The following is a 111,112-nucleotide window of genomic DNA, read 5'->3' as shown; positions in this document are numbered from 1 at the left end:
CTCAGCTGTAAAGGTACAGGTCCATCCTGGAGCTGTTGCCACTCTGTAACGAATATTTCGGCGTCGGGTAGCTGGATTTACGACTGGACTGACATCGACAAAGACTTCCGGCATCTCCTCCAAAAAAATGCCGTCATTCAAATACTCTGGTTTCTTAGGGACGAAGCGTCCTTCAACCATGATTGGATTGCTTTGAACCCTTAATGTGCAGGCGACCAGCTTCTCCAAAGTGCCGCGCCCTTGTTTGATGAACTTTCCTCCCTCACGCAGACACTTAAAAATAGAACTCGGCAGGAGGTAGAGTTCTCGATCAAGCGACATTAAGACCGATCGCTGCCACTCATCTGGGTCATTGCCTGCAATACCTCCTCGTTCTTGTGGTTCCAGAGGCAAAGCGTGCGGACCAAAATGATTCCAGAGTAGGGGGCGCGTACCCTCAATCTTGACTCGGATTTTGACTAGATTACCAACCGTGAGACTAGAAGATGCCATAGCGCGATACAAGCGTATTAATGCATCCCATTAAACGTTTCACACAGGAGGGGAGCAAGAGGATCAGCCCAGGTTTTGTCAAATTGACAAAACTTGGCGAATTCAGCTTGCGTTACGAAGAGAAATGTTATAGAAGGCGATTTTTAAGAGCGGAGGTTAATCGGGTTGCTGATGCTGCCACTGCTCAAGTGGAGTTTGAATCTGGTCTGTATGTGACAGCATAAAATCTGTGAGTGCTAGAATTCGTTGGTGCGATCGACTGGCGACGCGGCGACTAGCCTGCCCACCCAGCCAGTGATAGGCGTTTGACCGAGAAGTGCAGCAGAGTTCAGCCAATACCTCATAACCAGCATTCCAGCGGTAGCTGAAAGTTTGAGGGGTTATCTGCATCTGGATAATCAGTTCCAGTGCTTGCTGCTGTTCCTCAGTCATAGGAATCTGCCTCAAGTTTATGCCGTGGTTTTTCTAAACACTCAAGGTCCTCCTCATAAGCAAAATCATGGAGGCAGATCGATCGCGAGGGACTTTCAGGGTCAAGCAAAATTAGGTAGTGCAAACCTGTAACTTCATGAGCGCTTTCGTGGGCATACAGCACTCCCAGAACACGTCCAAAGTCGGCGTTTGGGACAGATCGCCAGCACACCAAATCACCCAGATGGAATCTAGGCTGAGGGAGGTCGTTGGGCAGGGCATTAGGGAGCACAACGGGTGGCAACTGAGGTAAGGGATTGCCCATAAAAACGGATTAGAATCAATTGTTATTTATATAGCACATTTTGCTATTTATTTTATATAGACAAAACTGCTGTGCTCTCTGACGATTGTGCAGTGAGCAAAAATGACAGACTGAACATCAAACAACGATTTGGGCAAGCTGTTCGGAAGCGGCGACGAGAATTGGACATCACCCAAGAGGAGTTAGCTGAACGAGCAGGAGTTCATCGTAGCTATATTGCTAATGTCGAACGGGGTGAGATAAATCCCGCTCTAGAAAATATTGAAAAAATAGCTGAAGCTTTAGAAGTATCGATTCCTGTACTCTTTACTAACTACGCTCCTTCAAACGACTAGAACGCAAGTAGAAGCTTAGATGTAGTAGCGACTCGTCGTGCTTGTTTGGGTAAGCAGGATCTGAAGTACCTGCAACTACTCTCAAGAGTGCACCGCTAATCCCATGCAGAAAACGTGCTACTCCACTATGGCGGGGTTATATAAATTTTTCTTATAAAGCTTCTTGCTAAATGATTAAAATCATCTCTGAACAAGGCAAACAAACGGTTTCAGGGACTTCATAGCTGGAGAAATTTGGAGCTAGTCTTATAGTGAGACTCGCCAGTTAAGAAGTTTTTGTTGCAAATAAAAACTTGGGATCTAGCTCCTAAAATCAGTAAAGCCTGCAAACATTCTTAACACTTCTCTCATTCAAAGCTTTAATAGCTTAGTCAGTAGTCTAGAAACAGTGTGACAGTTAGTTTCCATGTTTACGTTTCAGTTTCCATGTTTACGTTTTAGTTTCCAACTTTAATGTTTCCGTACAACTAAATTCATATCCTACTCATCGCAGATGTCCCGATCGTAAGATACTCACGATCAACCACAGTCCCAAAAAGCTCGCCGCCGCAAACAGTACATCGCTCAACCAATAGACCTGACTCGACTGAGTATTCGCCGAAATTGTGGCTGCTCCAATAATCAGTGACCCGACCACCACGCTAAACGAAAGCCGATTGGCAGAAGAATCAACCGTCCGGCGCATTGGCTCCAGTTCTCGTACCGAAAAATTCCACTGCAAAGTCTCTGACGTGACGCGATCGAGCAGCATTTCGACCTGACGCGGCGACTGCAATGAGAGATTTTTCACATCCAAAACCGTCCGCAACAACGCAGCCAGCGGAGCCTCTCCTACGATTTGTCGCTGAAACACTTCCGTCATCATCGGACGAATCTTATTCGGAATGTTGAAGTTCGGGTCAAGGGTGCGGGCAATGCCTTCCAGGTTGGCGATCGCTTTAGCACAAAGCCCAAGATTGCCAGGAATGCGAATCTTATTGCTTCGAGCCACTTGCAGCACTTCGTAAACAAGCTTGCTAAAGTTGACCTGCGAAATGTTGAGACTATAGTAGCGGCGCAGAAGTTGGTCAAATTCTGTTTCAAGTTTAATGCGATTGATCGGCTGAGTCGGGGGCGCTAGTTGCAAAATTAGCTGAGTACAGCGTTGAGCATCCAGATTGACGATCGACAAGATCAATTCCAGCAAGATCTGCTGAGTGCGCGGATCGAGTCGTCCGACCATACCACAGTCAAACAGAGCCACCCGGCCATCGCGCAGGTAAAACAAGTTGCCCGGATGCGGATCAGCATGAAAGAATCCATCCAGACAAATCTGCTGAAAAAACGCCCTTAGCAGCATAGTGGAAATTTCTTCCCGTTCGCGATCGACATCCCCTTCAAATTGCGGATTGTCGAAGCTGGCAGCCAATAGCGGGACACCATCCAACCACTCCATCACCAGCAGTTTGTCAGTCGTCAGTTGCCAATTAATCTGCGGCACCGTGATGCGATCGACATCAATCCAACGAGAAGCCGCGAGATTGCGTTTAAGCTGATCCGTATTGTGAGCCTCTTGAGTAAAGTCAAGTTCTGCCCGCAGCGCCTGCGTAAATTCTTCAGCGATCGATACAATGTCGTAGTACTGTCCAAAGTCAGTTTGTGCAACCAGTTTAGCGATCAGGCGAATCAGTGAAATGTCCTGTTCGATCACGACTTCTAACCCAGGACGCTGCACCTTTAGAGCAACTTCTTGACCATCCTTGAGGGTTGCCCGATGCGTTTGAGCGATCGACCCTGCCGCCACAGGCTGATAGTTAATCGCGGCAAAGGTTTCTTCGAGAGGCGCTCTTAGCTGTTTGCGAATCACCACTTCAACTTCTGACCAGTCCACCGGGGGCACTTCGGCTTGCAGCGTTGAGAGCGCTTCGATATATTCGGCGGGCAGCAGGTCAGGGCGAGTACTGAGCAGTTGTCCCAATTTGACATAGACCGGCCCAAGGTCTACCAAAATATTGCGTAAAACCGCAGGGGGCGGAAGTTTCGGCTCATCAACTTTGCCCCCAGTCAACAATCGTCTCATGTAGTCCCAGCCGTTTCTCAAGACGACTTCAACGATTTCTCCCTGGCGAGAACTGGTCTGGACGATGCGTGAAAACATAAAGGCGATGGGGATAGCGGGTTTGAGTCAGATCAGCAAGGCAACCTCTCAAACCTATCGCAAGAAGGAAGTTTCGGCTATCTAACTTTCGGTAAGAATTTTGGGCTAAGACAGGACGGTTAACCCCCAAGCTCCCGCACCCCCGAACGGAAAAAAACAAGCTACTCTGAAAGAACACGACTTGGAGCTAAGACAGTGCGATGAATCGAATCTGGAGCGTAGCCGGAAAGGTAGTCGGTGGGCTGCTGTTGTGTGGTGGAGGAGCGGTTTCGATCGGTCTTCTACTAGGCATCACATTAGGCAATCCTCCAGGTTGGGCATTGGCGCTGTTGTGGTTGCTGTTAGTATTTTTTGGATTGGCACCTGCATCCATTGGCGGACTGCTAATCTACGCTGGCTCAAAAGCCTCTCGTCACGCCATTCGCGATCGCTTCTTTCAGCTATTACAAATCAATCAGGGAAGAGTGTCGCTATTAGATTTTGCAACAGCAACGCGATTAGAACCTGCGATCGCGCGTCGTCACCTAGATGATTGGGCAAAAGAATGCTCGGCTACATTTGAAGTGACCGATGGTGGCGATGTCTATTACATCTTCTCCACCGAACCTCTCGCCCTCCCTGCCGATCGAAACATCTTTCGACAAGCAGTTAAAGAATTTGTACGATCGCTGTAAGATTCTCACGTAATACAAGCAAGCAATTAAAGAACTTATCATCGCAGAAGATCACCTTAGACGTGTCAGAAAATTGCTGCGATCATTGATACGTTCCCCAAAGTTGGGGGGTTGGGGGGCAGAAGCGCTAAACAACGCAGCGAAAAAATTATCGAATTAACGTTAATACAACATCTGTTTGATGAACGTCTTTGCCCTGCAATTCCTGTCTGAAAGTTCCCCAAAATTGGCAGCTTGGGAGACAGAAATACTCGACATCAAAGCGAAAAACTCCATCGAATTTACGTCACATTAGCTTTTAACAAAACGCTGACGAATCCGGCCTACAAATAAATCGATTTCTGGAAGTTTCAACTGAGTGGCGAAAAGGGCAAACAGAGACAGTCCGACGAGACCCGATAAGCAAAGTTGAATCAGTAGAATTGGCAGCCCTTCATTACCTAGCACGTTTCGCAATCCCAAAAGAGTGCCCCAACTGGCCAGACCCGCGATCGCACTTCCCACCGTTAGCCCCACCACAGGCAAAATCCATTCTCGCAACGGCAAGCCATCCAGTTTACGATTCAAAAACCACAGAAGCGCGATCGTAGAGATGACGTTTACAGAAACAGTCGCTAACACCAATCCCGGTAAACCAAGTGGCTTAATTAATAGAAAGTCAAACAACGCATTCAAGAAAATATTGACAATGCTAATGCGAAACGGCGTATCTCCATCGCCTAACGCATAAAAGACGCGAACTAAAACATCTCGACTCAAATAAACAAACATCCCGATCGCATAGGCCATCAATACCATCGCCACCAGTCCAGAATCGCCCAGCTTAAACGCCCCCCGTTCATAAACCACTCGTACGATCGGTTTTGCCAACGCAATCATCAACGCACTTAAGGGCAGCATGGCGATCGCAGTCATCAACAATCCCTGACGAATTCGCATCTTTAACTCGCCCCAATCTTTAGGATCAGACAGCCGAGAAAACACAGGCAAAAAGGGCACCAAAATCATATTCGACAAAATACCCAAAGGCGTTTGTACCAAAAGATTGGCATAGTCTAACGCAGACACCGCCGCCCCCGGATTGGGCAAAAAAGACGTAAAAAACATATCCGTGTAGACATTGATTTGCAGCATTCCCGACGCAAACAGAGCCGGCCCCATCACCTTCATCACGTCTTGCACACCCGGATTCTGAAAGTCAAACCCCCATCGAAATCGGCTCAATCCTGCCTTTTGTTGGGCCCAAACCTGCGCCAGCCATTGCAAGATTGTCCCCACCAAAGCCGCCCACGCCAAAACAATTCCCCCGATCGCCGCATACTGAGGCTCGACAATATTCCGTCCCAGATAAAACGCCAGCGCACCGACCCCAATCACGATCGTCACACTCGACAACAGCGGACTCACCGACGGCAACCAGTACAAATCCGCCGCATTCAACGTGCCAAACCCAATGCCAATCATGCCAGCAAACCAGGCGATAGGAGCCATAATTCGCAATTGTTGAATGGCGATCGCTCTCACTTCCATCCCGTGGGCAGTCTGATGCAAACCGGGCGCAATCAGATCGATAAACTGAGGCGCAAACGCAATTAACCCTAGCGCAACCAGAAATAGAACGCCGCCCACCAGTGTAGAGACCGTTTCGACCAGAGGAGCCGCTTCTTCTTTATCGCGCTTGGCAAGCGCACTGACCATCGCACTGTGAAACGGGCCGTTAATGCCACCCAGCAAAATCAGAAAAAACCCTGGAATGATCGCTGAATATTGGTAAGCACCGTAGGCCGCTCCCAGCCCAAAGGCCGCCGCGATCGCAACCTGACGCACCAACCCAAACACTTTGCTGATCAGCGTGGCGATCGCAACAATTCCGGCAATTCCGGCGAGCGATCGAGCGGGCTTTGAGAATTCTGGCACAGGCTTTTTGTAAAATGGCTTCACTTATTTAATCATTTTTGGTCAAAGGTGACGGGAAGACTCCGCAGCGATGCAGATCTTCTATAGTTGGTTTTTAGGTCTGGTGTTTAAGAAATTTATGGCTTCTTTTTGTTCCGTACTTCTCAAGCGATCAGGGCTGTGGGCGATCGTTCTTTTATCAACTCTGCTGACCGCTTGCAGTTTGCCCCAGGTGAGTGCAGAAGATCGGCTGTTTTTACCCATTTCCGTCGAGTTTTTAGAGGCTTACACGCTGCCCAAAACAACGTTTCAAGACACGCCTGTGGGGGGATTGTCCGCCCTCACTTACGACCGTCCCCAAAATCTCTTTTATGCAGTGTCAGACGATCGCAGCGACCGCACACCCGCCCGATTTTATACAATGGCGCTGGCGTTAAATCCAGACAAATCAAAAATTGAGACTGTCAGCATCAAAGCTGTGACAACGCTCAAAACAGAAACAGGACAGCCCTTTGAGAAAGGCACGATCGACGCAGAAGGAATTGCCCTCTCACCGATCGACTCACTCTTTATCTCCAGTGAAGGGGTAGTTCGCGATGGCGTTGCACCCTTTATTGGCGAATTTGATCTCAAAACTGGACAGCTAAAGCGCAAACTCCCCATTCCAGAGGCATTTTTACCAGACGATTCCAATCAACTACTGCAAAAACGCGGCATTCAAGACAACGCAGGATTTGAGCCACTCACACTCAACGCCGGAGCCGCCAGCATGGGAGCAATGGAACCCTATCGCCTATTCACCGCCACCGAGTCTTCGCTCATCCAGGATTTAGAACCCGCCAACGCCAACCAGGGAGCCAAAAATCGCCTGCTGCATTATCTAGTCGAAGACGATCGCTTTACGCTAATCTCTCAACACCTTTACCCATTAGAGCCAAAACCCGTCGGAGCCTTTGACCAGGGATTGAGTGAACTGTTGGCAATCGACCAGGCAGGTCATTTTCTCAGTTTAGAGCGATCGTTTGGACTCCAAGGCTTCCAGGTCAAGCTGTTTCAAATCGCCACAGGCGGCGCGACTGACATTTCGACAATCGCCAGTCTCAAAGGCACCCTCAAAGGCACTCAGCCCATTCGCAAGCGGCTTTTACTAGATTTCAATCAACTCGACATTCCGATCGATAATCTAGAAGGAATGGCGATCGGCCCTCGGTTATCAGACGGCTCCCAAAGTCTGATTCTCGTCAGCGATGACAATTTTAATTCTCTCAACCAAGTTACCCAATTTCTCCTACTCCGCCTCAAAGGAAAAGTGTGAGAGATGCGCCCTTTAGTTTGATGAATCGGTAGGTTTGCGTCTGCAAATTGATCGAGCTAACCAGCCTATATTTTCAAGTACAACTTCTCTCGTACCAAGGAACGATCGAGTATTCCTAACGGCAACTTCTCCCGTACCAAGGAACGATCAAGCTTTCCTAACGACAACTTCTCCCGTACCAAGGAACGATCGAGCCTCATCAACTGATAAGTCACACACCAGAGACTCAGAGACATTGTTTCCAGGCATCTCCCAAGCCCCTAAAATGTTCTTCAAAGCAGACCGCAATTTTAGTTAACTTTCATGACTCATTCCACCGATATTCAAGCCCTAGCCCGTTTGATGGCCGCCGACTTTAGCAATCAAGAACAAGCCTTTGAAAATCCACCTTTCTATGCTCACATTCGAGTTTGTATGCGTCCTTTGCCGATCGACCTGCTTACAGGTGTAAGTTTTTACATTGAGCAAGCCTACGATTACATGCTCAACGACCCCTATCGAGTTCGGGTGTTAAAACTGCTCGAAAACAACGGACGCATCGAGATCGAAAACTATATTGTTCACGATGAAAAGACTCTCTACGGCGCTTCTCGTGATACCCAACGCCTGCAAGATCTCAAGCTCGATCGCTTAGAAAAACTACCCGGTTGCAACATGCACGTAGAGTGGACAGGCACCAGCTTCAAAGGACAAGTCGAGCCAGGAAAAGCCTGCATGGTAACCCGCAAAGGACAACTCACCTACCTCGATAGCGAATTTGAAATCGACAATCAGAAATTTATGAGTCTCGATCGCGGTCGAGATCCCGCCACCGATGAAATGGTCTGGGGTTCTGCGGCCGGCCCGTTTCACTTTGTCCGCTGGGCCAGCTTCGCCAACGAAGTAAAGAGTTAGTCACCCACTCAAGCGGTTTGCCAAAAATCACAAAAAAAACCTTTTTAACCTGCGAAGGCAGGTTTTGTTCTATTAGCCGCGAATTCATTCGCCCGATCGCCCACTTCGGTATTTAACGCTTCTGCCCCCCAACCCCCCAAATCTGGGGGACTTTCGGACAGGATTTCTTGCTCAAAGTCCCCCAAGTTTGGGGGATTTAGGGGGCTGCCTAGAGTGATCGCTACAGCGAGGAATTTCATCGAATTCACGTCAGGTTAGCCAGCCACACGATTCTAAAGACGGGGTTAACGTCAGATTATGCCTTTTGATAGTTGTTCCTCACCGTCGATCGACCCCAAACGCAAAAGCTAAAAGCCAGAAGTGAAAAGCAAACCGCCAATCCCAAGAGCCTTATCAACAAATCCAAAACTCTTAATCCACAAAGTCCCCAAACCTGATAGATTTGGCAAAGTATTCGCGAACAAGATGTAGCAAGATGAAAGTCCTAGTTATTGGTGGTGATGGATATTGCGGTTGGGCGACCGCGCTTTACTTGTCCAACCGAGGGCATGAAGTCGCGATTTTAGACAGTCTGGTCAGGCGACACTGGGATATGGAGTTGTGTATCGAAACACTCACCCCGATCGCGCCCATTCAACAACGCCTCAAACGCTGGCACGACATTACAGGCAAAGCGATTCAGCTATTCATCGGCGACATCACCAACTACGAATTTCTCAGCAAAGCACTGCATCAATTTGAACCAGACTCGATCATTCACTTTGGCGAACAGCGATCGGCTCCCTTCTCCATGATCGATCGAGAACACGCCGTTTTGACTCAGGTTAACAACGTCGTCGGCACGCTTAACCTGCTCTACATCATCAAAGAAAGCTTCCCCGACTGTCACCTCGTCAAACTGGGCACGATGGGCGAATACGGTACGCCAAATATCGATATTGAGGAAGGCTACATCACGATCGAACACAACGGCCGCAAAGACACCCTGCCCTACCCCAAACAGCCCGGCAGCATGTACCACCTCAGCAAAGTGCATGACTCTCACAACATCCATTTCGCCTGCAAAATGTGGGGACTACGCGCAACGGATCTCAATCAGGGCGTGGTCTATGGCGTTCTCACCGAAGAGACGGGCATGGATGAGTTGTTGATCAATCGTCTCGATTACGATGGCGTGTTTGGCACCGCATTAAACCGATTCTGCATCCAGGCAGCAGTCGGGCACCCCCTCACCGTCTATGGCAAAGGCGGACAAACGCGAGGATTTTTGGATATTCGCGATACCGTGCGCTGTGTAGAACTGGCGATCGCCACCCCCGCCAATCCCGGCGAATTCCGCGTCTTCAACCAATTTACCGAACTGTTTAGCATCGGCGATCTAGCCACAATGGTGGCAAAAGCAGGGACGGCGATCGGTCTCAACGTCGAAGTCAAAAACTACGAAAATCCCCGCATCGAAAAAGAAGAACACTACTTCAACGCCAAAAACACCAACCTGCTCAACCTGGGACTTCAGCCCCACTACCTGTCTGACTCGCTGTTAGATTCACTGTTAAACTTTGCCGTCAAATACAAAACCCGCATTGATGAAGATCAAATCCTCCCCAAAGTAACCTGGAAGCGCTAACCTATGAACCTTCGAGTTTTGGTCTTGCTGCTGACGATCGTCTTACCTGGGCTAGGAGCGATGGCACTCAGTGCGTTTTATCTGTTTCCAGAGTGGGCGGCCTTAGATAAAAGCTATCGAAACTACGAAAAACTCGCGGCGACGGGGGCGGGGGTTCGAGAACTCTCGATCGCGCAGTCCGCAGAAATGAGACACCGCCTCAACTGTTTTGCAGAAGGAGTAGGCGTTTTGTTAGGAGGGGTGATCGTGGCAATTGGCATACATGGATGCACCCTCCCCAGGCAGCAATAACCGTTTTATGTCATCTCTTCCTTTATGCGAGTTGCCCTGTTTACCGAAACGTTTTTGCCCAAAGTCGATGGCATCGTCACTCGGCTGCGTCACACCGTCGATCATTTACAACGTCTGGGTGATCAAGTTCTAATTTTTGCCCCAGAAGGCGGCTTGACCGAACACAAAGGAGCCAAAATCTTTGGAGTGTCCGGTTTTCCATTGCCGCTTTATCCTGAGTTAAAACTGGCCCTCCCTCGTCCAGCGATCGGCGAAGCCCTCACCCAGTTTCGGCCTGACATTATTCACGTCGTCAATCCCGCCGTATTGGGACTCGCCGGACTCTACTACAGCAAAACGCTAAACATTCCCCTGATCGCCTCCTACCACACCCACCTGCCCGAATACCTTCAGCACTACGGACTGGGCGCACTCGAAGGGCTACTGTGGGAACTGCTCAAAGCGGGACACAATCAGGCACAACTCAATCTCTGTACCTCCACGGCCATGATGCAAGCCTTGACAGAGCATGGAATTGAGCGAGTCGATCTGTGGCAGCGCGGCGTGGATACCGAAACTTTTCAGCCTCATCTAGCCAGTGCAGACATGCGAAATCGGCTCAGTCAAGGCCACCCCGAAGCGCCATTGTTGCTCTATGTCGGTCGCCTATCTGCCGAAAAAGAAATCGATCGCATCAAGCCTGTTCTAGAATCAATTCCCAATGCTCGTCTCGCGCTCGTGGGGGGCGGCCCCAATCAGCAAGCGTTAGAAAAATATTTTGAAGGGACTCCGACGCACTTTGTCGGCTACCTGGCAGGCCAAGAACTCGCTGCTGCTTTTGCTTCTGCCGATGCCTTTGTCTTTCCGTCGCGCACCGAAACCCTGGGATTAGTCCTACTCGAAGCGATGGCGGCCGGCTGTCCTGTTGTAGCGGCTCGATCGGGCGGCATTCCCGATATCGTCGAAGACGGCGTAAATGGCTATTTGTTCGATCCAAATGATGACCAGGGGGCGATCGTTGCCACTCAGCGACTCATCTTTGAGCAAGAAGCACGAGAAACCCTCCGCCGCAATGCTCGACGCGAAGCAGAACGCTGGAACTGGTCATCGGCAACTCGGCAACTCCAAAGCTACTACCGAGAAGTCGCCGGACAGTCTCTCTCATCGGCTGCCTGAAGCGATCGAGCAGTTTTCTCTATCCCAAAGCAGCGCGACTCGATAAAACCCTTCGCTGCCATCACCCATACGGGAATGCTCCCTCAACTTCTCACCCGCAGAAGACTATTCTAACGTCAGTCTCCAAGGAAGGGGTGTAAGGCTTGTTGTTGCAGTTCTACTTTGGTTCCGAGTGTGAGCATCCTTAGGGTGGCGACCGACATGGCTAACCCCATCCGCTCTGCGCGTTTTGGGTCGGTGATGCGTGAGGACTGCCCATGCCAGCCATCACTTTTGAAATCGCGATAGCCATCTTCAATCCACAGGCGGTAGCTGTCCCACAAGCCCTCGGCTTGGTCAGTCGGCAGGTCAGTGACCACGAACCACGGGTCAGTATCGCCTTCGTCCCAGCGTGCGACCAGGGGACAATCGAGCGGATTGGTGCAAAAGCACCGCTCCAAGCTTGACCGAGCCGAATCCAGTCTTTGAGCAATTGCCAGTCGCCATTGGGGAGAACTTGGATTGTCTTATTCGGGTGTTGATTGATCCGCAAGAACGGATGCCACCCGACTGCCCTGGTCGCGGCAAACAGCCAGTCGGCATACAAGCCTCGGTCAGCACAAACCACCACCCGCCAGTCCGGTGGAACCCCGCCAGCCAGTTGAGCGAACAACGGCTCCCAGTAGGGTTGCCAGCGATCCGGTTGATTCCCAGGCACCATTTTCCATGCCACCGCAATCGCGCTACCGCGCTACTGCACCGAAACCGACAGCACACTCAATCGGTCTTTCTGCGTCGTCACATCCATGACCAGAAATAGTTCTCGACAACGGTGCGGCAACAGCGACAGCACCCAAGTCAACAGCGGCGCAAAGTAAGGTTCGACCTGCCAATCCCAGCGATGCTTGCCGCTTTTTGCTGCCGCATCTTGATACCATTCCTGGAGGCGTTGGCGCACCGTGTCCGGTCGCTCCCCGTTTAATCCAGCCATGGTTTCGGCAACGCGACTGAGGCTACTCGATTGGGTCAATGCGATCCCAAAACTCCACACCCTTAATCCCGTCACGTGCGATAGGCTGAGGTTGCCAAATCATTCGCTGACAATCCGGTTCCAAGCTTTGAGCGAAGGGTCTTGTGGCATCTCTACTGCCTCCATACTGCTCTTCTTCTCATTATCGAATCGTTGGGGTCACTGCTCGCACCTTCACCACAAACCTACATCTGTAGGGGGTGGGGGGCAGAAGCGTTAAATACCGAAGCGAAAAAACTCTATCGAATTCACGTTAATCTGATTGACTGACAAATCTTTTCAGGTAGGTTGGGTTTCACCAGGTTCGACCCAACGTTAGCAACGGTAGAAAGGCTGCTGTTGGGTTTCGCGTCGCTCAACACCAACCTACGAAGAATCGAGGGTTTCAGGAGTTTTGTCAGTCAACCAGGGTATTAATTTCTCAAAACTGATTTAGGAGTCACTCCCAGTACCCTTTTAAAGTGACGATTGAGATGGCTTTGATCTACAAATCCTACAGTTCTGGCAATCTCTGCGATCGTCAGTTCTCCTTGTAGCAGCAATTCCTTGGCGCGTTTTACCCGGCACTGAATCACATACTGATGCGGTGTAAACCCGGTAGATTGCTTAAATTGCTCAGAGAAATAATGGCGGCTCAGTCGCGAAACCGTCGCCAACTCGACTAGACTCAGATCTCGATCGAGATGGTCGTGAATGTAATCGACCACTTGCCGCAATCGAGTGCTAGACAACTTTCCGAGATTGCTGCTCAAAACGGGTTGCTGGGTTGCGTAGCGCTGAAGTAAATGCACTATTAAGGCGTTCGCCATCGTTTCGGCGTAGAGGCGACTCCCCGCATGAGGATTTTCTAGAATCGCTTTGAACACTAATCCAATTTGGTGAACTAAAGGATCAGGCGTGGCAAAATGGGGCACCAGTTCTACCCGGTCTGGGTCAAATGATTCGTGCATTGCTTGGGCAAAGATGCTCGGCTCAAAACTTAGAAAAATAACTCCGCCAGAGATGTTCCATTGCGATCGCGCACTCACAGTCGCCGGAACAATCAGCATATCGCCCTGCATGACTTGTTCCTGACGAAAGCATCCACCTAACGTTCGCTCTACCGAGGCGGGCGATGAGAGTTCTGTAAAGATAGCCACACAATGCTGTTTTGAGGACACTTCAGGTGTGGCTCCGGGCATCAGATAGTCGTAGGCGCAATCTACCCCCTGCCACTTGTCTGCCAAGCTAGTTAGCAGCGGCAATTGAGCAAACACCCGCTCATATCCTGCTTCTTTTTCTTGAGCAAAATCGATCGTTAAGGAAGTCGCTTCTGACATCTGCTGATTGCCTCCGCGCCATTTCATCACTTTTTATCGCATCACTTTTGACAGTACCCGATCAGAAACCGGACGAATCTGCAAAAAATCGGACGAATCTACAAGACCTTGAATCACAGACTTTCTACACTCGCTAATAAAAGACTCAACTTTAAAGCGTTTGGAGGTCGTCTGCTCATGCCACTGATCGAAACTAAAACCGAACCGATGCTGCTCAATATGGGGCCGCACCACCCCTCCATGCACGGGTGTTTTCATCTCATCGTGACCTTAGATGGCGAAAACGTCATTGACTGTGAGCCTGTGATTGGCTACCTGCATCGAGGCATGGAAAAGATTGCCGAAAACCGTACCAATCTGATGTACGTTCCCTATGTGAGCCGTTGGGACTATGCAGCCGGGATGTTTAACGAAGCTGTGGCCGTCAATGCCCCCGAAAAACTAGCCAATATTGCCGTACCCAAACGGGCCAGCTACATTCGCGTCATCATGCTAGAACTCAATCGCATTGCCAGTCACCTCCTTTGGCTGGGCCCCTTCATGCTCGACATGGGTGCCGGAACTCCGCTCTTCTATATCTTTCGAGAACGAGAACTGATCTACGATCTTTGGGAAGCGGCCACAGGCTACCGCATGGTCAATAACAATTACTTTCGCATTGGAGGGGTAGCGGCAGATTTGCCTGATGGCTGGCTCGATAAATGCGAAGACTTTTGCAACTATTTTATGCCCAAGGTCGATGAATATGAGCGATTGATTACCGACAATCCGATTTTCCGGCGGCGTGTGGAAGGCATTGGCACGATCGCTCGCGAGACCGCGATCAATTGGGGGCTTTCAGGCCCGATGTTGCGAGCTTCTGGTGTTCAGTGGGACTTGCGAAAAGTAGACCATTACGAATGCTACGACGACTTTGATTGGCAGGTGCCGTGGGAAACGTCGGGCGATTGTTTGGCCCGCTATCAGGTACGAATTCGGGAGATGCGAGAGTCGTTAAAGATTCTTCGACAAGCGATCGCTCAGATTCCGGGGGGTTCTCACGAAAATCTGGAAGCCAAGCGCTTGGAGGTGGGCCCTAAATCACAATGGCAGGACTTTGATTATCAATACATCGGCAAGAAAATTGCACCCACCTTCAAAATTCCCCAAGGTGAACACTACGTGCGAGTAGAAAGCGGTAAGGGAGAACTGGGAATTTACTTACTGGGAGATGATACCCCATTTCCCTGGCGCTGGAAAATTCGAGCCGCCGATTTTAACAATCTGCAAATTTTGCCTCATCTGCTGAAAGGCATGAAGGTAGCCGATATTGTCGTGATTCTCGGTAGCATTGACATCATTATGGGATCGGTCGATCGCTAATGTCATCGCTCCTGATCAAAGCGGTTCAAACCTTCCCGGACAAAGCCTAAGCACTCGGTGAAGGTCACCCACCTAGGGAGGGATTAATTTGCAGTCTCAACGGCTAGTCCACCAGATGATGATCCATTGCAAACCGTACTAGCTCGGCTCGATTGCTGGTGTCTGTTTTTCTGAGTAGGCTGCTGACGTGTTTCTCAACCGTGCGGGGACTCAGATGTAGCTTGTCGCCAATTTGCACATTCGACAGCCCACCACTCAAGAGGTGTAAAACGTCTCGCTCGCGATCGGTCATTCCGGTGCCCATCAGCGGGGACTGCGTGAGAATTTTTGGAGATGCCTCTGGTTGAACGGCCTGAACGCGCGATCGCCATTCTGACTCGATCATCTGCGATCGCTCCAGCAAGTTTCGCACGACTGCACCCAACTCCGTCAACTCAAACGGTTTTGCAAGATAGGCATCACAGCCAAGCTGGTAGCCCAAAACGCGCTCTTTTGTATCCGTTCTACCCGTCAAAAAGACAACGGGCAATAGGCGCAGTGATGGGCGACGACGAACTTGGCGGATCAGTTCATAGCCATCCATTTGAGGCATCGTAATATCGGTCACAATCAAATGAGGCTGGTAAACCTCAACCATTCCAAATGCTTCTTTGCCATTCTCAGCAGACACGACTGAGTAGCCAGAGGATTCGAGGTAATCGCTAATCGATAAACGGGTGCCTGTGTCGTCATCAGCAACCAGGATTGTCAGTGGCATGGAGAGAAGACAATCGCATTCCCAATCCTAAGATCGGGTCGAGCGTACAAGGTGAAAATAATCTTTTACTATGCGGTTTTGGGCGGGGTCAAGTTCTCAAGGAGTCTCGCACCCTATCCTACTATCCCTATCCTAAAGGATGGTCTGCCGGAATGAACGATCGTCTTTTTGACATGTGCGGACATACTTTAACACTTTGTTCACCAGCGCACGGTTTTTGTCCTTAACTTGATGGCTTCTGCAAAACGCTACTCACCTGATTTAACGGCTTATTTTCAACCTTTTGGCTCAAAACTCTCTGGCTGTCCCCTTGACTGAATCGCCTTAGTACATTAATACTATTTATAGTATTAATGTACTACGCTAACAGTGAAGTCCGCCAGCCCCCAGGAGACGATGATGAGAGAACTGAAAACCGAAAGCCAGTCCGATCGGACGACACAGACGCAGCCTGGTTTGAAGAAATCGACTCCTCGGACTGTGGAGGATTGTATCGAGCAGCATGAAACGATCGAACTTCAATCAGCCCTCAATTCAGAAATCGACCCCTCTGACGAAGAAACGCCCGCCAAACGAGGACGCAAACCCCCCGCAAAACAAACCGCAGGTAAGGCCAAGCGATCGACCACCCCAAAAGCCAAACAGATCACCTCGACTCAAGTCAAACTCACCTGGGAGGCTCCCGAATCCTCAGAGCGAACGCCCTTTGGTATTGCAGTGCGCTTTCAGCAATTAGAGCACGAGTTGACTCAACTTAAAAGTCAAGCAAACCAGATTAACCAGCAGTCGGTCGAGATTCAAACTGAGATGGAGGCACTGCGGACAATTGCCCAGCAAAGCGCCTTATCCCCTGTTCCAGAAACCCCTCAGCCGCGCAAACCTTCTGGGCCGTCCATGCCTTCATTTATGCAGTCTCCGGCTCGACCTGCCCGATCGACCGCTTCCCCAGACCAAGCTTCCCTAGAGCAGACCATCCCGCCGCCTGTCGAATCTCTTCCATCTGTCAGCCCAGGCGCTTCCTCAGATCGATCGCGAGCAACCCGCCAGGAGTTTCCCCGGACAGTTCCTCAAAAGCCAATGGCCGCCGCCACGCGAGCAACCCTCAAAAGCTTGAAAAACCCTGCCCCGCCTTCTCGTCGCCGTCGATCGCTGCGCCATTCTCTAAACCGTTTTGCGCCCTCACTGGGATTGCCCAAACCACCGATCGCGCGTCTTTTGGATGCACTGCTCTGGACGCTGGCAGCCGCCGGGTTGCGGATTGGACTGAACTTTTTGGTAGGAGTCATTCCCATTTTGGCAACGCCGATCGGGGCGCTGATGTTCGTTCCGGCGATCGTGGCAGCTTACTTAGCGTTTTTTGTGCCGCGATCGAGTCCTGTCTTGCTTTACCGTCTGCTGCTCGTCACGCTTGGTTTATTTATTGGAGGAAAGCTATAATGCCCCGTCAGAGTCGCAGATTTAACCTCAAACAGCTTCTAGCCGGAGGAGCCGCACTGCTGGCAATAGGACTGTTTTTTGACTTGGGCAGCTTGCCTTCTTTTGGAAGCAAAAAATCAGTTGAGGCTTGTCAAGAGACGGTGCAATCTCAAGCAAAGCTGTCGAGACAACAGTTGGCCAGGCTGTTAACGGTGCCCGAAGGCGAAAGTCGAAGCAAAATTCGTGAGATTGCCAAAGAGCCTTACTGTAAGTTGTCGAGCTTGCAAATCAGGGCGGGAGCCACCGCAGACCGAGAAGCTTACCCACTGGCGTTTGACCCACAGACTCAGCTTGTCGTGCTTTATGAGGGAGATCAGTATGCGGGATATCGGTTTTTGGTGCGTTAGGGCGGCGTTGCTGCTGCTCAGTCCAGTTCTCACGCTGTTGGGAGGATGTGGTGCCCCACAATCGAATGAGCCGCCGATCGACGTAACCCTCTACCAAAAATGGGAACTGCAACCTGGAGACACGATCGCCACCTATAAAGTTACGGGCGGATTGGGGGATATCTCGATCGACCTCAACCACAATCGCGTATACGCCCCATTCGATGGCAAAGCGCAAATCGATAAGCGAGGCTGCGTGATTTTCTCAACGCCTAACGTTCCTGCTTATTTGTTTCGCCTCTGTGGAATCAGCTCGCCCAAACTGGGGTTGCTGCGTCAGGGGGAGGCGATCGGCAATGGCGAGATTCTGCAATTTGCGGCTTTGAGAAAACAGCCCGATGGCAAATGGGCGATCGTCGAACCTGCTAAAGACATTTTAGAACGGACGCTGGAGGCTCGGTGAGCAGGGGACTTTGACCTGAAAACTTGGACATTACTTGGACATTAGACGTTGGACTTTAGATCTGAGACAGAATAGAGAACGCCATGAAGCATATTCTTTTGGTTGCGCTGAGTGCGATCGCAGTAGTCATGCCTGCTGCCAAAATCGCCAAAGCGGGTGGAACCTTAGATTTTTCTCAAACCACGGCCCGTAGAGAAGTGATGGAGCCGAGTCGAGAACAGTCCTCGTCGGGGATACTCGATTTTGCCTTGCCTGCTGGGTCTCGCCCAGAAAAAAGTCAGCCTGCCACGATCGCCGCTGCCCGCCCCAAAGAAGCTGATTTAGAGGCGATCGCTGCCAGCGATCTGTTTGAGGGTGGTTCCGATTCACTCGTGGCCAAGGCGGTTGGTAGTGCAGAAGGAACCCGCACCCCAGACGGCGGTCGAACTCGCGCCTACTACGGTCACGTCGATCCTGGAAATGGCCGCTGGAATCAAGGCAGCTTTTCTTATCAGCATGGAGCCAACTCACCCGAAGCGGCCGATTACCAACAGTTGCGTAGATTGCAGTCTCAGGCTGACATGATTCGTCAAAAGGCCGGCACCAATCGACTAATGCTCTCTCTCGAAGCAGAACTCAACGGCATCGATTTGGCCAATCAGGCTCCTCTAGCGGCCTTGGACAACGGCGGCTACGTGGATCGGCTCAAACAAGCCTACGATCGCGGCTTTACAGGCTCAGATGCGGTTTTGCAGGCGAGAGTTTACTCGTTTATCAACCCCAGAACCAATCAGTGGGATGCGCCTGGTTTGGGCAACACCGAAGCCAGCATTACCCACGATCAAGGGCGCAGATTAGACGCGATCGCTCAGGCACTCTCCGCCCACCGACTCGCAGAAAAGCAGGCTAAACCGGACACGATCGCCGCCAAAAATTTCTCAAAAAAAGAAGCTAAAAAGTCGGGATCTGGTTTAAATTCCGTTGAGATTAGCAAAGCGCTGGTGGGTCATTCTTCTACCTCAAATTAACGTGAATTCGATGAAATCCCTCGCTGTGGCGATCACTCCAGGCAGCCCCCTAAATCCCCCAAGTTTGGGGGACTTTGAGCAAGAAATCCTGTCCGAAAGTCCCCCAGATTTGGGGGGTTGGGGGGCAGAAGCGTTAAATACCGAAGTGAAAAAACTCTATCGAATTCACGTCAAATTAGGCATTGCTGAATCGTGGGATGAATTGCCCCAAAGCGGCGGGAAACCCAAGGTTCAAAGTCCCCCAATTTTGGGGGATTTAGGGGGCGAAAAGATTGACACTTCCCACAGATTTATCCCTCCAATCAGCAACGCCTCAAATTAAACGCGACTCTTTTGGCATGATCTGATAGGGTAAAGGACGGAAATCTGTTGTAAATGGGCACCTTCGATGTAGGGGATTTGCCGGATTTGCGATCGACTTCTCTGAAGGGTGCTTGAGTTCAACAACGTGTCCTGATCCGAAACCTGTGAGGAGGTTTTAGCCATCTATGCGATTTTTGCAACCCTTAACAAAAAAGGGGCAACGCCGTTTGACTTCGTGCCTGATGAGTGCGATCGTTGCCACAGGTTTGGTCGCTCAGGGTCGGTGGGCAAGTCCTGCTCAGGCTGGGTATTTGCCTTATTGTCAGCAGACAGCCGAAGGCATCGCCAAAAAAGAAACCGCCCGCCGTGCTGCGCTCAAAGGTGACAAAGGCGCTCAAAAGCGGTACAAATCTCTCCTGGCGGATCAAGCCGAGCAGCTTCGCAAATGTCGCACTCAAAACTGGCTCAAAAACCAGGCCCTCTGGATTCGCCTTTACCCTTGTGATATTCAGCCCGGTGTGCTCGAAGAAGTGCTAGATCGGATTGTCGATCGCGGCTACAACGAGATTTATGTCGAGTCATTTTACAACGGTCAGGTGCTCCTCCCGGCGGCAGACAATCCCACAAGTTGGGGTTCGGTGGTGAGAACGTCAGGCGCAGAAAAAGTCGATTTGCTAGCAGACGCGATTCGTAAGGGACGCGAACGCGGGTTAAAAGTTTACTCGTGGCTGTTTAGCATGAATTTTGGCTATCCCTACGCGGTGCGACCTGATAAGCAGAGCACGATCGCCAAAAATGGTAACGGATTGACCAGTCTCAACGCCAATACGATCGCCGGACTCAGCACTGATCTGGGACTGTTTAACCCCAATGAGGCGTTTATCGACCCCTACAGTCTGCAAGCCAAGCAGGATTATTATCAAATGGTGCAGGCGATCACTCAACGCCGTCCTGATGGCGTGCTATTTGACTACATTCGCTATCCACGCGGTCGGGGAAGTGCGTCGGTTGCCAGTAGAGTTCAAGATTTGTGGATTTACGGCGACTCTTCTCAGCAAGCCATTTTGCAACGGGCTTTGAATAATAAGGGGCGAGAGTTAATCAAGCGCTATCTGACGCGAGGCAGCATTTCGCCAGGTGATGTGGCCGCTGTCGATCAACTCTTTCCGGGTGAAATCGATCCTCCACTGTGGCAGGGGCGCACTCCGGCTCCCAACGAAAATCAGGCTTCTCTCGGTCAGCGTCACGCCTTGTTGTCGATCGAGCTTTGGCGGTTTAGTGTGGCCCACGCAATGCAGGGAGTCGTCGATTTTCTCAACGTGGCGAATGCACCTGTGCAAAAGGCCGGACTTCCCGCAGGAGCCGTTTTCTTTCCGGAGGGCAATCAGACGGCTGGGGGACGAGGCTTTGACTCTCGATTGCAGCCGTGGGATCGCTTTCCTGCCTCTCTAGAGTGGCATCCCATGTCCTATGGGGTCTGCGGAAACGCGGGTTGTATTGTCAGTCAGATTCAGCGAGTTCTCAGTCAGGCTCCCGCAGGAACGCAGGTAAAACCCGTTTTGGCAGGCATTTGGCAGCAGTCTGTGAGCAACCGTCCGCCGCTAGAAGTCCAAATGGAAGCGATTCGTCAAAGATCTCCGCAGATTAAGTCGATCAGTCACTTCGCCTACTCGTGGCAAGAACCGCAGTCTGATCGCGATCGTAAATCCTGCCGGATGCGAAAGTGACATTGTTCATCCCTGTGGACTCTAATCCGTGCAGCCTCTCGATCCCGATTTTGAATCGCTTGTCTTGTCTTAAAGTCCCCCAGAATTGGCAGCTTGGGGGCAGAGGCTCTGAGCAACAAAGCGAAAAGACTTCACGAAATGGACGTAGACTCCAAGAAGGCCCAACAAAAAAGGGCGGACAATCCACCCCAAAACGATCGAATAGCTTGAAGATTATGAGCTTGAGGTGGCTTCGTCCTTGGGCGTTTCTGAAGAGGCGGCTTCGCTGGCGGCAATCTTTGCTTGGGCACGTTCTTCTCGCTTTTTGCGATCGGCTTTGATCAAGTCTTCCATCACCAGTTGAGCCTGGGCCATTTTTTCCAGGTTGCTCTGATAAAGCTCCAGGTCTTTTTGTACCTTGTCTTCGGGCAAATTTAGCGTTGAGCAAACCTGTTTGAGGGCGGCAATCCGACTGGTTTCGTCTTTGAGCAGAGCGGGATCAGCGGTGCCAACCAGCGTAAGAACGCCGATCGCAAACAGCCGACTATATTTGAACTTGGGATTGTGAGCGATCGCCTGAATGTTTTCGCGCAAATAGGTGTCAGGAACGTCAGCCGACGCGGACAGCAACTGATCCCAGGAATGGTTAGCCGCTAGAGACAGCAAATGCTCAGAATCTTGGCGAAACTTTTGGGGATCGTAGCCCAGCGCCTGACAGATGGCATTAAAGATCGGCTCTTTGTCTTGTTCGGGACGGTAGCCCTGCATAAAGCGATCGAAGGACGTAACCACACCCAATGCGTAGAGCGGGTCGTAGCGGAAGTCCACATTGACGGAGAGCAGGTGCATTTCGACCATCAACTCTTCGACGACTCGACGGTAGATGGAGTTTACCGGACGAGTGTGAGTGTTGTAGAAGGCACGCTTGGTATCAGATACGGTGCGGACGTTGTTCACTGGATCAGCCTTGTGGGTTACATTGATCTATTCTCTCGCTTGATTGAACGTTTGCCAAGTTTTCTTAAATCAGGGGATCGCTCAAGAAGGGTTGTCTTCGCTTCTGACTCAACTAAACTTCTCACTCAACTAAACTTCTCACTCAACTAAATGGAATTCTTTGAGCGCGGGGAGAAAGTTACGATTTTCGTGGCTCGATCGGCTGAGTTTGATCAAGGCGAATCTTTGGAGTGGCGTTAGAGAAGCCCATTGATCAGGAGTGAGAGAAAGGTTGAGCGATCGCGCTTGACTCAGAACACTTTCAGGAAGATCGGGCGCAAGCCACTCTGGATGGGGATCGATCGCCAGGTTGGTAGCAGTTTCACCTGTTCGCTCCAAAATTAGAGTGTGAAGGCGCGATCGATACTCGGCAATTTCAGCACTGGTTTTACAGGGAGAATCTACTAGAAGTTGGCGATCGTGGGAATTAAATTTACTCCACTGAGCCAGTTTTAGCTTAACTCCACAAGTATCTAGCTTTAACCGAACCTGCATCGGAACGCAGCGCAGAGAGTCTACAAAATCAGCTTCAAACTGAAAGAAATCACCCATTTTTATATCCTTTTTACAAACATTTTGTGGCTGTACTTCACCGTCTGTTTGATCAAGTTTTTCCCCCGGTTGCAAATCTCAGAGAGCCAGCTAAATTTCTCATGACTAAGGGATTTTGAGCGGCAAAACTTCTCACAAAGTTCTCAGAATTGGGAGGTTGAGGCAGAAGCGATCGACAACACAGCAAGGGCATTAAGTTCATTAATTAAGTTCATTAATTAGAATGTTTAGAATTGACTCGGCGAATCACCCAATAGCTGATCGACAGTGAGAGAATCGCAACGCCCAACCCAATGATGTCTACACCTGTCGTTTTGCTCAAGTCTAAAATGATAATTTTACGCGCAACTGCAATCAGAGAAGTCACAATCACTAGCTCAACTTGAATGACATGCTTCTTAAGATAAGCTGTAATGTTTTCAAGAATTTCTAACGCGATTAAGATGTTGAGAAAGAGTCCAAATATCTTAAACAAAATCTCACTAAATCGGGTCGAGTTAGGTGAGAAGAGTTCGCTGGCTAATTCTTGAAGAAGAAAAATCCCTAAGTCATAAACGGCAACGATCGTCACCAACACCATCAAGATCGACAGCACTTTTGAGATTAGACTTTCAATCTCTTCTACCAGATGGAGAAATTTTTCATCTTCTCCAAAACTCATCAAACGCTTCAAGATTCGTCCAAGTCGTCGCATCACACCTGACCAACACTGCACAGATGAGGTGAGGATACTCGCCAACGGGGACAGGTATCAACCGATTCGTACCTTTCGCAACATGACGCTTTTTAGCTTAAAACATTCGGAGAACTCTATTGATCGAAACTAGCTGCGAACTGGGAGAGGGGTCGCGATCGCTTCAGCAGAATTACCCCGCACGCCAGCAGCATCATTTTCGGCGATCGGGGAACTCAGTCGAACAGGCACAATCTGTACAGCGCAGGCTTTTAGTTCTGGTTGCCTTGAGTCAGGACAGGATGCGGGATGCGTCAGAGCGTTGGCTTCGGCATGGTCTGCCCACAAAGCGCCCCAATGCATCGGCACAAAAACAGTTCCAGGAGCGATCGCTTTGGTCACTCGCACTGGAAACTGGGCAAATCCTCGGCGCGATCGCACTTCGACTAATTCTCCATCCTCTACCGCCAATCTCTCGGCATCGCGAGGATGAATCTCAATAAAGGGGTGAGGGTGCATTTGCTGAAGTTTGGCAACTCGTCCGGTGCGGCTTTGGGTGTGCCAGTGACCATACAATCTGCCCGTCGTTAACACAAAGGGATAGGTGGGATCGGCAGGTTCTGCCAGACCTTTTGAATGATAGGGAACAAATTGAGCGCGGCGATCGGGTGTGTGAAACTGGTGATCGGTGTAGAGGCGATCTGATTGATGGTCGTCTGCAACTTCGGCAGGGCAGGGCCATTGGAGGGGCCCATCTTGAGCAAGGCGATCGTGGCTCATCCCAGACTGATCGCAGGGGCGGCCTTGAGTGAGTCGAGCAAATTCGGCATAGACTTCGGCGGCGTGATTAAAGGCAAACGTAGTCCCAAACCCCAGACGACGACCAACTTCGGCAAAAATTACCCAATCGGGGCGGGCTTCTCCAGGCGGCGTTCTAAACTGGGTGCAAAGGGTGACTCGCCGTTCAGAATTGGTCATCGTGCCGGGGGCTTCACTCCATTGGGCGGCAGGCAGTAAGACGTGGGCAAACTCCGTCATCTCAGTCGGCGAGTAGCAGTCCTGATAAACCGTGAAGGGCGATCGCTTCAAAGCCGCTTTCGTTCTCTCCAGGTCAGGCATACTGACGGCGGGATTGGTCGCAGCCACCCACAACAATCCGACTTCTCCGGTTTCGAGTCCGGTGATCATGTCCCAGGCAGTGCGTCCAGGTGTGGGAGCAATGCTGCCGGGAGGAAGGTGCCAAAACCGTTCGACTTCGGCGCGGTGTCGGGGGTTGGCGACCGATCGATACCCTGGCAACAGCCCACATAATCCGCCAGCTTCTCGGCCGCCCATCGCGTTGGGTTGGCCAGTGAGTGAGAATGGGCCGGCTCCCGGTTTGCCGATTTGTCCTGTCATCAGATGTAGATTGACGATCGAGCAGACTTTTGCCGTTCCTTCTGAAGATTGGTTGACTCCCATCGACCACATGGATAGGACTCGCTTTGAGTTGCCCCAATACCGAGCGGCGGTTTCTAAGTCGTTGACCGAGATTTCGCAGCGATCGGCGACCCATTCTGGCGTGTAGGTGTGCAGTAGGTCTGAGAACTGGTCAAATCCGTTGGTGTGTTGCTCAATAAACTCGTGGTCTAGCTGATTCCACTTCAACAGCAGATGAGCGATGCCGTTCAACAGATCGATGTCGGTGCCTGGTTTGATGGCTAGATGCAGGTCAGCGACTTCGGCAGTTTGGGTGCGACGCGGATCGACGACGATTAGCTTGACGTGAGAATTTTTTTTGTGGTGCTTTTTGAGGCGATTGAACACGATCGGGTGACATTCGGCTGTATTTGTCCCGATCAGAAAGGCACAATCGGTCAGATCGATATCTTCATAGCAGCAGGGCGGGCCGTCGGCTCCCAGGGTGCGAATGTAGCCTGACACAGCAGAAGACATGCAGAGCCGCGAATTAGCGTCAAAATTGTTGGTGCCCAGACAGCCCTTAAATAGTTTTTGAGCAACGTAGTAATCTTCGGTCTGAAACTGCCCAGACCCATACATACACAGCCCATCCACGCCCTGAGTGTCACGCACGGTTTGAATGCGGCTGACGATGCAATCGAGCGCTTCATCCCAACTGACTCGTCGAAACGGCTGATCCAACGACTCGCGCACCATCGGAAACAGCAAGCGATCTTTGTGGAGCGGCTCACTCACGGTCGCCCCCTTGACGCAAACCATCCCCTGGCTGGAGGGATGAGACCGATCGCCTCGCACTTGCCAAATGGGAGTCCCTTCACTATCCCGATGGGTCACTTTGCCGGGTTGTGCAGGAGGCAAGACTTCTAGCCCACAGCCAACACCGCAATAAGGACAAAGAGTCTTCGCGGGAGGGGTCATAGGAATGCTCAACAGGTGTTTTTAAGTGTGAAAATTCTAAGAAGCTCTGATTATAGGGCATTGCTTCAAGGAATCTGACATAGACGAAAGACACTGGACGCTGGACGTTAGACAAACTGAGTCCATTCGTTTCGTGCTTACATTCTTTTTAGTGTATCGTCTATGGTCAAATGTCTGAACTTCACTTTAAAAACAAATACACTTTGAGCAATGCGATTTGTGATGCTAATATGATTGCAATCATCTCACGGGTGCGTTGTGAGATCTATCCCCAATGATGGTAATGCGATCGCTCTATCCAAAAATTCTTTTAAATCAGCGCTGTGTTCATTCCTCTGTCAAACTCGTCTCCTCAGCACGATAAGTCATGTTTTGCTGACCGTTCTCTGCTGCGTTGCGATTAACCTGTAGCCGAAAGCAAGAAATTCGTTCGGTGGGTGTTGAGTTGGTGGTTGTCTGAGTGGTTGTCTGAGTGTAAATCTCCAGCATTGCTTCTGGGATTGCTTCAAACAATAATCGCTGTCTTGGAAAAATCAACCGCTCAAACCGAAAGCCAGGGATGTTCTTGATCTGAGCAATCTGAAGCCGATTGGTCACATTGACGTAGTAACAAAGGATGCGCTCAGTTAGTCCGTCAGGCAGCGAGGCAGAGGTGAGTACCATGAGTTTTGGATGTCGCGTGTTTAACGTGTCAACGTAATCGGACAAGGGAGGCACACGGGAATGGAGGAGGGAGAACTTTGTTCCGCTTTGCGAGGAGCGATGAAGAGGGGCTAGTTGGTTTCGGGGACTGGGGGGAATTGGGTGTCTTCGATCGCCATTGCAACTCCTTCTAGGCTGGAGACAAAGAAATGAATGGTGAAGCCGTTGATGTCGATCAGGTCGCCGTGGTGGATGGGGTGTTTGTCCAGAATGGGGAGGCGACGACGGTTGACGAGGGTGCCATTTCTGCTGCCCAAATCGACCAGATAAAAGCCTCGACCAGGATGATAGCCGATCGCAAAGTGACAGCGAGAAATTGACGGTTGTGTCAGGGCGATCGCACAGTGAGAACTACGACCAACCAGCCAGCTTGTCGAAACTTCGGTGAGATAGACCTCGCGATTAGGGGACAAATTAGTAGCCAGAAAAGCAGTCCGACCTGTGCTGATTGCCTGAATATAACGACTGCCCTGGGCGCGATTGTGGGTCGCCAAAATGGGGTCGATGATCGTGGCAACTTGTTTGGGGTTGGGGCCGATTTCTGCAAATAGTGATCGAGAAACTGCGGGATACTGTTCTAAAAACCTCAGAGCGGGTTGATCCGAGGCGGCGGAATTGAGAGTCAACATGGCCGGAGCGTAGGGTAAAGAGAAGCTAGAAGGAAGCGTCTAAAACTTTGGTCTTTAAATCAAACCAAAGACCCACTAAGCATCATCGTCGTGGGCATATCGGCTAAACAGGAAGTCAAGCGCCTCGTTGCGGAGGGTGTAGTAGTGCGGGTCTTCCATGATTTGGGCGCGATCGCGGGGACGGTCAAACGGGATGGTCATAATTTCGCCAATTTTGGCAGCAGGCCCGTTGGTCATCATAACAATGCGATCGGACAAAAATAGCGCTTCGTCGATGTCGTGGGTGATCATCAAAACGGTGACGCGGTTTTTACTCCAGATTTGCAGCAGTTCTTCTTGCAGTTCTTCTTTGGTGATGGCATCAAGTGCGCCAAACGGCTCGTCAAGAATCAGCACCTGGGGACAGATAGCCAAGGCGCGGGCGATCGAGACCCGTTGTTTCATGCCGCCTGAGAGTTGACCGGGCTTTTTGTGCATCGCTTCATCCAGTCCCACCATAGCCAGATGTTCGCGGGTGATCTCTAATTTGTCTTTTCTGGACTTGTCGGAATAAACCGAATCGACGGCCAAAAACACATTCTCAAAAGCCGTCTTCCAGGGCAAAAGGGCGTAGTTTTGAAAAACCACCATGCGATCGGGGCCGGGGCTGGTAATTCGTTGTCCCTGAAGGGTGACTTGTCCCGTGGTGGGCGTGTTGAAGCCAGAAATCATGTTGAGCAAGGTGGTTTTGCCACAGCCAGAGTGGCCGATGACGCAGACAAACTCGCCCTCGTTAACAGCCAGATCGACTCCATCCAAAACGGTGTAGGGGCCGCTGGGAGTCGGGTAAATTTTGGAAACGTTGTCTACAGATAAAAAGGGCATTTCTGCTTTGGTTTGTGGAGCCGAATCCAACGTGTTCAAGGTTTGCATAGGTGAGGAGGGTAGGGGGTTGAGCGAGATAGCGTCGGATACACCGTGAATTGGGTTGCCGTGAATTTGAGCGTGAATTTGAGCTAGGTTTCCTGCTTGGTTGGTTAGAAGCCCCTGCCCCCCAACTGCCAATTTGGGAGACTTTCAGGTAAGCGTTTCGGTTAGGGGGGATTCAGGGACGCTCTAAAGTTGTCATGGGAGCAGAGTTTGTCGAATTCACGTCAGGCAGTTGACCAAAATTTTCCTCAGAGTCTCAGGCGGCCAGCGATACGGCGGGGTCGAGACTGATCTCTTTGATGGTGAATTCGCGACGAATTTTGAGACTGTTGAGATAAGCGAGTGGGTCATCTGGGTTAAAGATCACGCCGTCAAATAAGCCAAAGGAATCGCGATCGGGTTCGCTGTCGGGCAGTCCTAGCTGGCGGGCGGCTTCGCCATAGAGGTCAATCCGGCGACTGCGTTCTGAAATCTCGATCCAGTTGCGCGGAAAGGGGGTGATGTTCCAGCGGGCTAGCTGAGTCATCGTCCAGATTGCTTCGGTGCGACGGGGGCAGTTGGCTTGATCGACGTTGAAGTAGAGGTATCGCAACATGGCTTCTGGCTCGGCACCTTGACTCCGCACGTAAGGATCAGTAAATCCAGGACGCATGTAGGCAGGAGACACGCCCACGTATTCGGGACGGCTGAGAATTTCGAGAATTTCTTCGCGGTTGCGTCGATCGCCACAGTATTCACAAGCGACCAGCAAGGCTTTGATTAGCGCAATGTGGGTTTCGGGATACTGCTGCGCCCAGTCTTCTCGCACGCCCAGCACTTTTTCGGGATGCCCTGACCAGATCTCTAAGTCGGTGGCAATCACAAATCCGTGGTCTTCTTGAATGGCGCGGTTGTTCCAGGGTTCACCGACGCAGAAGCCATCAATGTTTCCAGCGGCGAGGTTGGCGACCATTTGAGCCGGGGGAATCACTGCAAGGCTAACATCGCGATCGGGGTCAATGCCGCCGGCCGCCAACCAGTAGCGCATCATCAGATTGTGCATTGAAGCGGGATGCACCATTCCCAAGGTGTGAGTTTTGGTGGGGGACTGGTCGATCGCTTGCTTAAAGTCCTGAATCGATCGCACGCCCTGATTGTAAAGCTCTTTGCTGAGGGTGATAGAGTTGCCGTTGCGAGAAGTGACTAGCGCCGTTACGACGGGAATCGGAGTATTGCCTCCCACGCCCATTGTCATCGCCAAAGGCATTCCTGCAACCATTTGGGCCGCGTCTAAGCGTTTGGTAGCGACTCCTTCGGCGATCGCTTTCCAGTTGGGTTCGCGAGACAGATTGATGTCTTCTAAGCCAAATTCTTTAAAGAATCCTTTCTCTTTGGCAATGATCAGCGGCGCACAGTCGGTCAGCGGAATAAAGCCGATATCCAGGTTGACTTTTTCTAGACCGTTGCGGGCGATCGCCACTTTGGGAGCCTGCTTGGCCCTGCGTTTTTTGTCGCGTTTTTGCTGGTTGAGGAAGTAGATCACCTCGTTGCGTAAGCCGTAGTAGCTGGGGTGGTTGACGACTTCCATCCGTTTGCGAGGGCGAGGAATCGGCACGTCGAGAATTTGTCCGATGTGGGCTTCGGGGCCGTTGGTCAACATGACGATGCGATCGGATAGCAGCAGCGCCTCATCGACATCGTGGGTCACCATCAGACAGGTCACCTGACTTTCTTCGCAGATCCGCATCAGTTGTTCTTGCAGATTGCCTCGTGTCAGCGCGTCTAATGCGCCAAACGGCTCGTCGAGCAGCAGCATCTTGGGACGAATTGAGAGGGCACGCGCGATCGCGACCCGTTGTTTCATGCCGCCAGACAGTTCTTTGGGCTTGCGGTGAGCGGCAGGCTTTAGCCCTACCATCTCGATGTTGTGTTCGACAATTTCTCGGCGTTCGGCGGGTGACAGCGTTTTGAGAACTTTGTCTACGGCGAGTTCGATGTTTTGTTGAACGGTGAGCCAGGGCAAGAGTGAGTAATTTTGAAAGACCATCATGCGATCGGGCCCTGGGCTGGTGACTTCTCGCCCTTCTAGCACCACACCGCCCACTGACGGGCTTTCTAGTCCAGCGACAATGCTCAACAGCGTAGACTTACCGCAGCCAGAGTGTCCGATCAGCGTGACAAACTCACCTTCGCGGATATTCAGGTCAATATTCTTGAGTGCAACGTAGGTGCCGCCATTGGACAGCGGAAACACCTTATCAACGTGGTCAATTCCGAGAAAAACAGACATGGCAGCAATGGGTGTAAGGGGTGGAGTGGCTTGCGACTAATTCCCTGACCTGATTGACGTGAATTCGATGGGGTTGCTTTGCTTTGTTATTGAGCGCTTCTGCCCCCCAACCCCTCAATTCTGAGGAACTTAAGATAAGACTTCCGGTTCAAAGTCCCTCACGGGTGGGGGATATAGGGGGCTGCCTGAATTAACAACCGCAGCAAAGATTTGATCGAACTGACGTTGATTAGTTTTCGGAGACGATGCGAGAGCCGAGCCAACCGACGAGGCGATCGAGCGCTAGACCGACCAAGCCGACGTAGAGAACGGCGATGATAATTTGGCTCATGCTGTCTTCGTTGCCTGCGTTGTAAGCGTCCCAGATAAAGAAGCCGATGCCCCCTTCTGCTTTGAGCATTTCGGCAGCGACGATCGCCAGCCATGCCAGTCCGATGCCGATTCTCAAACCACCAAACACATAAGGCACCGTTGAGGGCACCAGGATATTGAAGAAGTACTCTTTGCCTGACAGACGCAGAACTTTAGCCACGTTGTTGTAGTCTTGAGGAATTTGTTGGACACCTACCGCAGTATTAATGACGATGGGCCAAATTGCGGTCACAAAAATTACAAACAGCGCCGCCGGGTTACTATCTTGAAAAATTCCTAATGACAACGGCAGCCAGGCCAATGGCGGAACCGTTCGCAGCACTTGAATCATCGGGTCAAGTCCACGTCGCATAAATTCGCTCGTGCCGATCAACACGCCCAGCGCAATCCCGACCACGGCCGCCAAACTGTAGCCAATCATTACCCGCTGCAAACTAATCCAAATCTGCCAGCCGAGTCCTTTTGAGGTGCCCCCATCATCAAAAAACGGGTTGAGAATCCACAAAATCGTTTGAGTAACCACCTTAATCGGGCCAGGCATCTTGGATTCTGGACTCAGACACAGTAACTGCCACAGCACCAAAACCACCAGCGTACAAATAAACGGCGGCAGCAATTGTTTTAACTGCTTACTAACATTTTCAGAAAACTGTGAAGGCTGACGGAGAGAAGGATTAGCTGTCATGGTGAAGAAGTTCCTGAGAGCGAGTTGAGCAGAAGAAGAAAAATGAATCAGGGCTGAATGTTTGAGCGTCGATGCTGATGTCTAGAGGTGCATCGTTGATACTCAGACCAGCAAGCGTGATGTCTAGAGGTGCGTCGTTGATGATCGAACTAGCGAGCGTGATGTCTAGAGGTGCGTCGTTGATGATTGAACCAGCAAGCGTGATGTCTAGAGGTGCATCGCTGATACTCAAACCAGCAAGCGTGATGTCTAGAGGTGCATCGTTGATGATTGAACCAGCAAGCACGAAGCGTTGAAGTTCATCGCTGACGTTTTGCCCATCACGCCTGATGGTTTAAGCTTTATTGCTGAACTAGGCTTTTTTGATCTTCAAACCGCTCAGATAAGCGCTGGTGTTGGCGGGATCAAACTTGACTCCATCAAAGAAGGTTTCAACGCCGCGAGAAGCATCGGTCGGAATGGCGGCCGTTTGACCGATCGCTTTCGCCGCTTCTTTCCACAAATCTTCACGGTTGACCTTATCGACGAGTGCCTTCACATCGGTATCGGCTGCAAATCTGCCCCAGCGCATGTTCTCGGTGACAAACCAGGTGTCGTGGCTCTTATAGGGATAAGACGCATTCTCACGCCAAAATTTCATCATCAAGTCGCTATTTGCCAGCGTGCGACCGTTACCAAAGTCAAAGTTGCCCTTGGCTCGTTCCACGATGTCTTTTGCAGGAGCTTTCACATACTTATCAGCCGAGATGATTTCACACATCTCTTGTTTGTTTTCGTCTTTGTCGCACCAGACCTGAGCTTCTTGAATCGCCATCAAAATTGCTTTGGCCGCTTTAGGATTTTTATCAACCCAGTCCGCCCGCATTGTGAAGGCTTTTTCGGGGTGTGCTTTCCACAGTTCGCCTGTCGTGACGGCGGTGTAGCCGAGCTTTTTGTTGACTAGACGACCGTTCCAGGGTTCACCCACACAGAAGGCATCCATTGTTTTGGTTTCCATGTTGGCTACCATTTGGGGCGGCGGTACGACGACGAGATCCACATCGTTTTCAGGATCAATGCCCCCTGCTGCTAACCAGTAGCGCATCCACAAGTCGTGAGTCCCCGCCGGGAAGGTAACAGCCGCCTTGAATTTCTTACCCGCCGCTTTTGCAGCTTCAACTTTGGCTTTCAACGGAGCGCTATCGGCGGCTAGTTTCAAATCTAAGTAATCGTTGGCAACGGAGATCCCCTGTCCATCGGTATTCAATCTCGCCAAAATGTACATCGGCAGCGGCGTATTGCCTTTGGTGATCTTGCCAGAAGCCATCATGTAGGGCATCGGAGTCAGAATGTGCGCCCCATCAATGCCGCCTCTGTCAGACCCTAGCTCAATGTTGTCGCGTGTCACAGCCCACGAGGTTTGTTTAGAAACGGTGACATCCGTCATGCCGTACTTCTTAAACAGTCCTTTCTCTAACGCAATCACGAGTGGCGCACAGTCCGTCAGCGCGATAAAGCCCAGTTTTGCAGTCGGCGTTTCTGGCGTTTCGACACTCCCCGAATTGACAGCAGGAATCGCACTGGGTGAACTGGCAGAACTCGCGGTCGTCTTGGTCTTATTCGGAGAACTACAGCCATTGACAAGAATCGTTCCGGCTGCGGCTGCACCTGCGGTGATGATAAATTTCCGTCTTGAGAGGTCACTCATGAATCGTCTTCCAAAATTAAGTTTGCTGGGAAAGGAAAGGAGGGATGAGGGATGAGGGATGAGGGATGAAAGGAATCTTCAGGTTTGAGTTCTAAGTTCTGAGTTCCGAGTTCCGAGTTCCGAGTTCTGAGTTCTGAGTTCTGAGTTCTGAGTTCTGAGTTCTGAGTTCTGAGTTCCGAATTCTAAAATGCTGAATCCTTTACCGCTCCCTCATCCCTCATCCCTCATCTCTCCCTTGTTTTTGCGCCAAACTGCTGCGTGAGAATCTCTTGCAGAATGGGCTTGAGATCTTCACAGGGAATGCCTTTACGAACACAGGTGCCCAGGTGAGCATCTTTGCCGACTTTGCCACCCATATAGAGATCGACTCCTTCGACGGTGCGCCCGTCTTTGCGGACTTTGGTGCCCATCAGACCGATATCAGCAACCTGGGGCTGACCACAGGAGTTGGGGCAACCTGTCCAATGGATTCTCACCGGGTGCGGGCACTCGATTTCGGCTTCCAGTTCTTTGATCATTGCCACGGCTCGATTTTTGGTTTCGATCAGGGCAAAGTTGCAAAACTGGGAGCCAGTGCAAGACACCAACGCACGAGAAAGGTTTTCTGGCTGAGTCGAAAATCGCTGAACGATCGCTTCCTCTAACAGTGCCGTCAGTCGCGAATCGGGCACATTGGGAATGATGATGTTTTGCTCAACGGTAAGGCGAATCTCTCCACTGCCATAGACTTCAGCTAGACGAGCAATGTCAAACATGTCTGGAGCAAACAACCGACCCACAGGAACGTGTAAGCCGACATAGTTGAGTCCGGGTTGCTTTTGGGCGTAGACTCCAATGTGATCGCGCTTGTCCCAGAGAATCTCGTCTTTGGCGGCGGCGGGTTGCAATGTGTGGCCGATTTGAGTCTCAACTTGCGATCGAAACTTCTCAATCCCCCACTCGTCAATCAGCCACATCAAGCGGGATTTTTGACGATTGGCGCGCAGACCGTGATTGCGGTAGACAATCAAAATCGCTTCACACAAAGCCACCACATCACTCGGCGGCACCCAGACATTCATCGAAATCGCTGCCTCACACCGCTTGGCAGAGAAGAATCCTCCTACCAACACGTTGAAACCAAGCTCATCACCCTGATAGGCAGGCACAAAGGCAATGTCGTTGATCTCCGCATGGACAGAATTATCGCGACACCCGGCGATCGCAATGTTGAATTTACGCGGCAGATTCGTAAACGCAGGATTGCCAACACCGTTGCTTGTGATCATGTCCTGGACTTGTATCGCCAATTCACGAGTATCAATCAATTCATCAGCATCAATGCCAGCGACAGGCGATCCGGTAATATTGCGGACATTATCCATCCCGGATTGCACGCTGGTCAGCCCTGACTGTTCAAACTTGTTGAAAATATCGGGCAAATCTTCGATCCGCACCCCTCTAAGCTGAATGTTTTGGCGGGTTGTAATGTCTCCATTGCCATCTTCGCCATAGCGCTGTACGATTTCAGCCAGCGTCCGCATCTGTCCACTGGTGAGAATTCCAGTTGGAAACCGCATTCTCATCATGAACTTGCCGGGAGTCACCGGGCGAAAAAACACCCCTAGCCATTTGAGTCGGTGGTCACGATCGGTTTCGTCGATCGCTTCCCAGCCTACTTGAGCAAATTGTGCCAGGTCGGCCTTGACTGCAAGACCATCTTTCTCGGCTTTTAACTTCTCGAACTTATTGAGGGTCGCGGCTGATGAAATAGTGTCTGTCATGGAGGGTGCCTAGAAATAAAAAGTGTCCCAACCGAAACACGGGCAGACGATCGACGCACCTGAATAGAAGAACCTGCGGAAGGTTGGATGTGGGGTGCGAGAATCGGGGTTGCGATTGCTCTTGAAGGTTAAGTTAGGCGAGATTACAGAGGAAATTCGTATACGTAGTTACAAAATATTTCCATGTATGAATTTTCTGCATAACTGTGATGCGGAAGATGCATTTTTATTTTTTTGGATGCATTTCCCCCGTAGACTAGCGATGGCGCTGTCGATCGCTTTGAGTTATTGTGCACTCGTTCTAGTTCTGCTCCCGGCACATCAAGTAAACTGTCCGGTTTGTCTACAAGCAGAAGGGATTTAGGGAACAGCAGCTAGACTTGAACCCGATCGAAAACTTTATCGCTTTCTGGAGAACACATCATGGATCGTCGAACTTTTTTATCTTGGGTGAGTTTGGGCTGGGTGGCGAGTAGCTTGCCTGTGGCGATCGTGGCCTGTTCGTCTAATTCTCAAACCGAAGCAAAACCTACGGCGAGTCCGGGGGCGGATGGCTTTGTGAAGGTGGGGGCGGCGACCGATCTGGATAAGTCTGGGCAGATTTTGAATGAGCAATTTGCGGCGGGCCCGTTGCTAGTCGTTCGCAATCCATCTGACCCCAAGGCAGTTGTCGCCGTCAATCCGACCTGTCCTCATCAGGGCTGTTTGGTGACCTGGAAGACAGAGCGTAAGTCGTTTGCTTGTCCCTGTCATGCGTCTCAATTTGCGGCGGATGGCAAAGTATTACAGGGGCCGGCTGTCAAGGGATTGGCAATGTATGAGGCCAAGGTTGAAGGAGATTCTATTTTGGTGAAGGGAAAATAGGACGTTGAGTGGTTGTTTTGTAGGTCAACAAAAGCGCGTCTTCCACATTTGGTCTTCCACTTTTGATAGATGAACGATCGCGCCTCTCAAACCATCCTTAGGGAATACCGATTTGGGAGATTTGACTATGACAACGACTACCGATAGCGCTCGTGCTCTCAGCAACCTCGAATACGATTTGCTCACGGTTCTTCAAAATAAAGCTGAAGCGGTGAAGGCTTACGACACCTACATTCAAGATGCTCAAAGCATGAATTCTCAGCCCTGTGTTGAACTCTTTCAAAAATTGAAGGAAGAAGACATGCAAAAGGCTCAAGAAATTCGGCATCATCTACAACAAGTCATGCAAAACGGCAAAATGTAAGTTGTTAAATATAAGCTGTTGAATTCATTGAGCAAATTGTTTTAGAAAGACGCATCTTTTTTTAGATTGTGCGCTTTAGCTAAAAGACCCCTGACTTCTATAAGAAATTGGGGGTCTCATTTATTTGAGCGTTGGAATACTTTAAACTTTACTGTCTCAACTTGACGCACATTCCCTCTCTCCTCCAGCGATCGCACAGTTTGTCTGTGTAGTTAGTGTCGAAAAGTTTTAGTGCTTCAGCAACAGAGGTAAGCCGACGATGGGTTTTGAATGGAGTGCCGTTAGGATAGTCGGGCGATCGCCACACCTTCAGCGTGTATTGAGTATTGTTGTCATTCGCCCAGAGTTCAAATTCATAGCTGTGGGATCTCCCTGTTTGGCGATCGTAGTAACCCCCACTCCCATTGTTTGCCAGAAATTTGGCAGATGCAATTTGAGGCGTTGTAAACATCAATCCTAAAGCTAATATCGGCAATGCGACTTTTGCAAAACTCACCATAATTGACTGACTGATCCATCAAGTTTACCTCTCAGATATAGACAGGTTTTGCTACTTTCATCTCAGAGATTATGCGTGGTTCTTCGTAAATTTATGAGCGATCGACTTCGCTTCACACGCAGGATCAAAATCCGTAGAATCTGTCTAGAGGGGAACAGACAAGCTCGATCGAAATACGTTATCTTTCAGCCAAATGATAGTTAGGGAAAAAGTCCAGTGTTTCCTCTTAGCGATGACAATCCAACGCGGATCACGCCATATGTCACTTATGGTTTGATTGCAGCAAACATACTTGTCTTTCTATACGAATTGAGCCTGACTCCTCAGCAGTTAGAATCTTTCTTCTACACCTGGGCGGTTGTTCCTCGGCAATTGACGGCGAACTTTTCGGGGGCACCCATCGACGCGAGTGGGTTTCCAGAATGGGTGACGCTAATCACATCACAGTTTTTGCACGGCGGCTTTTTGCACATCATCGGCAATATGCTGTTTCTTTGGATTTTTGGCAACAACGTCGAAGATCAGTTAGGGCATGTCAAATATTTAATCTTTTACCTTGGCTGTGGCGTTTTGGCAGCGCTGTCACAGTGGTTTTTTTCATCAGGGTCGGCCGTGCCGTCATTAGGAGCCAGTGGGGCGATCGCTGGCGTAATGGGTGCCTACATTCTGCGCTTTCCCAAAGCCTCGATTCTCACACTGATTCCGCTAGGCTTCTTCTTTTGGACTTTTCGGATTCCAGCGGTCGCTTATTTAGGCATCTGGTTCTTTCAACAAGCATTGTATGGGATCGCCAGCCTGCAAGCAAAAACAAATATTGGTATGGAAAGCGGTGGAGTCGCCTACTGGGCCCACGCAGGCGGATTTGTGTTTGGGGCAATTTTGGGGCCGTTACTGGGACTGTTTTCTAACGATTCGAGGGCGCGATCGTACTAGGGAGGAGGGCGCTTTGTGAAGAGGGATGAGGGATGAAGGATGAGGGATGAATAGAGGTGGTTCTGTCCTTTATTCTGGGATGGTTTGTATCTGAGTCGTTTGATTTTGCGAAAACCCTTAAGCTGAGACTTCTTTGCGTGAGCAAAAGTCCTTTTTAGGGGTTTTTGACTTGAAGGGAGAGTGACTACTTCGTATCGTACTCTACAGAAAGTTATGGTTTGGGGTTGCAAGTGTTCATCACTGCATCTGATAATCAGACTATAGGGATGCTTATGTTCTGAGTTTTGGCTTGGGTGTGCTTCAGAAAAATGGATCAGTCAAAGGACGATCGTTTCGCTAATTTTTAGACAAGACTGCGCCGATTTTGACCCTGTTTAACTGTTCAGCAGAATTTATCAAAAGTGGGAGAAAGCTCGATCGACACGCTATATGATCAGCAAGGCTAGACGATCGTCAAACTTGACCAACTTGTTTGCCACCCAGTTTTTCATCAGTCCAGATTCCTATAATCTCAGCCTCAGCAACATCCTAGGAGCAGTATCACATGAGCGGTCTAATCAACCTCATCAAAAGCATTTTCGGCGGAATTCTTTCTTTTATCGGCGGACTGCTTGGCAGCAAAAAACCTGCCCTTGCTTCGGATAATGCTCCCAAAACTCGCAAGAGCGCCGGGTACTTTTTGGAGCTAGACGAAGCGGCCTCCGCCCCGATCACCCGCCTGCCCGACACTCAAAAAAACTCTGAGTCACCAAAGGCTTCTGAAACTCAAAAAGCTGCTGCCTCTGTTGCTGTAGCCGAAAAGCCCGAAGCCGCCCCGACTCCCACCAAACCTGCTGAAGAGGCTTCTAAAAAGAAAGCTTCTACAAAGGCATCAAATAACGGCACATCAGCGACCGCTACAGCCGTCCAAACTGCCCCTGTCGCAGTCGCCCCCAAAGAGCCACAGTCAGCCGAGTTTGCTACAAAGTATCTCGTTCCTACTAGCAATGGAGGCCGTCGTCGTCCCGGTGCGAACATGAATTCTTATCTAGACATGGCACGAAATATGAAAGCTGGAAACAACTAATTGATTAGTCAGTTTTTAGTACGTTCAACTTGATTTTTCTCATTAAAAAACATCCCAACCAGTCATCGATCGGGATGTTTTTTTGTGGTCGCTTTTCTTAGTAGGCTGCGTTCTGTCTTTCGTCAGCCTTTTGCAGGAACCACAGCGCATGAATCACACCCGGCACCCAACCCAACAGCGTCAGCAGAATATTGATAAACAGAGCGGAGCTAACCCCTGCTGTCAGAAAAACACCGATCGGAGGAACCAAAATAGCCAAAAGAATGCGAATGAATTTCATAGGATTTCTCTAACCAACTCAGCTTAATTTGTTCACTATTATTGTCTTGAATCTGTTAGGTCAGTCACCTCTCTCTAAGGGACGAAAAGGGGACGAGAAGAGTTAAAGGAGTCTGGACTTGAGATTCTAGACTTTGGATGCTGTGCTGTTAGCCTTTCATCTTTGGTCTAATGTCCGATCCCTAAGCCGACCCTCTGAGAAAAGCTAATCCACTATAAAGATGAAACGCTGGATTCCAGGGGCTGGAGTCTTGACCAAAAAGGTGAACGTGGGAGTTGAGCCGTTTGAGTAGAAGCGTGTGGTCGATCGCCGTCTCTCCAAATGTCTGAAACTCTAACCAGGCGGACTGTTGAGGAAGCTGATATTTGAGAAAGGCGATTAAATTATTCCAGTGAATGCGGTTGGTAGCCTGGTCGATCGCCACGGAATCTTTGGGAGGCGCAGAAAAGGCGATCCCCTGGTGAAATTGATAGTTCAAATCGCACAGCCGGAGAATGCAGCGACGCTTGGGAAGGTGTAGATCGCAGAGGTGGGCGTAGTCTTGAGTGGTCTGTTTTCGCTGCCGTTCGATCGTGCCTTTGCGAAGATCAGTATCGACGACTTGTTCAAAAATCGGTAGCATCCCTTCGACGCGCTGACTGACTTCTGACCAATCAAATTTGAGTGAGCCGATTTGCCCCTGTTCGTTTTGGCAGACGACGATCGCTTGAGGTTGGTATTCCTGAATATAGTGAACTTGAAAAACGGGCAGTTTTTGTAGCGCATCCACAGAAGCCCAAAATGCAGGAATTTCGGCGTTTCTCAGTTGTTGTCCATAATGTTGCAGTTCGCCGATCGCCCCGACTCGATACAGCCGCCAGCCGCGATTAGGAATCTGCATTCGGGCGGTGTAAGCGTCTAGTTTCATGATGCGTGCTAGATTTTGAGCCGCAGAGGATCTGGCATCGCTGGGCATGGATTCCAAAACGAGAATTCCTGGTTCAGCGTTTTCGGGGTCGGCGGTGGCTTGGGCAATGGCTTGTTTGTGTTCTGTCTGGGCAATCTCATCAAGTCGTTGAATTCCCTGTCGCGCCTGAGTCACCAGTTTGGGATTTGTCCCGTCGCGCAACAGATGACGATAAATTTCGCCTGCCGCTTCTCGTTTGCCAGAGATTTCATAGAGTCTTGCTTTGTAAAACTGCCCCCAGACATTTTGAGGCGACTCCTGCAAGAATTCTTTGAGCAGTTTGGCGGCGGCGCGGTAATCTTGGCGATCGAAGGCGGCGGCGATTTGTTCGAGCAGCATGATGGAGGGATGAGGGATGAGGGAGGGCTTGCCCCGCATTGGCGAGGAGGGATGAAACAGGAACTGATTTGCAACACTACTTTGAATTCTAATGTGCCAGTTTAGTCTTCATTCGTTCTTTCGAGTGATCCTGCAATCAGAGAAAGGGCGACGATCGGAGCGGTGACGGCTCTAAGAATGCGACGGCCGAGGGAGATGGGCTGGTAGTTTGCGGCGATCGCTTGCTCGATTTCCAGGTCTGTCCAACCGCCTTCGGGGCCGATTGCCAGCGTGATTGCAGAAAAATTTTGTTCTAGCAAGACATCCAGTAGATGGGGAGAGGAGCCTCTGGCTAGACAGATAAAGCGGCGATCGTCGGATTTTTCGGACAGGCGATTACTCAAGGAGACGGGTTCTAAGATCGTGGGGACGACTTGCCGTTCGGATTGTTCTGCGGCTTCTTGAGCAATGCGTCGCCAGCGGTCTAGCTTGTTGGGGCTGGGGTTGAGAAGTGTCCGATCGCTGATCACAGGCGCGATGCAGGTTACGCCCAATTCGGTGGCTTGCCGAACAACATCATCAAATCCATTGCCTTTAGGAAGTGCCAGAACCAATGTGACAGAAATGGAAAGCTCTGATTTTGTAACGATCGCTTCCAAAATTTTTGCTTGGTCGGATTCCAGTTCAGCCAGCCAGCCGTTTCCTTGTCCGTCCATTGCGATGAATTGATCGCCCGATCGCAGTCGCAATACTCGACTCAAATAATGCTGTTGGTCGGCATTCAACAAAATCTGAGGCGGATTGAATTGATCGGAGGCAATGACCAGCCGTTGTAGTTGAGCCAATTTATTTCTCTACTCGCGATCGTTCCTCAAAAAAGTCTCGAATTCTTCTAAAGTTTGACTGACTCCAACTATTTTGGCACGCTTGACGAATTGAGGAATGATTTGTGAAATCGCAATGTTTGAAAAGGTTGGACTCACTTCAGACTCGATATATTCGTCTGCTTGAAACACATTAATTTTGAGAATTCCTTTGGCAAAAATCCATAACTCTGGCACTTCTAGCGCTTTGTAGGCAGCGATTTCGGTCTTTGAAGTGCCATCTGTTTCGATCGCTAAATCAGGAGGCGGATCGACAGATAAATCTAATCGATCTTTACCAATCACGGCTCTGTAATTTTGAATATAAAAACAATCATCGGGTTCGATTCCGACCGCCATTCCTGCACGTTTAAAGATGGAAGATCCCAGAGATTCCCACGGTCTTTTTTGGGTCTTCAAAATGGCTTTGACCAAATCAGCAATTAGCACTTTTGATCGCTCATGTTCTGGCAGGGGAGCCATAATCTCTAAGATTTGATTGGCATAGGCGATATGTGACGATCGATGCTCTCCAAGGTTCGCCAAAATTGCTTCAAACTCTTGCCAAGAGACAGGCTGAAGCGTTACTTTTTGCCCTGGTTCTAGATAGAGATTGATTGGAGTAGCTAACATGTTTGCTCACCCAATGTTTAAAGCTGAAGGGATTTTGAAGGGCGATCGACCACCGATAAAATTGGAAATCAACTGGATTAACGTGAATTCGATAGAGGTTTTTCGCTGCGGTTGTGAATCGAGGCAGCCCCCTAAATCCCCCACGAGTGAGGGACTTTGAACCCAAGATCTTGTCTGAAAGTCCCCCAATTTTGGGGGGTTGGGGGGCAGAAGCGCTGAAGAACGAAGCAAAAAAACCTCATCGAATTCACGTTGGATTAATGTGAGTTACATCAAGTTCTTTCGCTTCGATGTGGAGAGCTTCTGACCCCCAATTTTGGGAGACTTCCGGATAAGAGTTTCGACTCAGAGTCTCTTACGTGTGGGGGATTTAGGGGGCTGCTAATTGATCGCGATCTAAGACTCGATCGGCGGCAAATAAGCGTCTAACGCCTCAGCAACCAGTTGAGTAATCGGTTTGTTTTGCTGGACAGAGGTTTGCTGAAGACGGAGATAAACTTCGCGCTGGATGCTGACTCGTGGAATTCGATTGCGTTTGGGCTTGGCAAGAACTTCCTCAGACATCTCCTGGGCCACGACGGTATCTTCTACAGAATCTTCGGCGGCGGATTCTAGAGACGTTTCTGCCACAGCCGTATCTTCGAGTGAATTTTCAATCATGGGTTCTGAAAGTTGGTAACTGCTGACAAATTGACGAATCTGATCGAAACCGAGGCGATCGCAAAAATCACCAAAGCTTTCTCCCAAACTACGCGATTTCTTGAATAACACAAAAATGGGTTCTAGCTCAGTTTCTAGATTATCAATGTGCAGCTTTTCGATGTAGGTTTGTGACAGTCGCGTTTGGTTGGGCGCAGCGCCAAGCCAAATTTGATAAGTGTCTGGGCCGTTGCCAACAAATCCCAGTTCTGCGAGGTAGGGGCGGGCGCAACCATTGGGGCAACCTGTCATGCGAATGATGAAATGCTCGTCGGGAAGCCCAACTTTGGTGAGGAGCGATCGAATCCGTCCCAAAATGCTGGGGATGACTCGTTCTGATTCCGCCGTCGCCAGTCCGCAAGTGGGCAAAGCAGGACAAGCCATCGAGTAGCGGACTAAAGGATCAATCTCTTCGACAGACTTGATGCCGCAGCGAGTCAGAATGGCTTGAATTTCGTCCTTTTGAGCGGGGTCGATTTCGTAAAAAATCAGGTTTTGGCTGGGCGTGACCAACATTGGCAAATTGTATGTCTCAACAATCTCGCGCAGTGCCGTCTTGAGCTGAAATGATCCTTCGTTTTTGACGCGACCGTTTTCAACCGAAATGCCCACAAACAGCTTGCCGTCTCCCTGTTCTTGCCAGCCGAGAAAGTCGAGATACTCAAATTTGGGCAGAGGTTTGAATGGCTCCAGCTTTTTACCAAAGTATTCTTCGACCTTGGCGCGAAACTTTTCGACTCCCCAATCTTCGATCAGATACTTCATGCGGGCGTGACGACGATCGCTGCGATCGCCATAATCTCGTTGAGTCGCGACGATCGCTTTGACGGCATCATACACATCGTCTTTGGCGACATAGCCAATCTCATCCGCAATCCGAGGAAAGGTTTCTTCTTTGTTGTGGGTTTTTCCCAATCCGCCACCCGCAAAGATGTTGAAGCCTTCGAGTTCGCCCTGATCGTTGGTGATGACGACGAGACTGACATCTTGAGAATACAAATCGACCGAGTTATCACCAGGCACCGTCACCGCAATTTTGAATTTGCGAGGCATGTAATGTTTGCCATAAATCGGTTCGGGGTTGTCGTGAACGATCGTTCCAGTCCCATTTTTTTGACGCGCCGCGACGACTTCAGGATTCTCTTCGGCTGAAATAAATTTCTCACCATCTAGCCAAATTTCGTAATAAGCGCCTGTTTGAGGAGTCAACAAATCGGCAATTCGATGCGAATACTCGTAGGCAAACTGGTACTCAGGACGATTTCTAAAGGGAGCCGGAGGAGCCATGACGTTACGATTGACATCGCCACAAGCGCCCAGTGTATTCCCCAAGTTGCGAACGATCGCGGCGATCGCTGCCTTCAAATTCTTCTTGAGAATGCCGTGAAGCTGGAACCCTTGGCGTGTCGTAGCTCGAATCGTCTGATTGCCGTACTCGTTGGCAATATCATCCAACGCTAGATAAAGCTGAGGAGGAATAAAGCCACCCGGACTGCGGGTTCTGAGCATCATTTGATAGTCTTTTTCTTGCCCCTTCACCCGATTGTCGCGGTTGTCTTGCTGGTAGGAGCCGTGAAACTTGAGGATCTGGATGGCATCCTCGGTGAAATGGGTCGTGTCGAGGAGAAGTTCAGACGCGACGGGTTCCCGCAAAAAGTCACTGCGATCTTTGAGTCCTTCGACTTTAGAAAGCTTGCGGGCGGTGGAATTGGGTGTCGAAGATAGTACCATTGCGCTGCGATCGTGAGGAGGTAGGTTGAGACAGGAATGGGCAACGAGTCTGCTGGCTTTCGCTCACTCATCACCCATGATTAAAAATTTTTGTTTCCCAGTATATCGGTCGGAATTCTGAGGAATCACTTTATCCTATCATCGCACTCTACTTTATCGGGTGATCGAGTCGAAATGGCGATCGCGCTAAATGATTTAAGACTAATTCTGGTTCTCTAGCTGTAAATCGACCGCTGGGGGTATGACGGGAGCGATCGGGCTTTATCCAAATCGTTCTTGGTAGGAACCATCTCGTAGACAATTTCAAATTCGCCATCTGGGTCAAGGGTTTGAATTGCTTTCAAATATTCTTCCGCGTGGGGATGACGACGAAATCTCTCCATAAATTGACGCTGAAAATTGGGCAGGCGACGATAAATCACCCACGGCTTGAGCGAGTCTTGATAACTCATATTTTGGAGGCCATGAAAAATAGTTGAACTCTCTGACAATAAAAAACCCCTGAGTTGGGGTCAAGAGTTTTGGATGAGAGTTTCCAGTAAAAACTTGGAGAATAGTGCAATAATAAATTTTATGAATCTTCTAGCTGTTGCAAGACGGCCTGAAAGATTTCGCGTTGACTCCTTCCGCCTTCCTCTAGCATTCGTTTGATAGTCATGGCATAGCCCAGAGTATTTTCGTATTGGTCAGGCATCCCAGGGAAATCGACTCCTGAACCCCAGCGCTCAACCGTGTCTTCTTCTAAGCCGATCACGCGGGAAAGGAGTTTTACGCATTGTGTACGGTAACCTCTGGCTTTCTCGTCTTCTTCACTGACGTTGAACCACAGGCGGCAAAATTGTCTCGGCTTCATCTTGTTCGGCAAATCATGCGGACTAAACGATGATCTACCTGTACCCTTTAACCTCAAGATTGGATACCTGCTTAGTGGAAGGATTAAGGCTAACTTATCACAAATCTTGAAGCAGTTTGATGGAAGTATTCCAGCATTAATATAAAATCTTTTCGTTCGCGTTATCGTAATATCAGTTGAAGAATCAGAGAGGCAAGCAGCATGTTTCAAGCTTCGCCAAAGTTCATAAGTTTTGAGGAGTTTGTAGCGTGGTATCCCGATGGAGAAGGGCGCTACGAGCTTTACAGAGGAGGCGTAATTGAGATGTTGCCAGCAGGTGATCACGAAGAAGTGACCGCATTCGCCACTCGCAAGCTGATTTTTGAAATCGATCACCTCAATTTGCCCTACATCATTCCCAGAACCTACCTTGTGAAGCCTCCCGGTGAGGACACTGGCTATCAACCAGATATTCTTGTTTTGGACAAGGCAGCGCTTGAAGACGAGCCACGCTGGAAAAAATCATCGACGATCGAACAGGGCAAATCGATCAAACTCGCCGTAGAAGTGGTCAGCACCAACTGGGGCACCGACTATGGGCGTAAGGTGACCGACTACGAGCAAATGGGCATTCCTGAGTATTGGATTGTCGATTTCAAAGGACTGGGCGCAAAGCGATATATTGGCTCTCCCAAACAGCCGACCCTCTCGGTTTATCAGCTAGTTGAAAATGAGTATCAAGTGCAACAATTTCGAGGAAAAGACCGAATAATTTCCGATACCTTTCCAGAATTAACATTAACCGCAGCACAAATTTTCTCAATAGAAACTTAGACAAAATGTCGCTTTTCTAAATGCCTGCTTTTAAGATCTCTTCAGCCGTTAACTGCAAATTTTGAAGAATTTCAAGCTGAGATTGAACTCGATCGCTCCCTCGAAATTCCTTTATTTCATAAGCTCCATTCATTAGTTCACAGACCGACACCACCTGAGTTTCGGGATCAATAATCCAATATTCAGGAATGGCGATCGCCTCATATTGTCCAAGTTTTGCAATGTAATCACGGTCTCGCTGCAAGTCGCCAGGGCTAACCACTTCAACCACCAACAAAGGAGGAGCCATTGACAGACGAATGGTATTGCGCCGCTCCAGTTGTGCAATGTGTTCCTCACGAATAATGGTCAGGTCTGGAAATCGATTCCGAGGTTCACCCATCACTTCAACTTCTAAACCATGAGGTCTAACTCTCAGATATCCTACGATCGCAGCAAGTTGAATTGTCAGAAAAACTGCAATCCCAACATTAAATCCTGACTCTGGCGGCACTTCAATTAACTCCCCATTGAATAATTCATACACATTGTCCGTTCCATCGTCGTAGCCAAGATATTCCTCAAAACTTGAAAACCTTTGCTTAGTTTGAGTCATATTCGCTTTATCCAGGTGATGTTTGTGACTTACTAAATCCTACTCGTTAATAGGAGGTTTGTTTGCTGGCGATCGGCATTCTCCAACCTGTCCCAAAAGCACGATCGGTAATCTTAATTCCGGGAGGAGCCTGACGACGTTTGAATTCTGCAATGGTAACCAGTCTAACTACGCGATCGACCACCGTTGCATCATGTCCAGCAGCGATAATTTCTGTGGCAGATTGATGTTGATGAATGAAGCGATCGAGAATATCATCTAACACTTCATAAGGCGGTAAAGAATCCTGATCGACCTGTCCAGGTTTCAATTCGGCGCTGGGTGGTTTAGTCAAAATGTTGGTAGGAATTAGTTCCGATGAACTTCGACAATTGAGCCATTCACAAATTGAATACACTCGCGTTTTAGGGACATCAGCGATCGCCGCCAATCCCCCATTCATATCGCCATAAAGCGTGCAATAACCCACCGCCATCTCAGATTTGTTGCCTGTCGAAATCAATAGATACCCAAATTTATTCGCAATTGCCATTAACAAAGTGCCACGAATTCTGGATTGAATATTCTCTTCGGCAACACCAAACGACGTTCCAGCAAAGAGTTCTTCTAGCGTTTGATCGTAAGCATTCATCAACTGTTCAATCGGGAGTTTTTGAGTTTGAATTCCCAAATTTTTTGCTAACGCTAACGCATCTCCGACTGAGTGATCAGAACTATAAGGCGACGGCATCAAAATTCCCAACACATTTTCGGCACCGAGGGCAGAGGCCGCGATCGCCGCCACCAATGCGGAATCAATCCCACCACTCAAGCCCAAAACTACTTTAGAAAAACCACACTTTCGCGCATAATCTCGCACACCCAACACCAAAGCCGACCAAATTTCAGCCTCATCACAGTCAGGTTCAAGCGCGATCGAACTCGGCGAAAAATCTCGCTTTTCAAAATCGTAATCAACCGTCACAAAATCAGCCTCAAATCCAAGAGCGCGACAGATTAAATTGCCTTGGCGATCGACAACTACACTACTCCCATCAAAAATTAAATCATCATTTCCGCCGACTTGATTAGCATAGATCATCGGCTGATTAAATCGAATTGCACCATGCTTCAACATCGATTCGCGTAATTTTTGCTTGCCAACTGTATAAGGCGAAGCAGATAGATTGATCGTAAAATCAACGCCTCTTTGAGCGAGGTCAGCGATCGGATTCAAGTTATAAGTTCGTTTGCCCCAAAACTCTTCGTCATTCCAAAGATCTTCACAGATTGTCACGCCGATATGAATAGACGTTGACCCTAAATCTAATGTGAAATGATTCGCTTCATTGCCTGGTTCAAAGTAGCGATCTTCGTCGAATACGTCGTAAGTTGGCAGCAATCTTTTGTGAAAAATCTGTCGAATCTTTCCCTGTTCTAAAAGTGCAACACTGTTAAAAAGAGGCTTTCCTCCGGTTGTTAGCGATCGCACGTTCAAATCCACCGTTCCCACCAAAACTGCCAATCCAGACGGCAATTGTGTCGCCAGTTTAAGCAACGTTTTAGACATTTCTTCCACAAAGCTCGGATTGAGCAACAAATCACGAGGCGGATAGCCACAAAGAGAAAGTTCAGGCGTTAATAAAAGCCTTGCGCCTTCGTTAGATGCCTGATGTGCAGCGTCTAAAATTCGTTGGGCGTTGCCTTTGAGATCACCGATCGTGGGGTTGAGTTGAGCGATCGCAACTTTCATCAAATATCTCCTTGTAAATTTTGGGCGATCGCTGTAATTTGTGCTTTGAGGGTTGGTAAATCTTGCTTAATAACTTCCCAAACTTCATCTAAATCAACGCAGATGTAATCATGGATCAAAACACTTCCTATCCTTTCAATATTTCTCAATGCATCATCAAAGTAAACGCCTTCAGCCTTATTTATTAGATGTTTCACTGCTTTGCTAATAACTTCAAGATTACAAATTACCGCATCTTGAATTATTTGAGTATTCAAGAACACTTCTCGCCCTTCCAACGTGTAAAATTCAATGCGAGAAATTCCCTCTAAAATATCACTTAAGTAAAGACAGCGTTCTCTCATAAACCGATTCTCACTTTTCGTTCTAACTTTGCTTTAAATAAACACTAATGGCTTGTCCTTTAAAGGCGCAAAAGCTTCGGCATCAAAGCGATATAGACTGGCTGGACGGCCTGCTCCGCGTGAAACTTTGATTCCGGTATCGCAGAGAAAACCTAGCTTGAGAAGGCGCGATCGAAAGTTTGAATAATCCGAAAAATTCTCACCCAAAACGGTTGTATAAAGTTGATAAAGATCGCTCAACGTAAACACTTCTGGCAACACATCAAACGCCACTGGACTGTACTCCAATTTATTTTTGAGGCGATGATGTCCATATTCCAAAATCGTATTGTGATCAAACGCCAACTGCGGCAACTGATCCAACGGATACCAGGCAATCCCACTCACACCATCCGCAATCAGTTCAGCTTCGGCAAACCGGACTAACGCAAAATAGCTCACCGACAAATAACGCACCCCATAGCTGTCATCAGCTTCACGCGGATCGCGATTTGGCCCGCCAAAGGTATACAACTGCTCTAGATAAAGATTTCGAGCGCGAATCTTTTCCGACAAAATTCGATAAGCTGCTTTCTCCAGCGATTCTCCTCGACGCACCAGCGTTCCGGGCAAACTCCAGCGATCGAGAAACGGCTCCTCCTGACGCATCACCAACAAAACCAACAGCCGATTTTGCGCCGTATCGACCGAAAAAATGGCGTTATCGACTCCAACCCTAAAATCTGCAAGTGCCTCACCTTTTAATGGATGGGCAGTTTTTCTCTGCGTGCGTGACATCCGTACAGTTGCTCCCGATCGATATAGTCTTGAATCGGCGGGGTGACGCTCTCAGTCTCTCCCTGCTCACGATAGGCGGTCGAGGAAACATCTGGGGCACTGAGATCAGCGATCGTCACATCGGCTCCCATCTGTCTCAAACGGTTTAGATCCTGGCTCACGAGAGAATATCCAGGTCGCGGCACCACCAATAGTTTCACCTGTTTCAGCAGATCTTCGACGCGAAACCACTGAGGTAATTGACTCACCAAATCGGCACCAATGACGAGCGTAAATTCTGCCCCGTTCCAGTGCTGTTGGGCGCGTTCTACGGTGATCAGCGATCGCGGACTGCTCAATTCTGGATAAACCTGTACATTTTGCCTGGGCAAATCCAACTCATGAAGCCTGGGCAAATCCAATTGATGAAGCCTGGGCAAATCCAATTCATGAATCAACAACCGCAGCATCGCCGTCCGATGTTCCAATGCAGTCTGATGCGATTTGAACGGATTGTCAGAAGCCCAAACCGCCACTTCATCAAAGCGATGAGACAGCCACCTCAAAATGGTCAAATGCCCCGTGGTAGGTGGGTCAGCGCTAGTTCCAAAAAGAGCAATTTGCTGCATGGAGGGGAGGATGAGGGATGAGGGATGACAGGAAGTGCTAGGGATGCTTTCGGGTTGTTTCGATGAGATGGGACAGGGAGCCAGAAAGGGTTAGAGGAATAGAATTTGGTTGATTGATGTCACGGGTTTCAGGTGGCAAGCTGATCACAGAAGCAGCCGTACGGTGGGCGATCGTTCCCAAATTTTCCAACTCTTGCAAACGCTGTCCCTGTTTGACTACAAGCTGCATCAGCGGTTGTTCTGAGGCGATCGGTGATTCGTTAACCAAACCTAGACGATCGCTCACCACCCTTCCATTCTCAACCTGCCGAAAAATCTGCTTGCGTCCAGGATACGTGATTTTTCCAGGCGACTCCTTCATCACGGGAATATCATCAATTTCGACCAGTTTATAAACTCCATTCACGGGCGCACCTGTCACCAACTGAGTTCCCAACCCATAGCCATCAATACAGGCACCTGCGGCTTTGAATTCGGCAATCTTCCACTCATCCAGGTCGCCGCTGGCAAAGATCGGAACGCCGGGTAACAATTCGCGCACCTGCTGAGACAGAGAAACCAAATCGCCCGAATCGATACGAATGCCTGCCAAATCAAGTTCGCCCTTTCTAAAAGGTTCAGATAGCTGACGGGCGGCGGCGATCGTGTCATAGGTATCAATCAACAACGGCGCACCCGGAAAGTAGCGATGAAAGGCGGTAAACGCATCTGACTCACTGCCCGCAATGGCACTCAACGCCATCACCAGCGCGTGGGCCATCGTCCCCGTCGGATTACGCCCCAGTTTCACCGCAGCCAATACATTGGACGTTGCATCAAACCCCGCCGCCAAAGCCGCACGAGCCGCCCAGAGAGAAGCCTGCGGACTGAATGCCCGACGAGTGCCAAACTCTAAAAGGGTTGCTTGTGATCCGGCGATGTCTCGCGATCGCGCCGCACGAGTCGCAATCAACGTCTGATAATTCAGGGTATTCAATAAATAGGTTTCGACCAGTTGGGCTTGCCAAAGTGGGGCTTCAATTCGCAGCAAAGGTTCGTTTGCAAAGACAGCCGTTCCTTCAGAAACCGCCCACACGTCTCCCGTAAAACGAGCCGCTCTCAACAGCGTCCAAAACCGTTCTGGAACCTGATCAAACATGCCCGTAGCTCGCAGTGCATCAATTTGTTGAGAGCTAAAGTGCAGTTTTTCTAAGTAATCCAGCGCTTGAGCCAAACCCATCGCAATCAAGTAGCCAAACTTAGCAGGTAAACGCCTGACAGTCAGTTCAAAGCTGGCTCGGCGCTGATCGAGGTTTTCGCCCACGTAGCAAGCTGCCATTGTCAACTGATATAGGTCAGTCAAAAGGCTGTAGTCATGGGAGGCGATCGTTAATTCCGCGTCTTCCACCCGTTTCTCCTTAAGTGAATGAGGGTTGTTTTTGGGCTACGGAGGCTCATAGGGCACTAGAAAAACTCTGTTGAAGCCATTCCATAATTATAGTTAAAAAAACCAAAAATCAATAGGCGAAGGTGCAGAAAACTACAAAATGGTTGAGTAAAAAACCTGGAGAAGGCGAAATATACGGCGACTTAGCCCTTCTAAGCGACTCTGTTTATAGTACTTTCTATCAAAACCTCTGGCGATCGCACCAAAAAGGAATCGTAGGAGGAGTATAGAGAAATCACATTAGAAACTGATAGAAATTTAGGCACAAACTTATTGTCTTTAAAGAACGACCCCTTGCAGGTAACTCGAAGAAATCGCTCCTCTCAAATCAGGCTCAAAGCAGCAATTTTTTTGATTGAAATATTAAGAACTAATTGCAAAGCTCGACTCAAGCAAGCCTATTTGTTTTATTTCAGAAACAAAACTCATCCAAAAATATCGAAATATAAACAACTCTCTGAGACGAGTCGATAAACGTAAATAAATAATGTATTTGCGTCCAAATTGAACCGAAATTCATCATAATCAATCACATAGGATCAAGACCACTCAGGATACACAACTCGCTTCAAGCTCACATCCAATCAACCTGTTCAGAGGTGAATTTTATGAGCCTTCCTAAAGTGATTGATGACGTTGTTTCGTACATTTCTGGTGCCATGTCTCGCATTTTTGGCCCCACCGATGACTCTTATCCCGAAACCGGAGTACAACCCTATCAAGGAGATTACAAACACCCCAAAAAGCATCGCTCAGACTGATGAACGTTGAATCTCGTTTGCTCCTAGTTTGTGTCATTCAATTCGGTAGGGAAGAATCAGACTTCTCTGCCGATTTTTTTGCCTTCATAACCTGCTCTTTCCAGTCCCATATCGATTTGACTAAGGGGTCATACCCCTCACTTGGGTGTCCGCTAGACCTCTAACAAAACTGCCTCACAAATCGTTTGAACGCCAGATGAGATGGTATAAGGTCTACAGTCCGTCGTCTTTAGGTTTGGGGTCAACGATGACTGAACTCGACTTTGTGCTTCTTACGGTCTATCTGCTATGCGTCACTTATGTTCTGTACCAAATTGTAGACTCGTTTAACGATGAGTTTCATATCGCCCTAGACGACGACGAACTTAAACAGCACCTTGCCGCTCACAATCTCTCAGAGATCCTTGGCGTTAGCTTCAAATTTGACTCGCACTACGAATTTCACACGCTAAAACAACTCGCCATCAGCATCAACAACAAATCCCAGGATCACCCCATCTACATCGATTGGGACTACTGCTCAATGACGGATCTCGATGGTCGATCGCGCCGTGTCACCCGCCTGCCCCCTGGCACCACCCTCGATCTTTCACAAACCCAAGTGTTTAGTGTCATCGCCCCCGGCAGAACGCTCAAAGAAGCGATCGTCGCTGAAGACATGCTCACTCGCAAAGGCGACGATGGCGCAATGGACATCGCCAAAACCATCATTAATCTGGAGAAGCCAGACCCCAAAAAATCTACAGAAGCCCAGCGAAAACGCTACAAAAACTTCATGGAGATGAAGGAACCTGTAAAATTTTCCCTTTATCTGACCATGCGTCTGACTGGCCCCAACACTATCTCCCCCACGGGCGATCGCACCCAGGTCATCTGCACCTTTACCCTCACCAAACTCGACTGGACAGCCGGCCTCCCTTGGAACCCTCGCAAAAAGTAATCGTTCACCAACTCCGACTAAACTGGAAAATGGAGAAGAGTCAGGGTAGGCAGTTGCGGACGCGGTAGAAGTTTTTTACCCGTCTGAGGAAAGTCCGGACTCCCCAAAGACCAGACCTGCTGGGTAATTCCCAGTGCGAGCGATCGTGAGGATAGTGCCACAGAAAAATACCGCCAGTTGTCAGGCTGAAGGTCAAAGGTAGACGGAAGAACTACAAATTCATCCCTCATCCCTCATCCCTCATCCTTCTCATTGGTAAGGGTGCAAAGGTGCGGTAAGAGCGTACCAGCAGTATCGAGAGGTGCTGGCTCGGTAAACCCCGGTTGGGAGCAAGGTCGAAGGAACAATGGTTGGTCTTTTTCCAGTTCCGAGCTGTCAGAAGGAAACTTTTGGGAGCGCATCCGCTTGAGGCATTTGGCAACAGATGTCCCAGATAGATAACTGCCCTCTGAATGTTTTGCATTCGTGTTTTGCATTCGTGCTTGCATTCAAAGAACAGAACCCGGCTTATGACTGGCTCTTCTCCACTTTGTCGCGACAGTCCGACTTGAGACCATTGCGTTGATCACTTGGGAGCTTTCTATCAAAGAAGTCGCACATTGCGTAAATTTCCCAAATTTAGCCCCATAGCGTCTCGTCGATGTCTGTAATGCCCACCCGACCTTGGGTTAACTTCTTTTGTGGAAATCGCCTTAGAGCCGTTTTTGATTGAATTCACTCCACCCTTTCTTGACCTTTCCATCAACTGCCGCGAAAACTGCTACAAAGCGATCGCCCAAACTTTTTCACCAATCCGCAATTTTCAAGCAGAAATTTAATTTATGTAGATTCCGCAAAGTGGCTGTCGCGATTCGACAAGATGCCTGGAACCTGACTTACGATGAAATCATCAGGAAGTCTACCTTATTCCAGAGGATCGCTGTGCCTACAGATCTGTAGGATAAGCCCGTGAACAGTCAGATTACTACCCTCATCCCCTCCCAACGGTCGGAAGTTGCCCTCACTTCTGAACCCCTTCTAGCGATCAGCGAACAAAAAAAGAGTGGACTGATTCTCTGCAAAGAGTTTCATGCTGAGTTTGCCGGCCCCGGCGCGGCCGTCAGCAGTTTGGCGGAGCAGTGTTACCAAGCTGTGATTGCGATCGGCTCCCCAGAACTGTTGCCCCTCCACACCCTTGAAGGTCGTCGCAGAGCCTATGGGCGGCGCATTCAATGGGGACGCTGGCTCCACAAAATTGTCGAACATCCCGATCCAGCGATGAGAGCCGAGAGACTGCTGGCCGGGTTTGAAGAATTCTTTGGGCGGCAGGTTGTTATTAGCTTACCGAGTGAGGTCTTGGCGCTTTTGGCGGGGGTGTTTCCGGGGACGATCGAGCAAGTTCGTCTTCAGCATTGGCATCTGGGCAAGCTAGAATCGACGGCTTTTTTGCCCACCTCTGATCAGCTAAAAGTTACTACGATTACGCTGGATGCAGCGACGCGAGAAACCTGTGAAGTTCCCCTGTTGACAACGGCGACGATCGGCGAGATTTGCCGCACCTATGAGTTTCTCCGCTCTGCTTGAAAGTAAAAAATGGGCGGTTGGGATGAGGCGTAAGGAGTAGGGTAGAAGAAGACTGTTCTCTCTACACTTGATCGAAGGATGACCTTACACTATCCGCGCCGTCAGCAACAGTTACAAACCCTATTACAACGATTGGGCGTGCTTGAGCAGGCTGCGATTCGCTGGGAGCTGCTAGACCTGGCCCTAACGCACTCGACTGTTTCTGCTGAGGCCAACTATGAGCAGCTTGAATTCGTCGGGGATGCCGTGGTTAAACTGGCGGCGGCTGAGTTTTTACTTGAAACCTATCCCAATCTTAAGGTTGGCGAATTTACCGCAATGCGATCGGTTCTGGTCAGCGATCGTGTTCTCGCTTTGATTGCTGATGAATATGGGTTCGATCGCTATTTGCTGGTTTCTGCGAGTGCGATGGCGGATCAGGCCGGCAAAGAATCTCGTCTCGCAGACTCTCTAGAAGCCGTTCTTGCAGCCCTTTATCTGAGTACTCATACGCTACAGCTAGTTCGCCCGTGGCTCGATCGTCATTTTGAACCCTTATCTGCTGAGATTTTGGCAGACCCGGCGCGGCAAAACTACAAAGCTGCCCTACAAAGTTGGACTCAAGGGCGTCAAAAAGTCTTACCTGAATATCGCACCCAGGAATCTGGGAAAACTCACAACGATCCCGAACGATTTACTTCAGAAGTTTGGCTTCAGGGAAAATGTCTGGGCAGAGGGATGGGGCGATCGCGCAAAGCCGCAGAACAGGCGGCTGCCCAGGTCGCTTTTGTGTCCCTGAGTCAAGAAACGGAGTCCGTTTGAGGGCTGAATGGGAACCGCTCAAAACTCAGAACGTTAGGAAAATCAATGTCACATCAAACGAGAATTGCAGTCTTTGGCGTGGGTCGGTGGGGTGTGCATCTGTTGCGAAATTTTTTGCAGAATCCTCGATCGCAGGTAGTGGCAGTGGTCGATCCGCAAGCTGAGAGTCTGGCGGCGGCGACCCAAAAGTTTGATCTAGACAAGCGAACTTTGCTGACAACTGACTGGCGAGAGGTGATGGACTTGGACAGGGTGGAAGGGGTGGCGATCGCAACTCCGGCCGTCACCCACTACCCGATGATTACAGCCGCTCTCAAGCAGGGCTTTCACGTTTTAGCAGAAAAGCCTTTGACCCTGAAGGTCGAGGAATCGTTACAGCTTTGTCGTCTAGCCGCCCAACAGCAACGGCAACTGGTGATCGATCACACCTATCTGTTTCATCCCGCAGTGCTAACTGGAAAGGACGCGATCCAAAGGTTGGGCAATTTGCGCTACGGGTATGCGGCTCGGACTCATCTCAGCCCGGTGCGACAAGATGTAGACGCTTTGTGGGATCTGGCGATTCACGATATTGCGATTCTCAACTATTGGCTAGGAGAACTGCCCTGTGAAGTGCAGGCAAAGGGTCAGGTTTGGCTTCAGCCTCAGTTGGGGCTGCCTGATTTTTCTCAAGGGTTGGCGGATGTGGTTTGGGCGACGCTCACTTACCCCAGTGGTTTTCGCGCAACGCTTCATCTCAGTTGGCTCAATCCTGACAAACAGCGGCGCATCAGTCTGGTCGGCAGTCAGGGGGCGTTAATTTTTGATGAACTGGCAGCCGATCCCCTATGTCTGCATTGTGGACAGTTTGAGAAAAAGGGGCCGCACTTTATCCCAGTTGACCAACGCCGTGAACGTTTGAATCTGCCGCCTGGTGAGCCACTCCAGCAAGTCTGTGACCATTTTTTGACCTGTGTCCAACAAAATCAGCCTTCTCAAATTTCTTCGGGGTGGTTAGGGGCAGAACTGGTGCAAATTTTGAGCGCTTTATCGGAGTCGATGCGGCAAGAAGGAGCGGCGATCGTCCTCCAGCCCTTCAGTCGGCAGTAAAGGCCTAATGTGGCGTGAATTCGATGAGAGTTTTTTCGCTTCGTTGTTCACAGCTTCTGCCCCCATCCCCCAACTCTGGGGTACAGGGTGGTTTCGTACACCAAAAGGAAAACCCAGAAGCCTAATTTTTCAGTCTCTGCGAACACTTTGTGGCGCGTAGCGTTCGTAACTTTGAGCGAACCTCAACGAAGGAATCAAAAATCCTCACTATTTTTTCTTGTATGAAACCACCCTGCTCGCTATCCCCCTCGCCACGCCTGGTGCCGAGAATGATGAACCGCAGAAACACCCATCAAATGACGCTGACCCGCCCCTCGCCCAGGGTCAGGAATACTTTGTAGAGCGTCAATCAAATTCATAAATGCAGGAATATATTGAGAATGGCGTTCGATTGGGTTGGTTGCTCGATCCGCAAACACCGCAAGCTAAAATCTACCGTCCGGGGCAGGCTGTAGAAACAATTCCTTCTCCGATCGTCCTATCCGGTGAAGATGTGTTGCCGGAATTTGTTTGGGATGTGAATCGAGTGTTTCGTTAGCGAATAGCAACGGATTTCGACCACAGACGAAACGAACGAAGATCTGTGCGTCGATCGCTCATTCGTTTCATCCGCTCAAATCTGCTGCCTCTAGACTTCTTCTGCTTCTAGCTCCTCTTCTTGAGGCTCATCGACTTCGGGCTGTTGAGGTTCTTCTGGTTCCTCTTCGTATTCCTCCTCTTCGTATTCCTCTTCGTAGTCGTCGTACTGAGCGGCTTCGGCATCAGCCTTTTCTTGAGCGATCCGTCGAGCTTCTGCGATCGCCGCAATCTTCTGGTTTTCGGCTTCGTAATCGTATTTGGCGATGTCTTTGATGTCAATTTTCCAACCTGTGAGCCGAGCGGCGAGACGGACGTTTTGACCTTCTTTCCCGATCGCCAAACTCAACTGATCCTCGGCCACCAGCACATGAGCCTGCCGACCATCCGGATCGACTAATCGCACTTCATCCACCCGCGCCGGACTCAACGCATTAGAAATGTAAGTAGACGGATCGGGCGACCAGCGAATCACATCAATCTTTTCGCCCCGCAACTCGTTCACTACTGCCTGAATTCGAGACCCCCGCGCCCCGATGCAGGCCCCTACCGGATCGACATCGCGTTCTAACGTATCGACAGCAATCTTGGTACGCGGGCCCACATAGCGAGACGGAGGATTAGCCTCCCGCGCCACCGCCACAATCCGCACAATGTCGTCCTGAATTTCGGGCACTTCGTTTTCAAACAAATAAACGACCAGTCCCGCATCGGCCCTTGATACAACAAGCTGCGGGCCACGATGTGACCCTTCACTCACCTTTTTTAGGTAAACCCTGAATGTGGCGTTGGCTCGATAGTTATCGTTGGGCAGTTGATCCCGCTTGAGCAATTCGGCTTCGACTTCTGGCTGACCAAACCCGCTGGTGACCGCCATGATTACCGATTGCCGTTCAAATCGCAGCACTCTCGCCTGCAAAATTGTGCCTTCTAGCTCCTGAAATTCTTCTTGAACCAGTTTGCGCTGCTGGTCTCGTAGCTTTTGGGCCAAAACTTGCTTGGTTTGAATCGCGGCCATCCGCCCAAAATCGCCTTGTTCAGGGGTGACATCCAGTACGACCGTATCGCCTGTCTGAGCTTCGGCGGCGACTTCCAAAACTTCTTTGAGGGCGATTTGGTGGTCGGGGTTGTTGACCTCTTCGACGATCGTCTTGGTTGCCAACACGCGAAACCCTTCTTCCTCAATGTCTAGCTCGACTTCAAAGTTGTCAAAATAGTCTTCTTCAAAGTTGGGGTTGTCGATGCGTTGAGTGCGGCGAAACCGTTCATAACCCTTCATCAAGGCTTCTCTCAAAGCGGCTTGTACAGATAGTTTGGGCAGATTGCGGTCTCGGCTGATGCCGTCGATCATGTCTTTGAGTCCAGGCAATGCGACCATTGACATAAGAAAATCTCCGTGAGTATTAGATTGTTAGATTGGATAGTCAGGCAAAACAGAAATCAGGCTATTCCTCTCCTTCGGCCAGCAGCACTTTGTCTACCAGTTCGCGAGGAATGGCGATCGTTCGCCCCTTTAAGCTGAGATAGACGGCTTTTTCATCGCGCTTGATCAGGTTGCCCGTCCACTCTGTTTGACCCTGATGGGGTGCAGAGGTGCTGATGATGGCCGGAAAGCCTCGAAACGAAGTGAATTCGCGATCGGTAGTGAGCGATCGTGAAATCCCCGGACTGGAGACTTCCAAAACGTAGGCTTCAGGCATCATTTCAGTTTCGTCTAGTGCCACTTCAAGAGCACGACTCATTTGCTCACAGTCTTCTAGCCCCGTGTCATCCTGCTTGTTTCGCACATCGACCCGTAGCACAGGCGGGCTTTGGTTGGTCTGAAAAACGGCCGCAACGACTTCCAAGCCTAGTGACTCTGCCACGGGTGCAGCGAGGTTAAGGATTTGAGGAATTAAGGGATGCGCCATTTGAATACTGCTCCAAATAAAAAAAGTGGGTCACTTTAGCCCACTCCTCATGAAATGATTTCATGAAATTCGGTGACGAACAGCGAACTGTCCTTCATAGTGATCTAGTTTAGCGGATGAATCTTAGAGTGGCGGGTTTTTTGAGGGATGAGGGATGAGGGGATTTTGGAATGGGTCGATCGATGAGTATCTCAAGTTAATGTCAACTCAATGAGGTTTTTTTGCTGAGGTGCTCAGGGCTTCTACCTCCCAAGCTGCCAATTTTGGGGACTTTTAGACCAGATTTCCAGTGCAAAGTCTTTCACTCGTGGGAATTTGACCATTATCTCAACTGACAACTGCCGCGCAAGATCTCATCGAATTCACGTTAGATTACCTTTCCTCCCTCATCTCTCATCTCTAATCCCTCATCCCTAGAAGGTAAAAGTCGTCCGAATCACAGGCACAACGACGGTACGACTGCTACTAAAGCCTTCAGGATTGAAGATCACAAACGCACCGGGCGTAATGCTGATGTTGTCATTGACTCTAAAGTTAAAGTAGCCCTCCACCTGATAAGGCGTTCTATCTTCAGGAGAAACGGCCGCATCGCGCACCGCAATCCGATAAAGAGGACTGCCGAAAATTAGGCCCGCAGAGTTGCCTTTTCTAAACACATCTCTCACCTGAATCCCGACTAACCAACTGAGAAAGTCTGTACCTGCCTCTAAATCCACCAGATCAGCCCGAATGTAACTTGCAGAACCAGCCAACGTGATCGTCGGGCTAAACTTGAAAGCCACCGTTGCCCCAAAGGTGTTGAGCTTGATGCCTTGGTTTGCCACGCCTCCCAGCAAGCCTAACCCTGTAGAACTGCGTCTCGTAAACTGAGCGAGTTGAGCCGCGTTAAGCCTGGCCGGATCTGGGATGACGGAGCCAATGTCACCCGTTCCTAGCCCGGTGCCCAGAATGTTGATTTGGTGATAGCTGTGGGCGTAGTTGAGACCGATGTCGATCGCGCTCGTCGGTTTGACCGTCAATTGAGTGGCTACTACATAGCTGCCGTTAAAAACGCCTGCCCCCAGCGGTGTGCCAGGAAATCCTGCATTGTTCACAACGTTGGCGTTGACGCTGCCATAAAGGGCACGCAGGTCGATCGTGTCTGAGAGATTAAAGATGAATCCCGCAGCAGAAGCCAACCCCGTCTGAGATGTACCACCCGACACCCGTTGAGCGGCTGGTAACGTTGCAAATCGAGAAATTGCGCCTTGCCCTTCACTCGCCCAGGGCAAAATTGAGGGAAACGCATCTGACACTTCTGCATTGGTGCCGACAAAGGCAGTAAATTTATTGACGAGTGGGAAGATGTAGAGCAGCTTATAGAGGCTAACAGAATTATTACCGCCTCTCGCGCCCAAGTCTTGCGGACTGACTGTGGGAAACTGCGGCTCAAATCCCAACCGAGTATGACTGGCATTGCCAAACACCGCATCCCCGTAGCCCAAGGTTCCGGCTAGACTGCCGCCGCTTGTGCCTAAAATGCTTGGCCCGCCCCCAAAGTTGTAGGCTTGTAGCCCGGTGATGAGTAAGTCCTTTCCAGAAAAGCTCGTGTTGAGATTGAGCCGAACGCGGTTGTTGAAAACAGTATTAGCATCTCGACCTGCCCGCGCATTTGCCGCCAAGACGGCCGCTGGTGTTGCACCAATTACCCCAGGAGTCAGTGTTAAGTTGCCATTTGTATTGTTGATAAAACCAGCATTGCCGCCTCGATAGGAGCCATACGCTGACGACAGGCTAAAGATAGCTTCTCCGCTCAGTTTGGTGGTGGTTGAGAACTGCTGCTTTTCTAGCGTGGTGGTTCGAGCTTCGAGCGCATCGACTCGACCGCGCAGGGTGGCTAATTCTGCGGCAAATTCTTCTTGAAGCTTCTGGAGCGTTGCCAAATCTTCTTTTTTCACCAGGTCTGCGGTGGCGGCAGCAATTAACTCATTGACGCGATCGAGACACGCATTCAAACCCGCCGCAAACTCAAAACGGGTCATGGCACGGTTGCCGCGATAGGTTTTGTCAGGATACCCCGCAATACAGCCATACCGTTCTACAAGGGACTGCAACGCCTGAAATGCCCAGTCCGTGGGGCGCACGTCGGATAACTGTGATACGGAAGTCACCTGATCCATCGCGATCGGGGCGGATGCTTGTGAAAGTTGAGATACCGATGGGGTAGAAGGGGCTGAGGTGGCTTGAGCGATCTCGATCGGCAGCGAAGAGCGAACTTCATTATTCACACGAAGAGTTTGAGAAGATTCAACTGCACTGGCCTCAAGGGAAACTTGTTTCGCAAGCGCGGGCATTCCCATCAAGGGAAGACTTGCCAATAGCCCAATCAGATAAAGGGTCCGAGTCAAAGATACTTGCTTTCTGTTCACAATAAATCCTCACCAAAATCATTTAGGAACTGCCTCAAAATCTGTAGTTCACTGACCGCAAAGTGTCGGAAATGGGTTAGATAACCCCTCGATTGCCAATCGACTCGTAACCCTTCAAAAGCTTTTAGCGGCACCGAACCACTTACACCTCAACCGCAGTCCCTTTGGAGTTTTCCAAAGGGGTAATCGTTCGGGGATCATGTCTGAAGTTAAGAGTGGTTCGTCTACAAACTCTATCTGTCGTAGGGGTCTCAACGGAATAGCCTTAGCCTCAGAAAATTGTGATGATTACAATAGAGGTCGCTCGCATGATTAAATCGTGATGAGTCTTGCGCGATCGCCAAAATTGGCTCTATGATAGGAAGCTGTGTCGAATTAGAGCAAACCCATGCCCAAGCTGAAATCCCGTAAAGCCGCCGCCAAGCGCTTCAGAGCGACTGGAACTGGCAAAATTGTGCGCCGCAATACTCATAGAAAGCACCTCTTAGAACACAAGAGTCCCAGTCGTCGTCGTCGCCTCGCTGGAACGGCGATCGTCAATGAGCGCGATGCAGATAACGTACGGGCGATGCTGCCTTACTTGTAAGGTGATGGGCTTGTCAATTTCTCTAGCCTCAAGACCAGAATCAACATTAGGAAAACTGAACAATGACACGGGTAAAGCGCGGTAACGTTGCTCGCAAGCGCCGCAAAAAAATTCTCAAACTTGCTAAAGGCTTTCGTGGCTCTCATGGAAGTCTGTTTCGTACCGCTAACCAACAGGTAATGAAGGCGCTGCGGAATGCCTATCGCGATCGTCGCAAACGGAAGCGTGATTTTCGTCGGCTCTGGATTACTCGTATTAATGCCGCCGCCCGGATGCACGGATTGAGCTACAGCCAGCTAATTGGCAAGCTCAAAAAAGCTGAGGTTGAAATCAATCGCAAAATGCTGGCTCAGTTGGCAGTGCTTGATCCCGAAGGGTTTGCAAAAGTGCTAGAACTGGCTAAATCAGCTTAAGTCAGATGTCTGGCTCTATTGGGATGCTCAAAGTCATTCCTCAAGTCTTTGGACTCTTTGTGTTAGGGGCGCAGTTGTTGTGGCCCCTTCAGTCGTTGGCGGCAGATTTGCAGACGATCGTGCGCCGGGGACAGTTGATCGTTGGAGTCAAAGACAACTTGCGTCCTTTGGGGTTTCGAGATGCTGAGGGCAAGCTACAAGGGCTAGAGATTGAAATCGCTCAGAGGTTAGCTGAAGAAATATTGGGTCGGCAAAGCGTCACCTTTAAGGTTGTGAATAACCGCGATCGCCTGATGCTTGTCACTGAGGGACAGGTTGATCTCACGATCGCCAGAGTCACCGCTACGTCTTCTCGCTCTAGAATTGTCGCCTTTAGCGCTCCCTATTACTTGGACGGGACTGCTTTGGTGACTAAAAATTCAGGAATTCAGAAAGTCTCGGACTTGAATGGTCAGACGATCGCCGTTCTCAACGATTCCAGTACGATCGCTAGTTTGCGCTATCGTTTGCCTCAAATCAAACTGGTTGGCGTTGATTCCTACCAGGCGGGACAAGAGCTTTTGGAGACTGGAGGGGCGATCGCGTTTGCGGCCGATGCGAGTGTATTGGCGGGCTGGGTTCAAGAGTTTCCTCAATTTCGACTGCTGCCCTTGCGTCTGTCTACCGAGCCGCTCTGTATTGTTCTGCCGAAAGGCGTTCAGTATGATGAATTAAGACGACGCATTGACAGCGCGATCGCTCGTTGGCACTCTGAAGGATGGCTTGAGAAACGGGCCGCCTACTGGGGACTGCCGTGAAACCTTTTTATCATCAGCGAGTGACAATTTATGGATAGCTATCTTCCGATCGTTTACATCTCATTTTTATTGGGGCTACTGGCCATCGCTGGGGTGGCGGTCTTTCGTCAGGTGCTAAAAACTCGTCGGATTGAGAATGCGCTTTCTCGTCTACAAGGCAAACTCAGCAAAGAAAAAGGCACCGCGCTGGAATATTACGAACTGGGCAGTATTTTGTTGGATAAGCGGCTGTATGTGCAGGCGATCGCTCAGTTTCAAAAAGCGCTCAAGACAGGGACGTTAGAAGGTGCAGAGTTGGCGGCGGTCTACAATGCGTTGGGCTTTACCTACTTTGCTCAAGAGCAATATGATCTGGCGATTCGCAACTACAAAGAAGCTTTGAAAGCATCGCCCAACTATGTGACAGGGTTAAATAATCTCGGTCATGCCTACGAACGCAAACAGCTTGCGGCTCAAGCGCTAGAAATGTATGAGCAGGCACTCAGTCACGAACCTACAAACCCAACAGCCAAGCGTCGTGCTGAGTCTCTTCGTAAACGATTAGTGACTTCTGCGTAAGGAACAAATTCCAGACAGATGCCAATTCGATGAATGTCTTCGCTTTGTTGCTTGGAGCTTTTGCCTCCCAACCTCCTAATTCTGGGGGACTATAAAAACAAAAAATTGGGTGCTGAGTCGCAAAATGACCTAGCACCCATTCTTTTTGGTTGTGTCTCTTATCTCACAGGCTGCTGAACCTGTCCCGTTGTCGCTGGGGATTCGGGTGTGGCGGATGGTGCCAAGGCGGGAGCTAATGTAGGAGTGATTTGAGGCGATCGTACTGCTGGGGTCTGCTGTACAGGCGCAGGTGGGTTATTTTGCTGGGTAGGTGGCACGACTGGAGCCTGAGTCGGAGTTGGAATGATAGTCGGTGCAGAAGTAGGAGTCTGGACGGGAGGCGAGATTGGAGCTTGAACAGGCGGTTGGACAGGAGGCGTGACAGGTGTCCGAACAGGGGGCGAGATTGGAGCTTGGACAGGCGGTGTTACAGGGGCTTGAACGGGTGCCGGAGTTGGAGTGACAGGTGGTGCGACAGGTGCCTGAACGGGTGCTGGAGTCGGAGCAACAGGCGGTGTTACTGGAGCCTGAACAGGCGGTGTCACAGGGAGCGGAGTTTGTTGTGCTGCGGGCGGGTTAGGAATGGACTGCGGAGGCTGATTCTGCTGGGTAGGTGGCGCGGCAGGTGCCTGAGTCGGACTTGGTGTAGGAGTCTGGACAGTTGGTGCTGGTGGAGCCGGAGTCGGAGTGATTGTTGGAGGTGCTGGGTTAGGTACTGGAGGTGTTGAAGGTGTTGAAATAAGTTCTGGATTAGATGTTGGAGGTGCTGGAGATGTTGGAGGTGCTGAAGATGTTGGAGGTGCTGAAGATGGCCCGGAATTGATCGGATCTCCGGTGCTTCCAGGCGGTCGAAGGTCACCCAGATTGTCTCCAAGAGGGGTAAAGACTGAAGGTTTTATCCCATCTTGGGTAGCAACAGATTGGGAGGGTTCTTGGTAAAAGTCGGAGTCAATTGGTGAAAGACTCACAAATTTGCCTTGAATCACTCCCTCACCCTGAAATGGATCTTTGCTCTGCTTCTGAAAGGCCTCAGAGGTCTCGCCTTGGACAGCGGCAATATCGCCATCTGCATTTGCCCTATTCTCTTTGGTCAGGTCTAGACCTCTGACAAGCTCACTGGTTTCATAAAAAGTCTTTAGGTCAAACTCATAGAGCTTTTGAATTCTGTCTCGCACAATGATGACCATCTGCCCAGATTTGAGTTCTTGCTTTTGAGACCCATCTTTGTTGAGGATGTCCATTGGCCCGTCGGGGTTGTCGGTCAGGGCACCGACGATCGTCGTGTCGGTTGCTGCGTCATATCGGACAAACAACGCTGATCCTCTAATTCCGGCTGAGGCATTGGGCGTGTTTACCTTGGTTCTACCTCTGCCAGGCGGGATGAGCAGCAGTACCGTCCCATTGCTTAGACGAAAGTTGCGAGTCCCAGCGGTAAAGCGAAATAGGGCAAGTTCTCCCACCCTAGCCAGAGAGCCATCATTAAAGCGCAAGGCTGCACGAGCCGATCGAGCCGTTGACAAAGCATCCCCAGTTGTCATGAGATCTCTTAACTTGGCAGTGCGGGGAGCTTGGTTTTCACGCATCAGCCGAGCCTCACGGACTAATTCTTGAATGGTGGCCTTGCTCAAGGTCACCTCCGCACTGGCAGATCTGGGCGAGAAAATCGTACCCAATCCGCAGAAAACGATCGTTGTGACGACGAGGAACAGTTTGCGAGACATAGACGCTCCAAGGGCAGAGGGACACTAGAGCCATCTAGATCTGCTAGACAAACTCCGTGTTTTAGGGCTTGCTAAATCAAACTTTACAGGAACTTGCGAACAATGACTTAACCCGTATAGGTGAAAACACAGATTCAGTCTTTATCCTCACTTTACATGCACTACCGAAAAGATGGAATTGTATCCAGAAGCTTTAAGAACTCTTCATCAAGAATCGAGTAAAACCAATCTGTATTAGGTTGGATAACGACAAGGTAGGCAAATGTTCCTGAAAGTTAGAACAAAGTGTGAGGGGTTGAGCCAGGTGGTAGTCAGGAAGGGCAATCAAAACCGATCTAGTAGACGTGCAGTTCTCAATCTTGAGCAACCGATGCGTCGTCACAAGTTTGGGCGAAGTCAGCTTTTGGGTCAGACCTGTTTTTGGACAAGCGTGGCGATCGCCCCCTCAGTTTGCGCCATGCCGCTCCCCTCGGCCTTGTCTCTAAACGGAGATTGGCATCGTCCGGATTTAGATGCTCCGGCTCCCCCTTCCGCTTTTGGCAGTCATCAGTTTGCCGCTTATGTCCAGGACTTAACCGATCGGGCAGCCCCTTCTCACCCATCCCCTCCCATTCATCAGCAGGCGACTTTTCCTCCTCCTCGACAGGCATCCGTACAAACCGCAAGGCTGCTTTCAGAACAGAGTCAAATATCTTACCGAGCCAGCGATCTCACTACCCAGGAGCCAATTCGCAAGATAGAAGCTCGATCGCCCCAGCAGTTTGACCTCGATCAGCCCGACAAGACAATCTCAGATTGGACAGAAATCACCCGCCTAGAGGAGCCGTCTTTATCTACTGAGGCTGCGTCTTTTTGTTGGCGGGTTGATGATACAAACTGTACAGTTGTCACCAACTTAAATTGGCTGAGTCAGGCTCAACAGACCGCCGACCCCGAATTGGGAATTTTGCGACTGCGACGGCAGCTTCGACCTGGAGATCCCGAATTGGGAACCTTACAACTCACGCCTTTAACCCTGGAAGGTGTGCTTGACCCAGAACTCGGCATTCCCATTCTCCGAGAAAGGCCGCTCGATCAAAAACCCCCTGCACCTCGTGTCGCGCGACAACCTTCTGTCTACTTGCTACTAAGGGCGGACTACTTTAAGACAACGAATGTATTTTCGGGCGTTGACCCGGTAGACGATGGACTGATCCGATCGGGTCTTACCCTATTTTACGCCCCTGCGATCGGGCCCCAAACCTATCTCGTCACCTCGCTGGATGCCAGTCTAATCCGCTATGCCAACCTGGGCGGCATGAAAAACCAAGTAGGCTCCAGCACATTTGGTTCGCTCAACTATAACGAACTGCGATTTAGAGCCGGAGTTTTACAGCGGTTGAGTCCCCGAATGTTTGGAGAAATTGGCTGGAGCAATCAGCAGCTATTTACCACCAAAGCAGGACTGCGGGACGCTCTGAAAGGCGATCGCTTTTTTAATGACCACTCGATTCGCGTCGAACTCAACCGCCAAGATCCGCTGTCGCCCAGGGTGTCTTTAAATACGTTCTATCAGTTTCGTGCCAGTTTTGCTGATCCGAGCGATCGCGATCGGTTGATTCACTCTCTGATCGCATCGTTGGGCTACAGTCTTTCACCCACTTTTCAGGCAGCGATCGATTATCAGATTGCCTGGTCACACTTTACCCGACAGGTGCGAGATGACATCTATCAACAGCTAGTGGGCCGTCTCACGTACAACGTTACGCCTCAGAGCCAATTTAATGTGTTTGGTGGATTTAGCTTTGGGTATTCCTCAGATACAAATATCGATTTCAACGGCTTGATCGTTGGCGTGGGATTGGTGATCAACCTGCCCCTGTTCTAGAAGCAAGTCTTTTAGGAGATCAGTTCGATGAAGTTTCTCGCTTCGCTGTTGAGCGTTCTGCCCCTCAAGCTGCCAATTCTGCGGAACTTTAAGAGAAGAACTTAAGAGAAGAACTGGGGTTCGGAATTTATCAAGTCCAAAGTCCCCTCTGTTTATCGTTTTGTTTTAGAAACGCTCTATCCAAGTCGTCTCCCATTAAATTGAAATTAGTTGAGTATCAGGAGGAAAGTCCTGTGTTTCAAAGAATTTTAGTTGCCTTGGATCAGTGCGATCGCAGCCAATTAGTGTTTGAGAAAGCTTTGGCGATCGCCCAACCCCTTCACGCTCAGTTGATGTTAACGCATGTGTTATCGCCTCTCGAAGATGGCTATCCCACGCCGATTTATCCGGTGCCAGACAGCATCTATCCCATGCAGCACGAAGAACTAGTACGGCGATCGACCCAAGAATTTGCCGCTTTTGAGCAACAAGGACTAGAACGACTGCGAACCCATCAGCAGATCGCCACCGCCGCAGGTATTGTTACCGAATTTACACAAAACATTGGCGAACCGGGAGACACCATTTGCCAAGTCGCCAAGACCTGGAAAGCTGACCTGATCATTGTGGGGCGACGGGGACATGCCGGACTCGCAGAATTGCTGCTCGGCAGTGTCAGTAATCATGTGATGCATCATGCCCCTTGCTCTGTGCTGATTGTCCAGGGAGAAACAGGAGAGTCTGCGCCAATCCAGTCCCAAGCCAGCGCAACACCCGTTAGTTCGTAAACTTTGATACTCAGTTTTCACCCATTCACTCCAGTAACAAGGCAAAATAGCAGAGATATCGCAAGCAGAGATGATCTTCAACTTGCGCTTATGATGGGGCGTGAGTCCTAAAATAGTTAATCCTTGCAGCCCAGATTCTCTGCATGACTTCCGAAGCCTCTCTTCCTTCTTCACTGCCCGATTCTCCTGCTCCGATCGAGGTCAGCCAAAACATCCAGGTGCGCTTGAAAAATGAAGGCGGTCACTTACTCGTCACCCTGCCTCCTGACTCAGAAAACACAGACGCATCAAGCGGACTGACCTGGCCAGAAATTTGGCAACAGTTCAAACAGCAGCTTGATGCCAAGGAGCGATTTTGGCAACCCAACACGATCGTTCATTTGTCGGTCAAAGATCGTCTGATCGATGCTCGTCAACTGCACGCGATCGCGGATGCTCTGTCTGAAGTGCAATTACAACTCAAGCGCGTCTACACCAGTCGTCGCCAAACCGCCGTCGCCGCCGCCACCGCAGGCTACTCAGTCGAGCAACAAACCGCTGTCGCCCACCTCACCCAATCTGCCGGAGAAGCGGGACAAGCGATCGAAGAACCCCTCTATATTCAGATGACGCTGCGATCGGGGACAGAAATCCGGCACAATGGCACCGTCGTTATTTTGGGCGATCTCAATCCTGGTAGCTCGGTGATTGCCGAAGGAGACATTCTCGTGTGGGGTCGCCTGCGGGGAGTCGCTCATGCAGGCTGCAAAGGGAATGCTCGCTGTCTGATCATGGCGCTACAAATGGAGCCGACTCAGATTCGGATTGCTGATTTTGTAGCCAGGGCACCCGAAACGCCCCCTGCTCAGTTTTATCCAGAAGTGGCCTACGTCGCTCCCCAGGGCAACATTCGGATCGCAAAAGCCACGGATTTTACACGTCAGTCTGAGAAGAAAGAGTAGTTCCAATTTTTGGGGAAGTGGCTCGTCTTTTGATCCCCTGTGACTCTGCTAAAAAGGTGAGAAGATCAAAGTTCATCGATCGTAGATTTAACAAAACCAACGATCGTGTAACGATTCTGTAAGATGTGTTGAGCCACGCAAAGCGTATCGATTTCAACCATTGGTGGTGCGTTTTCCTACCGCTCAATACGCCCTACAAAATTCGGTACTGTTTAACTCACGAGCCATAGAAAGATAGGAAAATCCGTTTTTCTGACTAACTTCCCCAGGGCGGTTGAACTAATTGAGTGAATTTTCTGATACTGTTGGCTGAAGGTTCAATATAGACGATCGCACGGTACAGTTTCCGGCTATTCTGGAACATCTATCATCTGGTTTAGGCAACACTCGTTAGTACGTAGTCGTATCACAGATCAATGGCTCGAATCATCGTCATCACATCCGGCAAGGGTGGAGTGGGCAAAACCACCTGTACAGCAAATTTGGGTATGGCTCTGGCAAAACGGCGACGCAAGGTTGCGGTTATCGATGCCGACTTTGGGCTACGAAATTTAGACCTTCTATTGGGGCTAGAAAATCGCGTCGTCTTTACTGCGGTTGAGGTGCTGGCGGGGCAATGCCGCCTTGAACAGGCCCTCGTCAAAGACAAACGACATCCTAACTTAGTGCTGTTGCCCGCCGCGCAAAATCGCACCAAAGATGCCGTCAATCCCGATCAGATGAAGCAGCTAGTCAACGCGCTGGCCAGAGTGTACGAATATATTTTGATCGACTGTCCGGCGGGGATTGAGAATGGCTTTCAAAATGCGATCGCCGCTGCCAAAGAAGCGCTGATTGTCACGACTCCAGAAATTGCCGCTGTGCGAGACGCCGATCGGGTCGTCGGACTTTTAGAAGCCAACAATGTCAAACAAATTCGGCTGATTGTCAACCGTCTTAGACCTGCAATGGTGCAGGCAAACGATATGATGTCGGTCGAAGATGTACAAGAGATTCTTGCGGTGCCGATGATCGGTGTGGTGCCCGATGATGAGCGTGTCATTGTTTCGACCAATCGAGGAGAGCCGTTAGTCCTGTCTGAAACGCCTTCCCTTGCAGGGGCTGCCTTTGATAACATCGTTCGTCGCCTCGAAGGTGAAACGGTTCCTTTTCTGGATTTAAACGTTCAGTCGGATGGATTTTTTTCGCGAATACGCAAAATTCTCTCGACCAAACTGATGTAGGTCGGATACAAGTATAAAAGTCCACCAGACGCTTTCCCGATTCCTTTTCTCGACTGTAGCTCTCCTTCTCGACTGTAGCTCTCCATGATCATCGAACTTCTAGAACGACTTTTTCCGCGAGCCAATGACACCAGTCGCCAGGACGTAAAGCGCCGTCTCAAATTTGTGCTGGCTCACGATCGCGCTGACCTGCCGCCTAACCTGCTCGAGTCCATGCGGAAAGAGATCTTAGAAGTGGTACTGCGCTATGTAGAACTCGAAGATGACGGCATGGAGTTTTCGCTCGAAAATAACCAGCGAACGACCGCCCTAATTGCCAATTTGCCGATTCGTCGCATTCGTACCGACCAAACCAAACCAGACATCAAGCCAGAAGTCAAACCCGTCCTTCAGGACGATAGCGGCGAAGTCACCCTTGATCTAACGCTGGCCGAGACCACCCCGCCAGAGTCTGTGCCCAAAGAATGAACCGGATCACAGGTCAAACCAAACTGCTGGGCGTGATGGGCTACCCGATTGCTCACTCACTCTCCCCGGTGATGCACAATGCGGCCCTGGCTGAGATGGGAGTTGATTGGGTCTATGTGCCGTTTGCGATCGCTCCCCCGATGTTAGCGACCGGATTGACTGGACTGGCGGCGATCGGGGTGCAGGGCTGTAGTGTGACGATTCCTCACAAACAAACCATCATTCCCTTATTGTCCAAAATTTCGCCTGTGGCTGAGGCGATCGGCGCAGTGAATACGATCTGGCAGACGGAGCAAGGCTGGAGTGGCACCAACACCGATGTCGAAGGATTTTTAGCCCCCTTGCAGTCGATGCAGCGAGATTGGAGTCAAGCCGTTGCGCTAATTTTGGGAAATGGCGGAGCCGCCAGAGCCGTTGTCGCTGGATGTGCCCAATTAAGATTTGCAGAAATCCACGTTGTCGGGCGCAATCCTCAAAAGCTAGAAGCCTTCGCCCAAAGCTGGCAACAGTCGCCCCTCGCCCCAACGCTTCAAGTTCACTCCTGGGAGCAGCTACCTAACCTGATGGGTCGCGCTAACTTGTTGGTGAATTCGACTCCGATCGGCATGGCTCCTCATCCTGATCAATCGCCGCTCACTCAGCTTGAAGCTGACCAGATTACACCCGGACTGATCGCCTACGATTTGATTTATACGCCCAGCCCCACCCAGTTTTTGCAGCAGGTTATCGAACGGGGAGGAACGGCGATCGACGGCCTAGAAATGTTAGTCGAGCAAGGGGCCGCCGCGCTCAAAATTTGGCTCAGGCAGCCCGTCCCGGTTGAGGTGATGCGTCACTCGCTCCAACAGCATTTGGGGATTTGACACGATCACTCCATCCATCCCCTCGCTTGCTACATGCTCAACAGATCGTCTAGTTCATCTAACGCCTCACAGTCTAGAGTCCGACCAATCTGAACAGGGACATTTCGTGAAGTTGAGATCGTCGTCTCAACATTGATCGGCTGCAATCTGCCATAGAGATAGTCATCTGCATATTTGCGAAAGACCGCCTCGATCGCCGCCCGCGAATTTTTTAAGCCCCACTCAGACGCAATCTGTTCTGCCTTTTCCAAAACGTCCTGGCTGAGTCTCATTTTGTTGTCATACATAGCTGCAATCCTTCAGGAATCGGAAACAAACCTCGAACATTCGCAAACTGGGGATCGGGGACAACCGCAAACAGCTTACGACCTGCCAATCGTTCTGCGATCAGGTGAGAACTGCCCCCCGTGACCAAAAATCGAGTGACTCGCGCCATAAAAGGCGTATATTGTGCCTTCACCGTCTGAAAAATCCCTTTGAACCAGGGGTCAAGATACTCGTTGAGCCACAGTTCCCACGACAGGCCCGTATCAGCATACTGATGCCCCATCTTGAAGCCATCCATAATCAAAGCAGGGTCAGCCGTCGTCCCCAGCCCATTCGCCAATCGCTTATCGAAACTGATGGCCGTCGCCAACTCATACGCCCCGCCGCGATCCATCACATTTTCGTCAATCACGTCGCCTTCTGCATCGATCAGCCGCGAAATCCAGGTGCCGCCGCCAATGTCTACGACGATCGTGTACCCGCTATCAGGAATCAGCCCCAGCCGTTGTGCGTAGGTATAGGAACCCAGCCCTTCTCGCTCGACTTCTACCTGCTCGACGGTGACCCGAAACGGAATGCCATTGCGCTTAAACTCGTGAATGCCCATCAGTTGCGCCCTCAAAACGTCTTGGCTGCGGGCAGGTTGGGGCGTTGAAACATGCAGGTTGAGTGAAAATTGACAGATGTCTTCGGCAGCGCGATCGGCTTCGATACAGGCGTAAAGGTGCAGCCGTGCCAGGTCAAGTTTGTTTTCGACCACGGTTTGTTGCTGTCTGCGGTACTTATAAGCCTGGGTGCCAAAGTGATAGCGCGCCCCGTCGGGCAGCTCGATCAACGGTGAACTGTCTGAGTAGCGCACGGCATCTCGACCTTGAGGAAGCTGAAATCGAATCGATCGAATCGCTTTGGGGTTTCCGGTGCCGTTCCAAAACTTCAGGTCATAGTTTCCGGCATCGAGGGCGAGCGATCGGGTAGGCACAATGGCAACGGGGATGGCGGGAGCTTCTTTTCGCGCTCTCGTTTGTTTGGCTTCTACACTGGTCATTGGTTCCTCCTTTATACTGATCCGTTAAGGCTGCGATCATGTGTCCCCAACTGCGGTCAGGTTTACCCAATTAGTACATAAGTACTCTATGCGAACCAGTCGGAGGTGTCAAGTCGATCGCCAACAAATTTGAAAATCAGTTATGCATAACAAGAACCCCAAAATGGTATGATGTCAGCATTGAACCAACCACTCTTCTAAATGGCTGCGGTTCGACAGATTTTGGGCGATTAGCACAGTGGTAGCGCACTTCCTTCACACGGAAGGGGTCACTGGTTCAAATCCAGTATCGCCCATAGACTTAAACCCTTCTCTAGGGAGAGTTTCAAGCAAACTGAAGCTCCTAGCTTTTATTCATCAAAACTCTCTTTACTCCCTTCCCGCTGTAAGAACTAGGAAAGAGTAAGGGGTTTCCATTACAGGGCAAACGCATGAAAATTGTTGATCCTTTCAGATTAAGGATTTCAGCCTCTAAGCATTTCTGCCCATGAGGTCTGGAAGCCTTGCAGGGTAGTCACCCAATTTTTTTATGTTTGCCCTGGGTTTCCATTACCCATTGCTCAAATACTCCTCTAGCTTCTGATATTGCAAGTTCTGGACATGTGCCGCTTTCGTCGGTTCCTTTTGAACAGGTTGTGGAAGAGCGATCGCTTCAGTGGTCATTGGTGATGCTTTGGGTAGTAGCTGTACCTTGATCGATTCCGCATCAGCATTCGTCAAACTGAGACGATCCTGAATTTTCTTAAGTTGTTTTCGGGTACGATCGCTAAAAGGAAAGTTTCTCAAAGCCGTTTGCACTGATCGCTCATACTCAATTGAATATAGTCGGATGAATATTCAGTCGGAGTTTCAACTAGCCTCTGATACAGCCACTTCACCAATGTCTCAAGACTGGTGAACGTGATTTTCAGGTCAAAAAGCCCAGGTTCACGCTGGTCATGAGATTCAGTGAAATTACGGCACTGAGAAAATTTTAACTCGTAGGAGAAAGCTCTGTGAGAAAAGCAGTTCTGTTAAGCTACGGATACTCATCCAGCGAGGCAAATCATGACTGCCTTAGTGATCAATCTTAGACCGACGATCGAACTCACCGACGACGAATTCTACAAGTTCTGTCTACAGAATCCAGACCTCCGAATTGAAACCACAGCAACAGGAGCGCTAATTGTCATGCCGCCAACTGGAGGAGAGTCTGGCAAACGCAACGCTGATTTAACGACGGATGTTGGACTTTGGAATCGTCAAGCTGATCTAGGAGTCGTGTTTGATTCTTCAACGATCTTTAAGTTGCCGAATGGAGCTAATCGTTCTCCTGATGTTGCATGGATTACGAACGATCGCTGGAGTGCTTTAAGCATCGAACAGCAAAAGAAGTTTCCCCCCATTGCCCCTGATTTTGTCATCGAATTGAGATCAGAAACTGATACCTTGAGCGAACTTCAGGAAAAAATGCAGGAATATATGGACAATGGCGTGCGGCTCGGTTGGCTCATTGATCCGCAAACGAAACAAGTAATCATCTATCGTCTCGGTCAGCCTGTTGAAACGCTACAAACTCCAGCGACGCTTTTGGGCGAGACAGTCTTACCCGGATTTGTGCTGGATCTCAGCCGCATATTTCGCTGAATTGGTCTAGAGTCCAAAGTCCAGAGTCCATGATCACTGGGTGCCTAATTTTGGATAAGCGATGCGTTGATGGTTCGACTGTTGCCAGACATTGACGAAGACTCTGGCGATCGTTCCCATTTCTGCACGAGTTAGACCCGACGCGGAAAGCTGACCTTCTTGCCAACGGGCCCGCAAAATCTTGTTGATCATATGCATCGCCTCATCGCGGGTGGCATCTTTGAGCGATCGCAGCGCCGCCTCACACGAATCCGCCAGCATGACAATTCCTGTTTCGCGAGACTGTGGATCAGGGCCGTCGTAGCGAAAATCCTCGTCATTCACAGTTTTCGTGGGATCTTGTTCTGCCTTTTGCTTGGCTTGGTAATAGAAATAAGCAATCATCATTCTGCCTTGATGTTCGGGGATGAATGACTGAACCGCCCTCGGCAACCGCGCCTTGCGGGCCATGACGATCCCCTCGGTGACGTGCTTTTTGATGATCGCCGCACTCTTCCAGGGGTCATTGATCAAATCGTGCTTGTTGGGCGCACCCATCTGATTTTCGATGAAGCCCTGCGGGTCGTGCATTTTGCCGATGTCGTGATAGAGCGTTCCCGTTCGCACCAGTTCGACATTGCAGCCGAGTTCTCGGGCCGCCGCTTCGGCCAGGGTTGCCACAAATAAAGTGTGCTGAAAGGTGCCCGGAGTTTCTGCGGCCAGACGTTTTAACAACGGACGGTTGGGATTGGCGAGTTCGACTAAGCGAATCGTCGTCACCAGATCAAATAAGTGTTCTAAATAGGGACTGATGCCGATCGCCACAATACTCCAAGCCAATCCCAACAGTCCGTAAATCGCCGTCGCCCCCAGCAAGTCATACCAGACCATTCCAGAAGCCATACTCAGCAACAGATAGAGCGCCCCTTGAGTAATGCCGATCGCCACGCCCAAGAGCGCTAGTTCCTCCCGCGATCGCAGCTTTCCACCCCAAAAGGCGGCCAGCAGCCCTCCTGCCACACTCGGCAACCAGTGACTTACGCCCATTGCCATTCCGATCGGCAACAGCGTGCTGAGCAACCCAACTGAAGTCACTGCCAAAAGCGGGCCGTAGAAACTGCCAATCAGAAGACCGATCGCAGGCAAATTAGTCGCCGGAACTCCCAACATCACCAGCACCGGAGCAGTCAACGCCAACAGCCACACCAGCACATAGTCGCGACTCCGCAACCCCTTGGGATGAAACCGCCGCTCAACCCACCAAAATAGCGCCACCGAGACGCTTACCAGAGCGCCAAAGCTGAGAAATCCCGGCCAATTGGTTTGCCGACGACTCAAATTAAAATGATCCAACAGCATAAAATCTCGCTGCGTGATCACCTGACCCCCCGTAACGATGATTTCTCCCCGCCGAACCGTCACCATTTCGGGCTGTACTTCCTGGGCCGCCTGCTCGGCCTTGAGACGGCTTTGTTCTTCGTCTCGCACCAGATTGGGCTGTAGATAACTCATCAGCAGTTTGGTCGCCAGTCCTTTGGAGGCGGGTAAGGCGGATTGAAGATTGAGATTGACCGCACCTTCTAATAGCGTTTTGGGCAGCCCTGGCGGAATCCCCTGAGCGAGAATGCGATCGTTGACCTGCAAAACCTGCGTCTGAAAGCTTTGCCAATCGGACTCTGACAGTTCCAAAATCGAGGCATCATAAAAGCTACTCGATTGAGAGTCCGGATCTTGCAGCGTCAAAACAGCCCCCGTGTACTGTCGTCGCACTTCATTGATTTGCTCGGTGAGCGCTAAAAACGCTTTGGGTGAGTTGGCTTGCAGGTAGTTTTGTAGCTCATTGGCAATCTGCCGCTGAAGGGGATCAGACAGTTGGCTGGGCCGCGGGGCGGTGTTTTGTTTTTTGGCAGCCTGGTCTTGAGCCGCTTGTAAGATGCGCTGCCAGTCGGTTTCAGAGGCTTTACGAAGATAGCGTTGAGCCTGAGTTGAGAGAACTTTCGTTTCGACAAACGGAAACGCCCCCGCAAGCTGTCGAAAACTGGTGCCTCTGGCGATTGCATTCTGCAAGTCTTGACGAATCTGATCATTGATGCGCTGATCGATCATCAAAACCGTAATTGCGACGGTTCGGGCCGCTTTGCGTTTTTCTTCGGTCGCTTTCTTGTCTTCGATCGTGGCATCCCTCGGCGCTAACACCATCTGAGGCGACACCTTGCCCACATCCAAAAGTGGCTGATTGTAGTAGCGATGTCCCAAGGTGCTGGTCAGAGAAACGACCGTTACCACAAGCACGATCGTGGGGTGTACCCCTTCTCGAAAGCCCCGCAGTGAAGCCCCTCGACTAGCAAAATTAGCCGACGCAGAGGTCGAAGAGGTGATCATCGGTAACAGCGTCTGCATCCCGGATTTAGACACCGTTTGGCGGAGTTGCTTGTGATACTGGCTGCACACCTGTTGAATCTGTCGCGTCAAGGACTGAAGAGAGGGCATAGGTGCTGACTCATAGCGTGAAGAGTGCGTGGAGGGTGCGTGGAATCGAGTGAAGAGAGCCGAAAGGATTGAAATTTCTAAAAGATTAGTGCCAACTAGACCGGGGGATTGAGACCAGACCGCCGATATTAATGCTGATATTAATTAAGATGTACTGCACTCACCTCAAAATGACGAGCGTTTGAGCAAACTCGATCGCAGCAACTTCCTTTATAAAAGCTGGAAGATTGATCGAGCTATCCAAATTTACGAATCACCTGGGGAGCAGCCACCGCAGAGGTCAGCGAATCCATTGGGTTGTAAACTCCAGACCAGTGTGACAGTAAACGCCCTGCCTGACTCAAGGTTTCAGTCGTGTCGATCGCCATCCGCCACTCGATCATCATTCCACTTAATCCGTTATACGCTCCGGAGAGGGCCGCTGTCAGGGCACAAACGGCGGGTTGATGACTCCGGGCAGCGCGTAATACTGAGAGCCGAAAATCTTCTGGAGTACTGAGAAAACAGTAAAGCGCCAGCGCGATCGCCCCCTCCGATCGTCCCAGTTTGAGGGCCGCATCAAGTCCTGCGGGCTGCGTCAGTAAGGTTTGCACCTGCTGAAGTTGCTCAACTAGCGGCGATTTGGACTTGTCAAGCGTTTCCAGAGTCACCAAAAGTTGAGGAATCAGCGTCAAGGGGTCGAGTCTTTCCTGCAAGATTTCGGCGATCGCAAATTCCACTGCAAACACGCCGCGCGGGTCGATTTTGGGATTCTCAACGCGGGCGATCGCTCGCTCCAGGTTTTGCCAAAGCTTTAAGGGGTCTTCATGAAAGAATAATCCTACAGGCAGCAGGGCGATCGCCATCTTTGCGGTCACGTCTGCCCCTGATAAAGTCTGATCAAACGCCTCCAGATCAAACTTGTGGGGTCGAAGCTGTTCTAGATAATGATGCGTCAGACTTTGCATCGGAAGAGGCTGAGGGGTCAGTTGACCCACGATCGTCCCCATTGCCCACGCTTCTCCCAAAATGGCTCCCACCAGAGTCGCCTGAAATCGAGTTAACAGCCCATACTGCATCAGTTCGCCCAGCCCTTTTGAGGGTAATGAATGTGACGTGAAAATCGATCGCGCTTGCCAGGTTAGGATACACTCAGTAGGATCGATTTGAGGTGGTGCGATCGTTGTATATAGTAGGATAAGTGCAACCTTTCGCTAACCAACCTCCACATTTGGGGTCTCAACCATGCTACAGGTTCAGTTTATCTACCACGACGGATGATCAACTTACTGAGGTCAAGTCCGATGAACGGAAGCCGCACCAGAGCCACAACCCTAAGACGTTTCCAGCGCACGCTTCGAGTCACCTGCCAGCGATCGCTCTGTCACTACGGTACACTCAGCTTGCTTTGGGTGGTTTGTTTTGCGCCAGTTGCTCTAAGCCAAAGTCAAGACAGTAGACAACCCGCCTCCTTTAGCATCTTGCGTCCTTTGCTGCGATCGGGCAGTCGAGGTGCAGAAGTGACCGAACTGCAAGCCGCGCTTAAATTATTAGGCTACTACGATGGATCAGTAGACGGCTTCTATGGAGACACGACCGTAACGGCTGTTTCGAGATTTCAGCAGGCTGCCGGACTGACCAAAGATGGCATTGTGGGCACCGCTACCTGGGATCGGCTATTTCCGCCAAATGTGAGCGATCTGCCCGCCTCCACGCCCTTTCCTGCTCGTCCTGTGTCTGCGTCTGCTCCTAAACCCTCTCCTGCCCCCACTTCTCCCCAACCCGCTCGACAAGAAGATCCCCCGACGACGATCGACTTCCCGATTTTGAGAATCGGCAGCCAGGGAGCAGCAGTCACCAGATTACAGGAGCGACTCAAAGCGATCGGGCTATTGAGCGGAGCGTCCGATGGAGTCTTTGGCGCAGAAACTCAGTCAGCCGTCAAAGCGGCTCAGTCCAGGTTTGGGTTAGAAGCAGATGGCGTTGTCGGAGGGGCAACCTGGAGTGCCTTGATGCGATAAAAGCTGGAGTGAAATGGCGTTTTTAGGGCTGATATTTCTCGTGATCAACTGATGTGAATTTTGGTAAATGAAGGCGCGATCGACCAGCAGAGAATGCTAGTTTAAAACCAGGCACAAAGAAGTTAAACCACTTCTCCCAACTGTTAGATTTGAGCCTGTGCCTCCCGCTCGAATCTAGTCGTACAGCGTGGTTTGAGTAGCACTGACCTCTAAAACATTAGCTTTGGGTTGTCTCGATCCACTTCGTTTGAGACAAATATAACCCGGCTAAAACTACAGCCTGAATTGGCTGAGAGCGGTGTCAAAAAAGCAATGCTGGCGAATGAAAAGTTCACACTATTTATGACTGATTGAACCAGCTACAACCAATCATTCCTAACTGCTTTAAGGGGTCTAGTTTATCTAAATTAGGCCCCTTGATCTGTGGATAATGCTAACAAAAATAGTTAAGTTTCTCGACCTTGCCAGCGCTTTTTCCAATGAGAAGTGGGTTCTAAACCAGACGAGGCTTGCTCGATTTCACGACGTTTCAAAATCACTGCGGGCGAATCTTTGAGCGTAAAATCTCGATAAGGAACTGCGGCACGAGTCTGTAAATGTTCTAGCTCCTGGGGCGAGAGTTGTGGCAGGTCAGCAGCCTCCCAACTGGCGATCGTACCGGGCGATCGTCGTCCCACAGGATCAGTCGCCCCAACCCGCAAACCCGTCGCCATCAACGCAGTTCGCACCGCCGCCGCACAAGAATAAGTTGCCAACCGACCCTCTGATTTGAGCAGCCGAGCTACCTGACTAAGAAACTCGATCGACCAGAGTTGAGGGCAATGAGGCGGCGAAAAGGGGTCAAGAAAAATGGCATCAAACGGCTCTGACTCCAAAGGTAGCGTTTGACGAGCATCCCCCAGTATTAGTTGAGCATCGAGGCGATCGGTTTTGACTTTGCCAGATTTTGCCAGCGTTGTGAGCAAAGTTTGAATTTCTGGATGCCAGGGAGTGAGAAGCTGATGAGCGACCCTTGCGGTCTCTGCAAAGCAGCACGCCTCTTGAGGCACCGTTGCATCGATCTCCAACGCCACCACTCGCACCCGACAGTCAGGATTCACTTGCCAAATTGCTTCTAGAGCGGCCGCTGTATTGTAGCCCAATCCATAGCAAATATCCAACAGGTTGAGCGAGGCGCGGCCCCTTGCGGATAACTCAAAGCGACCCGCTTTCTGCCTCAACAAAGTCGGCTCGACAAACTTCAATTCTGCTTCTTGCCGCGCCCCAAACTTGCTATGAAACGCCTCTCCATATTCAGTTAAGAAAAACGTAAACGAACCATCACCAGTCGGTTGAGGAGTGAAGGGCATGGGGGAGGGAGGAGGGAGGAGGGATGAACGGGAAGTAAAAGGAGATGCGGTAAGATTGAATTCTTAAGAATCGCGAATTAAATAAGATCATTTATTGCCAAGCGACTTCGCCCCCTAGATCCCCCATTCTGGGGGACTTTGAGATCAAAAAAATTCTGGAATTCAAAACGGGTTCGAGCTTCAAAGTCCCCCAAATTTGGGGGATTTAGGGGGCTATAACCCATTGAAACGAAGCCAAAATCAACTAACCAAGCATATTTAGAGAATTTCAGGTTAATAAACTCGCGTTCCTTAGTTTCAAATTAACGCGAATTCAATCTGGCTTTTTCGCTGTGTTGGTCAAATCAATTTGTTAATGCTACAGATCCTGTGCCCCCTAAATCTCCCATTTTGGAAAACTTTGAGAATCCGATACTTTTTTGGCTTGAAGTCCGCCACTCGTGGGAGATTTAGGTTGCCCTCCAAGATCTGTAGCTCTCAAAGATCAATTTGGTATTGGTCAAATCTTCTATCTTCCAACCCCTCAGACCTGGAGGACTTTAGACTGTTAAGATGCTCACCAGGAATTCACACCATCCCTAACCTATGATTCCTGTCGTCTCAGTCGATTGGTTGCGCGAACATCTTGAAGAAGTGACGATCGTTGATTGTCGATTTTCGCTCATGGAGCCAGATTTGGGACGGCAGCAGTATGAGCAGGGGCACATTCCAGGGGCGTATTATTTGGATTTGAATCGAGACTTGTCGAGTCCGGTAGGTCGGCATGGCGGACGGCACCCTTTGCCAGATGTGGTAGCGTTGGGGGCGAAATTGTCAGAGATGGGAGTCACCAATTTGACTCAGGTGGTGGCTTATGACGATTCTCGGTTTGCTTTTTCGGCTCGACTTTGGTGGCTGTTGCGCTATCTGGGACACGATCGCGTCTCGGTTCTTAATGGCGGATTCAGAGCATGGCAGGCAGCCGGAAATTTAACGACGACAAGGCAGCCCGATCGCCGCTCTGGAAGCTTTATTCCTCAGCCTCAGAGCGATTGGGTTGTAGACATTGCCGCTGTCCAAGCCAAAAAAGACTCGGTGGCACTGGTTGATTCGCGTGAGGCAGAGCGCTATCGAGGAGAACGAGAACCCATCGACCCGATCGCGGGCCACATCCCCGGAGCTGTCAACTATCCGTGGCAAGATGTGACCAACGCAGACGGATTTTTGATTGAGCAACCCGATCGCTGGGCAGACGTACGATCGGCTTCAGAAATTTTGGTTTACTGCGGATCAGGCGTGACGGCGTGTGTCAATTTGCTGTCTTTAGAACTAGCAGGCATCGACGCAAAACTCTATGCAGGCAGTTGGAGTGATTGGTGTTCGTATCAAGTTTCAAAATAACGTTCCAAAGTTCCTCAAAGTGAGGAGTTGGAAGGCAGAAAACCTAAATACCGCAGCGAAAAAACTCGATCGAATTCGCCTTACTCCAATCGATGAAACTGATTCATAAAAGCCCGATCGATGCGGTCTTTGAGCAACCAGAGAAGCGACGATCGCCAGCCAAACGTTCCATAAGAAGCCACCGCAGAACGATCACCCGTTCCGATTAAGCTGAGATACTGCCTTTGAGGATGATAAGACCCTAACGGCTGTTGTCGAATCACACGGCACAGATTGTTAAACAGTGGCTTTCCTTGACGGACGGCAAACACACCCGCCTTGGGACGAGGAGAATTGACCATCGCTGCAACGTCACCCGCCGCAAACACTTGGGGATGAGAGACGGACTGTAGCGCATCGTTGACCAAAATAAATCCGTTTTGATCCACAGCCAGTCCAGCTTTGCCTAGCCAGTCTGGAGCCGAAGCTTCTGTCACCCAAACCGTTGCATCACAGACGATCGCCAACCCCGATTCACACATCACCGTCCCCTGACGCACTTCTCGCACCGTTTCTGACAGATGAAGCTGAATGCCTCGCTGATTTAGCAGTTTCTCAAAAAAACGTCGCACCCAGGGACTATGTTTGGGCATTAATTCTGAAGCGCGATGAAAGAGATGCACCGTCACCTGCGATCGCAGTTCCAACAACCGATGCTGCATATTCAGCGCTAACTCGACTCCACCCGTTCCGCCGCCCACGATGCCGATCGTTTGAGCTGAGACAGACGACTGACAAAATTGCTCCCACCAGTCCAACAATTTCTGCACAGGTTTAGCGGGAATGCACTGTGCTGATTCAATGATCGCGGGCAATTTGGGCGTACTGCCAACATCGATCGACACCCAATCAAAAGCGACGGGAGCCTGGTTTTTACACAACACTTGCTGATTTTCTAAATCCAATCCAACGGCTTGATCGATTAAAAATTCTGCTTGAGCAAACTGAGTGAGCGATCGCAAATCAATGTGACAGTCCTCATGCGTATAAAATCCTGCAATTTGTCCCGGTAGCATTCCTGAATAAGGTGTGTCAGAGGCTTCGCTGATCAAGGTCAAACGCACCCCAGGCAACGGATTCAAACCAAACAGTCGGAGGGCGATCGCGTGGCTATGTCCTCCACCGACCAGCACAAGATTTTTGAGCATTGGTTTCTGTGTCATGTCCTGATTTTACGGTGGGGAAGGGGAGGAGACATTGGACGGTGGGCGAGAAGCATAGGACGGTGGGCGAGAAGCATAGGACGGTGGGCGAGAAGCATAGGACGGTGAACTGCTTTGTTTAAGCTCAGGATTGGGTCGCATACTGGCAGCGATTTGTCAAACGATAAAAGCGTTCACTCTGCGGGATTGGCGGTATCCTGATAGGATTGTGAAATCTATGTTGGGGAGTTTCTGATGGATAAGATGCTGTGGCTGGCTGGCTTGGGAGTTGCGATCGCCCTAGGAAGCTGTGGCAAGCAAGATCGAGCGCAGATCCAAAAATCACCCGATGCCGTCCCTGTGACTCAGGCTCCCAAAAATTTTCCCAAGCCGACCGTCAGTGCGAATGCACCGATGCCGACGATCGCCGTCAAGGGAATGATTCAATCAACCAGCGCCCAGACTCGACTTTCTCGACTCTCAACTGCTAATCGGCGTGATCCCTTTGCCGCTGTACTCCCCCCCGAAATCAAGATGGGAGCGGTCAAAAATCAACCTGCGGCAACGCGATCCGTTTCTTCTCAAGTCCAACGGCCCACTGTCAAGCCCGCTACTCAAGCGCCCCAGATTGCCCTAACGCCTCTTCCGCCCAGTTCTTTGCCTGCCCTTCCGCCTGTTGCGGTCAACTCGGCCCCGCCGCTCGCTAATGTGCCTGTCCTTCCGCCTGTCTCGCGCACCAGTTTGGCGGATGCGATCGAGATTACGGGTGTGATTCAAGTTGGGGGCAAAGTAACGGCGATCATTCAATCTCCAACCGAATCGACCGCACGTTACGTTCAGCCCGGTGAATATCTAGCCAATGGCAGCGTCTTATTGAAACGCATTATCATGAGTAAGAACGGAGAGCCAACGATCGTGCTTCAACAAAACGGTGTTGAGGTGACCAAATCGATCGGCAGCACCCGTGTCGCCAGCGCTCTATAGGAATCAATAGCTGCAAACTGACTTCCTATCGATCTCCAGAAGACATCTTCTAAGACAAATCCCCAATTCATCCCAAATTCCTTTCATCCCTCATCCCTCATCCCTCAAAACGGAGCTTCCTGGCATGATGGAGCCTTCCCCGCGATCGACTCACTCCAAGCAAATGTCTAGAGCAAACCCAGAACGGCGATCGCTCAACTACCAGGAGTCTTATATCTGTCCGGTGTGTCGTCATGGGCAGATTGAGGCGTTGACGCTGATGGATGCCTTTGCCTGCAATTTTTGTCGCCACATCTTTACGGCCAATTTGCGAGAGCAGTCCATTCACGTCGAAGATAGCTCTCAGCCGATGAGTTGGCGCTGGAATGGTCGCAACTGGCAAGCTGCAAATCAGCCCGATGTCGATCTGACCGTGGTGATCTGGCTGGTAGGTGTGGCGCTAGTGATTTTGCCCCCGGTGCTGGTGGGAATTCCGGCTTACATTTTTACCCCGTTGGAGGGGAGCGATCGCTCCTGGTTTCCGGCTTTTTGGGTGGGGCTGACTTTTGTCACGCACTTTTTGTTTGTCGCGTGGCTAATGGTTGAGCATTATCAACTGCCGCTCTATGTGTCCTACAAAATTCGTTTGCGCCAATGGTTTGAGCGACGTTAATTGGTTAAGGGACGCTATCATCTCTATCTATTCCTGGATAGTCTTGATAAAGAACTTTTGAACACTCCTGCTGGGGTTCCCATTGAGGTATTACGTCAGATTTACGAAGTCGTAAAGGAACGATTCAGCAAAGCATAGATTAAGGGAAATAACTTATGCAGATCACGATCGACCTGCCGCCAGATCTGGAACAAGACCTGATCCGTCAAGCGGCGCAATCTGACATTCCACTTCAGACCTTAATTCTGCAAGCCTTGCGTCGGATGATTGAAACGCCCCCTGTTTCCACTTCTCAATGGTCAGAGGCTATCTTGTCCTACGAAGGAATTCCTGACTTCCCTGCACTTGAGTCCTACCGTGACGAACTCCTTTCACCCCATGAACCGGAGCTATTCTGATGCGTTATCTGCTCGATACTTGCGTTATCAGCGACTTCATCAAGGGCGAAACTGGTACTAAAGCCAGGCTCAAGCAAACCCCACCCGTTGATATTGCCGTTTCTGCAATCACGGTCATGGAGTTACGCTACGGCTTGGCACTCAATCCACAACGCGCCCAAAAAATCGAAGCGACGATCGCCAGTTTTCTGGCTTCTGTGACAATTCTCTCTTTCAGCATTGTAGAAGCTGAACAAGCGGCTCAGATCCGGGCTGCTCTCAAATCTCAAGGACAGCCGATCAGTGCCTACGATGTCTTAATTGCGGCTACTGCACTTCAACAGACCCTTCTCATGGTCACAGCAAACCAGCGAGAATTCGATCGAGTTCCTGGTCTACAAACTGAGAATTGGCGACAGCCTCAGAAAATTGGTTGATGCAAACCCCAAGGAATTATCTGCTGGAGCGGATGGGCAAGAGATCTCGGTTGCGACGCATACTGGTCTATTGCCGCTCAGAATGATCGTTCGCTGTTAGCTTAGAAGAGTTACCTTCTTGGCGCAGATCAGTTATGTCTGTCGATTTTAGTGCGGCGATTCCGACCTTTGTGATTACGCTGCGTGAAGGAGTCGAGGCAGCCCTTGTCGTAGGAATTGTGCTGGCTTATTTGAATAAAGCGGGTCAGTCTCGACTCAATGCCTGGGTGTATGGCGGTGTCGCTGGAGGAATCGGGGCCAGCGTCCTGGTTGGCATTCTATTTAACTGGACGATTCAAGCGCTGCAAGTGTCCGATCGCCCTTATGCCCCCGTTCTCAAACCGTTGATTGAAGGGGTGTTGGGTGTAGTGGCGATCGCACTCCTCAGTTGGATGCTCATCTGGATGACTCAGCAGGCAAAATCTCTCAAATCCGGTGTAGAAACTCAGATTGGACAGGCGCTCAAAGAAGATGTTGGCGCAGGTTGGGGCGTTTTTGGTCTGATCTTTTTTGCCGTTTTGCGAGAAGGGTTTGAAACCGTTGTCTTTATTGCTGCCAAATTTCAGCAGGGGTGGGTTCCCGTCGGAGGCGCGATCGCGGGATTGGTGACAGCGGCGGCGATCGGCGTTCTACTCTTCAAATGGGGCGTGAGAATCAACCTGCGTCTGTTCTTTCAGATCATGGGGGTGTTTTTGCTGCTGATCGTTGGCGGGTTGGTCATTTCAGCCCTGGCTCATTTCGACAAAGCGTTGGGAAGGCTGGCTCAAGAGCCACAGTTTGCTTCTGTTTGCCCGTCTGGATTGGCCCAAAACGCTTCCTGCTTTCTCGGATCGCCCGTTTGGAATTTGCACGAAATTTTGCCCGATCGCCAATTTCCCGGCATCATCTTGCACACGCTGTTTGGCTATGTCGATCGCTTGTATCTGGGGGAAGCGATCGCCTATCTCCTCTTTCTGCTAACCGTTGGCGGCATTTACTTACAAAGCATTACTGGCTGGACAGGACTCAGGACTGGAGACCAAAGACTGAAGACTAAAGACTAAAGACTGGAGACTGAAGGCTCTAGATACTGTCTAAAGTCCAACGCCCAATATCCAAGACCCCATCCAACAAAAACTGGGATCAAAAGCTTTCACTTTCAACCCCAGACAAGGTAGCTGCACTTAACTTAAATCCACATCATCAGGAAACCAACAGCACGACTAGCCCTGAACGGCTTTACGACGACGAGACGCAGCCAGCAGACCAACAACGCCTAGACCTGCCAGAGTAGCGGGTTCGGGAACGTGAACAGACGCAGCAGACAGCGCAAAGTCAGAGTTTTTGGAGCCAGACGGATAGTTGCCCTTGGCATCTTTGACTTTTACGGGGGTGAGGCTAAACCCAGCGATTTCAGTTTTGCCAAAGGGGTTGAGAATGTTGTAAGACCCACCCTCATTGGTGAGAGAAGGCGAAACATTCACCACAGAGCCACCGGGGAGACTCCAAACGGCTGTGTTGTTGCTCGTTACCGTGAGTTTACCGACCGTGTTGAGAACACCGCCCGCCGTAACGAGAGCAGCTTCAAAGACTTGATCGAAGTAGACTCCTGGCTGATACAAAAAGCTGAGTTGCAGTGATTCGAGAACGCCTGCTTTTTTGAAGTCAACTTTGAGGGATTCACCGAGATCAATTTCGCCTTGAGACGAGTCGCTAGAAAGCTTTTTGGCATCTTGAGCCACTCCGATTCCTAGAATTCTGCCGACGGTTTTTTGCGTCAATTGGCGGTTATTACTGGGATTAGCTGAGAGCTTGAAAAAGTTGTTGACGAGGCAGCTTTGTTGACCAACACAGTTTTGACCAACGGCATCCTGAGCGGTAAAAGAAGCGGCTTGAGCAGACGTGCTGGTGAGGGCGATCGCGCCAGTCGAGAGAACACCAGCCAAAATCGAGAGACGAGTCAATTGAGACATTTTTTTGCTTCAGTGAGTGAGTAGAAGAGGAAGCAAGCGTTTTTAGCGATTCGGTACTCAGTACATACCGCAAAAGCTACGTATAAATTGTCTTCCTTGCTTTGATGTTTCCATACTATTACGCAAACTCCGTAGTTCACCCGATCTCACCCTTTCTTTATGCAACGCTCAAAAAAATGCCTGTATCTCTAACTTTGTGTAAGGTGTGGGAATAAATCGCAATTTGATCGTTCCGTAGGGGCACTGAGTTCTACGTAATAATTGTTACTTAAACGTAGTGATCAAACCACGCCTCGGTAACTTTTCTAACCGGGACGAATTGCAGATCAGCGTTTTCTCTTATGTTTTCTGTTATGTGTTTTCTCTTATGAATGTTGAGGACGATCGCAAGTTCCTCTCAAGGTCATCCCTAAAAAAACGCAGACTCAACAAAATTCTTGACTTCGACTACAGATCCGGAAGCGCTTTCTGAGCCTCACGTTAACGTTAACTCGATGAAGTTCCTTTGCTTCGGTATCAAGCTTCTGCCTCCCAAACCGCCCAATTAGAGGGACTTTAGAACAAGATTTCTGGCTCGTAGCAAAGGAGTTATTGAACTTGCACTAAAAAATAGCTCCAAACTTCAGTACTACACTGAAAATCTGGAGCTAAAAGAATTTACAAATCCGCAGCGACGAGTCTTTACGCCAACACCGTTTTTGCTTGCTGGGCCACTTGCTCGACTTGATCCTGGGACAGTGTTTCTAAGGCCGATCGCGCCTCTGGTGAGTCAAACGCACTCATAGCCTGCACGACTCGATAGCGAATTTGCCAATCTGGGTTAGAGACATAAGGCATCAAAATCCCCACCGCTCGTAAATCGCCCAACTCACCTAGAGAGCCGATCGCCGCCGTTTTCATTAAGTCGTTGTCCGATTCGAGGGCCTCTTGCAGCAGATCAAACGCGCGAGTATCGCCCAATTCTCCCAAAGCAGCCACGATACTAAAGCTCACCAGCCACTCCCCTGTTCTGTGGTAAAGCTGCTGTAAATCGTCGTAGGCTTCTGTGAGTTTGAGTGCGGCGATCGAGTCTGCGGCGGCCGCTTGCACGTCAGGTTCTGGATCAAATAGTCCCGCTTTGAGCAGTTTTAGCGCCTGTTGACGATCCTGACTGCCCAGAGAAGAAAGCTGACTCACCGCCGCGTAGCGCACCCGCACATTGCTATCCACCACAGGTTGTTGAATCATCTGAAACGCGATCGCTGGCTCAAGTTGACGCAGTTGATTGACCCCGCGCATCCGATCGCCAAAATCTGTGGAATCTAAAAGTTCTTTCACCGACTCAGAGGTAATGCTCATCCTAATCAAGTTTTGAGTTTTTATTTTGAATGATCCGCCCAATTTCGCAGCCAGAATCCGCTTTACGTCTGCTCTGCGGCCATCGCTCGAATGATGTCGCCACGAGTGAGAATGCCTATCACATGCCCTGCCTTATCCACCACAGGTAGACGGTGAACATTGCGATCGTGCATCAGTTTGGCGGCCTCCGAAAGGGGTTTGTCGGGGGCGATCGTCACAACAGGGTCGTGATTCATGACTTCGCCAGCCGTTTGCCCCAGGGCTTTGTGCAGATCTTTTTCGTAGCGAGATGGATTTTCGAGATAAATCACGCTGTCGAGGATCATGATGTAAGCCGGAGGAGTCACGCCGCTCTCTTGCCACATCAGATCGCTTTCAGAAATAACGCCCACCAGTTTTCCAGCTTGATCGACCACCGGGAGACCGCTAATCCGCCGCTCCGCCAAAGTTTGAATGACTTCTTTAAGGGGAGTTTCGGGATGTGCAGTCACCGGGTCGCGAGTCATAACATCCGCAATGGTTTTTGGCATGGGAATGATCGCTCTAAGGTTCTGAGGATCATTATTGAGGAATTTGGGGGATCACCTTCGATCGCGTTCATAGCTTGTAACAAAGGTTTGCGCTGATCCCGCAGTTTTACCCTAATCCCAGATCCGTGACCGCCCCCAGACTACTCGACGAAACGAGTTTGGCATACTTGGCTAACACGCCTTTGGTATAGCGAGGAGCGGGTGGTTTCCAGGTTGAGCGGCGGCGATCGAGTTCTGTGTCTGACACATTCAATTGCAGCAACCGGGCAGGCGCATCAATGGTGATCAAGTCTCCTTCTCGAACGAGGGCGATCGTGCCTCCGACAAACGCTTCTGGGGCGACGTGACCGACGACCATGCCGTAAGTGCCGCCAGAAAAGCGTCCGTCTGTGATCAGTCCAACCGAATCGCCCAACCCAGCCCCAATGATTGCCGACGTGGGAGCCAACATTTCACGCATCCCGGGCCCACCTTTTGGCCCTTCATAGCGAATGACCAAGATATCTCCCGCGACAATTTTATTTGCCAGAATTGCTTCCAAGCAGGCTTCTTCTGATTCAAAAACTCTGGCTGGGCCAGTAATCTGAGCTTTCTTAATGCCCGTAATTTTTGCGACTGCGCCTTCGGTTGCCAGATTGCCGCGCAAGATTGCCAGATGTCCTTGAGCATAGATTGGCTTGTCCCAGGGACGAATCACATCTTGATCGGGACGCGGCTCATTAGGAACGTCTCGCAGCACTTCGGCAACGGTTTGCCCCGTCACAGTCAGGCAGTCACCATGCAGCAAATCGTGAGCCAGCAGCATTTTCATGACTTGAGGAATGCCGCCTGCTTTGTGTAGATCGGTTGCCACATAGCGTCCAGACGGCTTGAGATCACAGAGAACGGGCACGCGGGCGCGAATTCGTTCAAAGTCGTCCAGTTTCCATTCAACGCCGGCTGAGTGAGCGATCGCCAAAAAGTGTAAGACAGCATTCGTCGAGCCACCCACCGCCATGATCACCGAAATGGCATTCTCGATCGACTTACGTGTAATGATGTCTCTCGGCAAAATCTGATTGCGAATCGCTTCGACCAATACTTTGCCCGCGAGTTTGGTATTGTCTGCTTTTTCGGGGTCGATCGCCGACATCGTAGAGGAATACATCAAGCTCATGCCCATTGCTTCAAAGGCAGAAGACATGGTGTTGGCAGTGTACATTCCGCCACAGGAACCCGCTCCCGGACAGGCGTTGCGCTCGACAGCGTAGAGCATTGCTTCATCAATTCTGCCTGCACTGTATTGACCGACCGCCTCAAAAGAACTGACGACCGTTAAATCAGTGCCTTCTAAATTCCCTGGTTTGATGGTGCCGCCATACACAAAGACAGCGGGAATATTCATTCGAGCCATTGCGATCATGGCACCGGGCATATTTTTGTCGCAGCCGCCGATCGCCAACACGCCATCCATACTTTGACCCATGCAGGCCGTCTCGATCGAATCGGCGATCACATCCCGCGAAACGAGCGAATACTTCATGCCCTCGGTGCCCATCGAAATGCCGTCGCTGATGGTGATCGTGCCAAAGATTTGAGGCATTCCACCCGCCGATCGAATTCCAGTCTCAGCTTGAATGGCGAGGGGAGCGATTCCCATATTGCAAGGTGTGATCGTACTGTGAGCGCTGGCCACTCCCACGATCGGCTTGGTAAAGTCTGCATCCCCAAACCCAACGGCTCGTAACATGGCGCGATTGGGCGATCGCTGGACACCCTGAGTAATGGCTTGGCTTCTAAGATTATCTGACATGCTCTCTTCTCAATTGACGATCGGCGAGTGGTTGAGAGTGCGTTCGCTGAACGACCCACAGAGAGATATTCTAGAACTTCTTAGCAGGCAAAATGTTTGTGTTTCAAGAATGTTATTGGCTGCTGACGAGCCGTTTGACGAGTTCACAAAATCCCTCACCTTCGGGGGCGGTTGTAATGTAGGTGGGTTGGTGAGTTAGTTGGTCGGCGTAATGCAGCACGTTTGCGACTCCGACTGAGGTAGGAAAGACCCTCGGATCAAATAAACTTTCGTCATTGGGACTGTCGCCGACTGTGAGAATTTCATCCGATGCAAAGCGATTTTTGAGAACGGTTAACAACCCATCGGCCTTGTTTTGCTGAAGGGGTTTAATGTGGCACTGAACATTGCTATACGTGAAGCTCCAGCCTTGAGACTGACAGAAATTAGCGATCGCTGCCAACTCCTCCAAACTCAGCCCTGTCACATCAAACGTCCAATCGGTTAATCGAAAACGGTTATCGTGCGATTCTTCAAGCGTGGGAAATTGAGTCTGCAATTGTCGGAAGGTTTCTGCTAATTTTTGGCGATGCTGATTGAGATCAGGAATGGGAACGAGTAAGCTTCCGAGATCATTTTCGATCAGATTGGAGTAAAGCAAACCGCCATTCTCTGCGATCGCGCCTACAACCGGAAGATAATTTGCCAAACCGCTCACCCAGCCCGCCGATCGACCTGTGACAATCAGCACTTCAAATCGAGTTGAAAGGAGTTGCAGCGATCGCAACAGTTCGGGTGTAAATTTGCCTGCGGTGGTCAGCGTCCCATCCATATCGGTCGCAATCAGCCGAATCTTTTGGAGACAATGAGACGATTGAGAAAGCGGAAGTAGAGGCATGGAGGCTAAAAAAGGAGGGCTATGAAAATTCGTTCTGCAAACCAATCTGACATTCCTGGCATTTTACCGATGATTGCCAAAATCTGTGCGCTGCACCAAGCCTGGGACGCTGCCAAATATGATTTTTTGCCCCACCCTGAGCGATCGTATCAAAAGTGGTTAAGCAATCTGATTAGCGACCCTCAAGATCTTTGCTTAGTTGCTGAAGAATCCAATCAACTGGTCGGATTTTTGATCGCCACCGTCGAGAGAGAAGTTCCTATTTATACATTGAAGAGATACGCATTTGTGCACGATCTTTGGGTCGAGCCAGACTTTCGTCATGCTGGAGTCGCCCGTCAGATTGTAGAACAAGCAATCGCCCATTTCACTCAATTAGAGATTCCGCAAATTCGCTTAGATACAGCGCTGGAGAACAAGTCTGCCCGGAATTTGTTTGAAAAATGTGGATTTAGAATGAGTACGATCGAGATGTTGATCGAACTTCACAAAGGATGAGAGGTCAAAGGACGCTGAATTCAAATCGCCCACTCCGCAAATTTTACGCCTCACCCCTCACCCCTCACTCCTCACTCCCCCGGATTTCTCTCCCCCATGATGGTTTACTTTTGATTCGGGGGCATTCTGAAAACGATTCAAGTTCCTAGCCAGCATCGTCTATGTCATCTCAGCTTATTTTTCCCTTACTCGCTCAAGCCGCTCCCAAAACGACCAAAACAAAATCGGCTTCCAGTCCCGCTGCGGTCTCTACACCGAGTCAAGACGCTGGGCAACAAGTTTGGATGGCCGCCTCTGGTGGGTTGTTTTTGCTGCTGGTGGTTCTTGGCATTTTCTCTACAATTCAAGCCAACAAGCTCAAAAAACAGGTCAAATTTGAGACGTTTAAGAATCGAGAACTGCACAAAAAGCTGAAATACGCTGTAGAAACGATCGGCAAAATGGAGCGTAACCCCGATCTGATTCACTCGCGAGAGTTTAACCTCGACTATCTGAGAATGCGGATGGCTGAAGAGGTGTTTCACTTTGCGATCGTCAATCAAATCAAAATCAAAGTCAAAGACAAAATTACGATCGCGCTGCGTCCGGGTCAGGCCAATCAAGGTGAAATCGGCATTGCTAGCACAGGGCGACAGGTCGATGAGATTTTTGATGTCGAATATGAAGCAAAAGATGCCAGCGGCAAACTCTCCAAGCGCGTTCTGTTTCGCATTCAAATCAAGATTCTCAAATTGCCGACTCAGCCCACTTCGGTCACGATTAATCAGATCATCGACTGCTTTGAAACTTTCCTGAGTCCTTCTCACGAAAACGAAACCTGGCAGCCTGCCGTCCAGGGCCGCATCGCCAACATGCGCTGGGATCAAAAAGCAAAACCCACGCCTCTCTTAGTTTTAGAGCAAACCCAGGAAGGCTCCAATGTCACCTTTAGAACCAATCGGATGGCAGGACAAGCTTAAGGTTTGATGAGTCACAACTCGCCCGATCGCGTCAAATCTCCAGGATAATAGAAGCATCTCTATTTGAAATGACTCCTATGCAGACCAGCGATCGTCCTCTTGCCTCTAGCTTTCAGTTAGCTCGCACCGCTTCCGTGACTCGCAAAACAGGCGAAACGGATGTGAAAGTTAGCCTCAATCTGGATGGGACAGGTCACTGTGTTGCCAAAACAGGGGTGCCGTTTCTAGATCACATGCTGCATCAGATCGCGTCACATGGACTGATCGATCTCGACGTGCAAGCGACAGGCGATATTGAAATCGACGATCACCATACCAATGAGGATGTGGGCATTACGTTGGGGATGGCGTTGGCTCAGGCATTGGGCGATCGTAAAGGCATTGTCCGCTTTGGTCATTTTGTCGCCCCGTTGGATGAAGCTTTAATTCAAGTAGCGCTCGATTTTTCGGGTCGTCCCCATCTCAGCTATGGGTTAGACATTCCGACTCAGCGCGTGGGAACTTACGATACGCAGCTTGTGAGAGAATTTTTTGTGGCGATCGTCAACCATGCCCAGATAACGCTACACATTCGGCAATTAGACGGCATTAATTCTCACCACATTATTGAGGCAACCTTTAAGGCCTTTGCGCGATCGCTCCGCATGGCAACCGAAATCGATCCGCGTCGGGCCCATACGATTCCCAGTTCAAAAGGCGTGCTTTAGCTGCTCCCGTTGCCTTTAGAATAACCTGGTGAATAAATTCCGCAGAATACCTGGCAATTAATGTTAGCTTCGCAAGAGCAGTCGGGGGGCATCTATGATTCGTGCAGGAAGCCTATTCATTTCTTCTCTCCCAGATTTGGCGATCGTCCCTTCCAGTCACTCGCTTGCTCGTAGGCGTAGCCGACTTGAAATATCTGGTCTTCTCGCAAAACGTTGCCTAAAATTTGGAGACCGATCGGCATTCCCTGACTATCGAATCCACAGGGGACGCTCATGCCAGGAAGACCTGCCAGATTTGCAGGAATCGTCATCAAGTCGGTCAAATACATACTCAGCGGGTCAGCCGTCTTCTCACCGATTTTGAAGGCGGTCGTTGGCGCGGTGGGAGACACTAATACATCGACTTGAGAAAAGGCTTGCTCGAAATCTTGCTTGATTAGCGTTCTGACCTTCTGAGCTTTGAGGTAGTAAGCGTCGTAGTAGCCTGCTGACAAGACGTAGGTGCCGATCATAATTCGGCGTTTCACTTCTGCGCCAAAGCCCTCAGCACGAGTGCGAGTGTACATGTCCATCAGGTTTTCGGCATCCTCAATGCGGGCACCGTATCGGACTCCATCGTATCGGGCTAGATTGGCTGAGGCTTCCGAGGGGGCAATGATGTAGTAGGCGGCAATGCCATAGCGGAATCGGGGACAGGAGATTTCTTGAATTTCGGCTCCCAAGTCTTTGAGTTGCTCGATCGCCGTTCTCACCGCTTTTTCGACTTCAGGATCTAGCCCTTCGCCAAAGGTTTCTCGAATTACACCAACTTTTTTGCCTTTGAGATCGGGGGTGAGAAACTGCGTGTAGTCGGGAATGTCTACTTTGAGACTGGTCGAATCTTTGGCATCGTATCCGGCGATCGCGTTGAGCAAAATGGCGGTATCTTCGACCGATCGACCAAAGGGGCCGATCTGATCCAATGAGGACGCAAAGGCGACTAGCCCATATCGAGAAACGAGTCCGTAGGTGGGTTTGAGTCCGACAATGCCGCAAAAAGAAGCGGGTTGACGAATTGATCCGCCTGTATCCGACCCTAGCGAAACGGTACATTCTCCGGCAGCAACGGACGCGGCCGACCCACCAGACGACCCACCCGGCACGCGAGACAGATCCCAGGGATTGGCGGTGAGTTGGTAAGCAGACGTTTCAGTCGAGCCGCCCATTGCAAACTCATCCAGATTGGTTTTGCCGACGATCACGGCTCCGGCATCTGCGACTTTTTGCGTCACGGTCGATTCGTAAGGCGGCACGAAGTTTTGCAGAATTTTGGACGCGCAAGTAGTGGGAATGCCCTGGGTGCAGAGGTTGTCTTTGAGGGCGATCGGAATCCCCGCCAACAGCCCGATCTCCTCGCCAGCCGCGATTTTGGCATCCACCTGTTTGGCCTGCGCCAGGGCACGATCGGCGGTGATGTGCAAGAAGCTATGAAGCTTTGGCTCTAGTGCTTGAATCTGATCCAAGGCAGCTTGAGCGATTTCGGCAGCAGACCGTTCTTTGCGGATGAGTTGTTGATGCAACTCGCGAATGGATGCCATGTAATGCCCTCTCTCTGTGTCAGCGTCCAACTAAATAGTATAGGGGCGATAGGCAGCAATCGAGGGGTTGTTATGCTGCCGTCGCTTCTTCATAAACTCAAGGCAAGGGAATTCCTGCGGAACGAATAGCCAATTTAACAGCCCCTTTGACCACATCACTCACTGTTGCATCTCCCAATGACTGCCCCCACTTTAACAAGTTGGCTTTGATTGTCGAATTGGTTTGAGCCTGAGTCGCCATGTCTCTTGCTACCTGCTCCTGAGCAACATCAACTGTCACTCCTTTCTTCTGCAACTGCTCAATCAAGTCTTGAATTTGTGCTGCTGCCCTGCTCAAGTCACTACCCATATTGATGTAGTTACCCTGAACATACGTTCCGGTGTTAGATTCAATATAGTTACCGCTACCTGTATTGATATGTCGATCTACACTCATTACATGATTCTCCACGATTGCCTTTGCTTCCACACTAACTGGTCTACTTGCCATTAGTCTGGCAATTTCCATCAAATTAGTATTTTGGTGTTGATAAGCTTCAATTTCTCGATCTTTTGCTTGTAGTTGATGCCGATACTTCTCGTTGATAGATTTGAGAGCCGATTCATATCGCTGTTTCAGAGATTTTTCTAATTTTGCTTTATCTGCTCCTAGTGGTACCTTGACGCGAACAATAAATGCCCCATCATTTTTATTTTCTATTGCCTGAATTGATAACTCTTTCCCTTCTGTCTCAACTTTTAGTTTCTCTAGAGAAATCAGTAGGGCATTCCAATCTACTCCATTTCTAAAGATTAGATCAACTGTACCTAAAGCTTTTTGGAAAAGCTTGTTGAAATCGCCGGGGGCAAAAACTCCACTACTTGGACGACGTTCTTGATTTCCCGACTTTAAATAAACATACTGACATTCAGTATCATCTAAAGTAGTACCAGTATTAATATTCCAGTCTTCTAAGCAAGTAGCTGTAAAAATTGCTCCTGTGAAATCTGTTCCTAATGCTTGAGTTCTGCTTAAGTTGGCACCACTTAGATCAGCGTTAACAAAGTCAGAATCATTAATATTAGCTCCACTTAAATTAGCTTGACGCAGGTTTGCTCTGCTAAGGGCGGCATCACTTAAATTTACTCCTCTTAAAATAGTTTTACTAAGGTCAGTTTCACTTAGAATACTTTTGTTTAAATTTGCTTCGCCTAGATTAGCTCCTCTGAGATTAGCGCCGAAGAGAACTGTCTTACTTAAAATTGCTCCAATTAGAACCACTCCACTGAGATCAGCACCTGTTAAATCAGCTTCACTTAGAATTACTCCACTTAGAATCGCTCCGCTAAAATTACTACTAAAAAAGTTTGCCTTACTTAAAACTGCCCCGCTTAAAATTACTCCACTTAAATCAGGAACGATGTTTGGGTTTTCTTCTACCCAATCATTCCAAATTTCAATACCCTGTCGAAGAATTGCTAAATGTTCCTCGTTCGCCATTACAGACTTTCCTCAAGGGTTTATCAGTTGGCGAAGCGAGAATTCTAATGAAACAAGGTCTTCTTGAATCGTTTGCCAGATGATGAATAGGTTCACCTGAAAATACTCGTGAATCACAATATTTCGCATTCCACGCACATCATCCCAAGGAATTTCAGGATGTGAAACTTCCACATCAGGTGGAATGCTACGAACTGCTTCACCAATAATTAGACCTCTCGCACATTAACGAAAATTCGACGTTTCAAACTACTGGCTGCTCTGGTTTTAGACTAAAAATGAAAGCCAACTTTGCAGATTTAGCTCCAAATCTTTCGGCTCAAGGCTTTCGCCATCTAATCTGCAAGAGGTCTATTGCTAGGTTGTACAAGACTGCCCTGATCGTTTTGCGATCGCCTTGAAACTCCTCAAAGGTTGTCTCGTTTGTGAACTCTCGGATCTCTGCGATCGCGGCTAGTACATCTCTTACTCTATTTTGCCAATCTCTAGAAGGCACGAATCGCCTCCCGAAAAACAGGTTCCCGTAGATAAGGTTTGAGGGAGTCGGGTGTACCCAGATCAACCGAACTCTCTAAAATCTCCTCCAGGTATCGTTTCAAGCGTACAAAGGTGAACAACCCGACCGGGCGATCGAACTCTACCAGCAGATCGACATCGCTGTCTATTCGCGCTTCATCTCTTGCTACTGAACCAAACAGCATCAGAGACTTTACGCCAAAATCCTTCAGCGTGTTTTGGTGCTTTGCCAGTAATATAAGGGCCTCCTGTTTTCGCACTACCTAACCTGCAATGAAAAGAAAAACCTATCGAGAATTGTAGCCCACCAGTCACCTCCCAATTGCGTCTCAACCAAAAATTCACAGCTACTTGGGCATCGTGTCCACAGATAGCTTGCTGCTTGCGCTCCCACCGATAACTCAAGGTAGCATAACAAGCGGGCTGACCAAATTTTGGCAGAAGCGGACGTGATTTCTGAAACACAGATCCGATCGGTGACCTTAGAAAATGTTCTGGTGGACACAGGAGCTACAACACTCTGTTTGCCATCAGAAACGATCGCCCAGCTAGGACTGCAAATTCTCAAAGAAGTCAACGTCTCAACCGCAATGGGAATTGGCAAAGCTCGAATCTTTCAGGATGCAAAGATTTCTCTGCGGGGGCGAGAAGGGACATTTGAATGTTTGGAGTTGCCCGGAGGTCGCGATCCCCTTCTGGGTGTGATTCCTTTAGAGGCGTTGGGCATCAAGCTAGATTTACAAAATCAGACCTTAAGACTGTTACCCATCAGTTCTACAGAAACTTACCTGACGATTTATTAGGAAAGGCGTGAAGGGGATTCAACTTAAAGCGGTCTAATAGTAATAGTCTGGCTGGGGAGTGGTCTTAGCTGTAGAAGAGCCGTAGAAATAGTAGTTGGCGGTGTAGCTGACTCGGACTTGAGATTGACTGCGAACCCGATCGCACCCTTCAGTAGGCGCTTTGCCGCCTGTCGTTTCTAATCGCTGAATCCAATTGACGGGGCTAAATTTGCCGCTTCCTTCATGAGATTTGGCCTCCAGCAATAGCCAGGGAATCGTATCTTTGTCGGGCGCACCGGACTTTTCTTTGAGTTGCCCTGCAATTTTGCTGCCGTCATTGGCTTCCCAGGTGGGCCCGGCGTAGTGCTTTCCAGTCGTTTTGCCTTGGTCGTTGAGCAACACCGCATCAGGTGCTCTTAGTGTCCATTCAAACTGATTGGCATCTTCTGCTTTAGCTTTGCATTCATAAATCTGCACGCCTTGAGCCGCCATTTTGAACAAAAGTTCTTGACCCGATGGCACCTGTAAATTTTTGGGCACATCAGGAGCAGCTTGAGCAGAGAGATTCAAGGTTCCCAGACTGATCGCAGAGAGCAGCAAGCAAGAAAGTCGATTCATGGCAGACTCCTTAGAAGAATAGATAGCTGAGGGATTACACGAGCGATCGTTTGACTTTATGCAGCAGTCCGCCTTGAAAAGCTAAAATCTTCAGATGGCTGAGAGGGGAAACCCAGCTTAATGATGTCAGGCAAGGGAACAAACGTGAAAAAACTTGGATTTCGAGCGCACCTTCAGCAAGCCGTAAAATTAGCTGGTTTTTTGCTGTTGAGTTGGCTGTTGGTGATGGGTTCCCCTTTACTGGCAGCGCCGATTAACCCCCAGCTAGAAGAGCAAGTGCTGCAAATTATTCGCAAGCATCCAGAAGTGATTCTCGAATCGGTCAGGACTTACCAAAAACAACAGCAAGATCAGCAGCGGCAGTCCCAGCAGGCGTTTGTTGATCAGATGAAAACGAATCCGAGGGCGGTGATTGGTCAGTCTCCGACGACGGGTGCCAAAGCTGGAAAGGTTGTGCTGGTCGAGTTTTCTGACTTTCAGTGTCCTTATTGCGCGGCGGCCAGTGCCACACTCAAGCAGTTTTTAGCAAAACACGGCGACGAAGTGACTTTGGTGTATAAACACTTTCCGCTAACGACGATTCACGCTGAGGCGATGCCTGCGGCAAAAGCCGCCTGGGCCGCTGGACGGCAGGGCAAATTTTGGGAGTATCACGATGCGCTGTTTACCAATCAGAAACAGTTAGGGGAAGCCTTTTACTCACAAACTGCCAAGACTTTGGGATTAGATGTAGCGCGATTTGAGCGCGATCGCTCCAGTAAGGCCGCAGAGACGGCGATCGTTCAAGACCTCCAGTTAGGCGAAAAGCTGGGCGTTGAAGGGACTCCGTTTTTTGTCATGAATGGAGTGGTTTTCTCTGGCTCGGTTGAGTTGCCGGAGTTAGAAGCGACCCTGGAGAAGCTGAAGGGATAAGGGGTGCTTGTTGGTTGAGGTTGAGCAATTTTGGTGGTGAGTGAGATGAAACGGTGGATTAACGGGTTGGCGGCGGTATCTTTGATGGTGGCGCTCGATCGGGCTGCGGTGGCCCAAAACAAAATTTATACGCCAATTCCGCTGACTTCTGGTAAGGAGATTTCGGATACGCTGTCGGATGCTGACATTCCTACAGGACAGGGCAATTTTGCGCGAGATTACTCGATCCAACTACAAGCGGGTGACCAGATTTCGATCGATTTATCGTCTGACAATTTTGATACGATCGTGACGCTGATGACGACCAAAGGCGAAACGGTTTCTGAGAACGACGACGGCCCAGATGGCACGACCAATTCGTTATTGTTTACGCGAATCGGCAAGCCCGGAAATTACATCGTGCGCGTGAAGGCATTTGGGGAAACCGTGGGCGGGCCCTTCAAACTAAAATTAACCAAGCTGAAACCCGTTCCTTAACCAGAAGATGAATTAGTTTAACAACGCTGTGACGAATCGATTTGAAACGGTGGAAGAAACGTGATTGGATGAGCGATCGAGAATAGCGCGCGATCGAGTTCACTCAAACTCTGGTGCCCATAAATCGGTAACGGCTACTTCCCAACCAGGCAGCACATCGGGAACCGTCAAAACATCGCCATCTTGCAACGTTACAACTTCCTGGTCTGAGCGGCGCATCTCAACCCAACGCTGTTCTGGATTGATCAAAATTCCTACTCTGGTGCCCTGTTGCAAAAACTCATCAATCTTATCTCTCAGTTTTTGAAGGCTGTCAGTAGGCGATTTGACCTCCACCATCAGATCGGGAGCTAACTCAGCAAAACTGCGGGGACTGCGACGTAGCCGTTCTGCCTGGACAAACGAAACATCTGGCGCACGAGTATCAGAGTTTGGCAACTTAAAGCCTGCACTAGAGCCTGTCACACGTCCCAATTTGCGAGGTCTAACCCAATTGCCTAAAACTCTTGCCACTTCGGTTGCTACCTCGTCTGATTCGTATCCACAGGGACTCATGATGATCACTTCTCCATTGACCAACTCCATTCGATAGTTGGGGTAATGCGCCTGAATGTTTTCTAAATCTTGAGTGGTCAAATGCATAAAGCCTCCTGTACAGTCTTTGGCTCGATAGTTTTATTGTGAGGGTGTTGGCAGCTTTTGGCGAGATCAGACTTCCCTTTTGTTCTTATCGATCGAAGCTGACCCAAAAATCTGGCTAGCCGATGTACTGTTAGGGTGTTTGGTGCGAGATTAACCGATGGAAAAATTGACGTTTTACATTGTCGATGTGTTTGCCGAAGAGAAGTATGCGGGCAATCAGCTTGCTGTCTTTCGTCATTGTGGAAACCTCTCCACGGAGCAAATGCAGCGAATTGCCAAAGAGATCAATTATTCAGAAACGACGTTCATTTTGTCTGAGGAGATGCGAGAAGGCGGCTATGACGTGCGGATTTTTACGCCCGATCGCGAGTTGCCGTTTGCTGGACATCCCACTCTGGGAACTGCATTTATTCTGCAACAAGAAGTCATCGGGCAGCCTGTCGAATCGGTGACGCTCAACCTGAAAGTGGGGCCGATTCCGGTGACGCTCAACTACCCCAATGGGACGATCGACCTGCTGTGGATGCGCCAAAATCCCCCGACGTTTGGACGAAAATTTGAGGCAACGACGATTGCGCCCATTCTCAATCTTGACCCCTCGGATCTGGACGATCGCTATCCGATTCAAGAAGTCTCGACCGGGCTGCCTTTTTTTATCGTGCCGTTAAAGACTCAGCGATCGCTCAAGCAGGCTAAAACGAACCGCGATCGCTTGTTTGAATTGCTCCAGACCACAGACGCGCAGGCCATGCTGATTTTTTGTCCAGAACCCTACCAGCCGATCAATCAACTCAGCGTCAGAGTCTTTGTCGATGCGATGGGCATTCCTGAAGATCCGGCAACGGGCAGCGCCAATGGCTGTCTAGCGGGATATTTGGCGAAGTATGACTATTTTGGCGACCCCTTGCAAGTAACTCATCACGCTCTTGAGATTCGCGTCGAACAAGGCTATGAAATTGGACGGCCGTCGCTGCTGTTTCTCAAGGCGCAAAAATCGGGCGATGCGATCGAGGTTTCCGTCGGTGGTCAGGTGGTGCTGGTAGCGAGAGGCGAATTTGTTTAGAGCATTTTTTCGAGGAATTGTTTGGCTCGATCGCACCTCGGATTGGCGAAAAAGTCTTTTGGAGAAGCGTCTTCAGCCAGCTTGCCCTGGTCTAAAAAGAGAATGCGATCGGCAACTTCGCGGGCAAATCCCATTTCGTGGGTGACGATCGCCATTGTGATGCCTGTTTGAGCGAGAGATTTCATCACGTCCAAGACTTCTTTGACGGTTTCGGGGTCGAGGGCGGAGGTGGGTTCGTCAAATAGGATAACTTCGGGTTCCATCGCGAGGGCACGGGCGATCGCGACGCGCTGTTTTTGTCCACCAGAGAGCCGAGACGGATACACATCGCACTTTTCATCTAATCCAACTTTTGCTAATAGCTCCATTCCTTTGCGTTTTGCTTCCGATTCGCTTTCGTGTTTAATTTTGATCGGCGCATAGGTGACATTTTTGAGCGTGGTCATGTGGGGGAACAGATTAAAGTGTTGAAACACCATTCCCAATTTTTGGCGTACTGTAGCAATATTTGTATGCGCGGCAGTGATGTCTTGATCGTTGAAATAAATGCGTCCGCGTGTGGGGCGCTCTAATAAATTCATGCAGCGCAAAAAGGTCGATTTCCCAGAGCCAGACGGCCCCAAAACGGCCACGACTTCGCCTCGATGAATCTCTGTTGAAATATCATCCAACACTTTGAGCGTCCCGAAGGATTTGGACAAAAACTCGACTCGAATGACGGTTTGATTATTCACTGCGTCTTAACCTCTTTTCTAGAATGGATGCGGTGTACGTGAGTGCCATGACCAGAATGTAATAGAGCAATCCTGCAAAAATCAACGGTTCAAAATAGATGTATTTGTTTGACCCCACGATTTGAGCGCTCCGAAGAATTTCGACAACGCCCACCGTCGAGACTAGGGAGGAGTCTTTGAGGAGAGCGATCGTTTCATTGACCAACGCTGGCAATATATTCTTCAACGCTTGGGGCAACACTACATCCCACATCAGCAATGGGTAAGGAATTCCTAACGACATCGCAGCTTCAGATTGACCTTTCTCAACTGCTTGAATCCCTGCGCGAATGGTTTCGGACATGTAAGCGCCAGAGTTGAGACTAAAGGTAAATACTCCTGCCTGCAATGCAGAAATATCATAACCAATCAACTGAGGGGTCGCGAAGTAGATCAAGGAGAGTTGCAGCAGGAGGGGTGTTCCTCTAAATACAGACGTGTACGCGACGGCAAACCAGTAGAGGGGCTTGATGCCAGAGATTTTGAATAGAGAGAGTATTGTCGCGAGCAGCAGACCAAAGAATACAGAAGTAAACGTAAATAAAAGTGTCTGGGGAATGCCACTCAGAATAAAAGGAATATCAGGAAGGATACGGCCAAAATCTAAGTTAAGGGCTGCCAGAAGGGATAGGGGAGTCAACATATGAAGGATGGGAGCATAATCGGGAGGGAGGAGGGAGGAGGGAGGAGAGAGGAGGGAGGAGGGAGGAGGGAGGAGAAAATAAATTTAATTTTTCTGTGATCCCTCGGTTTGAGGGTGGTGGAAGATTAGGGTGAGGTGGTTGGGGAGGCAGTTGGGGAAGCGGTTGGAGAGGCGGTTGGAGAGGCGGCTGGGGACGCTGCTGGAGAGGGAGGAATGCTGGTGGAGAACCATTTTTTGGCGAGGCGATCGAGTTCTCCGCTGTCTTTCATTTTTTGTAATACTTTGTTAAATTCTTCGACGCGAGTTGACCCTTTTGGGAAGGCGATCGCTGACCCCGACGGCCCTTCAGACGGGATGATGTTGAACTCTAGATCGGGATTGGTTTTGATCAACCCTTCGATCACGGTGTTTTCGATAATGGCGGCATCAATGCGCTTTGATTTAACTTCTTGAACGATTTCAGGGATTCTGTTGAGCGTTTTGGCTTCGATTCCTTTGACTTTTTCGCTAATTTTCTTAAGGTCGCCTGCTTGAATCGAGCCTAACTGTACCCCCACTTTTTTGCCTGCTAGACTTTCTGGAGTCGTCAAATTACTGCCTTTGAGGGCGACGATCGCATTCTGCGCTTGAAAGTAAAGTGTCGAGAAATCAACGTTTTTTTTGCGCTCCTCGGTGGGGGTCATTCCTGCCATGACAAAATCAGCGCGTTTGGCTTGCAGAGCGGGAATCAGACCGTCAAAATTGGATTCTTGAATTCTCAGTTCGTATCCCAATTCTTTGGCGATATAGTTCGCGATGTCGATGTCAAACCCGACTATTTTTCGTTCGCCTCCCGATGTGTCGTAGAATCCGTAGGGTGGATAGTCTGGTGATGTGACCATCGTTAAAACTTTACTGTCGCCGCCACTGCCCTGAGTGCTGGCCGATTGATTGCTGCATCCGACGATCGCACTAGTCGCCAGCGATGTCAAAAATAATCCACTTAGTATTACCTTTCGTCGTTTCATTCAATTCACCCTCATACTTCTTACAACAGATGTAAATCAACTAATCCAATGCTCACAACTACCGAAGTAGGTAATTTCTAGAACACGAAGGTGGTGCGGATCACTCCAATGACGACATCGGGATTGCGATCGTCATGATTAGGAGCCGTCAGCCAAACTACGCCCGGTGTGATCGAAAGGTTGTCCGTGAGTTGGTAGCGGTAAAATGCCTCAATGTGATAGCCCGTGTTGCGATCGCTGCGTTGACCTGCGGGGAGTCCGATCGCTTGGGCGAGTGCGTCATTGCTAGTGCTGGTGAGTTTGGGCTGCATTCCGAAGACGAGGCCGCCCAGATTGCCTTTTTTGCCCAAGTCAGGAAACGCTAAATTGATGGCGTAGTTCCAGACATCTGCATCGCCTTTGGTGCCGTCTCCGAGCGATCGGGCCGCGGTGTAGCCAACCCAGCCAGCTAGTTCAAATTTGGGAGCCAATCGATAACTAAGCTGAACGCCGTAGGAATTGCCTTGTACTGGCCCTGCCCCGATCACTTTTGCCGCATTGCTTCCTGCCAGCGTATCGACTCCATTGGCGACTGAATAGGTATTCACGTACATCAGACCAAATTTCAGCGCTCCAGAGTTATAAACAAGCTGGCTCCAGGCGCTGTGCCCCCCGTTAAAAATGCCTGATTTTTCGTCTGGGAAGTTGGGCCCGCCGAGCGTCGAGTCTTCTCCGTAGTAGCCAAAGTCCAAACTGATTGCGGGTGAGAGTTTGAGGTTGGCAGCCAATCCAGCCCGGTTGCCGATCGGAAAGAAAATCGGATTAATTTGAGCAAAGTTAGAAAGCGATCCTGTGACCTGATCATTGAAGGGCGTAATTGGATCGGTGATGATGCTGGGATCGATCGTATTCGCGTCTAGATAAACCGTGAGATTTTCGCCAACCGGAAAGCGATATTGCAGTCGATTGATTGTGACCTGACCATTTTGAGAAACGCTGGTGGCCAAAAAGCGCGATTCGTCAGTCTGTCCGCTCAAGACTCCAGCCGGAAACTGAGTGCCCGTATCCAAGCGGCGCAGATTAGTAGACTGTAAGCGGACTCTCAGCCGATCTCTCCCCGAAAAGCTAGTGTCAAAATCAAAGCGGGCCCGATAGCCAATGTTGGGATTGTTGAGGCGATCGGCGCTGTCTCCATAAGCGTCTGCTAGATAGGCTACGACTTCAACGCCCAGCTTGGTTGTGGTTGAAAATTGCTGTTTTTCTAGGGTCGAAGTGCGGGCTTCTAAGGCATCGACTCGTCCGCGCAAGGTTGCCAATTCTGCGGCAAATTCTTCCTGAAGTTTTTGTAGGGTTGCCAGGTCTTCTTTTTTGACTAAATCCGAGGTGGCGGCTGCAATTAATTCATTCACACGATTGAGACAAGCATTCAATCCGGCTGCAAATTCATAGCGAGTCATGGCCCGATTGCCGCGATAGGTCTTGTCGGGATAGCCTGCAATACAGCCATACCGTTCGACTAGAGACTGCAACGCCTGAAACGCCCAATCAGTGGGACGCACATCCGTAAGCTGCGAGACAGAGGTGACTTGATCCAGGGCCGCCACGTCAGAGGAATCGGCTTCTAGACCAAAATTTTGCGCGTCGATCGCGGGACTTTCTGCCCAAGCCGCTGTGTTAGAGAGCAACCCCCCCGCAAGAAAAGCTAGTCCGATCGCGCCTTGTTGCAGTTCCTTTTTAATCATAAAATCTCACTCACACCTCTGAAAAGTCTATGAAAGAACTCGATCGCATCCAGAACAATCACTTCGATTCGAGTCGGTTGCAAGAACCCAAAACTTTCTGCTTGAAAAGATCAGAATTACTACCAAAAATTCTGAATGTTCAAAGATTTCAACACACCAACCTACTGATCATCGGCTGATTGTTATAAAAGTTTTGTTAGGAAGAATACTCCTTTCTCTAATTTTTGATTTCATCCCTCTAAAGCAGTAAGTTAGTGAGCGAGACTCTTTAAAAATGCTGGAACTCAAAGAACGACTGCGATCGCACCTTTTAGAAATTATTCGAGAACGAGATGCTTATCTAGCAACAGTCGGACATTTTTATGTACAACAATATATTCGCCAAACATTTGAACAATGGGGATCGGTCGATCGTCACGAGTTCAAAATCGGGCAAAGAACGCACACAAATTGGGTTTTAAATCTGGCAGGAAAACAAACCAAACCACCGATTTTAATTGGTGCCCATTACGATACTTTTCCGGGTTCTCTTGGAGCCGACGACAATGCCACCGGAGTCGCTGTATTACTCGAATTAGCGAGGGCTTTTAGCACAGATTCGGCTCGCTATCCCGTTCGATTGGTTGCCTTTGACTTTGAGGAAACGACTTACGATCGAGCAGGCAGCACCCATTACGCTAATTCCCTGCAAAACGAGCCGTTACGCCTGATGATTTCGCTCGAAATGTTGGGCTATTGCACGTCACGCCCCCAGTCTCAAACCTATCCCGCTGGACTGGAGCGGTTCTATCCTCATCAGGGCGATTTTATTGGATTGGTTGGCAACTTGAAATCGATTCCCGATATGCTGCGTTTGCGTCGAGCGATTCGTCAAGCTGGAGTTAAGTGTGAATGGCTGCCCGTCCCCAAAAAAGGAAAGATTCTCCCCCTGACGCGCCGCAGTGACCATGCGCCATTTTGGGATCGAGGCGATCGAGCTTTCATGATCACCGACACCGCCGACTTGAGAAATCCCCATTATCACCAGGACAGCGATCGACTGGAAACGATCGATCTCGACTTCCTGACAGGCATTTGCGCGGGACTCATCACCGGAATCCGTCATTTGTAGGAGGCGAAGGATCTGTAGCATTAACAAATTGATTTGATATAGTGTGGGTGGCAAAGACAAACTACTCAGTGTTAGGTTCAAATTTCAGCTATGCAGGCGATTACAGTCGCTCAACAGGAACGATCGGAGGATCTAGACAAATGGCTTCTCGATGGCGATACCTTCCAGCGATCAGTCTGGGATTTTTGGTCGGTTTGACGGTGCCGATCGCTCTTTTCATCCACCGCATTTCACCCTTGAGAAATCCCACGTTTGTCCCCAGTAGCGCCAACGCTGGCACCCTAATTTCTCGATATCGATTTATCACCGAGCAAGATTGGCTACAGTGGGCAACGATGTTTGCAGGCGTGCTGGCTGTGAATGCCACGATCGTTCTTTGGCAGGAGTTTCACCGCCGTTCTAGCACCACTCAAGGGCAGGGACTTGTCAGCATTTTCAGTGCGATCGTTTGGTTATCACTGGGAACTGCTCTATTTGCCCTGATCTGGCTAACCTTTATGGTCTACTTGCTCTTCCAGTACATCATCGATTAACGCAGATTCAACCTGTAAGAAACTTTGCACCACAAATCTTGTCTAAAAGTCCTCTAGAAGTAGGGAGTTGGGAGGCAAAAGATCCAAACCCCGAAGCAGAAAACTGATTTCTTCAAGTCACCCGCAAAGAGTCAAATCCACGGTGATCTAGCAAAGCGATCTAACGAAACCTATCCAACAAAATTAAATAGAACTTTCAGCTTAAAGTCTCAAAGAATAGGCGACTCATCCCTCATCCCTCATCCCTTCTTCCTCATCCCCGTCAACCGATCGCCGTCTTCAAAAAGCGCCCCAAATCATTGTCTCGATTGAGCCAGCCCTGCAAAAAAACCTCTTGACTGGGATTAGAATCCACGCGCTGATTGCGATAATTAATCCGACCCTGGACAATTTTGGCGGCGGTTTGAGCATTGTTGTGAGCTGATAGCTTTGCCTGAGTGCCAGGGCCAAAAACCCCATCCGCGCTGATTCCCAACGCTTCTTGTAAAAACTCGATCGCGCCACCCACTCCAAAATTGACCGCCGTATCAAAGTGCGCCACCGCCAGCGGCAACACCATAATTGTGGCTTGAGACGGCTTCCAATACATTGAAAAATAGATGTCGTGAACCTCTTCGTGGGTAATCAACTCAACAGGCTGAGTCGGTAACCGTTTCTCAATTCGATACGTATCGTAAGTGTCTTGAATCACCCCCATATTCGTCGCCCCACCGGGATCATCGGGATGATTAACGTAGCCGCCTTCCCATTGCAGCGTAAATTTGAGGGCTGTTGCCAGCGCATCATTTTTAGGACTGTTGGCGACCAAGGCTGGTGAAGCGACTAAAGGCGGACGCACATCGACTAATTTGCGGGCAAAGGTTGGGCCAAACAAACCCGTCGCAGCATTGTTGAGATGAGCCGATTTGCAGAAGTTTTCAAGCGCGGCTTTTGTAGCAGGCCCAAACACACCATCGATCGTCGTCTTGACATCACCGGGCAAAAAGCCGATCGCACTTAGACGAGTTTGCAGATCTTTGACAAGTTCTTTATCACTGGTCAACGTTGCCAGGTTGATGACTTTGTTTTGTGCGACCAAATCTTTAAGTTGCATAGATTGACCCTGGGAATGAGGTAACTTTTCAGCGTAAGGAGTTTCACTTCTGGCTGTAGCTATCGTGGCTTACGGAGATGAAAAAGCTTCTCATTGTAGCAAAAATTTAATAATCTCTAGAATGCTAGTTGCGATCGCACTTTCAATAAACAGGAATTTGACAAGGGTATTTTCTACCACAGGTGAGACTCAAAAATTCTCAAGGGCCTGTACCCTTGGCAATGGAGATCACAGAACCACTTCACCGAACAACCTCGATGCAAATTCAAACACCAGACTGGGTTAAACACGCGGTTTTTTATCAAATTTTCCCCGATCGCTTCGCCAAATCCAAAACGCCACCTCATCGATTTTTGCAGCACGATCGCTGGGAAGACTGGCAGGCAACCCCAACGCTGCAAGGCTATAAGGGGGGGGACTTGTGGGGAGTCACAGAGAAGTTAGATTATATTCAAGATTTGGGTATCACTGCGATTTATTTCACTCCGATTTTTCAATCAGCCAGCAATCATCGCTACCATACACACGACTATTATCAAGTTGATCCCCTCTTGGGTGGCAATTCAGCATTTCGAGATTTTTTGGATGAGGCTCACCGTCGCGATATCAAAGTGGTGTTAGACGGGGTATTCAATCATTCGAGTCGGGGGTTTTTCTTCTTTCATGATGTGTTAGAAAACGGGCCGCATTCTCCCTGGGTCAACTGGTTCAAAATCTATAAATGGCCCGTCAATGCCTATAACGGAGAGTTTCCCGCCAACTACGAGGGATGGTTTGGCAATCGAGCGCTGCCCGTGTTTAATCACGACAATCCAGAAGTGCGCGAATATCTGATGGAGATTGCTGAATATTGGCTCAAGTTTGGCATTGATGGTTGGCGGTTGGATGTACCGTTTGAGATCGAAGCTGAGGGATTTTGGCAGGAGTTTCGCGATCGCGTCAAAGCTGTCAATCCGGAAGCCTACATCGTGGGTGAAGTCTGGGGAGATTCTCGACAATGGTTGGATGGGACTCAATTTGATGGCGTGATGAATTATCTGTTTACAGGGCCGACCATCGCATTTACAGCAGGCGATCGGGTGATTCTCGATCAGGTTGAAAGTCGTGATTACAAACCGTACCCGGCTCTATCAGCTTCTCAGTACGCCAAGAAGATTCAAAAGTTGTTAAAACTGTATGATTGGCAGATTCAATTAACTCAGTTAAATCTATTAGCGAGCCATGACACTGCGCGATTGCTGACCATTGCCGATGGTGATGTGCCTAGCATTGAGCTTTCTACACTGTTGCTGATGACTTACCCCGGTGCACCTAGCATTTATTATGGGGATGAAGTGGGTTTGCCGGGGGCGATCGACCCTGATTCTCGTCGCGGTTTTCCAGATCCATCCGAGTGGAACCAGAACCTTCTCACCTATCACCGTCAACTAATTGCCCTGCGTCACGCTCACCCTGCTTTGAGGATTGGCGACTACAAAGTTCTTCATGCCGAAGGAGACGGCTATATCTTTGCCCGCACCCTCGATCAAGAAGTCCTGCTCGTCGCCGTCAATGTTGGAACTTCTGCACTAAAACTCAGCCTCGATCGCTTCAAAATAGAATTAAAAGCACTGCCCAACAAACTATTGTTTGGGTCGGCTGATTTGTCGGAAACGAGCGATCAACTACTGATCAATCTCGCGGCCCGCTCAGGCTGTGTGTTGGGTTAGCAATCAAAAATTTCTTCTTTTAGGCAGAGATCAATTGAAGATTTTTCCTACTTTTAGAAGGATGAGGTTGGAGAACCAGCTTCATACAATTGCTCGAAAAGATAGTTAACAGGAGTATTTTTTTATGCCAGAGCAACCCTTTGAAACTGCACAAACAACCGATCGTTTTCAAGCGGATGATATTGCTGCACAGCGAGACGATGTAGATGAACAAAATACTGGTTTGCCATCGGAAGTGACTGATCAACTGATGGATGGGTCTGATCAAGTCTTTATGGCTGCTTTTAAGAATGCACAGGAGATGGTTTGGATCGAGAAGCTGCGCTCAGTGTCGCCTGGAATAGCATCAAGCAGGGATTTCAGCGTGGTGAGGATGGAAGCTGGCACCGCAAAGAAAAGCCAGATGACAATGTATTGAGTTCTGGTACTGAATCCAGCGCCAACTAGATAAAGCGTTGCATTTTT

116 protein-coding genes, 1 tRNA gene and 1 other RNA gene (1 of these 118 cut by a window edge) are annotated in these 111,112 nt (G+C 49.9%); 56 read left to right on the top strand and 62 right to left on the bottom strand.

Translation table 11 applies throughout. The features are described 5' to 3' along the window. Together ACJ2PR_RS01770 and ACJ2PR_RS01765 are read right to left on the bottom strand one after the other, a co-directional pair. A protein-coding gene (locus tag ACJ2PR_RS01770; RefSeq protein WP_446875682.1) for a hypothetical protein crosses the window boundary here: on the bottom strand, positions 1-492 show its 5' portion. It extends 141 nt beyond the left edge of the window; 492 of the gene's 633 nt are visible here — the first part of the coding sequence; its start codon is at positions 490-492; the stop codon falls past the left edge of the window. A 156-nt stretch (positions 493-648) separates the two neighbouring features. Continuing rightward, positions 649-924, bottom strand: a complete 276-nt coding sequence (locus ACJ2PR_RS01765) for a hypothetical protein (protein ID WP_446875681.1) — start codon at positions 922-924, stop codon at positions 649-651. Between the two features lie 396 nt (positions 925-1,320). Between ACJ2PR_RS01765 and ACJ2PR_RS01760 the strand changes: the two genes are divergently transcribed. Further along, entirely contained in the window at positions 1,321-1,563 is a 243-nt protein-coding gene (locus ACJ2PR_RS01760) for a helix-turn-helix domain-containing protein (RefSeq protein WP_446875680.1), read from the top strand. Between the two features lie 484 nt (positions 1,564-2,047). Here ACJ2PR_RS01760 and ACJ2PR_RS01755 read toward each other — a convergent pair whose 3' ends face one another. Further along, the gene (locus ACJ2PR_RS01755) at positions 2,048-3,700 is read right to left on the bottom strand and encodes an ABC1 kinase family protein (RefSeq protein WP_446875679.1); all 1,653 of its coding nucleotides are present in this window, start codon (positions 3,698-3,700) and stop codon (positions 2,048-2,050) included. A 200-nt stretch (positions 3,701-3,900) separates the two neighbouring features. On the opposite strand from ACJ2PR_RS01755, the gene ACJ2PR_RS01750 reads away from it, so the two are divergent. After that, the gene (locus ACJ2PR_RS01750) at positions 3,901-4,374 is read left to right on the top strand and encodes a hypothetical protein (protein ID WP_446869648.1); all 474 of its coding nucleotides are present in this window, start codon (positions 3,901-3,903) and stop codon (positions 4,372-4,374) included. 291 nt (positions 4,375-4,665) lie between these two features. On the opposite strand, the gene murJ is transcribed toward ACJ2PR_RS01750, so the two are convergent. Further along, entirely contained in the window at positions 4,666-6,291 is a 1,626-nt protein-coding gene (gene murJ / locus ACJ2PR_RS01745) for a murein biosynthesis integral membrane protein MurJ (protein ID WP_446875678.1), read from the bottom strand. A 118-nt stretch (positions 6,292-6,409) separates the two neighbouring features. Here murJ and ACJ2PR_RS01740 point away from each other — a divergent pair, with 118 nt between their 5' ends. Further along, entirely contained in the window at positions 6,410-7,585 is a 1,176-nt protein-coding gene (locus ACJ2PR_RS01740) for an esterase-like activity of phytase family protein (protein WP_446875677.1), read from the top strand. A 303-nt stretch (positions 7,586-7,888) separates the two neighbouring features. Beyond that, positions 7,889-8,479 carry a CpcT/CpeT family chromophore lyase gene (locus ACJ2PR_RS01735; protein ID WP_446875676.1) on the top strand — a complete coding sequence of 197 codons (591 nt, stop codon included), beginning with the start codon at positions 7,889-7,891 and terminating at the stop codon, positions 8,477-8,479. A 44-nt stretch (positions 8,480-8,523) separates the two neighbouring features. Here the strand turns inward: ACJ2PR_RS01735 and ACJ2PR_RS01730 are convergent, their stop codons facing one another. Then, positions 8,524-8,718, bottom strand: a complete 195-nt coding sequence (locus ACJ2PR_RS01730; RefSeq protein ID WP_446875675.1) for a hypothetical protein — start codon at positions 8,716-8,718, stop codon at positions 8,524-8,526. A gap of 236 nt (positions 8,719-8,954) precedes the next feature. On the opposite strand from ACJ2PR_RS01730, the gene ACJ2PR_RS01725 reads away from it, so the two are divergent. From ACJ2PR_RS01725 to ACJ2PR_RS01715, 3 genes are read left to right on the top strand one after another with little or no spacing between them, the layout of a single operon-like run. Next, complete coding sequence (locus ACJ2PR_RS01725; RefSeq protein ID WP_446860743.1) at positions 8,955-10,106, top strand: NAD-dependent epimerase/dehydratase family protein; 1,152 nt, start codon at positions 8,955-8,957, stop codon at positions 10,104-10,106. A gap of 3 nt (positions 10,107-10,109) precedes the next feature. Beyond that, positions 10,110-10,397, top strand: a complete 288-nt coding sequence (locus ACJ2PR_RS01720; protein ID WP_446875674.1) for a hypothetical protein — start codon at positions 10,110-10,112, stop codon at positions 10,395-10,397. Between the two features lie 24 nt (positions 10,398-10,421). Continuing rightward, entirely contained in the window at positions 10,422-11,552 is a 1,131-nt protein-coding gene (locus ACJ2PR_RS01715; RefSeq protein WP_446871868.1) for a glycosyltransferase family 4 protein, read from the top strand. A gap of 205 nt (positions 11,553-11,757) precedes the next feature. Here the strand turns inward: ACJ2PR_RS01715 and ACJ2PR_RS01710 are convergent, their stop codons facing one another. The 3 genes from ACJ2PR_RS01710 to ACJ2PR_RS01700 all read right to left on the bottom strand — a co-directional run bounded on the left by ACJ2PR_RS01710 (position 11,758) and on the right by ACJ2PR_RS01700 (position 13,907). Beyond that, positions 11,758-12,252, bottom strand: coding sequence for a hypothetical protein (locus tag ACJ2PR_RS01710; protein ID WP_446875673.1), 495 nt, complete (start codon positions 12,250-12,252; stop codon positions 11,758-11,760). A gap of 30 nt (positions 12,253-12,282) precedes the next feature. Then, a complete protein-coding gene (locus ACJ2PR_RS01705) occupies positions 12,283-12,522 on the bottom strand; it encodes a hypothetical protein (protein WP_446875672.1) in 240 nt (79 codons plus the stop codon). 452 nt (positions 12,523-12,974) lie between these two features. Continuing rightward, entirely contained in the window at positions 12,975-13,907 is a 933-nt protein-coding gene (locus ACJ2PR_RS01700; protein WP_446875671.1) for a helix-turn-helix domain-containing protein, read from the bottom strand. A 150-nt stretch (positions 13,908-14,057) separates the two neighbouring features. On the opposite strand from ACJ2PR_RS01700, the gene ACJ2PR_RS01695 reads away from it, so the two are divergent. Continuing rightward, positions 14,058-15,242, top strand: a complete 1,185-nt coding sequence (locus ACJ2PR_RS01695) for an NAD(P)H-quinone oxidoreductase subunit H (protein WP_446875670.1) — start codon at positions 14,058-14,060, stop codon at positions 15,240-15,242. Between the two features lie 103 nt (positions 15,243-15,345). Here ACJ2PR_RS01695 and ACJ2PR_RS01690 read toward each other — a convergent pair whose 3' ends face one another. Continuing rightward, on the bottom strand, positions 15,346-15,999 hold the full coding sequence (locus tag ACJ2PR_RS01690) for a response regulator transcription factor (protein ID WP_446875669.1): 654 nt from the start codon (positions 15,997-15,999) through the stop codon (positions 15,346-15,348). 396 nt (positions 16,000-16,395) lie between these two features. Between ACJ2PR_RS01690 and ACJ2PR_RS01685 the strand changes: the two genes are divergently transcribed. The 6 genes from ACJ2PR_RS01685 (at position 16,396) to ACJ2PR_RS01660 (ending at position 21,301) form a co-directional block, all read left to right on the top strand. Beyond that, complete coding sequence (locus ACJ2PR_RS01685) at positions 16,396-17,436, top strand: hypothetical protein (RefSeq protein WP_446875668.1); 1,041 nt, start codon at positions 16,396-16,398, stop codon at positions 17,434-17,436. Continuing rightward, complete coding sequence (locus tag ACJ2PR_RS01680; protein WP_446870321.1) at positions 17,436-17,822, top strand: hypothetical protein; 387 nt, start codon at positions 17,436-17,438, stop codon at positions 17,820-17,822. The genes ACJ2PR_RS01685 and ACJ2PR_RS01680 overlap by 1 nt, the downstream gene beginning before the upstream one ends. Continuing rightward, positions 17,794-18,264, top strand: coding sequence for a hypothetical protein (locus ACJ2PR_RS01675; RefSeq protein ID WP_446875667.1), 471 nt, complete (start codon positions 17,794-17,796; stop codon positions 18,262-18,264). Before ACJ2PR_RS01680 ends, ACJ2PR_RS01675 begins: the two co-directional genes overlap by 29 nt. A gap of 83 nt (positions 18,265-18,347) precedes the next feature. Next, positions 18,348-19,271 (top strand): hypothetical protein, encoded by a 924-nt coding sequence (locus ACJ2PR_RS01670; protein ID WP_446875666.1) that lies wholly within the window; start codon positions 18,348-18,350, stop codon positions 19,269-19,271. Between the two features lie 10 nt (positions 19,272-19,281). Further along, positions 19,282-19,593 (top strand): hypothetical protein, encoded by a 312-nt coding sequence (locus ACJ2PR_RS01665; protein ID WP_446875665.1) that lies wholly within the window; start codon positions 19,282-19,284, stop codon positions 19,591-19,593. Between the two features lie 223 nt (positions 19,594-19,816). Then, a complete protein-coding gene (locus tag ACJ2PR_RS01660) occupies positions 19,817-21,301 on the top strand; it encodes a hypothetical protein (protein WP_446875664.1) in 1,485 nt (494 codons plus the stop codon). Positions 21,302-21,514: 213 nt separating this feature from the next. On the opposite strand, the gene psb29 is transcribed toward ACJ2PR_RS01660, so the two are convergent. The 12 genes from psb29 to ACJ2PR_RS01600 form a co-directional block, all read right to left on the bottom strand. Beyond that, entirely contained in the window at positions 21,515-22,237 is a 723-nt protein-coding gene (gene psb29, locus ACJ2PR_RS01655; RefSeq protein WP_446875663.1) for a photosystem II biogenesis protein Psp29, read from the bottom strand. Between the two features lie 138 nt (positions 22,238-22,375). Beyond that, positions 22,376-22,828, bottom strand: coding sequence for a nitrate reductase associated protein (locus ACJ2PR_RS01650; protein ID WP_446875662.1), 453 nt, complete (start codon positions 22,826-22,828; stop codon positions 22,376-22,378). Between the two features lie 214 nt (positions 22,829-23,042). Further along, the gene (locus tag ACJ2PR_RS01645) at positions 23,043-23,522 is read right to left on the bottom strand and encodes a phosphate-starvation-inducible PsiE family protein (RefSeq protein ID WP_446875661.1); all 480 of its coding nucleotides are present in this window, start codon (positions 23,520-23,522) and stop codon (positions 23,043-23,045) included. A 129-nt stretch (positions 23,523-23,651) separates the two neighbouring features. Continuing rightward, a complete protein-coding gene (locus ACJ2PR_RS01640) occupies positions 23,652-25,880 on the bottom strand; it encodes a molybdopterin oxidoreductase family protein (RefSeq protein ID WP_446875660.1) in 2,229 nt (742 codons plus the stop codon). Between the two features lie 327 nt (positions 25,881-26,207). Further along, a complete protein-coding gene (locus ACJ2PR_RS01635; protein ID WP_446870314.1) occupies positions 26,208-26,543 on the bottom strand; it encodes a DUF1830 domain-containing protein in 336 nt (111 codons plus the stop codon). A 110-nt stretch (positions 26,544-26,653) separates the two neighbouring features. Then, positions 26,654-27,211, bottom strand: coding sequence for an FHA domain-containing protein (locus ACJ2PR_RS01630; protein ID WP_446875659.1), 558 nt, complete (start codon positions 27,209-27,211; stop codon positions 26,654-26,656). Positions 27,212-27,286: 75 nt separating this feature from the next. Further along, the gene (locus tag ACJ2PR_RS01625; RefSeq protein WP_446875658.1) at positions 27,287-28,123 is read right to left on the bottom strand and encodes a nitrate ABC transporter ATP-binding protein; all 837 of its coding nucleotides are present in this window, start codon (positions 28,121-28,123) and stop codon (positions 27,287-27,289) included. 253 nt (positions 28,124-28,376) lie between these two features. After that, the gene (locus ACJ2PR_RS01620) at positions 28,377-30,389 is read right to left on the bottom strand and encodes a nitrate ABC transporter ATP-binding protein (protein WP_446860765.1); all 2,013 of its coding nucleotides are present in this window, start codon (positions 30,387-30,389) and stop codon (positions 28,377-28,379) included. Positions 30,390-30,618: 229 nt separating this feature from the next. Then, positions 30,619-31,446, bottom strand: coding sequence for a nitrate ABC transporter permease (gene ntrB / locus ACJ2PR_RS01615; protein WP_446860766.1), 828 nt, complete (start codon positions 31,444-31,446; stop codon positions 30,619-30,621). Further along, a complete protein-coding gene (locus tag ACJ2PR_RS01610) occupies positions 31,436-31,732 on the bottom strand; it encodes a hypothetical protein (RefSeq protein WP_446875657.1) in 297 nt (98 codons plus the stop codon). The genes ntrB and ACJ2PR_RS01610 overlap by 11 nt, the downstream gene beginning before the upstream one ends. A 66-nt stretch (positions 31,733-31,798) precedes the next feature. Next, positions 31,799-33,133 (bottom strand): CmpA/NrtA family ABC transporter substrate-binding protein, encoded by a 1,335-nt coding sequence (locus ACJ2PR_RS01605; RefSeq protein ID WP_446875656.1) that lies wholly within the window; start codon positions 33,131-33,133, stop codon positions 31,799-31,801. Positions 33,134-33,357: 224 nt separating this feature from the next. Beyond that, positions 33,358-34,896: a ferredoxin--nitrite reductase gene (locus tag ACJ2PR_RS01600; protein ID WP_446870310.1), complete on the bottom strand. Its 1,539-nt coding sequence runs from the start codon at positions 34,894-34,896 to the stop codon at positions 33,358-33,360. A 423-nt stretch (positions 34,897-35,319) separates the two neighbouring features. On the opposite strand from ACJ2PR_RS01600, the gene ACJ2PR_RS01595 reads away from it, so the two are divergent. Both ACJ2PR_RS01595 and ACJ2PR_RS01590 read left to right on the top strand, forming a co-directional pair. Further along, positions 35,320-35,760 (top strand): QcrA and Rieske domain-containing protein, encoded by a 441-nt coding sequence (locus ACJ2PR_RS01595; RefSeq protein WP_446875655.1) that lies wholly within the window; start codon positions 35,320-35,322, stop codon positions 35,758-35,760. A gap of 127 nt (positions 35,761-35,887) precedes the next feature. Next, positions 35,888-36,124 (top strand): hypothetical protein, encoded by a 237-nt coding sequence (locus ACJ2PR_RS01590; RefSeq protein WP_446860771.1) that lies wholly within the window; start codon positions 35,888-35,890, stop codon positions 36,122-36,124. Between the two features lie 148 nt (positions 36,125-36,272). Here the strand turns inward: ACJ2PR_RS01590 and ACJ2PR_RS01585 are convergent, their stop codons facing one another. Continuing rightward, positions 36,273-36,623: a hypothetical protein gene (locus ACJ2PR_RS01585; RefSeq protein WP_446875654.1), complete on the bottom strand. Its 351-nt coding sequence runs from the start codon at positions 36,621-36,623 to the stop codon at positions 36,273-36,275. Positions 36,624-36,839: 216 nt separating this feature from the next. Here ACJ2PR_RS01585 and ACJ2PR_RS01580 point away from each other — a divergent pair, with 216 nt between their 5' ends. Beyond that, positions 36,840-37,556 (top strand): rhomboid family intramembrane serine protease, encoded by a 717-nt coding sequence (locus ACJ2PR_RS01580; protein ID WP_446860773.1) that lies wholly within the window; start codon positions 36,840-36,842, stop codon positions 37,554-37,556. 544 nt (positions 37,557-38,100) lie between these two features. Next, entirely contained in the window at positions 38,101-38,622 is a 522-nt protein-coding gene (locus ACJ2PR_RS01575; protein WP_446875653.1) for a hypothetical protein, read from the top strand. Between the two features lie 97 nt (positions 38,623-38,719). Here ACJ2PR_RS01575 and ACJ2PR_RS01570 read toward each other — a convergent pair whose 3' ends face one another. From ACJ2PR_RS01570 to ACJ2PR_RS01540, 7 genes are all read right to left on the bottom strand, one after another. Next, complete coding sequence (locus tag ACJ2PR_RS01570; protein ID WP_446860775.1) at positions 38,720-38,902, bottom strand: YqaE/Pmp3 family membrane protein; 183 nt, start codon at positions 38,900-38,902, stop codon at positions 38,720-38,722. Positions 38,903-39,083: 181 nt separating this feature from the next. Next, on the bottom strand, positions 39,084-40,187 hold the full coding sequence (locus tag ACJ2PR_RS01565) for a tetratricopeptide repeat protein (RefSeq protein ID WP_446875652.1): 1,104 nt from the start codon (positions 40,185-40,187) through the stop codon (positions 39,084-39,086). Positions 40,188-40,288: 101 nt separating this feature from the next. Further along, the gene (locus tag ACJ2PR_RS01560) at positions 40,289-41,011 is read right to left on the bottom strand and encodes a 16S rRNA (uracil(1498)-N(3))-methyltransferase (RefSeq protein WP_446875651.1); all 723 of its coding nucleotides are present in this window, start codon (positions 41,009-41,011) and stop codon (positions 40,289-40,291) included. 9 nt (positions 41,012-41,020) lie between these two features. Further along, positions 41,021-41,662 (bottom strand): Uma2 family endonuclease, encoded by a 642-nt coding sequence (locus ACJ2PR_RS01555; protein ID WP_446875650.1) that lies wholly within the window; start codon positions 41,660-41,662, stop codon positions 41,021-41,023. A gap of 396 nt (positions 41,663-42,058) precedes the next feature. Further along, on the bottom strand, positions 42,059-44,092 hold the full coding sequence (gene sir, locus ACJ2PR_RS01550) for a sulfite reductase, ferredoxin dependent (protein ID WP_446875649.1): 2,034 nt from the start codon (positions 44,090-44,092) through the stop codon (positions 42,059-42,061). A 215-nt stretch (positions 44,093-44,307) separates the two neighbouring features. Then, positions 44,308-44,544 carry a hypothetical protein gene (locus tag ACJ2PR_RS01545; RefSeq protein ID WP_446875648.1) on the bottom strand — a complete coding sequence of 79 codons (237 nt, stop codon included), beginning with the start codon at positions 44,542-44,544 and terminating at the stop codon, positions 44,308-44,310. A gap of 119 nt (positions 44,545-44,663) precedes the next feature. Continuing rightward, complete coding sequence (locus ACJ2PR_RS01540; protein ID WP_446860781.1) at positions 44,664-44,945, bottom strand: hypothetical protein; 282 nt, start codon at positions 44,943-44,945, stop codon at positions 44,664-44,666. A gap of 201 nt (positions 44,946-45,146) precedes the next feature. Here ACJ2PR_RS01540 and ACJ2PR_RS01535 point away from each other — a divergent pair, with 201 nt between their 5' ends. Next, the gene (locus ACJ2PR_RS01535) at positions 45,147-45,758 is read left to right on the top strand and encodes a Uma2 family endonuclease (RefSeq protein ID WP_446875647.1); all 612 of its coding nucleotides are present in this window, start codon (positions 45,147-45,149) and stop codon (positions 45,756-45,758) included. A 16-nt stretch (positions 45,759-45,774) separates the two neighbouring features. On the opposite strand, the gene ACJ2PR_RS01530 is transcribed toward ACJ2PR_RS01535, so the two are convergent. Genes ACJ2PR_RS01530 through ACJ2PR_RS01505 form a run of 6 tightly spaced genes read right to left on the bottom strand, consistent with a single transcriptional unit; the run spans position 45,775 to position 51,201 of the window. Then, positions 45,775-46,353 (bottom strand): Uma2 family endonuclease, encoded by a 579-nt coding sequence (locus tag ACJ2PR_RS01530; protein WP_446860783.1) that lies wholly within the window; start codon positions 46,351-46,353, stop codon positions 45,775-45,777. A 46-nt stretch (positions 46,354-46,399) separates the two neighbouring features. Then, a complete protein-coding gene (locus ACJ2PR_RS01525; protein ID WP_446875646.1) occupies positions 46,400-48,085 on the bottom strand; it encodes an NAD+ synthase in 1,686 nt (561 codons plus the stop codon). Beyond that, on the bottom strand, positions 48,085-48,429 hold the full coding sequence (locus ACJ2PR_RS01520; RefSeq protein ID WP_446875645.1) for a HepT-like ribonuclease domain-containing protein: 345 nt from the start codon (positions 48,427-48,429) through the stop codon (positions 48,085-48,087). The genes ACJ2PR_RS01525 and ACJ2PR_RS01520 overlap by 1 nt, the downstream gene beginning before the upstream one ends. A 33-nt stretch (positions 48,430-48,462) precedes the next feature. Continuing rightward, on the bottom strand, positions 48,463-49,206 hold the full coding sequence (locus ACJ2PR_RS01515; protein ID WP_446869610.1) for an NUDIX hydrolase: 744 nt from the start codon (positions 49,204-49,206) through the stop codon (positions 48,463-48,465). Further along, on the bottom strand, positions 49,170-49,814 hold the full coding sequence (locus tag ACJ2PR_RS01510; RefSeq protein ID WP_446869609.1) for a nicotinate-nucleotide adenylyltransferase: 645 nt from the start codon (positions 49,812-49,814) through the stop codon (positions 49,170-49,172). Before ACJ2PR_RS01510 ends, ACJ2PR_RS01515 begins: the two co-directional genes overlap by 37 nt. Before the next feature lie 37 nt (positions 49,815-49,851). Next, a complete protein-coding gene (locus ACJ2PR_RS01505) occupies positions 49,852-51,201 on the bottom strand; it encodes a nicotinate phosphoribosyltransferase (protein WP_446875644.1) in 1,350 nt (449 codons plus the stop codon). A gap of 647 nt (positions 51,202-51,848) precedes the next feature. Between ACJ2PR_RS01505 and ACJ2PR_RS01500 the strand changes: the two genes are divergently transcribed. The 7 genes from ACJ2PR_RS01500 to ACJ2PR_RS01470 all read left to right on the top strand — a co-directional run bounded on the left by ACJ2PR_RS01500 (position 51,849) and on the right by ACJ2PR_RS01470 (position 56,932). Continuing rightward, on the top strand, positions 51,849-52,001 hold the full coding sequence (locus tag ACJ2PR_RS01500) for a hypothetical protein (RefSeq protein ID WP_446860790.1): 153 nt from the start codon (positions 51,849-51,851) through the stop codon (positions 51,999-52,001). Positions 52,002-52,248: 247 nt separating this feature from the next. Beyond that, a complete protein-coding gene (locus ACJ2PR_RS01495) occupies positions 52,249-52,941 on the top strand; it encodes a hypothetical protein (RefSeq protein WP_446875643.1) in 693 nt (230 codons plus the stop codon). Positions 52,942-52,977: 36 nt separating this feature from the next. Next, positions 52,978-53,466: RNase P RNA component class A (rnpB, locus tag ACJ2PR_RS01490), an RNA gene on the top strand. A 423-nt stretch (positions 53,467-53,889) separates the two neighbouring features. Next, positions 53,890-54,504: a hypothetical protein gene (locus tag ACJ2PR_RS01485; protein WP_446860792.1), complete on the top strand. Its 615-nt coding sequence runs from the start codon at positions 53,890-53,892 to the stop codon at positions 54,502-54,504. A 78-nt stretch (positions 54,505-54,582) separates the two neighbouring features. Beyond that, a complete protein-coding gene (gene rnc, locus ACJ2PR_RS01480) occupies positions 54,583-55,305 on the top strand; it encodes a ribonuclease III (RefSeq protein WP_446860794.1) in 723 nt (240 codons plus the stop codon). A gap of 45 nt (positions 55,306-55,350) precedes the next feature. Then, a complete protein-coding gene (locus ACJ2PR_RS01475) occupies positions 55,351-56,394 on the top strand; it encodes a Gfo/Idh/MocA family protein (protein WP_446875642.1) in 1,044 nt (347 codons plus the stop codon). Positions 56,395-56,755: 361 nt separating this feature from the next. Continuing rightward, positions 56,756-56,932 carry a Uma2 family endonuclease gene (locus ACJ2PR_RS01470; RefSeq protein ID WP_446869606.1) on the top strand — a complete coding sequence of 59 codons (177 nt, stop codon included), beginning with the start codon at positions 56,756-56,758 and terminating at the stop codon, positions 56,930-56,932. A gap of 90 nt (positions 56,933-57,022) precedes the next feature. Here the strand turns inward: ACJ2PR_RS01470 and nusA are convergent, their stop codons facing one another. The 3 genes from nusA to ACJ2PR_RS01455 all read right to left on the bottom strand — a co-directional run bounded on the left by nusA (position 57,023) and on the right by ACJ2PR_RS01455 (position 61,219). Then, complete coding sequence (nusA, locus tag ACJ2PR_RS01465) at positions 57,023-58,354, bottom strand: transcription termination factor NusA (protein WP_446858793.1); 1,332 nt, start codon at positions 58,352-58,354, stop codon at positions 57,023-57,025. 61 nt (positions 58,355-58,415) lie between these two features. Next, positions 58,416-58,880, bottom strand: a complete 465-nt coding sequence (gene rimP, locus ACJ2PR_RS01460) for a ribosome maturation factor RimP (protein ID WP_446858792.1) — start codon at positions 58,878-58,880, stop codon at positions 58,416-58,418. 413 nt (positions 58,881-59,293) lie between these two features. Then, a complete protein-coding gene (locus ACJ2PR_RS01455) occupies positions 59,294-61,219 on the bottom strand; it encodes an iron uptake porin (protein ID WP_446875717.1) in 1,926 nt (641 codons plus the stop codon). A gap of 457 nt (positions 61,220-61,676) precedes the next feature. On the opposite strand from ACJ2PR_RS01455, the gene rpmI reads away from it, so the two are divergent. From rpmI to ACJ2PR_RS01435, 4 genes are all read left to right on the top strand, one after another. Beyond that, positions 61,677-61,874, top strand: a complete 198-nt coding sequence (gene rpmI / locus ACJ2PR_RS01450; RefSeq protein ID WP_446858791.1) for a 50S ribosomal protein L35 — start codon at positions 61,677-61,679, stop codon at positions 61,872-61,874. A 62-nt stretch (positions 61,875-61,936) separates the two neighbouring features. Further along, a complete protein-coding gene (rplT, locus tag ACJ2PR_RS01445; RefSeq protein WP_446858790.1) occupies positions 61,937-62,287 on the top strand; it encodes a 50S ribosomal protein L20 in 351 nt (116 codons plus the stop codon). Positions 62,288-62,292: 5 nt separating this feature from the next. Then, complete coding sequence (locus ACJ2PR_RS01440) at positions 62,293-63,084, top strand: transporter substrate-binding domain-containing protein (protein WP_446869605.1); 792 nt, start codon at positions 62,293-62,295, stop codon at positions 63,082-63,084. A 30-nt stretch (positions 63,085-63,114) separates the two neighbouring features. Then, positions 63,115-63,642, top strand: coding sequence for a tetratricopeptide repeat protein (locus ACJ2PR_RS01435; RefSeq protein ID WP_446858788.1), 528 nt, complete (start codon positions 63,115-63,117; stop codon positions 63,640-63,642). Between the two features lie 158 nt (positions 63,643-63,800). On the opposite strand, the gene ACJ2PR_RS01430 is transcribed toward ACJ2PR_RS01435, so the two are convergent. After that, complete coding sequence (locus ACJ2PR_RS01430; protein WP_446875641.1) at positions 63,801-65,402, bottom strand: FecR domain-containing protein; 1,602 nt, start codon at positions 65,400-65,402, stop codon at positions 63,801-63,803. A gap of 370 nt (positions 65,403-65,772) precedes the next feature. On the opposite strand from ACJ2PR_RS01430, the gene ACJ2PR_RS01425 reads away from it, so the two are divergent. The 6 genes from ACJ2PR_RS01425 (at position 65,773) to ACJ2PR_RS01400 (ending at position 71,531) form a co-directional block, all read left to right on the top strand. Continuing rightward, the gene (locus tag ACJ2PR_RS01425; RefSeq protein ID WP_446875640.1) at positions 65,773-67,269 is read left to right on the top strand and encodes a hypothetical protein; all 1,497 of its coding nucleotides are present in this window, start codon (positions 65,773-65,775) and stop codon (positions 67,267-67,269) included. A gap of 233 nt (positions 67,270-67,502) precedes the next feature. Beyond that, entirely contained in the window at positions 67,503-68,036 is a 534-nt protein-coding gene (locus tag ACJ2PR_RS01420; RefSeq protein WP_446875639.1) for a universal stress protein, read from the top strand. Positions 68,037-68,179: 143 nt separating this feature from the next. Further along, positions 68,180-68,977: a septum site-determining protein MinC gene (minC, locus tag ACJ2PR_RS01415; RefSeq protein ID WP_446858784.1), complete on the top strand. Its 798-nt coding sequence runs from the start codon at positions 68,180-68,182 to the stop codon at positions 68,975-68,977. A gap of 416 nt (positions 68,978-69,393) precedes the next feature. Further along, positions 69,394-70,200: a septum site-determining protein MinD gene (minD, locus tag ACJ2PR_RS01410; protein WP_446858783.1), complete on the top strand. Its 807-nt coding sequence runs from the start codon at positions 69,394-69,396 to the stop codon at positions 70,198-70,200. 84 nt (positions 70,201-70,284) lie between these two features. Continuing rightward, positions 70,285-70,668 (top strand): cell division topological specificity factor MinE, encoded by a 384-nt coding sequence (minE, locus tag ACJ2PR_RS01405; RefSeq protein ID WP_446869602.1) that lies wholly within the window; start codon positions 70,285-70,287, stop codon positions 70,666-70,668. Beyond that, complete coding sequence (locus tag ACJ2PR_RS01400) at positions 70,665-71,531, top strand: shikimate dehydrogenase (protein ID WP_446869601.1); 867 nt, start codon at positions 70,665-70,667, stop codon at positions 71,529-71,531. The genes minE and ACJ2PR_RS01400 overlap by 4 nt, the downstream gene beginning before the upstream one ends. 29 nt (positions 71,532-71,560) lie before the next feature. Here ACJ2PR_RS01400 and ACJ2PR_RS01395 read toward each other — a convergent pair whose 3' ends face one another. Next, positions 71,561-71,818: a hypothetical protein gene (locus ACJ2PR_RS01395; RefSeq protein WP_446875638.1), complete on the bottom strand. Its 258-nt coding sequence runs from the start codon at positions 71,816-71,818 to the stop codon at positions 71,561-71,563. Beyond that, on the bottom strand, positions 71,800-72,843 hold the full coding sequence (locus ACJ2PR_RS01390) for a ParM/StbA family protein (RefSeq protein WP_446858779.1): 1,044 nt from the start codon (positions 72,841-72,843) through the stop codon (positions 71,800-71,802). Before ACJ2PR_RS01390 ends, ACJ2PR_RS01395 begins: the two co-directional genes overlap by 19 nt. A 224-nt stretch (positions 72,844-73,067) precedes the next feature. On the opposite strand from ACJ2PR_RS01390, the gene ACJ2PR_RS01385 reads away from it, so the two are divergent. Next, positions 73,068-73,139, top strand: a tRNA-Val gene (locus tag ACJ2PR_RS01385). Positions 73,140-73,392: 253 nt separating this feature from the next. Here the strand turns inward: ACJ2PR_RS01385 and ACJ2PR_RS01380 are convergent. Continuing rightward, positions 73,393-73,641, bottom strand: coding sequence for a hypothetical protein (locus ACJ2PR_RS01380; protein ID WP_446875637.1), 249 nt, complete (start codon positions 73,639-73,641; stop codon positions 73,393-73,395). Between the two features lie 249 nt (positions 73,642-73,890). Here ACJ2PR_RS01380 and ACJ2PR_RS01375 point away from each other — a divergent pair, with 249 nt between their 5' ends. Beyond that, positions 73,891-74,469, top strand: coding sequence for a Uma2 family endonuclease (locus tag ACJ2PR_RS01375; protein ID WP_446858777.1), 579 nt, complete (start codon positions 73,891-73,893; stop codon positions 74,467-74,469). 33 nt (positions 74,470-74,502) lie between these two features. On the opposite strand, the gene ACJ2PR_RS01370 is transcribed toward ACJ2PR_RS01375, so the two are convergent. Both ACJ2PR_RS01370 and ACJ2PR_RS01365 read right to left on the bottom strand, forming a co-directional pair. Continuing rightward, positions 74,503-76,938 carry an HD family phosphohydrolase gene (locus ACJ2PR_RS01370; RefSeq protein WP_446875636.1) on the bottom strand — a complete coding sequence of 812 codons (2,436 nt, stop codon included), beginning with the start codon at positions 76,936-76,938 and terminating at the stop codon, positions 74,503-74,505. Positions 76,939-77,174: 236 nt separating this feature from the next. After that, positions 77,175-77,996 (bottom strand): ADP-ribosylglycohydrolase family protein, encoded by an 822-nt coding sequence (locus tag ACJ2PR_RS01365; protein ID WP_446875635.1) that lies wholly within the window; start codon positions 77,994-77,996, stop codon positions 77,175-77,177. A 225-nt stretch (positions 77,997-78,221) separates the two neighbouring features. Between ACJ2PR_RS01365 and ACJ2PR_RS01360 the strand changes: the two genes are divergently transcribed. Further along, positions 78,222-78,938 carry a peptidoglycan-binding protein gene (locus ACJ2PR_RS01360; RefSeq protein WP_446875634.1) on the top strand — a complete coding sequence of 239 codons (717 nt, stop codon included), beginning with the start codon at positions 78,222-78,224 and terminating at the stop codon, positions 78,936-78,938. A 446-nt stretch (positions 78,939-79,384) separates the two neighbouring features. Here ACJ2PR_RS01360 and ACJ2PR_RS01355 read toward each other — a convergent pair whose 3' ends face one another. After that, on the bottom strand, positions 79,385-80,287 hold the full coding sequence (locus ACJ2PR_RS01355; RefSeq protein WP_446875633.1) for a tRNA (5-methylaminomethyl-2-thiouridine)(34)-methyltransferase MnmD: 903 nt from the start codon (positions 80,285-80,287) through the stop codon (positions 79,385-79,387). Positions 80,288-80,872: 585 nt separating this feature from the next. On the opposite strand from ACJ2PR_RS01355, the gene ACJ2PR_RS01350 reads away from it, so the two are divergent. Continuing rightward, positions 80,873-81,667, top strand: coding sequence for a sulfurtransferase (locus ACJ2PR_RS01350; RefSeq protein ID WP_446875632.1), 795 nt, complete (start codon positions 80,873-80,875; stop codon positions 81,665-81,667). Positions 81,668-81,747: 80 nt separating this feature from the next. Here ACJ2PR_RS01350 and ACJ2PR_RS01345 read toward each other — a convergent pair whose 3' ends face one another. Further along, entirely contained in the window at positions 81,748-82,869 is a 1,122-nt protein-coding gene (locus ACJ2PR_RS01345) for an FAD-dependent oxidoreductase (protein WP_446869593.1), read from the bottom strand. Positions 82,870-83,103: 234 nt separating this feature from the next. Between ACJ2PR_RS01345 and ACJ2PR_RS01340 the strand changes: the two genes are divergently transcribed. The 5 genes from ACJ2PR_RS01340 to ACJ2PR_RS01320 all read left to right on the top strand — a co-directional run bounded on the left by ACJ2PR_RS01340 (position 83,104) and on the right by ACJ2PR_RS01320 (position 86,380). After that, positions 83,104-83,832 carry a hypothetical protein gene (locus ACJ2PR_RS01340; RefSeq protein ID WP_446869592.1) on the top strand — a complete coding sequence of 243 codons (729 nt, stop codon included), beginning with the start codon at positions 83,104-83,106 and terminating at the stop codon, positions 83,830-83,832. A 124-nt stretch (positions 83,833-83,956) separates the two neighbouring features. After that, entirely contained in the window at positions 83,957-84,484 is a 528-nt protein-coding gene (locus tag ACJ2PR_RS01335; protein WP_446858769.1) for a hypothetical protein, read from the top strand. A 155-nt stretch (positions 84,485-84,639) separates the two neighbouring features. Next, positions 84,640-84,882 (top strand): hypothetical protein, encoded by a 243-nt coding sequence (locus tag ACJ2PR_RS01330; protein ID WP_446869591.1) that lies wholly within the window; start codon positions 84,640-84,642, stop codon positions 84,880-84,882. Then, the gene (locus ACJ2PR_RS01325) at positions 84,882-85,298 is read left to right on the top strand and encodes a PIN domain-containing protein (protein ID WP_446869590.1); all 417 of its coding nucleotides are present in this window, start codon (positions 84,882-84,884) and stop codon (positions 85,296-85,298) included. The genes ACJ2PR_RS01330 and ACJ2PR_RS01325 overlap by 1 nt, the downstream gene beginning before the upstream one ends. A 134-nt stretch (positions 85,299-85,432) precedes the next feature. Then, entirely contained in the window at positions 85,433-86,380 is a 948-nt protein-coding gene (locus ACJ2PR_RS01320) for an FTR1 family iron permease (protein ID WP_446869589.1), read from the top strand. A gap of 159 nt (positions 86,381-86,539) precedes the next feature. Here the strand turns inward: ACJ2PR_RS01320 and ACJ2PR_RS01315 are convergent, their stop codons facing one another. From ACJ2PR_RS01315 to ACJ2PR_RS01295, 5 genes are all read right to left on the bottom strand, one after another. Then, positions 86,540-87,289 carry a PEP-CTERM sorting domain-containing protein gene (locus ACJ2PR_RS01315; RefSeq protein ID WP_446868951.1) on the bottom strand — a complete coding sequence of 250 codons (750 nt, stop codon included), beginning with the start codon at positions 87,287-87,289 and terminating at the stop codon, positions 86,540-86,542. 681 nt (positions 87,290-87,970) lie between these two features. After that, positions 87,971-88,627 carry a phycobilisome degradation protein NblB gene (gene nblB / locus ACJ2PR_RS01310; RefSeq protein WP_446858764.1) on the bottom strand — a complete coding sequence of 219 codons (657 nt, stop codon included), beginning with the start codon at positions 88,625-88,627 and terminating at the stop codon, positions 87,971-87,973. Positions 88,628-88,689: 62 nt separating this feature from the next. After that, on the bottom strand, positions 88,690-89,157 hold the full coding sequence (locus ACJ2PR_RS01305) for a CBS domain-containing protein (protein ID WP_446868953.1): 468 nt from the start codon (positions 89,155-89,157) through the stop codon (positions 88,690-88,692). Between the two features lie 106 nt (positions 89,158-89,263). Further along, complete coding sequence (gene ilvD, locus ACJ2PR_RS01300) at positions 89,264-90,949, bottom strand: dihydroxy-acid dehydratase (RefSeq protein WP_446875631.1); 1,686 nt, start codon at positions 90,947-90,949, stop codon at positions 89,264-89,266. A gap of 112 nt (positions 90,950-91,061) precedes the next feature. Next, the gene (locus ACJ2PR_RS01295) at positions 91,062-91,826 is read right to left on the bottom strand and encodes an HAD family hydrolase (protein WP_446875630.1); all 765 of its coding nucleotides are present in this window, start codon (positions 91,824-91,826) and stop codon (positions 91,062-91,064) included. A 21-nt stretch (positions 91,827-91,847) separates the two neighbouring features. On the opposite strand from ACJ2PR_RS01295, the gene ACJ2PR_RS01290 reads away from it, so the two are divergent. The 3 genes from ACJ2PR_RS01290 to hisB all read left to right on the top strand — a co-directional run bounded on the left by ACJ2PR_RS01290 (position 91,848) and on the right by hisB (position 93,990). Next, positions 91,848-92,324 carry an N-acetyltransferase family protein gene (locus ACJ2PR_RS01290; RefSeq protein ID WP_446868958.1) on the top strand — a complete coding sequence of 159 codons (477 nt, stop codon included), beginning with the start codon at positions 91,848-91,850 and terminating at the stop codon, positions 92,322-92,324. 161 nt (positions 92,325-92,485) lie between these two features. Continuing rightward, positions 92,486-93,283 carry a hypothetical protein gene (locus ACJ2PR_RS01285; RefSeq protein WP_446858759.1) on the top strand — a complete coding sequence of 266 codons (798 nt, stop codon included), beginning with the start codon at positions 92,486-92,488 and terminating at the stop codon, positions 93,281-93,283. A gap of 68 nt (positions 93,284-93,351) precedes the next feature. Then, positions 93,352-93,990, top strand: a complete 639-nt coding sequence (gene hisB / locus ACJ2PR_RS01280; protein WP_446868959.1) for an imidazoleglycerol-phosphate dehydratase HisB — start codon at positions 93,352-93,354, stop codon at positions 93,988-93,990. Between the two features lie 116 nt (positions 93,991-94,106). Here hisB and gatA read toward each other — a convergent pair whose 3' ends face one another. The 4 genes from gatA to ACJ2PR_RS01260 all read right to left on the bottom strand — a co-directional run bounded on the left by gatA (position 94,107) and on the right by ACJ2PR_RS01260 (position 97,823). Beyond that, positions 94,107-95,567 carry an Asp-tRNA(Asn)/Glu-tRNA(Gln) amidotransferase subunit GatA gene (gene gatA, locus ACJ2PR_RS01275; protein WP_446868960.1) on the bottom strand — a complete coding sequence of 487 codons (1,461 nt, stop codon included), beginning with the start codon at positions 95,565-95,567 and terminating at the stop codon, positions 94,107-94,109. 97 nt (positions 95,568-95,664) lie between these two features. Next, positions 95,665-97,047: a pentapeptide repeat-containing protein gene (locus ACJ2PR_RS01270; protein ID WP_446875629.1), complete on the bottom strand. Its 1,383-nt coding sequence runs from the start codon at positions 97,045-97,047 to the stop codon at positions 95,665-95,667. A 12-nt stretch (positions 97,048-97,059) separates the two neighbouring features. Then, positions 97,060-97,254: a HepT-like ribonuclease domain-containing protein gene (locus tag ACJ2PR_RS01265; RefSeq protein ID WP_446875716.1), complete on the bottom strand. Its 195-nt coding sequence runs from the start codon at positions 97,252-97,254 to the stop codon at positions 97,060-97,062. 278 nt (positions 97,255-97,532) lie between these two features. After that, a complete protein-coding gene (locus ACJ2PR_RS01260; protein ID WP_446858753.1) occupies positions 97,533-97,823 on the bottom strand; it encodes a nucleotidyltransferase family protein in 291 nt (96 codons plus the stop codon). Between the two features lie 189 nt (positions 97,824-98,012). Between ACJ2PR_RS01260 and ACJ2PR_RS01255 the strand changes: the two genes are divergently transcribed. Next, positions 98,013-98,366 carry a retroviral-like aspartic protease family protein gene (locus ACJ2PR_RS01255; RefSeq protein ID WP_446858752.1) on the top strand — a complete coding sequence of 118 codons (354 nt, stop codon included), beginning with the start codon at positions 98,013-98,015 and terminating at the stop codon, positions 98,364-98,366. A gap of 33 nt (positions 98,367-98,399) precedes the next feature. On the opposite strand, the gene ACJ2PR_RS01250 is transcribed toward ACJ2PR_RS01255, so the two are convergent. After that, on the bottom strand, positions 98,400-98,963 hold the full coding sequence (locus tag ACJ2PR_RS01250) for a DUF3455 domain-containing protein (RefSeq protein WP_446875628.1): 564 nt from the start codon (positions 98,961-98,963) through the stop codon (positions 98,400-98,402). Between the two features lie 144 nt (positions 98,964-99,107). Here ACJ2PR_RS01250 and ACJ2PR_RS01245 point away from each other — a divergent pair, with 144 nt between their 5' ends. Beyond that, on the top strand, positions 99,108-99,875 hold the full coding sequence (locus ACJ2PR_RS01245; RefSeq protein WP_446868963.1) for a DsbA family protein: 768 nt from the start codon (positions 99,108-99,110) through the stop codon (positions 99,873-99,875). Positions 99,876-99,920: 45 nt separating this feature from the next. Next, a complete protein-coding gene (locus ACJ2PR_RS01240; RefSeq protein ID WP_446868964.1) occupies positions 99,921-100,352 on the top strand; it encodes a PPC domain-containing protein in 432 nt (143 codons plus the stop codon). Positions 100,353-100,451: 99 nt separating this feature from the next. Here ACJ2PR_RS01240 and ACJ2PR_RS01235 read toward each other — a convergent pair whose 3' ends face one another. After that, positions 100,452-100,994 (bottom strand): Uma2 family endonuclease, encoded by a 543-nt coding sequence (locus ACJ2PR_RS01235; RefSeq protein WP_446868965.1) that lies wholly within the window; start codon positions 100,992-100,994, stop codon positions 100,452-100,454. A 157-nt stretch (positions 100,995-101,151) separates the two neighbouring features. Here ACJ2PR_RS01235 and ACJ2PR_RS01230 point away from each other — a divergent pair, with 157 nt between their 5' ends. Further along, positions 101,152-102,057, top strand: coding sequence for a PhzF family phenazine biosynthesis protein (locus ACJ2PR_RS01230; protein ID WP_446868966.1), 906 nt, complete (start codon positions 101,152-101,154; stop codon positions 102,055-102,057). Here ACJ2PR_RS01230 and ACJ2PR_RS01225 read toward each other — a convergent pair. The 4 genes from ACJ2PR_RS01225 to ACJ2PR_RS01210 all read right to left on the bottom strand — a co-directional run bounded on the left by ACJ2PR_RS01225 (position 102,054) and on the right by ACJ2PR_RS01210 (position 106,201). Continuing rightward, positions 102,054-102,791 (bottom strand): amino acid ABC transporter ATP-binding protein, encoded by a 738-nt coding sequence (locus ACJ2PR_RS01225; protein ID WP_446858746.1) that lies wholly within the window; start codon positions 102,789-102,791, stop codon positions 102,054-102,056. The genes ACJ2PR_RS01230 and ACJ2PR_RS01225 overlap by 4 nt on opposite strands. Then, positions 102,784-103,473 (bottom strand): amino acid ABC transporter permease, encoded by a 690-nt coding sequence (locus ACJ2PR_RS01220; protein WP_446875627.1) that lies wholly within the window; start codon positions 103,471-103,473, stop codon positions 102,784-102,786. Before ACJ2PR_RS01220 ends, ACJ2PR_RS01225 begins: the two co-directional genes overlap by 8 nt. A gap of 125 nt (positions 103,474-103,598) precedes the next feature. Continuing rightward, the gene (locus tag ACJ2PR_RS01215) at positions 103,599-104,480 is read right to left on the bottom strand and encodes a transporter substrate-binding domain-containing protein (protein ID WP_446875626.1); all 882 of its coding nucleotides are present in this window, start codon (positions 104,478-104,480) and stop codon (positions 103,599-103,601) included. Between the two features lie 77 nt (positions 104,481-104,557). Then, positions 104,558-106,201 (bottom strand): iron uptake porin, encoded by a 1,644-nt coding sequence (locus tag ACJ2PR_RS01210; RefSeq protein ID WP_446875625.1) that lies wholly within the window; start codon positions 106,199-106,201, stop codon positions 104,558-104,560. A 274-nt stretch (positions 106,202-106,475) separates the two neighbouring features. Between ACJ2PR_RS01210 and ACJ2PR_RS01205 the strand changes: the two genes are divergently transcribed. Then, positions 106,476-107,312 (top strand): M28 family peptidase, encoded by an 837-nt coding sequence (locus ACJ2PR_RS01205; protein WP_446875624.1) that lies wholly within the window; start codon positions 106,476-106,478, stop codon positions 107,310-107,312. Positions 107,313-107,452: 140 nt separating this feature from the next. Next, positions 107,453-107,845: a hypothetical protein gene (locus ACJ2PR_RS01200; RefSeq protein ID WP_446875623.1), complete on the top strand. Its 393-nt coding sequence runs from the start codon at positions 107,453-107,455 to the stop codon at positions 107,843-107,845. 262 nt (positions 107,846-108,107) lie between these two features. Here ACJ2PR_RS01200 and ACJ2PR_RS01195 read toward each other — a convergent pair whose 3' ends face one another. Continuing rightward, a complete protein-coding gene (locus ACJ2PR_RS01195; RefSeq protein ID WP_446875622.1) occupies positions 108,108-108,938 on the bottom strand; it encodes a glycosyl hydrolase 108 family protein in 831 nt (276 codons plus the stop codon). A gap of 257 nt (positions 108,939-109,195) precedes the next feature. Here ACJ2PR_RS01195 and ACJ2PR_RS01190 point away from each other — a divergent pair, with 257 nt between their 5' ends. Both ACJ2PR_RS01190 and ACJ2PR_RS01185 read left to right on the top strand, forming a co-directional pair. After that, positions 109,196-110,647: a glycoside hydrolase family 13 protein gene (locus ACJ2PR_RS01190; protein WP_446875621.1), complete on the top strand. Its 1,452-nt coding sequence runs from the start codon at positions 109,196-109,198 to the stop codon at positions 110,645-110,647. A 306-nt stretch (positions 110,648-110,953) separates the two neighbouring features. Continuing rightward, positions 110,954-111,094 (top strand): ChaB family protein, encoded by a 141-nt coding sequence (locus tag ACJ2PR_RS01185; RefSeq protein WP_446875620.1) that lies wholly within the window; start codon positions 110,954-110,956, stop codon positions 111,092-111,094. The last annotated feature ends 18 nt before the right edge of the window (positions 111,095-111,112 follow it).

It is taken from the genome of Phormidesmis sp. 146-33 (genome assembly GCF_052939515.1).
The sequence above is the reverse complement of the archived record's forward strand: the minus strand, read 5'-3'. Positions and strand labels throughout refer to the sequence as shown.

What these genes read in the sequence shown, in the direction of transcription:
- ACJ2PR_RS01690 (WP_446875669.1), bottom strand. Translation starts at nt 15,999, where the DNA reads ATGCCACTGACAATCCTGGTTGCTGATGACGACACAGGCACCCGTTTA.
- rplT (WP_446858790.1), top strand. Translation starts at nt 61,937, where the DNA reads ATGACACGGGTAAAGCGCGGTAACGTTGCTCGCAAGCGCCGCAAAAAA.
- ACJ2PR_RS01530 (WP_446860783.1), bottom strand. Translation starts at nt 46,353, where the DNA reads ATGACTCAAACTAAGCAAAGGTTTTCAAGTTTTGAGGAATATCTTGGC.
- ACJ2PR_RS01685 (WP_446875668.1), top strand. Translation starts at nt 16,396, where the DNA reads ATGATGAGAGAACTGAAAACCGAAAGCCAGTCCGATCGGACGACACAG.
- ACJ2PR_RS01345 (WP_446869593.1), bottom strand. Translation starts at nt 82,869, where the DNA reads ATGACACAGAAACCAATGCTCAAAAATCTTGTGCTGGTCGGTGGAGGA.
- ACJ2PR_RS01585 (WP_446875654.1), bottom strand. Translation starts at nt 36,623, where the DNA reads ATGGTGAGTTTTGCAAAAGTCGCATTGCCGATATTAGCTTTAGGATTG.
- ACJ2PR_RS01695 (WP_446875670.1), top strand. Translation starts at nt 14,058, where the DNA reads ATGCCACTGATCGAAACTAAAACCGAACCGATGCTGCTCAATATGGGG.
- ACJ2PR_RS01660 (WP_446875664.1), top strand. Translation starts at nt 19,817, where the DNA reads ATGAGTGCGATCGTTGCCACAGGTTTGGTCGCTCAGGGTCGGTGGGCA.
- ACJ2PR_RS01195 (WP_446875622.1), bottom strand. Translation starts at nt 108,938, where the DNA reads ATGCAACTTAAAGATTTGGTCGCACAAAACAAAGTCATCAACCTGGCA.
- rimP (WP_446858792.1), bottom strand. Translation starts at nt 58,880, where the DNA reads ATGGCGCATCCCTTAATTCCTCAAATCCTTAACCTCGCTGCACCCGTG.
- ACJ2PR_RS01285 (WP_446858759.1), top strand. Translation starts at nt 92,486, where the DNA reads ATGTCATCTCAGCTTATTTTTCCCTTACTCGCTCAAGCCGCTCCCAAA.
- ACJ2PR_RS01535 (WP_446875647.1), top strand. Translation starts at nt 45,147, where the DNA reads ATGTTTCAAGCTTCGCCAAAGTTCATAAGTTTTGAGGAGTTTGTAGCG.
- ACJ2PR_RS01730 (WP_446875675.1), bottom strand. Translation starts at nt 8,718, where the DNA reads ATGAAATTCCTCGCTGTAGCGATCACTCTAGGCAGCCCCCTAAATCCC.
- ACJ2PR_RS01365 (WP_446875635.1), bottom strand. Translation starts at nt 77,996, where the DNA reads ATGCAGTATGGGCTGTTAACTCGATTTCAGGCGACTCTGGTGGGAGCC.
- ACJ2PR_RS01370 (WP_446875636.1), bottom strand. Translation starts at nt 76,938, where the DNA reads ATGCCCTCTCTTCAGTCCTTGACGCGACAGATTCAACAGGTGTGCAGC.
- ACJ2PR_RS01240 (WP_446868964.1), top strand. Translation starts at nt 99,921, where the DNA reads ATGAAACGGTGGATTAACGGGTTGGCGGCGGTATCTTTGATGGTGGCG.
- ACJ2PR_RS01635 (WP_446870314.1), bottom strand. Translation starts at nt 26,543, where the DNA reads ATGGTACTCACCTCTGCCTCGCTGCCTGACGGACTAACTGAGCGCATC.
- ACJ2PR_RS01575 (WP_446875653.1), top strand. Translation starts at nt 38,101, where the DNA reads ATGAGCGGTCTAATCAACCTCATCAAAAGCATTTTCGGCGGAATTCTT.
- ACJ2PR_RS01720 (WP_446875674.1), top strand. Translation starts at nt 10,110, where the DNA reads ATGAACCTTCGAGTTTTGGTCTTGCTGCTGACGATCGTCTTACCTGGG.
- ACJ2PR_RS01220 (WP_446875627.1), bottom strand. Translation starts at nt 103,473, where the DNA reads ATGTTGACTCCCCTATCCCTTCTGGCAGCCCTTAACTTAGATTTTGGC.
- ACJ2PR_RS01705 (WP_446875672.1), bottom strand. Translation starts at nt 12,522, where the DNA reads ATGGCTGGATTAAACGGGGAGCGACCGGACACGGTGCGCCAACGCCTC.
- ACJ2PR_RS01665 (WP_446875665.1), top strand. Translation starts at nt 19,282, where the DNA reads ATGAAATCCCTCGCTGTGGCGATCACTCCAGGCAGCCCCCTAAATCCC.
- ACJ2PR_RS01750 (WP_446869648.1), top strand. Translation starts at nt 3,901, where the DNA reads ATGAATCGAATCTGGAGCGTAGCCGGAAAGGTAGTCGGTGGGCTGCTG.
- ACJ2PR_RS01600 (WP_446870310.1), bottom strand. Translation starts at nt 34,896, where the DNA reads ATGACAGACACTATTTCATCAGCCGCGACCCTCAATAAGTTCGAGAAG.
- ACJ2PR_RS01670 (WP_446875666.1), top strand. Translation starts at nt 18,348, where the DNA reads ATGAAGCATATTCTTTTGGTTGCGCTGAGTGCGATCGCAGTAGTCATG.
- ACJ2PR_RS01640 (WP_446875660.1), bottom strand. Translation starts at nt 25,880, where the DNA reads ATGACCCCTCCCGCGAAGACTCTTTGTCCTTATTGCGGTGTTGGCTGT.
- ACJ2PR_RS01395 (WP_446875638.1), bottom strand. Translation starts at nt 71,818, where the DNA reads ATGTATGACAACAAAATGAGACTCAGCCAGGACGTTTTGGAAAAGGCA.
- ACJ2PR_RS01680 (WP_446870321.1), top strand. Translation starts at nt 17,436, where the DNA reads ATGCCCCGTCAGAGTCGCAGATTTAACCTCAAACAGCTTCTAGCCGGA.
- hisB (WP_446868959.1), top strand. Translation starts at nt 93,352, where the DNA reads ATGACTCCTATGCAGACCAGCGATCGTCCTCTTGCCTCTAGCTTTCAG.
- minC (WP_446858784.1), top strand. Translation starts at nt 68,180, where the DNA reads ATGACTTCCGAAGCCTCTCTTCCTTCTTCACTGCCCGATTCTCCTGCT.
- ACJ2PR_RS01210 (WP_446875625.1), bottom strand. Translation starts at nt 106,201, where the DNA reads ATGATTAAAAAGGAACTGCAACAAGGCGCGATCGGACTAGCTTTTCTT.
- ACJ2PR_RS01740 (WP_446875677.1), top strand. Translation starts at nt 6,410, where the DNA reads ATGGCTTCTTTTTGTTCCGTACTTCTCAAGCGATCAGGGCTGTGGGCG.
- ACJ2PR_RS01725 (WP_446860743.1), top strand. Translation starts at nt 8,955, where the DNA reads ATGAAAGTCCTAGTTATTGGTGGTGATGGATATTGCGGTTGGGCGACC.
- ACJ2PR_RS01440 (WP_446869605.1), top strand. Translation starts at nt 62,293, where the DNA reads ATGTCTGGCTCTATTGGGATGCTCAAAGTCATTCCTCAAGTCTTTGGA.
- ACJ2PR_RS01355 (WP_446875633.1), bottom strand. Translation starts at nt 80,287, where the DNA reads ATGCCCTTCACTCCTCAACCGACTGGTGATGGTTCGTTTACGTTTTTC.
- ACJ2PR_RS01510 (WP_446869609.1), bottom strand. Translation starts at nt 49,814, where the DNA reads ATGCAGCAAATTGCTCTTTTTGGAACTAGCGCTGACCCACCTACCACG.
- ACJ2PR_RS01555 (WP_446875650.1), bottom strand. Translation starts at nt 41,662, where the DNA reads ATGTTAGCTACTCCAATCAATCTCTATCTAGAACCAGGGCAAAAAGTA.
- rnc (WP_446860794.1), top strand. Translation starts at nt 54,583, where the DNA reads ATGACCTTACACTATCCGCGCCGTCAGCAACAGTTACAAACCCTATTA.
- ACJ2PR_RS01305 (WP_446868953.1), bottom strand. Translation starts at nt 89,157, where the DNA reads ATGCCAAAAACCATTGCGGATGTTATGACTCGCGACCCGGTGACTGCA.
- minD (WP_446858783.1), top strand. Translation starts at nt 69,394, where the DNA reads ATGGCTCGAATCATCGTCATCACATCCGGCAAGGGTGGAGTGGGCAAA.
- ACJ2PR_RS01710 (WP_446875673.1), bottom strand. Translation starts at nt 12,252, where the DNA reads ATGGTGCCTGGGAATCAACCGGATCGCTGGCAACCCTACTGGGAGCCG.
- nblB (WP_446858764.1), bottom strand. Translation starts at nt 88,627, where the DNA reads ATGAGCATTACCTCTGAGTCGGTGAAAGAACTTTTAGATTCCACAGAT.
- ACJ2PR_RS01515 (WP_446869610.1), bottom strand. Translation starts at nt 49,206, where the DNA reads ATGTCACGCACGCAGAGAAAAACTGCCCATCCATTAAAAGGTGAGGCA.
- sir (WP_446875649.1), bottom strand. Translation starts at nt 44,092, where the DNA reads ATGGTACTATCTTCGACACCCAATTCCACCGCCCGCAAGCTTTCTAAA.
- ACJ2PR_RS01315 (WP_446868951.1), bottom strand. Translation starts at nt 87,289, where the DNA reads ATGTCTCAATTGACTCGTCTCTCGATTTTGGCTGGTGTTCTCTCGACT.
- ACJ2PR_RS01645 (WP_446875661.1), bottom strand. Translation starts at nt 23,522, where the DNA reads ATGCGACGACTTGGACGAATCTTGAAGCGTTTGATGAGTTTTGGAGAA.
- ACJ2PR_RS01520 (WP_446875645.1), bottom strand. Translation starts at nt 48,429, where the DNA reads ATGAGAGAACGCTGTCTTTACTTAAGTGATATTTTAGAGGGAATTTCT.
- ACJ2PR_RS01700 (WP_446875671.1), bottom strand. Translation starts at nt 13,907, where the DNA reads ATGAAATGGCGCGGAGGCAATCAGCAGATGTCAGAAGCGACTTCCTTA.
- ACJ2PR_RS01715 (WP_446871868.1), top strand. Translation starts at nt 10,422, where the DNA reads ATGCGAGTTGCCCTGTTTACCGAAACGTTTTTGCCCAAAGTCGATGGC.
- ACJ2PR_RS01755 (WP_446875679.1), bottom strand. Translation starts at nt 3,700, where the DNA reads ATGTTTTCACGCATCGTCCAGACCAGTTCTCGCCAGGGAGAAATCGTT.
- ACJ2PR_RS01340 (WP_446869592.1), top strand. Translation starts at nt 83,104, where the DNA reads ATGGATAAGATGCTGTGGCTGGCTGGCTTGGGAGTTGCGATCGCCCTA.
- ACJ2PR_RS01295 (WP_446875630.1), bottom strand. Translation starts at nt 91,826, where the DNA reads ATGCCTCTACTTCCGCTTTCTCAATCGTCTCATTGTCTCCAAAAGATT.
- ACJ2PR_RS01545 (WP_446875648.1), bottom strand. Translation starts at nt 44,544, where the DNA reads ATGAGTTATCAAGACTCGCTCAAGCCGTGGGTGATTTATCGTCGCCTG.
- ACJ2PR_RS01735 (WP_446875676.1), top strand. Translation starts at nt 7,889, where the DNA reads ATGACTCATTCCACCGATATTCAAGCCCTAGCCCGTTTGATGGCCGCC.
- ACJ2PR_RS01605 (WP_446875656.1), bottom strand. Translation starts at nt 33,133, where the DNA reads ATGAGTGACCTCTCAAGACGGAAATTTATCATCACCGCAGGTGCAGCC.
- ACJ2PR_RS01425 (WP_446875640.1), top strand. Translation starts at nt 65,773, where the DNA reads ATGCGTCGTCACAAGTTTGGGCGAAGTCAGCTTTTGGGTCAGACCTGT.
- nusA (WP_446858793.1), bottom strand. Translation starts at nt 58,354, where the DNA reads ATGTCAATGGTCGCATTGCCTGGACTCAAAGACATGATCGACGGCATC.
- ACJ2PR_RS01455 (WP_446875717.1), bottom strand. Translation starts at nt 61,219, where the DNA reads ATGGGAATGCCCGCGCTTGCGAAACAAGTTTCCCTTGAGGCCAGTGCA.
- ACJ2PR_RS01430 (WP_446875641.1), bottom strand. Translation starts at nt 65,402, where the DNA reads ATGTCTCGCAAACTGTTCCTCGTCGTCACAACGATCGTTTTCTGCGGA.
- ACJ2PR_RS01390 (WP_446858779.1), bottom strand. Translation starts at nt 72,843, where the DNA reads ATGACCAGTGTAGAAGCCAAACAAACGAGAGCGCGAAAAGAAGCTCCC.
- ACJ2PR_RS01320 (WP_446869589.1), top strand. Translation starts at nt 85,433, where the DNA reads ATGTCTGTCGATTTTAGTGCGGCGATTCCGACCTTTGTGATTACGCTG.
- ACJ2PR_RS01630 (WP_446875659.1), bottom strand. Translation starts at nt 27,211, where the DNA reads ATGTTGACTCTCAATTCCGCCGCCTCGGATCAACCCGCTCTGAGGTTT.
- ACJ2PR_RS01500 (WP_446860790.1), top strand. Translation starts at nt 51,849, where the DNA reads ATGAGCCTTCCTAAAGTGATTGATGACGTTGTTTCGTACATTTCTGGT.
- ACJ2PR_RS01675 (WP_446875667.1), top strand. Translation starts at nt 17,794, where the DNA reads ATGCGGGATATCGGTTTTTGGTGCGTTAGGGCGGCGTTGCTGCTGCTC.
- ACJ2PR_RS01235 (WP_446868965.1), bottom strand. Translation starts at nt 100,994, where the DNA reads ATGCATTTGACCACTCAAGATTTAGAAAACATTCAGGCGCATTACCCC.
- ACJ2PR_RS01230 (WP_446868966.1), top strand. Translation starts at nt 101,152, where the DNA reads ATGGAAAAATTGACGTTTTACATTGTCGATGTGTTTGCCGAAGAGAAG.
- ACJ2PR_RS01765 (WP_446875681.1), bottom strand. Translation starts at nt 924, where the DNA reads ATGACTGAGGAACAGCAGCAAGCACTGGAACTGATTATCCAGATGCAG.
- ACJ2PR_RS01565 (WP_446875652.1), bottom strand. Translation starts at nt 40,187, where the DNA reads ATGCTGCTCGAACAAATCGCCGCCGCCTTCGATCGCCAAGATTACCGC.
- ACJ2PR_RS01360 (WP_446875634.1), top strand. Translation starts at nt 78,222, where the DNA reads ATGAACGGAAGCCGCACCAGAGCCACAACCCTAAGACGTTTCCAGCGC.
- rpmI (WP_446858791.1), top strand. Translation starts at nt 61,677, where the DNA reads ATGCCCAAGCTGAAATCCCGTAAAGCCGCCGCCAAGCGCTTCAGAGCG.
- ilvD (WP_446875631.1), bottom strand. Translation starts at nt 90,949, where the DNA reads ATGTCAGATAATCTTAGAAGCCAAGCCATTACTCAGGGTGTCCAGCGA.
- gatA (WP_446868960.1), bottom strand. Translation starts at nt 95,567, where the DNA reads ATGGCATCCATTCGCGAGTTGCATCAACAACTCATCCGCAAAGAACGG.
- ACJ2PR_RS01200 (WP_446875623.1), top strand. Translation starts at nt 107,453, where the DNA reads ATGGCTTCTCGATGGCGATACCTTCCAGCGATCAGTCTGGGATTTTTG.
- ACJ2PR_RS01650 (WP_446875662.1), bottom strand. Translation starts at nt 22,828, where the DNA reads ATGGGTGATTTCTTTCAGTTTGAAGCTGATTTTGTAGACTCTCTGCGC.
- ACJ2PR_RS01435 (WP_446858788.1), top strand. Translation starts at nt 63,115, where the DNA reads ATGGATAGCTATCTTCCGATCGTTTACATCTCATTTTTATTGGGGCTA.
- ACJ2PR_RS01350 (WP_446875632.1), top strand. Translation starts at nt 80,873, where the DNA reads ATGATTCCTGTCGTCTCAGTCGATTGGTTGCGCGAACATCTTGAAGAA.
- ACJ2PR_RS01270 (WP_446875629.1), bottom strand. Translation starts at nt 97,047, where the DNA reads ATGGCGAACGAGGAACATTTAGCAATTCTTCGACAGGGTATTGAAATT.
- ACJ2PR_RS01470 (WP_446869606.1), top strand. Translation starts at nt 56,756, where the DNA reads ATGCAGGAATATATTGAGAATGGCGTTCGATTGGGTTGGTTGCTCGAT.
- ACJ2PR_RS01290 (WP_446868958.1), top strand. Translation starts at nt 91,848, where the DNA reads ATGAAAATTCGTTCTGCAAACCAATCTGACATTCCTGGCATTTTACCG.
- ACJ2PR_RS01325 (WP_446869590.1), top strand. Translation starts at nt 84,882, where the DNA reads ATGCGTTATCTGCTCGATACTTGCGTTATCAGCGACTTCATCAAGGGC.
- ACJ2PR_RS01330 (WP_446869591.1), top strand. Translation starts at nt 84,640, where the DNA reads ATGCAGATCACGATCGACCTGCCGCCAGATCTGGAACAAGACCTGATC.
- ACJ2PR_RS01525 (WP_446875646.1), bottom strand. Translation starts at nt 48,085, where the DNA reads ATGAAAGTTGCGATCGCTCAACTCAACCCCACGATCGGTGATCTCAAA.
- ACJ2PR_RS01595 (WP_446875655.1), top strand. Translation starts at nt 35,320, where the DNA reads ATGGATCGTCGAACTTTTTTATCTTGGGTGAGTTTGGGCTGGGTGGCG.
- ACJ2PR_RS01625 (WP_446875658.1), bottom strand. Translation starts at nt 28,123, where the DNA reads ATGCAAACCTTGAACACGTTGGATTCGGCTCCACAAACCAAAGCAGAA.
- ACJ2PR_RS01590 (WP_446860771.1), top strand. Translation starts at nt 35,888, where the DNA reads ATGACAACGACTACCGATAGCGCTCGTGCTCTCAGCAACCTCGAATAC.
- minE (WP_446869602.1), top strand. Translation starts at nt 70,285, where the DNA reads ATGATCATCGAACTTCTAGAACGACTTTTTCCGCGAGCCAATGACACC.
- ACJ2PR_RS01475 (WP_446875642.1), top strand. Translation starts at nt 55,351, where the DNA reads ATGTCACATCAAACGAGAATTGCAGTCTTTGGCGTGGGTCGGTGGGGT.
- ACJ2PR_RS01495 (WP_446875643.1), top strand. Translation starts at nt 52,249, where the DNA reads ATGACTGAACTCGACTTTGTGCTTCTTACGGTCTATCTGCTATGCGTC.
- ntrB (WP_446860766.1), bottom strand. Translation starts at nt 31,446, where the DNA reads ATGACAGCTAATCCTTCTCTCCGTCAGCCTTCACAGTTTTCTGAAAAT.
- ACJ2PR_RS01540 (WP_446860781.1), bottom strand. Translation starts at nt 44,945, where the DNA reads ATGAAGCCGAGACAATTTTGCCGCCTGTGGTTCAACGTCAGTGAAGAA.
- ACJ2PR_RS01400 (WP_446869601.1), top strand. Translation starts at nt 70,665, where the DNA reads ATGAACCGGATCACAGGTCAAACCAAACTGCTGGGCGTGATGGGCTAC.
- ACJ2PR_RS01375 (WP_446858777.1), top strand. Translation starts at nt 73,891, where the DNA reads ATGACTGCCTTAGTGATCAATCTTAGACCGACGATCGAACTCACCGAC.
- ACJ2PR_RS01335 (WP_446858769.1), top strand. Translation starts at nt 83,957, where the DNA reads ATGATGGAGCCTTCCCCGCGATCGACTCACTCCAAGCAAATGTCTAGA.
- ACJ2PR_RS01570 (WP_446860775.1), bottom strand. Translation starts at nt 38,902, where the DNA reads ATGAAATTCATTCGCATTCTTTTGGCTATTTTGGTTCCTCCGATCGGT.
- ACJ2PR_RS01215 (WP_446875626.1), bottom strand. Translation starts at nt 104,480, where the DNA reads ATGAAACGACGAAAGGTAATACTAAGTGGATTATTTTTGACATCGCTG.
- ACJ2PR_RS01620 (WP_446860765.1), bottom strand. Translation starts at nt 30,389, where the DNA reads ATGTCTGTTTTTCTCGGAATTGACCACGTTGATAAGGTGTTTCCGCTG.
- ACJ2PR_RS01205 (WP_446875624.1), top strand. Translation starts at nt 106,476, where the DNA reads ATGCTGGAACTCAAAGAACGACTGCGATCGCACCTTTTAGAAATTATT.
- ACJ2PR_RS01190 (WP_446875621.1), top strand. Translation starts at nt 109,196, where the DNA reads ATGCAAATTCAAACACCAGACTGGGTTAAACACGCGGTTTTTTATCAA.
- ACJ2PR_RS01250 (WP_446875628.1), bottom strand. Translation starts at nt 98,963, where the DNA reads ATGAATCGACTTTCTTGCTTGCTGCTCTCTGCGATCAGTCTGGGAACC.